At 55.8% G+C, this 115,343-nt stretch carries 105 protein-coding genes and 1 pseudogene (1 of these 106 running past the window's edge); 76 read left to right on the forward strand and 30 right to left on the reverse strand.

Going from position 1 to position 115,343, the window contains the following annotated elements; translation table 11 throughout:
* The 6 genes and pseudogenes from ACED87_RS05250 to ACED87_RS05275 all read left to right on the forward strand — a co-directional run.
* A partial coding sequence (locus ACED87_RS05250) for a transposase family protein (protein WP_449089665.1) occupies positions 1-405 on the forward strand: 405 nt, incomplete at its 5' end.
* 294 nt (positions 406-699) lie between these two features.
* Positions 700-978 (forward strand): annotated as a pseudogene (locus ACED87_RS05255) (transposase family protein); the annotation flags it as partial.
* A gap of 652 nt (positions 979-1,630) precedes the next feature.
* Positions 1,631-1,903, forward strand: coding sequence for a type II toxin-antitoxin system RelB/DinJ family antitoxin (locus tag ACED87_RS05260; RefSeq protein WP_449082860.1), 273 nt, complete (start codon positions 1,631-1,633; stop codon positions 1,901-1,903).
* Positions 1,903-2,199, forward strand: a complete 297-nt coding sequence (locus tag ACED87_RS05265; protein WP_449082862.1) for a type II toxin-antitoxin system RelE/ParE family toxin — start codon at positions 1,903-1,905, stop codon at positions 2,197-2,199. Before ACED87_RS05260 ends, ACED87_RS05265 begins: the two co-directional genes overlap by 1 nt.
* A 150-nt stretch (positions 2,200-2,349) precedes the next feature.
* A complete protein-coding gene (locus ACED87_RS05270; protein WP_449082864.1) occupies positions 2,350-3,633 on the forward strand; it encodes a carboxylesterase family protein in 1,284 nt (427 codons plus the stop codon).
* A 168-nt stretch (positions 3,634-3,801) separates the two neighbouring features.
* The gene (locus tag ACED87_RS05275) at positions 3,802-4,350 is read left to right on the forward strand and encodes an HIT family protein (RefSeq protein WP_449082866.1); all 549 of its coding nucleotides are present in this window, start codon (positions 3,802-3,804) and stop codon (positions 4,348-4,350) included.
* Between the two features lie 132 nt (positions 4,351-4,482).
* Here the strand turns inward: ACED87_RS05275 and ACED87_RS05280 are convergent, their stop codons facing one another.
* Entirely contained in the window at positions 4,483-5,472 is a 990-nt protein-coding gene (locus tag ACED87_RS05280; RefSeq protein ID WP_449082867.1) for a hypothetical protein, read from the reverse strand.
* Between the two features lie 116 nt (positions 5,473-5,588).
* On the opposite strand from ACED87_RS05280, the gene ACED87_RS05285 reads away from it, so the two are divergent.
* The 10 genes from ACED87_RS05285 (at position 5,589) to ACED87_RS05330 (ending at position 16,760) form a co-directional block, all read left to right on the forward strand.
* Entirely contained in the window at positions 5,589-6,896 is a 1,308-nt protein-coding gene (locus ACED87_RS05285; RefSeq protein ID WP_449083053.1) for a MurT ligase domain-containing protein, read from the forward strand.
* Positions 6,896-7,675, forward strand: a complete 780-nt coding sequence (locus ACED87_RS05290) for a type 1 glutamine amidotransferase (RefSeq protein WP_449082869.1) — start codon at positions 6,896-6,898, stop codon at positions 7,673-7,675. Before ACED87_RS05285 ends, ACED87_RS05290 begins: the two co-directional genes overlap by 1 nt.
* Positions 7,676-7,738: 63 nt before the next feature.
* The gene (locus ACED87_RS05295) at positions 7,739-8,497 is read left to right on the forward strand and encodes a YebC/PmpR family DNA-binding transcriptional regulator (RefSeq protein WP_449082871.1); all 759 of its coding nucleotides are present in this window, start codon (positions 7,739-7,741) and stop codon (positions 8,495-8,497) included.
* A gap of 23 nt (positions 8,498-8,520) precedes the next feature.
* A complete protein-coding gene (gene ruvC / locus ACED87_RS05300; protein WP_449082873.1) occupies positions 8,521-9,192 on the forward strand; it encodes a crossover junction endodeoxyribonuclease RuvC in 672 nt (223 codons plus the stop codon).
* A gap of 41 nt (positions 9,193-9,233) precedes the next feature.
* Positions 9,234-9,851, forward strand: a complete 618-nt coding sequence (gene ruvA, locus ACED87_RS05305) for a Holliday junction branch migration protein RuvA (RefSeq protein WP_449082874.1) — start codon at positions 9,234-9,236, stop codon at positions 9,849-9,851.
* Between the two features lie 7 nt (positions 9,852-9,858).
* Positions 9,859-10,896 (forward strand): Holliday junction branch migration DNA helicase RuvB, encoded by a 1,038-nt coding sequence (ruvB, locus tag ACED87_RS05310; protein ID WP_449082875.1) that lies wholly within the window; start codon positions 9,859-9,861, stop codon positions 10,894-10,896.
* A gap of 139 nt (positions 10,897-11,035) precedes the next feature.
* On the forward strand, positions 11,036-11,386 hold the full coding sequence (gene yajC, locus ACED87_RS05315; RefSeq protein ID WP_449082877.1) for a preprotein translocase subunit YajC: 351 nt from the start codon (positions 11,036-11,038) through the stop codon (positions 11,384-11,386).
* 86 nt (positions 11,387-11,472) lie between these two features.
* Positions 11,473-13,179, forward strand: coding sequence for a protein translocase subunit SecD (secD, locus tag ACED87_RS05320; protein ID WP_449082878.1), 1,707 nt, complete (start codon positions 11,473-11,475; stop codon positions 13,177-13,179).
* Positions 13,172-14,248, forward strand: a complete 1,077-nt coding sequence (gene secF / locus ACED87_RS05325; RefSeq protein WP_449082880.1) for a protein translocase subunit SecF — start codon at positions 13,172-13,174, stop codon at positions 14,246-14,248. Before secD ends, secF begins: the two co-directional genes overlap by 8 nt.
* Before the next feature lie 133 nt (positions 14,249-14,381).
* The gene (locus ACED87_RS05330) at positions 14,382-16,760 is read left to right on the forward strand and encodes a RelA/SpoT family protein (RefSeq protein WP_449082882.1); all 2,379 of its coding nucleotides are present in this window, start codon (positions 14,382-14,384) and stop codon (positions 16,758-16,760) included.
* Here ACED87_RS05330 and ACED87_RS05335 read toward each other — a convergent pair.
* Both ACED87_RS05335 and ACED87_RS05340 read right to left on the reverse strand, forming a co-directional pair.
* A complete protein-coding gene (locus ACED87_RS05335; protein WP_449082884.1) occupies positions 16,757-17,509 on the reverse strand; it encodes a hypothetical protein in 753 nt (250 codons plus the stop codon). The genes ACED87_RS05330 and ACED87_RS05335 overlap by 4 nt on opposite strands.
* A gap of 160 nt (positions 17,510-17,669) precedes the next feature.
* On the reverse strand, positions 17,670-18,959 hold the full coding sequence (locus ACED87_RS05340) for a DUF349 domain-containing protein (protein WP_449082885.1): 1,290 nt from the start codon (positions 18,957-18,959) through the stop codon (positions 17,670-17,672).
* Between the two features lie 304 nt (positions 18,960-19,263).
* Between ACED87_RS05340 and hisS the strand changes: the two genes are divergently transcribed.
* The 30 genes from hisS to ACED87_RS05490 all read left to right on the forward strand — a co-directional run bounded on the left by hisS (position 19,264) and on the right by ACED87_RS05490 (position 53,073).
* Positions 19,264-20,616 carry a histidine--tRNA ligase gene (gene hisS, locus ACED87_RS05345; RefSeq protein WP_449082887.1) on the forward strand — a complete coding sequence of 451 codons (1,353 nt, stop codon included), beginning with the start codon at positions 19,264-19,266 and terminating at the stop codon, positions 20,614-20,616.
* 107 nt (positions 20,617-20,723) lie between these two features.
* Complete coding sequence (gene aspS / locus ACED87_RS05350; RefSeq protein ID WP_449082889.1) at positions 20,724-22,496, forward strand: aspartate--tRNA ligase; 1,773 nt, start codon at positions 20,724-20,726, stop codon at positions 22,494-22,496.
* A gap of 118 nt (positions 22,497-22,614) precedes the next feature.
* Positions 22,615-24,009 (forward strand): replication-associated recombination protein A, encoded by a 1,395-nt coding sequence (locus ACED87_RS05355; RefSeq protein WP_449082891.1) that lies wholly within the window; start codon positions 22,615-22,617, stop codon positions 24,007-24,009.
* 199 nt (positions 24,010-24,208) lie between these two features.
* Positions 24,209-25,048: a hypothetical protein gene (locus ACED87_RS05360; RefSeq protein ID WP_449089666.1), complete on the forward strand. Its 840-nt coding sequence runs from the start codon at positions 24,209-24,211 to the stop codon at positions 25,046-25,048.
* 251 nt (positions 25,049-25,299) lie between these two features.
* On the forward strand, positions 25,300-26,103 hold the full coding sequence (locus ACED87_RS05365) for a hypothetical protein (protein WP_449082895.1): 804 nt from the start codon (positions 25,300-25,302) through the stop codon (positions 26,101-26,103).
* 336 nt (positions 26,104-26,439) lie between these two features.
* Entirely contained in the window at positions 26,440-27,072 is a 633-nt protein-coding gene (gene rpsD / locus ACED87_RS05370) for a 30S ribosomal protein S4 (RefSeq protein ID WP_449082897.1), read from the forward strand.
* Positions 27,073-27,216: 144 nt separating this feature from the next.
* Entirely contained in the window at positions 27,217-27,645 is a 429-nt protein-coding gene (locus ACED87_RS05375) for a DUF948 domain-containing protein (protein ID WP_449082899.1), read from the forward strand.
* Positions 27,645-28,115, forward strand: a complete 471-nt coding sequence (locus ACED87_RS05380) for a peptide chain release factor 4 (protein WP_449082901.1) — start codon at positions 27,645-27,647, stop codon at positions 28,113-28,115. The genes ACED87_RS05375 and ACED87_RS05380 overlap by 1 nt, the downstream gene beginning before the upstream one ends.
* A 45-nt stretch (positions 28,116-28,160) precedes the next feature.
* Positions 28,161-30,848, forward strand: coding sequence for an alanine--tRNA ligase (gene alaS, locus ACED87_RS05385; protein WP_449082903.1), 2,688 nt, complete (start codon positions 28,161-28,163; stop codon positions 30,846-30,848).
* 28 nt (positions 30,849-30,876) lie between these two features.
* A complete protein-coding gene (gene ruvX / locus ACED87_RS05390; protein ID WP_449083055.1) occupies positions 30,877-31,395 on the forward strand; it encodes a Holliday junction resolvase RuvX in 519 nt (172 codons plus the stop codon).
* On the forward strand, positions 31,388-32,608 hold the full coding sequence (gene mltG / locus ACED87_RS05395; RefSeq protein WP_449082905.1) for an endolytic transglycosylase MltG: 1,221 nt from the start codon (positions 31,388-31,390) through the stop codon (positions 32,606-32,608). The genes ruvX and mltG overlap by 8 nt, the downstream gene beginning before the upstream one ends.
* On the forward strand, positions 32,608-33,537 hold the full coding sequence (locus ACED87_RS05400) for a shikimate dehydrogenase family protein (RefSeq protein ID WP_449082907.1): 930 nt from the start codon (positions 32,608-32,610) through the stop codon (positions 33,535-33,537). Before mltG ends, ACED87_RS05400 begins: the two co-directional genes overlap by 1 nt.
* Positions 33,538-33,638: 101 nt before the next feature.
* Entirely contained in the window at positions 33,639-34,853 is a 1,215-nt protein-coding gene (gene aroC / locus ACED87_RS05405) for a chorismate synthase (RefSeq protein ID WP_449082909.1), read from the forward strand.
* A 2-nt stretch (positions 34,854-34,855) separates the two neighbouring features.
* Positions 34,856-35,476, forward strand: a complete 621-nt coding sequence (locus ACED87_RS05410) for a shikimate kinase (RefSeq protein ID WP_449082911.1) — start codon at positions 34,856-34,858, stop codon at positions 35,474-35,476.
* A complete protein-coding gene (aroB, locus tag ACED87_RS05415) occupies positions 35,473-36,567 on the forward strand; it encodes a 3-dehydroquinate synthase (protein ID WP_449082913.1) in 1,095 nt (364 codons plus the stop codon). The genes ACED87_RS05410 and aroB overlap by 4 nt, the downstream gene beginning before the upstream one ends.
* 184 nt (positions 36,568-36,751) lie before the next feature.
* Complete coding sequence (gene efp / locus ACED87_RS05420) at positions 36,752-37,315, forward strand: elongation factor P (protein ID WP_449082915.1); 564 nt, start codon at positions 36,752-36,754, stop codon at positions 37,313-37,315.
* Between the two features lie 5 nt (positions 37,316-37,320).
* On the forward strand, positions 37,321-37,731 hold the full coding sequence (nusB, locus tag ACED87_RS05425; protein WP_449082917.1) for a transcription antitermination factor NusB: 411 nt from the start codon (positions 37,321-37,323) through the stop codon (positions 37,729-37,731).
* A 175-nt stretch (positions 37,732-37,906) separates the two neighbouring features.
* A complete protein-coding gene (gene pyrR / locus ACED87_RS05430) occupies positions 37,907-38,527 on the forward strand; it encodes a bifunctional pyr operon transcriptional regulator/uracil phosphoribosyltransferase PyrR (RefSeq protein ID WP_449082919.1) in 621 nt (206 codons plus the stop codon).
* Between the two features lie 2 nt (positions 38,528-38,529).
* A complete protein-coding gene (locus ACED87_RS05435; protein WP_449082921.1) occupies positions 38,530-39,513 on the forward strand; it encodes an aspartate carbamoyltransferase catalytic subunit in 984 nt (327 codons plus the stop codon).
* Positions 39,514-39,533: 20 nt separating this feature from the next.
* Positions 39,534-40,838: a dihydroorotase gene (locus tag ACED87_RS05440; protein ID WP_449082923.1), complete on the forward strand. Its 1,305-nt coding sequence runs from the start codon at positions 39,534-39,536 to the stop codon at positions 40,836-40,838.
* A 19-nt stretch (positions 40,839-40,857) separates the two neighbouring features.
* Positions 40,858-41,388, forward strand: coding sequence for a PH-like domain-containing protein (locus ACED87_RS05445; RefSeq protein WP_449082925.1), 531 nt, complete (start codon positions 40,858-40,860; stop codon positions 41,386-41,388).
* Between the two features lie 52 nt (positions 41,389-41,440).
* On the forward strand, positions 41,441-42,604 hold the full coding sequence (carA, locus tag ACED87_RS05450; RefSeq protein WP_449089667.1) for a glutamine-hydrolyzing carbamoyl-phosphate synthase small subunit: 1,164 nt from the start codon (positions 41,441-41,443) through the stop codon (positions 42,602-42,604).
* Between the two features lie 12 nt (positions 42,605-42,616).
* Entirely contained in the window at positions 42,617-45,922 is a 3,306-nt protein-coding gene (gene carB, locus ACED87_RS05455; protein WP_449082929.1) for a carbamoyl-phosphate synthase large subunit, read from the forward strand.
* Positions 45,922-46,764, forward strand: coding sequence for an orotidine-5'-phosphate decarboxylase (gene pyrF, locus ACED87_RS05460; RefSeq protein WP_449082930.1), 843 nt, complete (start codon positions 45,922-45,924; stop codon positions 46,762-46,764). The genes carB and pyrF overlap by 1 nt, the downstream gene beginning before the upstream one ends.
* A 238-nt stretch (positions 46,765-47,002) precedes the next feature.
* Positions 47,003-47,317, forward strand: a complete 315-nt coding sequence (mihF, locus tag ACED87_RS05465) for an integration host factor, actinobacterial type (RefSeq protein ID WP_449082932.1) — start codon at positions 47,003-47,005, stop codon at positions 47,315-47,317.
* A gap of 7 nt (positions 47,318-47,324) precedes the next feature.
* Positions 47,325-47,900: a guanylate kinase gene (gene gmk / locus ACED87_RS05470; protein WP_449082933.1), complete on the forward strand. Its 576-nt coding sequence runs from the start codon at positions 47,325-47,327 to the stop codon at positions 47,898-47,900.
* 155 nt (positions 47,901-48,055) lie between these two features.
* Entirely contained in the window at positions 48,056-48,442 is a 387-nt protein-coding gene (gene rpoZ / locus ACED87_RS05475; protein WP_449082935.1) for a DNA-directed RNA polymerase subunit omega, read from the forward strand.
* Between the two features lie 13 nt (positions 48,443-48,455).
* On the forward strand, positions 48,456-49,727 hold the full coding sequence (coaBC, locus tag ACED87_RS05480; RefSeq protein ID WP_449082937.1) for a bifunctional phosphopantothenoylcysteine decarboxylase/phosphopantothenate--cysteine ligase CoaBC: 1,272 nt from the start codon (positions 48,456-48,458) through the stop codon (positions 49,725-49,727).
* Positions 49,728-49,759: 32 nt separating this feature from the next.
* Positions 49,760-50,965, forward strand: coding sequence for a methionine adenosyltransferase (metK, locus tag ACED87_RS05485; RefSeq protein WP_449082939.1), 1,206 nt, complete (start codon positions 49,760-49,762; stop codon positions 50,963-50,965).
* A gap of 14 nt (positions 50,966-50,979) precedes the next feature.
* Positions 50,980-53,073, forward strand: coding sequence for a primosomal protein N' (locus ACED87_RS05490; RefSeq protein WP_449082941.1), 2,094 nt, complete (start codon positions 50,980-50,982; stop codon positions 53,071-53,073).
* A gap of 31 nt (positions 53,074-53,104) precedes the next feature.
* Here the strand turns inward: ACED87_RS05490 and ACED87_RS05495 are convergent, their stop codons facing one another.
* Together ACED87_RS05495 and ACED87_RS05500 are read right to left on the reverse strand one after the other, a co-directional pair.
* Complete coding sequence (locus ACED87_RS05495) at positions 53,105-54,217, reverse strand: glycosyltransferase family 4 protein (protein WP_449082943.1); 1,113 nt, start codon at positions 54,215-54,217, stop codon at positions 53,105-53,107.
* A 1-nt stretch (position 54,218) separates the two neighbouring features.
* Positions 54,219-55,136, reverse strand: coding sequence for an alpha/beta fold hydrolase (locus tag ACED87_RS05500; RefSeq protein ID WP_449082945.1), 918 nt, complete (start codon positions 55,134-55,136; stop codon positions 54,219-54,221).
* 176 nt (positions 55,137-55,312) lie between these two features.
* On the opposite strand from ACED87_RS05500, the gene leuS reads away from it, so the two are divergent.
* The 6 genes from leuS to holA all read left to right on the forward strand — a co-directional run bounded on the left by leuS (position 55,313) and on the right by holA (position 63,508).
* Positions 55,313-57,808 (forward strand): leucine--tRNA ligase, encoded by a 2,496-nt coding sequence (gene leuS / locus ACED87_RS05505; RefSeq protein ID WP_449082947.1) that lies wholly within the window; start codon positions 55,313-55,315, stop codon positions 57,806-57,808.
* A gap of 123 nt (positions 57,809-57,931) precedes the next feature.
* Positions 57,932-58,840 carry a DegV family protein gene (locus tag ACED87_RS05510; protein ID WP_449089668.1) on the forward strand — a complete coding sequence of 303 codons (909 nt, stop codon included), beginning with the start codon at positions 57,932-57,934 and terminating at the stop codon, positions 58,838-58,840.
* 167 nt (positions 58,841-59,007) lie between these two features.
* Entirely contained in the window at positions 59,008-59,916 is a 909-nt protein-coding gene (locus ACED87_RS05515) for a helix-hairpin-helix domain-containing protein (RefSeq protein ID WP_449089669.1), read from the forward strand.
* Positions 59,913-61,508: a ComEC/Rec2 family competence protein gene (locus ACED87_RS05520; protein ID WP_449089670.1), complete on the forward strand. Its 1,596-nt coding sequence runs from the start codon at positions 59,913-59,915 to the stop codon at positions 61,506-61,508. Before ACED87_RS05515 ends, ACED87_RS05520 begins: the two co-directional genes overlap by 4 nt.
* Positions 61,505-62,446, forward strand: a complete 942-nt coding sequence (locus ACED87_RS05525; protein ID WP_449089671.1) for a ComEC/Rec2 family competence protein — start codon at positions 61,505-61,507, stop codon at positions 62,444-62,446. Before ACED87_RS05520 ends, ACED87_RS05525 begins: the two co-directional genes overlap by 4 nt.
* A 54-nt stretch (positions 62,447-62,500) precedes the next feature.
* A complete protein-coding gene (gene holA / locus ACED87_RS05530; protein ID WP_449089672.1) occupies positions 62,501-63,508 on the forward strand; it encodes a DNA polymerase III subunit delta in 1,008 nt (335 codons plus the stop codon).
* A 100-nt stretch (positions 63,509-63,608) separates the two neighbouring features.
* On the opposite strand, the gene rpsT is transcribed toward holA, so the two are convergent.
* Together rpsT and ACED87_RS05540 are read right to left on the reverse strand one after the other, a co-directional pair.
* Positions 63,609-63,872: a 30S ribosomal protein S20 gene (gene rpsT, locus ACED87_RS05535; protein ID WP_449082957.1), complete on the reverse strand. Its 264-nt coding sequence runs from the start codon at positions 63,870-63,872 to the stop codon at positions 63,609-63,611.
* 183 nt (positions 63,873-64,055) lie between these two features.
* Positions 64,056-64,637, reverse strand: a complete 582-nt coding sequence (locus ACED87_RS05540) for a type II toxin-antitoxin system PemK/MazF family toxin (protein ID WP_449089673.1) — start codon at positions 64,635-64,637, stop codon at positions 64,056-64,058.
* A 143-nt stretch (positions 64,638-64,780) separates the two neighbouring features.
* On the opposite strand from ACED87_RS05540, the gene lepA reads away from it, so the two are divergent.
* Complete coding sequence (gene lepA, locus ACED87_RS05545; protein ID WP_449082961.1) at positions 64,781-66,637, forward strand: translation elongation factor 4; 1,857 nt, start codon at positions 64,781-64,783, stop codon at positions 66,635-66,637.
* Positions 66,637-67,887 (forward strand): radical SAM family heme chaperone HemW, encoded by a 1,251-nt coding sequence (gene hemW, locus ACED87_RS05550; protein ID WP_449089674.1) that lies wholly within the window; start codon positions 66,637-66,639, stop codon positions 67,885-67,887. Before lepA ends, hemW begins: the two co-directional genes overlap by 1 nt.
* Before the next feature lie 93 nt (positions 67,888-67,980).
* Here the strand turns inward: hemW and ACED87_RS05555 are convergent, their stop codons facing one another.
* Together ACED87_RS05555 and ACED87_RS05560 are read right to left on the reverse strand one after the other, a co-directional pair.
* On the reverse strand, positions 67,981-68,397 hold the full coding sequence (locus ACED87_RS05555; RefSeq protein WP_449089675.1) for a DUF4870 domain-containing protein: 417 nt from the start codon (positions 68,395-68,397) through the stop codon (positions 67,981-67,983).
* Between the two features lie 159 nt (positions 68,398-68,556).
* Complete coding sequence (locus ACED87_RS05560) at positions 68,557-69,414, reverse strand: DUF3097 family protein (protein ID WP_449089676.1); 858 nt, start codon at positions 69,412-69,414, stop codon at positions 68,557-68,559.
* 175 nt (positions 69,415-69,589) lie between these two features.
* Between ACED87_RS05560 and hrcA the strand changes: the two genes are divergently transcribed.
* From hrcA to ACED87_RS05620, 12 genes are all read left to right on the forward strand, one after another.
* On the forward strand, positions 69,590-70,582 hold the full coding sequence (gene hrcA, locus ACED87_RS05565; RefSeq protein ID WP_449089677.1) for a heat-inducible transcriptional repressor HrcA: 993 nt from the start codon (positions 69,590-69,592) through the stop codon (positions 70,580-70,582).
* Between the two features lie 46 nt (positions 70,583-70,628).
* Complete coding sequence (dnaJ, locus tag ACED87_RS05570) at positions 70,629-71,756, forward strand: molecular chaperone DnaJ (protein ID WP_449089678.1); 1,128 nt, start codon at positions 70,629-70,631, stop codon at positions 71,754-71,756.
* 9 nt (positions 71,757-71,765) lie between these two features.
* On the forward strand, positions 71,766-72,524 hold the full coding sequence (locus tag ACED87_RS05575; RefSeq protein WP_449089679.1) for a 16S rRNA (uracil(1498)-N(3))-methyltransferase: 759 nt from the start codon (positions 71,766-71,768) through the stop codon (positions 72,522-72,524).
* Between the two features lie 97 nt (positions 72,525-72,621).
* Positions 72,622-73,707: a PhoH family protein gene (locus ACED87_RS05580; protein ID WP_449083057.1), complete on the forward strand. Its 1,086-nt coding sequence runs from the start codon at positions 72,622-72,624 to the stop codon at positions 73,705-73,707.
* Positions 73,708-73,711: 4 nt separating this feature from the next.
* Positions 73,712-74,218 (forward strand): rRNA maturation RNase YbeY, encoded by a 507-nt coding sequence (ybeY, locus tag ACED87_RS05585; protein WP_449082973.1) that lies wholly within the window; start codon positions 73,712-73,714, stop codon positions 74,216-74,218.
* A gap of 3 nt (positions 74,219-74,221) precedes the next feature.
* A complete protein-coding gene (locus ACED87_RS05590; RefSeq protein ID WP_449089680.1) occupies positions 74,222-75,499 on the forward strand; it encodes a hemolysin family protein in 1,278 nt (425 codons plus the stop codon).
* Between the two features lie 39 nt (positions 75,500-75,538).
* Positions 75,539-76,621, forward strand: coding sequence for a GTPase Era (locus ACED87_RS05595; RefSeq protein ID WP_449089681.1), 1,083 nt, complete (start codon positions 75,539-75,541; stop codon positions 76,619-76,621).
* 152 nt (positions 76,622-76,773) lie between these two features.
* Positions 76,774-78,183, forward strand: a complete 1,410-nt coding sequence (locus ACED87_RS05600; RefSeq protein ID WP_449089682.1) for an LCP family protein — start codon at positions 76,774-76,776, stop codon at positions 78,181-78,183.
* A gap of 109 nt (positions 78,184-78,292) precedes the next feature.
* On the forward strand, positions 78,293-80,038 hold the full coding sequence (gene leuA / locus ACED87_RS05605; RefSeq protein WP_449089683.1) for a 2-isopropylmalate synthase: 1,746 nt from the start codon (positions 78,293-78,295) through the stop codon (positions 80,036-80,038).
* Positions 80,022-80,780: a DNA repair protein RecO gene (recO, locus tag ACED87_RS05610; RefSeq protein WP_449089684.1), complete on the forward strand. Its 759-nt coding sequence runs from the start codon at positions 80,022-80,024 to the stop codon at positions 80,778-80,780. The genes leuA and recO overlap by 17 nt, the downstream gene beginning before the upstream one ends.
* A gap of 3 nt (positions 80,781-80,783) precedes the next feature.
* Positions 80,784-81,563, forward strand: a complete 780-nt coding sequence (locus tag ACED87_RS05615) for an isoprenyl transferase (RefSeq protein WP_449089685.1) — start codon at positions 80,784-80,786, stop codon at positions 81,561-81,563.
* 45 nt (positions 81,564-81,608) lie between these two features.
* A complete protein-coding gene (locus tag ACED87_RS05620) occupies positions 81,609-82,694 on the forward strand; it encodes a quinone-dependent dihydroorotate dehydrogenase (protein ID WP_449089686.1) in 1,086 nt (361 codons plus the stop codon).
* A gap of 106 nt (positions 82,695-82,800) precedes the next feature.
* Here the strand turns inward: ACED87_RS05620 and ACED87_RS05625 are convergent, their stop codons facing one another.
* Positions 82,801-83,412: a DUF3043 domain-containing protein gene (locus ACED87_RS05625; protein ID WP_449089687.1), complete on the reverse strand. Its 612-nt coding sequence runs from the start codon at positions 83,410-83,412 to the stop codon at positions 82,801-82,803.
* A 58-nt stretch (positions 83,413-83,470) separates the two neighbouring features.
* Between ACED87_RS05625 and ACED87_RS05630 the strand changes: the two genes are divergently transcribed.
* From ACED87_RS05630 to ACED87_RS05650, 5 genes are all read left to right on the forward strand, one after another.
* Positions 83,471-84,865, forward strand: coding sequence for a M20/M25/M40 family metallo-hydrolase (locus tag ACED87_RS05630; protein WP_449089688.1), 1,395 nt, complete (start codon positions 83,471-83,473; stop codon positions 84,863-84,865).
* 85 nt (positions 84,866-84,950) lie between these two features.
* Positions 84,951-85,307 carry a HesB/IscA family protein gene (locus tag ACED87_RS05635; RefSeq protein ID WP_449082991.1) on the forward strand — a complete coding sequence of 119 codons (357 nt, stop codon included), beginning with the start codon at positions 84,951-84,953 and terminating at the stop codon, positions 85,305-85,307.
* A gap of 234 nt (positions 85,308-85,541) precedes the next feature.
* Complete coding sequence (gene ctaC / locus ACED87_RS05640) at positions 85,542-86,411, forward strand: aa3-type cytochrome oxidase subunit II (RefSeq protein ID WP_449089689.1); 870 nt, start codon at positions 85,542-85,544, stop codon at positions 86,409-86,411.
* An 11-nt stretch (positions 86,412-86,422) separates the two neighbouring features.
* Positions 86,423-88,123: an aa3-type cytochrome oxidase subunit I gene (gene ctaD / locus ACED87_RS05645; RefSeq protein ID WP_449082993.1), complete on the forward strand. Its 1,701-nt coding sequence runs from the start codon at positions 86,423-86,425 to the stop codon at positions 88,121-88,123.
* Positions 88,124-88,132: 9 nt separating this feature from the next.
* Entirely contained in the window at positions 88,133-88,534 is a 402-nt protein-coding gene (locus tag ACED87_RS05650; RefSeq protein ID WP_449089690.1) for a cytochrome c oxidase subunit 4, read from the forward strand.
* 367 nt (positions 88,535-88,901) lie between these two features.
* Here the strand turns inward: ACED87_RS05650 and qcrB are convergent, their stop codons facing one another.
* From qcrB to ctaE, 4 genes are read right to left on the reverse strand one after another with little or no spacing between them, the layout of a single operon-like run.
* Positions 88,902-90,566, reverse strand: coding sequence for a cytochrome bc1 complex cytochrome b subunit (qcrB, locus tag ACED87_RS05655; RefSeq protein ID WP_449089691.1), 1,665 nt, complete (start codon positions 90,564-90,566; stop codon positions 88,902-88,904).
* On the reverse strand, positions 90,566-91,657 hold the full coding sequence (qcrA, locus tag ACED87_RS05660; RefSeq protein WP_449089692.1) for a cytochrome bc1 complex Rieske iron-sulfur subunit: 1,092 nt from the start codon (positions 91,655-91,657) through the stop codon (positions 90,566-90,568). Before qcrA ends, qcrB begins: the two co-directional genes overlap by 1 nt.
* Positions 91,658-91,706: 49 nt before the next feature.
* The gene (gene qcrC / locus ACED87_RS05665) at positions 91,707-92,501 is read right to left on the reverse strand and encodes a cytochrome bc1 complex diheme cytochrome c subunit (protein WP_449089693.1); all 795 of its coding nucleotides are present in this window, start codon (positions 92,499-92,501) and stop codon (positions 91,707-91,709) included.
* A gap of 50 nt (positions 92,502-92,551) precedes the next feature.
* Positions 92,552-93,190 (reverse strand): aa3-type cytochrome oxidase subunit III, encoded by a 639-nt coding sequence (ctaE, locus tag ACED87_RS05670; RefSeq protein ID WP_449083001.1) that lies wholly within the window; start codon positions 93,188-93,190, stop codon positions 92,552-92,554.
* Between the two features lie 237 nt (positions 93,191-93,427).
* On the opposite strand from ctaE, the gene trpD reads away from it, so the two are divergent.
* Entirely contained in the window at positions 93,428-94,468 is a 1,041-nt protein-coding gene (gene trpD / locus ACED87_RS05675; RefSeq protein WP_449089694.1) for an anthranilate phosphoribosyltransferase, read from the forward strand.
* Positions 94,469-94,536: 68 nt separating this feature from the next.
* Here trpD and ACED87_RS05680 read toward each other — a convergent pair whose 3' ends face one another.
* Entirely contained in the window at positions 94,537-94,920 is a 384-nt protein-coding gene (locus ACED87_RS05680) for a DUF3054 domain-containing protein (RefSeq protein WP_449089695.1), read from the reverse strand.
* 270 nt (positions 94,921-95,190) lie between these two features.
* Here ACED87_RS05680 and ACED87_RS05685 point away from each other — a divergent pair, with 270 nt between their 5' ends.
* From ACED87_RS05685 to ACED87_RS05695, 3 genes are all read left to right on the forward strand, one after another.
* Complete coding sequence (locus tag ACED87_RS05685) at positions 95,191-95,649, forward strand: NfeD family protein (protein ID WP_449083007.1); 459 nt, start codon at positions 95,191-95,193, stop codon at positions 95,647-95,649.
* 30 nt (positions 95,650-95,679) lie between these two features.
* Positions 95,680-96,804, forward strand: a complete 1,125-nt coding sequence (locus tag ACED87_RS05690; protein WP_449083009.1) for an SPFH domain-containing protein — start codon at positions 95,680-95,682, stop codon at positions 96,802-96,804.
* A 94-nt stretch (positions 96,805-96,898) separates the two neighbouring features.
* Positions 96,899-97,237 (forward strand): RNA polymerase-binding protein RbpA, encoded by a 339-nt coding sequence (locus tag ACED87_RS05695; protein ID WP_449083011.1) that lies wholly within the window; start codon positions 96,899-96,901, stop codon positions 97,235-97,237.
* An 80-nt stretch (positions 97,238-97,317) separates the two neighbouring features.
* Here ACED87_RS05695 and ACED87_RS05700 read toward each other — a convergent pair whose 3' ends face one another.
* The 15 genes from ACED87_RS05700 to ACED87_RS05770 all read right to left on the reverse strand — a co-directional run bounded on the left by ACED87_RS05700 (position 97,318) and on the right by ACED87_RS05770 (position 114,815).
* Positions 97,318-98,052 (reverse strand): polyprenol monophosphomannose synthase, encoded by a 735-nt coding sequence (locus tag ACED87_RS05700; protein WP_449083013.1) that lies wholly within the window; start codon positions 98,050-98,052, stop codon positions 97,318-97,320.
* Positions 98,053-98,166: 114 nt separating this feature from the next.
* Entirely contained in the window at positions 98,167-99,213 is a 1,047-nt protein-coding gene (locus ACED87_RS05705) for a hypothetical protein (protein ID WP_449083015.1), read from the reverse strand.
* A gap of 38 nt (positions 99,214-99,251) precedes the next feature.
* Positions 99,252-102,092 (reverse strand): DEAD/DEAH box helicase, encoded by a 2,841-nt coding sequence (locus ACED87_RS05710; RefSeq protein ID WP_449083017.1) that lies wholly within the window; start codon positions 102,090-102,092, stop codon positions 99,252-99,254.
* 108 nt (positions 102,093-102,200) lie between these two features.
* Positions 102,201-103,049 carry a twin-arginine translocase subunit TatC gene (tatC, locus tag ACED87_RS05715; RefSeq protein WP_449083018.1) on the reverse strand — a complete coding sequence of 283 codons (849 nt, stop codon included), beginning with the start codon at positions 103,047-103,049 and terminating at the stop codon, positions 102,201-102,203.
* A gap of 99 nt (positions 103,050-103,148) precedes the next feature.
* A complete protein-coding gene (tatA, locus tag ACED87_RS05720) occupies positions 103,149-103,403 on the reverse strand; it encodes a Sec-independent protein translocase subunit TatA (RefSeq protein ID WP_449083020.1) in 255 nt (84 codons plus the stop codon).
* Between the two features lie 5 nt (positions 103,404-103,408).
* Positions 103,409-103,756, reverse strand: a complete 348-nt coding sequence (locus ACED87_RS05725; RefSeq protein ID WP_449083021.1) for a hypothetical protein — start codon at positions 103,754-103,756, stop codon at positions 103,409-103,411.
* Positions 103,757-103,870: 114 nt separating this feature from the next.
* A complete protein-coding gene (locus ACED87_RS05730) occupies positions 103,871-105,817 on the reverse strand; it encodes a helix-turn-helix transcriptional regulator (RefSeq protein WP_449083023.1) in 1,947 nt (648 codons plus the stop codon).
* 71 nt (positions 105,818-105,888) lie between these two features.
* On the reverse strand, positions 105,889-106,290 hold the full coding sequence (locus tag ACED87_RS05735; RefSeq protein ID WP_237185669.1) for an FKBP-type peptidyl-prolyl cis-trans isomerase: 402 nt from the start codon (positions 106,288-106,290) through the stop codon (positions 105,889-105,891).
* Positions 106,291-106,325: 35 nt separating this feature from the next.
* Complete coding sequence (locus ACED87_RS05740; RefSeq protein WP_449083026.1) at positions 106,326-107,381, reverse strand: FKBP-type peptidyl-prolyl cis-trans isomerase; 1,056 nt, start codon at positions 107,379-107,381, stop codon at positions 106,326-106,328.
* Between the two features lie 104 nt (positions 107,382-107,485).
* Complete coding sequence (gene pafA / locus ACED87_RS05745; RefSeq protein ID WP_449083028.1) at positions 107,486-108,919, reverse strand: Pup--protein ligase; 1,434 nt, start codon at positions 108,917-108,919, stop codon at positions 107,486-107,488.
* 44 nt (positions 108,920-108,963) lie between these two features.
* A complete protein-coding gene (locus ACED87_RS05750) occupies positions 108,964-109,161 on the reverse strand; it encodes a ubiquitin-like protein Pup (RefSeq protein WP_449083030.1) in 198 nt (65 codons plus the stop codon).
* Between the two features lie 37 nt (positions 109,162-109,198).
* Positions 109,199-110,791 (reverse strand): depupylase/deamidase Dop, encoded by a 1,593-nt coding sequence (gene dop / locus ACED87_RS05755; protein WP_449089696.1) that lies wholly within the window; start codon positions 110,789-110,791, stop codon positions 109,199-109,201.
* A gap of 2 nt (positions 110,792-110,793) precedes the next feature.
* On the reverse strand, positions 110,794-112,479 hold the full coding sequence (arc, locus tag ACED87_RS05760; protein ID WP_449083034.1) for a proteasome ATPase: 1,686 nt from the start codon (positions 112,477-112,479) through the stop codon (positions 110,794-110,796).
* A 90-nt stretch (positions 112,480-112,569) separates the two neighbouring features.
* Positions 112,570-113,604 carry a tRNA (adenine-N1)-methyltransferase gene (locus tag ACED87_RS05765; RefSeq protein ID WP_449083036.1) on the reverse strand — a complete coding sequence of 345 codons (1,035 nt, stop codon included), beginning with the start codon at positions 113,602-113,604 and terminating at the stop codon, positions 112,570-112,572.
* A gap of 65 nt (positions 113,605-113,669) precedes the next feature.
* The gene (locus ACED87_RS05770) at positions 113,670-114,815 is read right to left on the reverse strand and encodes a site-2 protease family protein (RefSeq protein WP_449083038.1); all 1,146 of its coding nucleotides are present in this window, start codon (positions 114,813-114,815) and stop codon (positions 113,670-113,672) included.
* Positions 114,816-114,918: 103 nt separating this feature from the next.
* On the opposite strand from ACED87_RS05770, the gene ACED87_RS05775 reads away from it, so the two are divergent.
* Positions 114,919-115,343: the beginning of a PAC2 family protein gene (locus ACED87_RS05775; RefSeq protein ID WP_449083040.1), read on the forward strand. 460 nt of this gene lie beyond the right edge of the window; the window shows 425 of its 885 coding nt (coding positions 1-425); the start codon lies at positions 114,919-114,921; its stop codon lies beyond the right edge, outside the window.

Raw genomic sequence — 115,343 nt, forward strand, 5'->3', positions numbered from 1 at the left:
AAGCACAAACGAGCCGGATTCAACCACCAAGTCATTTGCACCTTGGATGGAAAGTTGCTGGCTATCACAGACCCGGTGCCCGGGGCCAGGCATGATGCTTACGCCTTCAAACATCATGGCTTGGAAAGATATCTTGATGAGAGCACTGTGGCTGATAAGGGCTATATCGGGTTGGGGTTGGCTACCCCGGCCAGGCGCAAGCCGGGTCAGCGGCTGAGTCGGGAGCAGAGGCGGAATAATCGGGTGCTGAATCGGCTGCGGTCGGTGGTGGAGCGGGTTATCGCTCACATCAAGACTTGGCGGATTCTTCATACAGGGTTTAGGCGGCCGTTGGGGTTGTATGGGCGGGTGTTTGCGGTGGTGCGGGGGTTGGTGTTTTTGGCTGCGGGTGGGACTTTTGAATAAGCCTCATAGCTTCCAGCAATTTTAGCCAAATAGCGTCAATTTAGCTTCTGACACATTGAGGCTTATTCACAAGTAGGAACACACCCCACACCCGCCAACTAAATAACAGCCCCACCAGTAGCAAAAAATGAGCATTAAACCTCTACACATAACCTTACACCAACCGGAAAAGACCGTTACCCCACCAACGTACAACCAGGCTAACAACTACGCAAAACACCCACGCTACTACACGCCCTAAACAACCATCTCACCTAGGGAAAACCAGGAGGCAGACCACCAGCGCTCACCCTACCCCAGGCACTCAAAGCTACTTTGCCCTACCACCGGCACAACCTCACCGACGAGCTCCTCCCAGCCCTCTACGGCATATCCCAACCGACAGTTTCAAGAACCATCAACCGGATCAAGACGGCACTGGATAAAATCCTCACACCACTGATCCAACCCCTAGACAAAGCACTCAAAGCACCAGGTTCACTGGTCATCAACAGCACACTGGTACCGGTTTGGAACTGGCGAGGTGAAATAAACTTTTCAGGCAAAGATAAACGTGTTGGCTACAACCACTAGGTCATCTGCACCATTGACGGTAGACTCCTTGTTATTACTGACCGGCTACCTGGTGCTTGGCGTGATGTTTATGCCGTCAAGGAGCACGGTTTTACACAAGTATGTGGAGGAGATGATCCTTGTTGATAGGGGCTACCGTCGGGTTGAGGTTGTTGAATCCCTTGCTCAGTGTAAGTCTGGGGTGAAAACGCTCACTTGAGGCTGTAAAGGAGATAGTAGCCGTATTATCGATAAGCTGTGAGCGGTGGTGGAATGTCATTGCGCAGGTGAAGATTTAGGGTGTTTTGTAATCGGGTTTTCGGCGGCTGCTTGGGGTCTTGTGGGTAGGTGTTTTTGGCGGTGGGGGTGTTTTTAGTTGTTGGGCACTCTTTATGAATAACCCTCAGCTTTCTGCGAGCCAGACTGAGTGCGTGCTTTTTTGAAACGCCCTTGGGCTTCTGCATCCCAGTCAAAGAGTTCCTGGGTGTCCTCTTCAGACAGCCTGCCTAATCTGACATCGAGTAAAGGAATGACCTTGAACTTATTCTGCGAGACAAACATTAGCCGGTAGTCGGGTATAAAAAAGCGTTTCTAGATTGCCAGCAGGGGGTGCCACCCCACCACTATGATGCTACGCTGTATATACAGTGTATTTTTCTTTAGGAGGTTTGTAGTGGCTACTACCAGTATTAGCGTCCGTATGGATGCTCAAACGAAACAAGAAGGCGAGGCTCTCTTTAAGGAGCTTGGGCTCAACATGTCCACCGCAATCAACATGTTCGTCAAGCAGGCTATCAGAGAGAACCGAATCCCCTTCATGGTGGGCGACCCCAAACCCAATGCCGATTCGCTTGAAGCTATTCGGGAAGCAGAAGAATTCTTCGCCAGCGGTCGAAAAGGTAGGTTCACTAACGCTGAAGAGCTCTTCAACGACCTGGGTATCTAATGGGCCTTACCGCAGATTACAGCTCTGCATTTCACCGAGACGTAAAGCGTTTAAAAAAGAAGCATACGGATATGGCTCCCTTGCGAGAAGTCATCAGCCTAGTGCTAGAAAATACAGCCGAGGCTCAACAGGTACTACGTCAACGGCACCGAATACATTCTCTCAAAGGTGAGTGGCTGGGGAGCCAAGAATGCCATATAGCTAATGCTGGCGACTGGTTATTAATTTGGTACGAAGATAACAAGACTGCCTACTTCCAGAGAACTGGGACACATGACCAGCTGGTCAGGAAATGAAGGGGCACCCCGCACACATACAGGGGTACTCTTTGCTGCAATCATCGAACATCGCAACCACTCAACAGTTGTTGACCACAGCAACCACCTGATTCTGTGGAACATCAGCACAGTCATCGCTGATATACACCTACCTGCAAGGACCACCCTATGAACATTGCCCGTCTCGGTGAAACAATTAAGGCCGCCCACTACTATCGCGGTATTCCCTACGCGCGGGCAGAGAGGTTTGCGTCGCCGCGTCCGCTCGGTTTAGAGAACTTACCCGCAGACTTCACCGCAACCGACCCGGCACCTGCTGCACCCCAGCACGTGCGCCCCGGCAAAAAGGGTATGCGGCAGACGGCGCACCTGAGCGAAGATTGCCAGAACCTCACCATCGTCACCCCGGCCGGTACAGCGCCGGGCGAGAACCTGCCGGTCATGGTCTTCTTCCACGGTGGATCCTACATTTACGGCTCCGGGGACGGGCAGCGATACGACCCCTACCTGCTGGTCATCGAGCACCGCCTGATCGTGGTCAAAGTGACGCACCGGCTGGGCTACCTGGGGTTTATGGGCGGCACGCCAAGCCGCCCGGCCAACTTAGGGTTACTTGATGCCCGCCAGGCCCTGCGCTGGGTGCAACGTCATATCGCAGACTTCGGGGGAGACCCTGACCGCGTCACCGCCTTTGGCCAATCAGCCGGTGGCGACCTGGTAGCCCGCCTCATGATCACAGACGGCGTGGCCCAAGAAAACCTCTTCCAGCAGGCCATCATTCAAAGCGCCCCCTTGCACCTTATCCACGGCAAGGACGCCATGACCCGCCACCTACTCACCGCAACTCAGGGCATACCGCAGGGAGCACCAGCACAAACCTGGGGAGAAGCCGCCCACAAGCACGTCATGGCCAATCCTTTCCGTTTTGGCCTTGACCGCGCCATGATGCCCTTCGGCTGCCAGTACGGGCACTACCCCCTACCTGCCGAAGAGGACGAGGACGCCGCCTACCGGGCCGTCGCAGGGAAGTTCAAGGTGCTGGTGGGGTCCATGGAACGAGAATCCGGCTATTTCACCCCGCACCTAACTGGGAGGGCAGGGCGTGCCCAGCGGGCCGTCCTTGACCGGTTGATCTGCCAGTTCTCCCGCAGGCTCTACGCCCAACCGGCCCGTCACTTTGCCCAGCGGCACCAGGACGCCGGCGGCCAGGCCCTTGCCTACCAGCTGGCAACAGGCGCAGTGGGGCACCCTATGGAATCTGTTCATTGCACTGATTTGGCTCTGCTCTTTGATAACCCTATCTGGGAGGGTAGTAGCCTCTGGGCTGGGGCAGACCGGGCCCAGCAGCAGACCCAGGGGGAGGCTCTGCGCGCTATCTGGGCTGGTTTCGCGCATACGGGGCAGTACCCCCGGGAGCATTTCGAGGCCGCCAGGCTGCGGGAGATACCCTAGAGTGGTGTAAACGCGGGGGAGACTTACCGCAACAAAGCCTTGACCAACTAAATTGGAAACTGTGAAAGCCACACCCGAAACTCTCAAAGAGGCAGTTGCGCTATGAGCCGTCCACGCGCACCCGGCGCTAGACGGCGTCCTGCCTGCACCTCGGGATAAACTGGGTTCATGGTAGAAAACCCCAGCTACACCACCGACGATTTTGAGCTCCCCGGCGTCCCAGATGCTTTTCAGCGTCTCTGGACGCCCCACCGCCGCGCCTACGTGAAGGGCGGGCAGAAGGATTACACCGAGAACACCTGCCCCTTCTGCGAGGCCCCAGCCCGCAGTGACGCTGAGTCGCTGATTGTGCACCGTGGCGAGCGCGCCTACGTCATTCTTAACCTCTACCCCTATAACCCGGGGCATCTGCTGGTCTGCCCCTACCGGCACATCCCGAATTATGATGACGCCACGCCTGAGGAAACCGCTGAAATTGCTGCTCTCACCCAGAAGGCTATGGGCATTTTGCGGCAGGTCAGCAGGGCGGAGGGGTTCAACATCGGTATGAACCAGGGCAAGGTTGGCGGGGCAGGGGTTGCTGCTCACCTGCACCAGCATATTGTGCCGCGTTGGAGCGGGGACACCAACTTCCTGCCCATTGTTGCGGGCACCAAGACGGTTACGCAGACTCTGGGTGAGATTCGGGATCTGCTCAGTGCTGCCTGGGATTGCTAAGCGGAGGCAGCAGGAAAGCTAAGTAAGCCCGCTGGCTCGGGGCTGGCGTGAATGATATCGAGCGCCCCAGCGCGAGATATCAGAGGGTCGGCGGGCGTTTGGCTTGCCTGCTGCCTTATGGCGACTATATTTCTAGAACAGGGATTCCTGCACGGACGCTGGGGGAGTGAGTTCCCCGAAGCTGCGGCAGGCCCTGTTGGAGAGTTCTGCGGTGTTGATGAGGAAGGTCTGGTCGGGGTCCCCGAAGTGGGCGGTGAGGAATTTGCCGGTGCCGCCGCTGATGTAGAAGCCGTGTGCGCCTTCTGTGAGGGTGGGGTGGGCGCTGAGCGGTTCGGGGTTTTCTGCCCGTAAGGACGCGTAGGCGCGGCTCATCGCAGCTGAGGGCACCCAGCGGTTTGCGGTGATGTCGAAGCCGTCGATGGTGTCTTGGGCGTTGTCGAGTGCCCAGGTGGCGTTTTCTACGGCCATGTAGTGTGCTGATTTGAGGTGTTCGGTGCTGGCGGGGTCTACCCAGGCCTTGTATTTGGTGGAGGCGTGTTTGAACTGGGTGAGGTTGGCTTCGTGTGAAACGAGGTCTTCTAGCTGGCGTATGATGATGCCGGTGTCAGCTCGGGCTACGAAGGTTGCGGCGGCGACTGCCTGGTCGTCTAGGCGGCGTGGGTTGGAGTGTAGGGAGGCGGTTCCGACTTTGGAGGTGCCGTCGGGGAAGGTTGCTATGTAGAGGTAGTGTTCTAGGTTGACGTAGGCTAGGGCTGCTTCGGTCATGCGGGAGCCTATGTGTATGCGGTGGATGGGGGCGAATTCGTCCCGTGCGAAGCATAGGTTGCACTGTTTGCCTTTGGTGAGTGTGGCGTGGTGGGGGCAGGGGACTTGGTGGAAGCCGATGCTGTCGGTGTTGGCTTTGGCGTAGCCGGTGCAGTAGGTGCCTGCGCCGCGTGCGTCTGCTGGGAGGGTTTGCAGGCCGAGGAAGCTGCCGGGGGTTATGGTGATAGTTTCAATCTTGCCGCTTGGTTGACCGTCTGTAAGGGGCTCAATTTTGAGGTAGGGGGCGCGGTTGCGCCAGGTGATGTCACGCCAAATAAATTCGGGGTGGGTTACGAGTGGGTTGATGGGGTTATTCATGGGTGTGGTAGGTTTCGTTGGTCGGCGTTTTGGTGTTCTCTTTTCTCAATTTTACGTGTGGTAGTACGTAGGGGGTAGGTGCGTTCTCTCTTGCTGCCTGGTGTGTGCAAGGTATGATAGTCACCATGTCACGACCTGTTGTTCGCCTTGTTGGCCAAGGCATTCGTTATGCGACCAAGTTGCGTGGGGGCGGTTCTGCTTTCCCGGGCTTGGTGATGGAGAAGTTGCACCCTAATTTTGTGGCTGAGGAGCTTGCTAAGCTGCCGCGCGGTGTGGTTGTTGTTTCGGGTACGAACGGTAAGACCACCACAACCAAGATGGTTGTGCAGTTGTTGGAGGCTCAGGGGCTGAAGGTTTTCACTAACCGCACTGGCTCTAATTTTGTGCGTGGTGTGGCTGCGGCTTTGCTGGGTGAGATGAGCCTGAGCGGCAAGCTGGATGCTGATATTGCGGTGCTTGAGCTAGATGAGGCGCATGCCGTGCACTTTGTGCGTAAGGTCAAGCCCGATTACGCGCTGCTCTTGAACGTTTTGCGGGATCAGTTGGATCGTTTCGGTGAGATTGATGCGACCCGCCGCATGCTGGCTACTGTGGCCGGTGCAACCACTGGCACGGTGGTGCTTAATCGTGAAGACCCGCGTATTCGTTCTTTGGCTGAGAATGTTCAGCCTGGTACGCAGGTGAGCTACTTTGGTTTGTCTGAGAAGTTGCGTGCTCTTTTCCCTTCTGATGATGGTTTGCGTACGAGCCCTGAGGGTGCTGGGGGTGCGGACGCCGGTGGTCTGGCACCGGAGTTGCCGGGGGCGTCCGTCTTGCTTAAGGATTTTAAGGGAGCTGCCGCTACCTTTGATGTGGCTGGTAAGGAGTTGGCGGGCACCATTAACCTTTACGGTGTCTATAACATTTTTAACGCTGCAGCTGCTATGGCCCTGACGCGTGAGGTCATGGGAGATGCTCTCAACGAGACTAAGCTTTTGGCTGAGCTTGAGCATATTGCCCCGGCTTTTGGTCGCGGTGAAACCCTCAACGTTAAGGGCCAGACCCTGCAACTGCTGCTGGTGAAGAATCCGAGTGGTTTCCGCCTGTCTCTGGCGTCCGCTGATGCCCAGGACTATGCCACTATGATCACTATCAATGATGCTTACGCTGATGGGCGCGATGTTTCCTGGCTCTGGGATGTTGATTTCCATTCCTTGGTGCAGGGCGGTGTCACTATGGTTTCTGGTGTGCGCGCCTACGATATGGCCCTGCGTTTGCAGCACGATGATGTTTTTGTTGAGAACATCAATGAGAACCTTGAAGAAGCTTTGGCCACTTTTATTGCTAAGTCTGAGGGGCGCCCCATGCGCATCTTCTGCACTTACACCGCCATGCTGGCTATCCGTAAGGAACTGGCAAAAATTACCGATGTGGAGGAAATCTAATGAACGATTTTGAGAATGCACCGGTAGAGGCGGGCGAGCAGATTATCACCCAGACCGGGAACAATAAGAGCCTCAAAATTGTGCAGCTTTACCCTAGAGACATGAACATCTATGGGGACTGGGGCAACACCCTCTCGCTGTCTCGTCGTGCCCAGGCCCACGGTTTTACCACTGAAATTGTGGACTACAACCCCGGTGATGAATTCCCGCTTGACGGTGATATCTTTGTGGGTGGCGGTGGCCAAGACTCGGGCCAGTCGGTGATTCAGGAGGACCTACTGGCTAACGCTGAAACCCTGCGTATGCTGGCAGAGGACGGCACCCCCATGCTGGTCATCTGCGGCCTGTACCAGCTCTTTGGTAAAGAGTTTAAAACGGTCAGTGGCGCCACCTTGAACGGTATCCGTGTCTTTGATGCTAAGACTGTCGGCGGCGAAGAACGCCTGATTGGCAACATCGTTGAAGAATCTGAAGAGTTCGGCACCATTATTGGCTTTGAAAATCACTCGGGTCTGACCTATCTAGCCGGTGACACCAAGCCCCTGGCCACCGTGACTAAGGGGGAGGGCAATAATAAGGAAGATTCTGGTGAAGGTGCCCGCGTGCATAATGTCATCGGAACCTACCTGCACGGCTCCTTGCTCCCTAAGAACCCTGCTATCTCGGACTTCCTGATTAAGCAGGCAGCTATCAAGAAGTACGGTGAGTTCACCCCCGTCGTCATTGACGACACCCTGGTGGAGAAGGCGCGCGCCTCAGCGTCCGCCCGTCCGCGCTAGAATAGTACGAGGTACATCGCGCCTACCCCCGTGTGTGGGCGCATCAGACGAATAAGGAGAATCATGTCAGGTCACTCCAAATGGGCCACAACCAAGCACAAGAAGGCCGCCATTGACGCCAAGCGCGCCAAGGCTTTTGCTAAGTACATCAAGGCAATTGAAGTTGCAGCGCGTATGGGTGGGCCCGACCCGGCAGGTAACCCCGCCCTGGACCTGGCTGTCTCAAAGGCTAAGAAGAACTCTGTGCCCAACGACAACGTTGAGCGCGCCATCAAGCGTGGTGCCGGTCTGACCGGTGAAGCCATTGACTACACCGAAATCATGTACGAGGCTCGTGGCCCCCAGGGTACCGCCCTTTACATTGAATGTCTGACCGATAACCGCAACCGTGCAGCAGCAGAGGTTCGTACCGCTGTGACCCGCAACGGCGGCACCATGGCAGACTCCGGTTCTGTAGCCTTCCTCTTTGAGCGCAAGGGCGTTGCCGAAGTCGCTAAGACTGAGGGCCTGACTGAGGATGACGTCCTCATGGCTGTGTTGGACGCAGGTGCTGAGGAAGTTATTGACGAGGGCGATATCTTCACCGTTGTTTCTGAGGCTACCGACCTGCCTGCTATCCGTAAGGCTCTGGAAGAAGCAGAACTTGAATACAACAACGATGACCCGGTCTTCCGCCCCACCATGCAGGTAGATTTGGATGCCGAAGGTGCTAAGAAGTTCCTCAAGCTGGCTGACGCTATTGAAGAGCTTGACGATGTTCAGAACGTCTACTCTAACGCAGACATCAACGAAGACGTGATGGCCGAGCTGGAAGCTGAATAAACGGCTGTAGAAAGGGGGAGTGCGTGAGCCCTGTTCACGGCACTTCGCACCAGCGCCCGGAACCCGCCCAGCGAGTTCCGGGCGCTGCCCGCATTCTGGGGGTTGACCCAGGTTTGACCAGGTGCGGTTTTGGCTTGGTTGATATGACGGCTAACCGTAAAGCCCATTTTGTGAATGTGGGGGTGGCAGGTACTGCCGCATCGGAGAGCCTGGATGCCCGTATTTTGAAGATTTTTCGGGCGGCTGAGGCCTGGCTTGATACTTATCAGCCTGATGCGCTGGCGATTGAGCGTGTGTTTGCTCAGGAGCAGGTTAATACGGTCATTGGTACCGCTCATGCGTCTGGTGTGGTGATTGCTGCGGCTGCTGCGCGCGGTGTTCCGGTGCATTTTCATACTCCTTCGGAGGTGAAGGCTGCGGTGACGGGTTCGGGCCGGGCTGATAAGGCTTCGGTGGGGCGTATGGTCACACGTATTTTGGGGCTTGATGCTATGCCTAAACCGGCGGACGCTGCGGATGCTTTGGCTCTTGCTATCTGTCATGGCTGGCGTGGTGGTGGTATTGGTTCTGGTATTAATATGGCTGCTAGGACGCAGACTCACCAGGGGTCTAACCCGGCTGCTGCTAGGCGGTCTGCCCAGCTTACTCCTGCCCAGCGGGCCTGGATGCAGGCGGAGGCGAGGGCCCGCCGGTAGGCTCCTTGTATTAGTACATATATTCGAATAGAATTGGTTTCATGATTAGCTCACTGACCGGTACTGTCACCCACTTGGGGTTAGAGACCGCTGTTATCGACGTCAATGGTTTTGGCATGCTGGTGCATCTCAATGCCCGCACCGCCTCGCAGTTGCGTCTGGGGGAGAAGGCTACGGTTCTGACCACCATGATTGTGCGTGAGGACTCGATGACTCTCTACGGGTTCGCTGAGCCTGCTGAGCGTGAGGTCTTTGACATGATGCTATCGGTCTCTGGTATCGGCCCGCGGATTGCTCTTGCCGTGTTGGGTGTGCATACCCCGGCTGAGGTTGAGCGTGCTGTTGCCACCGGTGACGATAAAGCTTTCACTAAGGTGCCCGGTATTGGCCCTAAGGGGGCGCGCCGCATCGTCTTAGAGCTTGCTGGCAAGCTGATTTTGGCAGATGGTGCCACTGACCAGTTGCCCATGGATCAGGGTGTGAGTTGGAAGCCTCAGGTGCAGGACGCTTTGACTAGCCTGGGCTGGTCTGAGCGGGATGCTGAGGGCGCTATTGGGTCCTTTATTGAGCATAATCCGGCTGCTGAAACTATGGGTGTGGCTGAGGCTCTGCGTGGGGTTTTGGCCTCTTTGGGGAGCCAGAACACGGTGGGGCGATAGGTAGAGTATGAGTCAGTTCCCTCACGCTGATAGCCAGATTCCTGGCCAGCGCCTGGTGTCTATGGATGAAGAGCCAGAAGAAAAGATGATTGAGGCCGCCCTGCGCCCCAAGTCACTTGATGATTTTGTGGGTCAGCAGCGGGTGCGGCAGCAGTTGTCTTTGGTGCTTGAGGCTTCAAAGATGCGCGGACGCTCGGCCGACCATGTGCTCTTATCTGGCCCTCCTGGCTTGGGTAAAACTACTCTGGCTATGATTATTGCCGCTGAGATGGATGCCCCGCTGCGTATTACTTCTGGCCCGGCTATTCAGCATTCTGGTGATTTGGCCGCTATTCTTTCGTCGCTGACTCCTGGTGAGGTACTTTTCCTTGATGAAATTCACCGTATGAGCCGCCCGGCTGAAGAGATGCTCTATATGGCCATGGAAGATTTCCGTGTGGATATTGTGGTGGGTAAGGGCGCTGGCGCTACCTCTATCCCTCTGGAGCTGCCGCCTTTTACTCTGGTGGGTGCTACTACCCGTGCTGGTCTGCTCCCTGGGCCTTTGCGTGACCGTTTTGGTTTCACCGGCCACCTTGAATTTTATTCGGTGGCGGAGTTGGAGAGTGTTATTCGCCGCTCTGCTGGTCTGATGGAACTAAGTATCAGCCCTGAGGGCTTCGCTGAGATTGCGGGCCGTTCCCGTGGTACGCCGCGTATTGCCAACCGTCTTTTGCGCCGTGTGCGTGACTGGGCCCTGGTGCATGGTATTAGCCGTATTGAGGCCTCTGCTGCTGCTACTGCCTTGAACATGTATGAGGTAGATGAGCGCGGCCTTGATCGCCTTGACCGGGCTGTCCTTGAAGCTCTTATCACTAAGTTTGGTGGGGGGCCGGTGGGTCTATCTACTCTAGCTATTGCTGTGGGTGAAGAGACTGAGACTGTTGAGACGGTGGCTGAACCTTACCTGGTGCGTGAGGGTCTGATAGGTCGCACACCTCGCGGGCGTGTTGCTCTACCTGCTGCCTGGGAGCACCTGGGGCTTGAGGCACCAGAACTGCCTTGAGTGTCCCGCCTGTGCCAGTGCTGCTGGCGCCTTACCGGTGCTTGTAATATCGGGGGCTAATCAGCTAACTGCAAGCTAGGTGGCATAGAATGGGGCTTTAGTTTGTTTACCCCCATCACTTACGTTAAGAGGGAATCTCGTGGAACCCGGTTCACCCGTATTTATGCTTCTACTTCTGGGCATTATGATGCTCGTGCTGATTGTATTGCCGGCACGTCGAGCAAAGAAGGCTCAGCAGCAGATTAAAGAACGTCAGGACGCCATGGTGCCCGGCACTAAGGTCATGACCAATTTCGGTCTTTACGGTTCTGTTGTTTCGATCGATAAAGAAGCCAGCACCGCCCAGCTTGAAATCGCTCCGGGCACCGTGGTGAAGGTTCACCTCATGACGGTGACCAGCATCGAAGAAGACACTGTTGCTGTTGCTCCGGTAGCTGAGGCTGAGCGTCCTACCATTCAGGGTCAGGTCGCAGAAGACCCCAAAAACTAAACCATCATCTAGGGTGCGCTACCTCTTGGAAGAGAGGTAGCGCGCTTTTTCACGTTTTACGCAATCACTTACTTGAAGGGGCGCTGATGGCTCAACCATCCTACGCCGCCAAGGCCAGGGGCGCACTTGCCTCTATGGCCCTGGTGCTGCTCTTACTTGCCGGAGCAATCTTCGGCACCACCTTTGCCGGGGGCACCTGGCTACCTAAGCTGGCTCTGGACCTTTCAGGGGGCACCCAGCTGATTCTGTCACCTGAGTCTAATGATTCGTCAGGCCAAGCGATTACCGCTGACCAGCTCGACCAGGCGGTTGAGATTATCCGCCAGCGCGTCGATGGTTCGGGTGTAGCGGAGGCTGAGGTTACCACCCAGTCTGGTCAGAATGTGGTGGTTTCGGTGCCTGGTACTTTGAGTGCCGAAACCCGCGACCTGATTCAGACCTCGGCGCAGATGAGCTTCCGCCCCGTCATTAATTCTGGTGCCCCTCAGGCTGTTGCGGCGGACGCTGCTGCACCTGAGGATTCTCTACCGGAACCGACCGCTGAGCCAGCTGACGGGTCTGACTATAACTGGGTCACCCCTCAACTGTGGCGTGAGTTTGAGCAGCTAGATTGTACTGTACCTGCCAACCTTGATAGCTCTGGCCAGGACCCTAACTCCGCTATTGTTGCCTGCGCTTCAGATGGAGGCGAAAAGTATATTCTGGGCCCCATTGAAATTGAGGGCACCGATATTAGCACTGCCTCCTACTCGCAGGTGTCCAGTTCGACCGGTTTTGCGACCGGCCAGTGGGGTGTGAACATTGTCTTTAACGATGCTGCCACCCAGACTTTTAAGGACGTCACCACCCGCTTGAACGCAATTCGTGGGGCGAACCCGTCCGACCCGCGTGCCCGTTTTGCCATCATGCTTGATGGGCAGGTGCTCTCTTCTCCTGTCACTCAGGCAGTGATTACTAACGGCCAGCCCCAGATTACCGGTAACTTTACTGAGCAAGAGGCAGCGAATCTGGCTGAGCAGCTCAAGTACGGTGCTCTGCCTATTAGCTTCACGATTCAGTCTGAGCAGCAGATTTCTGCTACCTTGGGTGCTGACCAGTTGAAGATGGGCCTCATTGCTGGTCTGATTGGTCTGCTCCTGGTCTTTATGTATTCTCTTTTCCAGTACCGTCTGGTGGGTCTTGTTAATATCACTTCGATTATTGTGGCGGGTCTGCTCTCTTACGGTGTGATTGTGCTGTTGGGGCACCTGATGAACTATCGCCTATCGCTGGCGGGTGTTGCCGGTCTGATTGTTTCGATTGGTCTGATGGCTGATTCTTTTATCGTCTACTTTGAGCGTATTCGTGATGAGATTCGTGCTGGGCGTACTATTCCGGCTGCTATCGACCACGGTTGGTTGCGCGCCAAGCGCACCATCATGGCCTCTAAGGCTGTGAACCTGTTAGCTGCTGTGGTTCTTTATTTCGCTTCGGTGGGTAACGTGCGTGGTTTTGCTTTTACCTTGGGTTTGACCGCGATGTCAGACCTGGTGATTACCTTCCTCTTCATCCACCCGCTCATGGTTCTACTGGGCCGTAAGGATTACTTCCTCAATGGTGGGCGTTTCTCTGGTATGGATCCGGTGGCGCTGGGTGCAACTCCGCTGTATCGGGGTGCCGGGCGCGTCCGCACTCTTGATGATGCTGAGGCTTCTTTGTCTTTGGCTGAGCGTAAGCGCCGCCAGCGTCTTGCCGCTGAGGCAGCTGAGGCAGCTGAAGATTCCACTAACCTTGAGGAGGCCCGCCGTGGCTAATAAACTGGCTCAGTTCGGTAACGAACTACATTCTGGTCAGCGATCCTTTGCCTTTGTGCCTAAGCGCCGTCTGTGGCTGATGCTTGCCCTGCTCATTGTGGTGCTTGCAGCCCTGGTGCCGGTGGCACGTGGGGGCTTTAACCTGGGCATTGAGTTCCGGGGCGGCTCGGAGTTCACTGTCTCGCAGGTGGCTGATGCTGATATCGCAACCGGTCAGCAGGCTATTGCGGACGCTGCCCCTGAGGCTACCGATGTGCGCGTCACCAATATCGCTGCGGGAACTGTGCGCGCTCAGATGGGTGAACTAACTGATGATGAGACTCTTGCTGTGGGGCAGGCCTTGCAGTCAGCCTATGGTGTGGGCGCCCACCAGGTAACCTCATCTTTTGTGGGCCCTACCTGGGGTGAGGGGGTCACTCGGCAGGCTCTGATGGGTCTGATCTGGTTTATTGTGCTGGTGATGGTGGGCATGGCCCTGTATTTCCGCACCTGGAAGATGTCAGTCTCTGCGATTGCTGGCCTGGTGTTCACTATCGTGACTACGGTGGGCCTTTATGCCCTGATTGGGTTTGAGATTACTCCCAGCGCGATCATCGGCTTTTTGACCGTCTTGAGCTACTCGCTCTATGACACCGTGGTGGTTTTCGATAAGATTCGTGAGAACACTGAGGGGCTAGAGAAACGCCGTGATGCGACCTTTGCTGAGCAGGTTAATCTGGCGGTTAATCAGACTCTGGTGCGTTCTATCAATACTTCGATTGTGGGTATTTTGCCGGTGGGGTCGATTCTCTTTATCGGTTCTCTCCTACTGGGCGCTGGCACCCTCAAAGACCTGTCGCTAGCTCTCTTTATCGGTATTATCGTTGGCACCTTGGGCACTCTCTTTGTGGCTGCTCCTGCCTATGCTGCCCTGCGTTTGAGTGAAAAGAGTGTAGGTGAGCATACTGAGCTGGTGCGCCGTGCCCGCCGGGGTCAGGCTGAAGAGGCCAGGGAGCGTCCGGACGCTTCTGCCCAGCCGGTTGCGCCGGTTACGGTGACTGTGCATGAAGTTAACCTAGAGCGAAACTAGCCCCCTTAGCTTGGGCTTTGTGTCTTAAGAACGGGAGTAGACCTAGTGTCTGCTCCCGTTTTTGTGACGTAGGGTGCTGAAATATTCTAAGATAGTCCCACACGAGTATTTCAGTTTCGAGGGGGAGTTGGGCATGAGCCGGTCAGAAGAGAGCAGTCAGAAGATTGCCCGCGCAGAGCAGAAGCGGCCGGTTCGCGGGTCGCACCGGGTGATGTCCGCTTCGGGGCGTGTGCCTACCCGCCTGGTCTTTGGGCGGGAGCAGGAACAGAACCCTGCCCCACGTTTTTCCCCGGTGCTGGCCCCGGTGATTCGTACTGTTAAGAAGTTCCACCCTGATGAGAATCTTGAGGTTCTTCAGCGGGCTTTTCAGGTAGCAAACCATTACCATCGGGGGCAGAAACGTAAGAGCGGTGACCCTTATATCACCCACCCGGTAGCTGTGGCCACTATTCTTGCTGAGCTGGGTGCTACCGGCACGGTGCTGGTCGCTGGTCTGCTGCACGATACGGTTGAAGATACCGATTATACCCAGGAGCAGCTAACCGCTGATTTCGGTGCGGAGGTCGCCTACCTGGTAGATGGCGTGACCAAGCTCGATAAGGTGAGTTACGGTGAAAACGCCCCTATTGAGACGATTCGTAAGCTGGTCATTTCAATGTCGCAGGACGCCCGCGTGCTGCTTATTAAGCTGGCTGACCGTCTGCACAATGCTCGAACCTGGCGGTTTGTTTCTGGTGCTTCTGCGGCTAAGAAGGCTGAGGAGACCTTGCAGATTTATGCTCCGCTAGCTCACCGTCTGGGCTTGAACACTATCAAGTGGGAGCTTGAAGATCTGTCTTTTGCCGCAATGAGCCCCGATATTTACGCTGAGATTGTGCGTATGGTCGGTGAGCGCACCCCTAAGCTTGAGAAGTATCTGGCTGAGGCTCGTGTAACCATTGAAGACCGTCTGGCTCAGGTGGGCCTTGAGGGTACTGTGACGGGCCGCCCTAAGCACTATTACTCGATTCATCAGAAGATGAAGACTAAGGGTAAGAGCTTTGATGAAATCAACGATATTCTGGCTGTGCGTATCATGGTGGAGACCGAGGCGGATTGCTATACCGCTTTGGGCCATGTGATGTCCTTGTGGATGGCTGTGCCCGGTCGTTTTAAGGATTACATTAAGCAGCCTAAGAATAACCATTACCAGTCGCTGCACATGACGGTGCATGGGCCTGGCGGGCTGCCTCTTGAGGTTCAGATTCGCACCTATAAGATGCACGAAGAGGCTGAGTATGGTGTGGCTGCGCATTGGCGCTATAAGGCTGCTTCACGGGGGGAGAAAGTTGATCTTACCCCCAAGGAGCCGAGCACCCATACTGCTGCTTTCAATATCGGGATTTTGCAGTCAATTTCTGAGATTTCCTCATCTAACCCTGAGTCTGAGCAGTTCTATCAGCAGTTGTCTGAGCGCCTAGAGACTGATGAGATTGTGGTCTTTACCCCGCAGGGTAAGCCGATTACTTTGCCGGTGGGCGCTACCCCTGTTGACTTTGCTTATGCTATCCACACTGAGGTGGGGGACCGCACTATTGGGGCCAAGGTCAACGGTAGGCTGGTGCCCCTGCATACTGAACTTGAGACTGCTTCTACGGTTGAGATTCAGACGACCAAGGACGAGAACCATGCCCCGAGTGAGGACTGGCTGAAGTTTGTGCGCACCAGTAAGGCTCGCACGAAGATTCGCCAGCACTATGCTAAGGGTCGGCGTATTGAGGCCATGAACCGGGGCAAGGAACGCGTGGTGAAGGCTATGCGCCAGCACGAGTTGCCTTTGACGAAGATGATGACGCCGGAGCTGATGCTTCAGGTGGCTCACGATCTGCATAAGCACGATGTTGCCAGCCTCTACCATGCTGTGGGTGAGAATGAGGTTGAAACCCAGGCTATTATTACTTCCCTGGTGAACCTCTACTACGGTGAGGACGAGGTTGATCAGGCTGTTGAGCTTGATAGTTTTGATGCTTCTTTGGTCTCTAGCCGCCCGTCAGCTGGTGACGATAATGGTGTGGTCGTGCCCGGTGCTGAGGGTATTTTGACGAAGATTGCTCGCTGTTGTACCCCTGTTCCGCCTGATGAGATTGTGGGTATTGTGACCCGTTTGCAGGGTATTTCGGTGCACCGCACTGATTGCCCTAATGTGCTGAGTCAGGCTGATGATCCCCGCCAGACCGCGGTGGAGTGGGCCTCCCACAGTAATTCTGTCTACCGGGTTTCGATTCAGGTGGAGGGCATTGACCGTAAGGCTTTGCTATCTGATACTATCCGTGTGATTTCTGAGGCTGGCTGCAATATTGTAGATGCCAAGGTGCACACCAGTGATGACCGTTTTGCGGTGAATCGTTACACCGTGGAGCTTTCTGACCGGTTCATGCTGGAGCACCTATTGAATCAGATTCGTAACGTTCCAGGTATTTATAATGCTTACCGTCTGACAGGTTCCCGCCCCCTGAAGAATAAGCAGGGCTAGATTTCATGTGCGGCGGCTGCTACTTGGTGGGCTAAATGTTGGGCTCTCAGCAGGGCCGGGGACTTTCGGGCTAGGTGCTCTCGGGCGCTTTGTAGCAGCAACTGCGGGGTGACGCTGTTGTGGCTGTCGATCAGGATTTCTTTGACGATCATCAGCTCTTGGTCATCGGTGGAGTGAATGATGATATCTAGGGCTGTTTTGAGTGGGCTGGTTAGTTTGATGGGGCCGATTGTGATGGTTTCGTAGGGGCGCAGTACAGCCTGGTGGGTAGCGAACCCTGCCCGATAGGGGCGGGGGAGGTTGCACCTGTTATCACGGTCGTAGTCTACGTGTAGCCGCCCTTCTGGTAGTTCTGGCAGGTAGCCTAGTACCCAGGCAGCGGTGCTTCGTGAGTAGCGGATACGGTGGTGATACCCTGACGGGGTGAGTAGGCCTAAGCTGGCGGCCCGGGTGAGGGGCGTGGGCTCATCTTCTGCTTCCCGGTAGATATCGTGGTGAAAGGGTACGAGGTTGCGGTCTTTGATGAAGGCTCGCCAGAGGCGGGTTTGTAGCCCCGTGGTTTCTTGCGTGTAGAGGCGGACGAGGGTGGGTGAGTTTTGCCAGCTTACTTGCTGGTTCTCAGCCTTGATGGGTGCGAATGATTTTTTATCGCGGGCGATAATTTGCAGGGTATTGCCTGCCCTGAGGGGGCCTGGGGCTAGGGGCAGGGGTAGCTCGGAGAGAGCACCAAGTGAGTTGAGATGTGCCATGCCTATGTTTCTAGCACACTGAGAAAGGTGCGGGCTTGGGATACTAGCAGATTGTGGATAACGTCCCTCATCAGAGCTTATTTATCCACAGAAATCCCCCGCCTACCGGCCGGTAGACGGGGGTTCCTTGTCATAAAGACGTCACAGAAAATGCTGGGGTTTAGGCACCGAACTCAGCGGAAGAAGCCTTAAGGGTCTCTAGCCACTGCTTGCGGGCGTCCAGGGCTTCCTGGGCCTTCTTAATCTTCTGGGCGTTGCCGCTCGCTTCAGCCTTGGCCAGGTCTGCTTCTAGACCGGCAATAGCGTCTTCAAGCTGGGTGAGCATGGAGTTGGCGCGGGCCTGCTTAGCGGGGTCGGTCTTCTGCCACTTAGCGTTTTCGGCGCGGTGGATTTCGTCTTGAACCTTACGCAGCTCCTGCTCGATACGGCGCACGGAGTTGCGCGGTACGCGTCCGATGGCCTCCCAGCGGTCAAGGATACCTTCTAGGGATTTCTTGGCTGCGGTGATATCGGTGACGGGCAGGATGGCGCGGGCTTCTTCAAGCAGGGCTTCTTTAGCTTCGAGGTTTGCCTCAAATTCCTTGTCCAGTTCGGCGTTAACGGCGGTACGGGCGTCGAAGAAGACGTCCTGGGCTGCACGGAAGCGGGCCCAGAGGGCGTCATCTTCCTTGCGGGTGCCGCGGGGGGCAGCCTTCCATTGGTCCATTAGGTCGCGGTACTTAGCGGTGGTAGCGCCCCAGTCGGTGGAGTTTTGCAGGGCTTCAGCTTCAGCGATGAGTGCTTCTTTCACGCGCTTAGCCTTGGCGTTTGCTTCATCGAGCTGGGAGAAGTGGGCGCGGCGGCGGCGGTCGAAGCTGGTGCGGGCTGCACGGAAACGCTTCCACAGCTCGTCCTCGATGCTCTTGGCTAGGTGATGTTCTTTCTGGGTTTTCTTCCACTCTTCAAAAAGCTCGTTCATGCGGGCGTGGGAGTTCTTCCAGTGAATGCTGGAATCGTCTTTAGCTACGATAGTTTCAGCTTCTGAGACGATGGCTTCGCGGGCTTCGAGGGCAGCCTGGCGGGCTTCGGCGTTTTCAGCTTTTTCTGCTTCTTCACGCTCATTGATTTTGCTGACCAGGGTAACTAGGCGTTCTTGTAGGGCTGCGTAGTCGCCAACCATGTTGCGGGCTGCAACCTGCTGGCCCAGGTGGGCTGCGGCTTTCTGCAGGTCGGCGGCTTTGGCTTTGCGCTCTACGCGCTCTTCAAGCAGGGCAACCTGAGCTTCAAAGTTCTCAAATTTGCGGGCAAAGTAGGTGAGGGCTTCGTCGGCGGTTACGCCGGGTACCTGGCCTACTGCGTATTCTTCACCGTCAACGATGACGAATACGTGGCCGTCTTCGTCTACGCGGCCGAACTGGCGGGCCTTTTCGAGGTCTACGTTGAGGGTGGTGTCGTCGGATTGGGTAGTCACCGCTATAACTCTTTTCGCATCAGTAGTGGGGGAGTATGTCTCCCTGTTTAAGTAATGAAAAGCGCACCAGACCGGGCCGTGTCGATAGGGCTGGTTGCTGCTTCATGGTGAGGCGGCAATAATCTATCGGGCGCAGGTGGCGCAGTTACCAGCATAGCGTGTTTGTGGCGCTTACGGGTGTAATTACCGGGCTGGTGCCCCTTCGGTCTAGTATTAATAGGGACTGTGCTCTTTCAAGAGATTGTTTCTTGGGTGAGGGCAGGCTGTTTACTTCGACCGTTTTCATTCGATAAAAGGGGAGCACATGGCTCGCAAACAATCGCTTTCTGGTTTTCCGGAGCACCTGCCTGAGGAGCGCCTGGTAGAGAATTTTGTTCTCGATACTTTGCGAGAGACCTTTGAGCTGCATGGTTTTTCCTCGATTGAGACTCGTTCGGTTGAGACCATTGAGCAGCTTCTGCGTAAGGGCGATATTGATAAAGAGGTCTACGCTGTTTCTCGCCTTTTGGACGATGCGGACGAGTCCCGCAGTGGCAAGAAAGAAAAGCTGGCCCTGCACTTTGATTTGACCGTACCTTTTGCCCGCTACGTGGTAGAGAACGCCGGTTATCTTTCTTTCCCTTTCATGCGCTACCAGATTCAGAAGGTGTGGCGTGGTGAGCGCCCCCAGGAGGGTCGTGCCCGCGAGTTCACTCAGGCTGATGTGGATGTCGTTGGCGATGGCACCCTGCCTTTCCGCTACGATGTGGAGCTGGCCCTGGTCATTGTTGATGCGCTCTCTAAGTTGCCTATCCCTGATTTCAAGTTGCGGGTTAATAACCGCAAGCTCTCGGAGGGCTTCTACCTGGGCCTTGGCCTGACCGATACTGCCGGGGTTCTGCGCAATATCGATAAGCTTGAAAAGATTGGTGCGGACGCCGTCGCCCAGCTCCTTAAAGAGGAGGTCGGCGCTACCGATGAGCAGGCTGCTGCCGCTTTGAAGCTGGCTAGCATCCGCGCTGAAGATGTTTCTTTTGCTGACCAGGTGCGGGCCTTGGGCGTAACCCATCAGCTACTTGATGAGGGTCTGGCAGAACTGACCGAGGTGATCGGTGAGGCTGCTAAGCGCGCCCCTGGTAGGGTCGTTGCTGATCTTTCTATTGCCCGCGGCTTGGACTACTACACCGGTACTGTTTATGAGACTGTGCTGGTGGGCCACGAGCAGCTAGGTTCTATATGTTCTGGTGGCCGCTATGAATCTCTGGCCTCAAATGGTAAGAAGACTTACCCTGGTGTGGGCTTGTCCATTGGTGTGACCCGCCTGGTGGCTCGTATCTTGTCTCAGGGTTTTGCTGAGGCTACTCGTAAGGTGCCCACCGCCGTCCTGATTGCCCTCACTAACGATGAGATGTGGTCAGGTGCCCAGGATGTGGCCGATGCCTTGCGCGCCCGCGGGGTTGCCTGTGAGGTTTCCGCTACTGCCGCTAAGTTTGGTAAGCAGATTAAATATGCTGAGAGGCGCGGAATCCCCTTTGTCTGGTTCACCTCAGTAGGGGAGAGCGGCGAGCTGACCCATGAGGTTAAAGATATCCGTAGCGGCGAACAGGTAGCCGCAGACCCCGCCACCTGGGCGCCACCTGCCGAGGACCTGCACGTGCGCGTGCTCCCTACCGCCTAATTCACACCCGACTAACCGGTGCCAGGTGCACCACAACACGGTAAAATCGGGTGCAAACTGAACTTTTACAGTGCCTCCCGGTACCGTGCCCCATCGAAAGGAACTCAGTGCTACGCACTCATACCCTCGGCGAGCTGACCGCCGAGAACATCGGAGAAACCGTTACCCTCTCTGGCTGGGTATCTCGCCGCCGCGACCACGGTGGCGTGGCCTTCGTTGACCTGCGTGACCGTGAAGGTGTCACCCAGGTAGTTTTCCACAATGAAGCCGACTTCGAGCACCTGCGCAACGAGTACGTCCTCAAGGTTGTGGGCGAGGTAACCCGCCGCCCTGAAGGCAACGAGAACCCCAACCTGACCACCGGTGAGATTGAGGTGATGGTCAAGGAGACTGAGGTGCTTAACACGTCAGCGCCTCTACCTTTCCAGATTGATGAGCACGTTGAAGTGGGTGAAGAGGCTCGCCTTAAGTACCGTTACCTTGATTTGCGTCGCCCGGAGCCTGCCCGTCTGATGCGTCTGCGCTCGGAGGCTAACCGTGCAGCCCGCGAGGTTTTGCACGGCCAGAGCTTCACCGAGGTTGAGACCCCCACCTTGACTCGTTCCACCCCTGAGGGTGCCCGTGACTTCTTGGTGCCTGCGCGCCTGGCACCTGGCTCCTGGTATGCCTTGCCTCAGTCGCCCCAGCTTTTCAAGCAGCTTTTGCAGGTGGGTGGCCTTGAGAAGTACTACCAGATTGCCCGCTGCTACCGTGATGAGGACTTCCGTGCCGACCGTCAGCCTGAGTTCACTCAGCTTGATATTGAGGCTTCTTTCGTTGATCAGGAAGACATTATTGACCTGGGTGAGCGTATTGTTGAGGCGGTCTGGGGTCTTATTGATGTGAAGGTTCCCCGCCCCATTGAGCGCATCACTTATAAGGACGCCATGCAGAAGTATGGTTCAGATAAGCCTGATTTGCGCTTTGGCCTGGAACTGACTGAGCTGACTGACTACTTCAAGGACACCACTTTCCGCGTCTTTAAGGCACCTTATGTTGGTGCTGTTGTGATGCCTGGTGGTGCTTCTCAGGCCCGCCGTACTCTGGATGCTTGGCAGGAGTGGGCTAAGCAGCGCGGCGCTAAGGGTTTGGCTTATGTGCTGATTCAGGAGGACGGCGAGCTGACCGGCCCCGTTGCTAAGAACATTACTGATGCTGAGCGTGAGGGCCTGGCTGAGGCTACCGGTGCTAAGCCCGGTGACTGCATCTTCTTTGCCGCCGGTGAGGCTAAGGCTTCCCGCGCCCTGCTGGGTGCAGCCCGTGTTGAGATTGGCCACCGCACCGGCCTGATTAAGGAGGGCGACTGGTCTTTTGTTTGGGTGGTTGATGCCCCCATGTTTGAGTCTGCCGCTGACGCTACCGCTTCTGGTGACGTTGCCCTGGGCCACTCTGCCTGGACTGCTGTGCACCACGCTTTCACTTCACCTAAGCCTGAGTTCCTTGACTCTTTTGATGAGAACCCTGGTGAGGCCCTGGCCTATGCTTACGATATTGTTTGTAACGGTAACGAAATTGGTGGCGGTTCTATCCGTATTCACCAGCGTGATGTGCAGGAGCGTGTCTTCAAGGTTATGGGTATTACTGAGGAAGAGGCCCAGGAGAAGTTCGGCTTCTTGCTGGAGGCTTTCAGCTTCGGTGCGCCCCCCATGGGTGGTATTGCTTTCGGCTGGGACCGTGTGTTGCAGCTAATCGGTGGCACTGATTCAATTCGTGATGTGATTGCCTTCCCCAAGACCGGTGGCGGCTATGACCCGCTGACCGCAGCCCCTGCGCCGATTACCGCGCAGCAGCGTAAGGAAGCCGGTGTGGACTTCAAGCCTAAGAAGGACGGCGAGAAGTAAGCGCCCCTTCTCGGGCTGTATAGCAGTTTGCCTTGATGTTCCGAGAAAAGTGCCCAGGTTTTTGCTGGGCACTTTTGTGTAGGTGGGTGTGTCTTACTGGCTTGGAAGGAAATGGTGTATGGAACCTTCTCTGTTCTTTTTTGATGATTCTCAGCCCGATACCGATAGTGAGCAGGTGACGCGTAGGCGGGAACGGGCTCCTTTGGCGGTGCGTATGCGCCCGCGTAGCCTCGATGAGGTGGTGGGGCAGAAGCATTTGCTGGGCCCTGGCTCACCTTTGCGGGTTCTGGCGGGTGAGGGTGGTGGGCCGGCTGGCCCGAGTTCGGTTATTTTATGGGGCCCGCCCGGTACAGGTAAGACTACGCTGGCCAACGTGATTGCCGGGGGAGCCGGGCGTAAGTTTGTTGAGCTCTCTGCCATTACTGCCGGGGTTAAGGACGTTCGCGCCGTCATGGATCAGGCCCTTGAGGACCGTGATTTTCGTGGGCTGACTACCGTACTTTTTCTTGATGAGATTCACCGCTTCACTAAAGCCCAGCAGGACGCCCTGCTGCCGGGGGTGGAGAACCGCTGGGTGGTGCTGGTGGCGGCAACCACTGAGAATCCTTCTTTTTCGGTGATTTCGCCTTTGCTGTCGCGTTCTATTCTTCTGACCCTGCAGGGGCTCACCGATACAGACATCGCTGAACTGCTCCAACGGGCGGTTGCGGATGCTCGTGGTTTTGCTGGTGTGATTGACCTAGATGAAGAGGCCGCTGAGCATCTGGTTAAGATGGCGAATGGGGATGCCCGTAAGGCTTTGACGTCTTTGGAGGCTGCTGCGGCTGTGGCTTTTGGTGAGGCTGAGGACGCTGAGATTGAGTTTTCGGTGAGTGAGCCTTTGCCGGTGACGGCTGAGCACGCGGCTTTAGCTGTTAACAGGTCAGTTGTGCGCTACGACAAGCAGGGGGATCAGCACTATGACGTCACCAGTGCCTTCATTAAGTCCATTCGGGGCTCAGATGTTGATGCCGCCCTTCACTACCTTGCCCGCATGATTGAGGCGGGGGAGGATCCCCGCTTCATTGCCCGCCGCTTGATGGTGCATGCCAGTGAGGATATCGGAATGGCTGATCCGACTGCCTTGACCGCAGCGGTGAACGCTGCCCAGGCGGTACAGCTAGTGGGGCTGCCCGAGGCTCGTTTGAATTTGGCGCAAGCGACGATTCATTTGGCGTCTGCCCCTAAGTCGAATGCGGTGTATCGGGCTATTGATGGGGCGCTGGCGGACGTCCGCGCTGGCTTGGCTGGGCCGGTGCCGCTGCATTTGCGGGATGGTCATTACCCTGGGGCTGCTGAGTTGGGGCATGGGAGGGGTTATGTTTACCCCCATAATGAGAAGAGTGGGGTGGCCCGTCAGCAGTACGCGCCTGATGCTCTGGTGGGGAAGGTGTATTACTCGCCTACGGTTTTTGGTGCTGAGAAGGAGTTGGGGGATCGGTTGCGGCGTATTAGGGCCTTGCGGGGCTTATAAGTAATGTGGGCTGTTCTGCCGACATCTTAGTGTGCTGCATGCCATACATGTAGGCTGGTGTGTTCTCTGGTTTTTTGCCAGGAAACCTTTAGACTTTTGTGTAGACCTTATAAGGGCAAGGCGCTGAGCACTAGGGTGTACTTGTTCTTTGTAGTGAGGTCACGTCTTTTTACACCTTATGATGAGGATTTATAACATCATGACTCACAATGTTTCACGCCGTACCCTGGCTAAGGGTGCCGCTTGGGCGGCTCCTGCAGTTGTTGCAACCACTGCAATCCCTGCCTATGCTGCTTCCCCTACTGCCTGTAGCACTGCAACTATCAAGGCAATCGATACTGCCTTTGCTGAATTTAAGCAGACCTATCCATGCGCTAATTATGACATGGAGCTTAATATCTACTCCATGGGCGATTTCAACGGTTTCGTTGCCGAAACGTATGTAAACGTTAAAAACAACTCAGCCTGTGAGGCGGTTTTCACTGCTACCAACCCTTTGGTGATGAAGATTGAACTTGTTGACCTCAACGATACTAACTGCTCTTCAACTGGCCGCTCTGTAACGTCAACAGCGACTTCTTGGGGAAACGTGCAGGATCGGGGGTACAACGCTGCCACCAAGACCCGCACCTACATTTGGACATTTGTTGGGGTTATTCCCGCTTCAGGATCTGGAGATAATGAAGCTGACTTCAGGATTGGTATTGGTGATGGCATCTGTGGCTTTGGGCGTATTACAAGCAAGATAGTTCTCACTCCTCTTGCACTTGTGCCCCCCTCACCCAAGCTGCCTGATACTGTTGATCTTACCAATGCGGCATGTGCTGAATACTACAAGTCAAAGCTTGCTGTTCACGAATCAACAACTAAGGCTGCATACACCTTCCGTGGCGATTTGGGTAACACCAACGGTTCAGTTCCTTACACCACTGAAACTCCTGTTTATGTAAACACTCCTGTGGATTCTACTGTTACCGGTAACTTCACTGGCTACGCGAAGACTGATTACTACCGCCGTACCCGCGATGGTATCTTCTAAACAATAGAATTCAGCGTACTGTAATAGCAGAATCAGGATAAGAAACCCTATGGAAGCCCATAGGGTTTCTTCCGTTTTTAGAATGATGGATAAAAATTTGTCCACTAAAGTGTGCATGGAATAGTAGTGATACAAAGAGACTGACTCCTATAAATAATTGATATATTAGGAGAAGATAAGATGGAAACTAGCTAGGTATCTTGTCTGAATACATTTTTCTGTTCATACTAAAGTAATTAGGGGATACGATTATGATTTCACTCAACCGCCGTTCTGCGCTTAAAGCAACTGTAGCGGGTTCACTTAGTTCACTGGCTCTTACTGCTTTACCATCTCAGGCATCTGCTGCAGAGACCAGTTCAGAACCTGCTATTAATCGCGTACTTGCAGCCATGATTGACCAAGCATTTGCTTCATCAAACACCGTTCGCAATGGTGAAATTACTGTTGATTTCTTTTCCCCGCTCTCTGCACTAGATGGTTTCGCTCAAGATGCCTACGTGAATGTTCGTAATAACGACCAAGCACCTACCGAGCACCTACTGCAATTCCGTATTGACCTGCCCAAGACTAGTGTTACAGAAAATTCAGCTACTCGTTGGATGACACGTGCATTGAGCTCCTATGGCAAAGTCGCAGAAATTCATAGCGGAGTAGCTGGGCAAAAATCCTACATTTGGACTATTGATCGTTTCCTGGGCGGTTCTGTTTCCAGTTTCAAGAACTCAGCTGATATGGTCTTTGGTTTTGGTGATGGGCTTTCCCGTAGCGGCCGCATCAAGAACGCAATCGTTGTCACCCCCCTAACTGATGGTGCACCTGACCTGCGTAGCATTGTTGGCGATAACTACGTAAACGATTCCAAAGTTATCGCATACTACGAAGCTGCACGTGCCACCTGGCGTGCTGCTGGCTATGGTTACAAGTACGGTTTTAAGGCTTTCTCAAGTCGCGTACCGGTTACACCTATCGCATGGGGTGAATCAGTTGATTCCCGGATTGCCTTAAACGCTGCACCTTCAGGCCTCAACTACGACCACAACGGCATTTACTAAAATACCCCTCTAACCTAACAGTGTGGACAAACCCACACCGCTACAGCTCTGCCTGCTAGAGACTTCTAGCAGACAGAGCTGTATGCTTAAATCTTGGCTGGCAGACTACCCAAAACGCAGCGTCCGCCCCGGCAAGGGCGCAGAAACTGATCACCGGGTAGCTCGTAGTAGCAAGAGTGCGGCTGCTCTCTACTCTCCACCGCCCAAACCGTGGGCGGCCCACCGGAGGCCAGACCACCAGAACAATGGCACACCCACACCCGTGGGAAAAGCCCAGCACACCACCGTATATGCGTTACAGGCCGTGCCAACCGCTAAAGAAAAGGAATACGAACTGTGGCAAACCACAACCGTACCCGCCGTACCGTGCGTCAGTCACGTGCCCTCGGCATCGCACTGACCCCCAAGGCAGAAAAGTACCTCGAGCGTCGTCCCTACGGCCCCGGCCAGCACGGCCGCAGCCGCAAGAAGGCAGACTCAAACTACGCCACCCAGCTGCGCGAGAAGCAGCGTCTGCGCGCACAGTACAACATCCGTGAAGCACAGATGCGCCGCGCCTACCTCGAAGCCAAGCGCATCGAAGGCCAGACCGGTAAGAACCTGGTCGAGATCCTCGAAACCCGCCTAGACGCCCTCGTCCTGCGCTCAGGTTTCGCTCGCACCATCGCACAGGCACGTCAGCTCGTCGTCCACCGCCACATCATGGTAGACGGCATCCGCGTTGACCGCCCCTCTTTCCGCGTCAAGCCCGGCCAGCTCATCCACGTTCACCCCAAGAGCGAGAAAATGGCACCCTTCCAGGTTGCAGCCACCGGCGCACACCAGGACGTCCTGCCTGACACCCCCGCCTACCTGAACGTAGAGATCGAAAAGCTCCACGCCAAGCTAGAGCGTTCACCCAAGCGTGAAGAAATCCCCGTGACCTGCGAAGAGCAGCTCGTGGTTGAATACTACTCACGCCTGGCCTAAACACGCCAAGCACAACCAGCCCGCCCACCTGCCCCCACAATAGGGACAGGGGAGCGGGCTGGCTCCTTAATGCCATGTAAAGTAAGATTGTTATCAAATCGTGTCCTTTACCAGCCGGGTACCACGGCAGAAAGCAGGAAAGCCATGAGCGGAGCAGATATTGCAGGCCTCATAGCCGCAGGAGTATTCGCAATCCTCGTGGCCCTGCTCGCCCTACCCATCCTCAAACTCGGCAAAGTCTTCGACGAACTCACCGCAACCATACGGTCCCTCAACAACGAAACCACCCCCCTCATCGGTGAAGTCACCAAAACAGTGGCCAGCACCAACGCCCAAATCGACAAGGTAGACAACATCACCAGCAACGTCTCTGACGCCTCAGCAAACGTTTCTGCCCTCTCATCCCTCGTCACCTCCACCGTAGGCCAGCCCCTCATCAAGGTCGCCGCCTTCTCCCACGGCATCCGCAAAGCAGTGAAGCGAGACGCCCCCTCCTCATCAGCGGCACCCACCGCAACAAGCTCACCCGCTGCAGCACAACCCCACCCCGGCAGCTCAACTGAAGGCCACTAATGGGACTGCTCAAAAATGTACTGCTCATCGCCGGTGGTGCCGCCGCAGGCTATCTAGCCACACGCACCCGCACCCCCTCACCAGCGTCCACCGACCTTGAAGTCTCAGCCCGTCACACCCTGCAACGATTCACAGCAGAAAATAGCACCATGGCTCACTTTTTTGACTCCAAATACGGCGCCCCCTTCAAAGGCGCAGCCCTCAAAGCCATCAGCTTCGCAGCCACCGTCAAAGCAGGTATGGACGAAAAAGAAACCGAACTCAAAGAGCGCTTCGACACCCAAACCAAGGACGTCCGCCCCGGCTCACTCGACACCTGGCAACAGCAAGGTACAGCACAGCAACTAGACGACGGCCTGATCATCGAATCAGAAGCCCTGCCCCCGTCTCAGAAACTGACCGGGCGTGAAGCCGAGATACGACGCCGCCTAGAGCGCGATGCTGAACTCGGCAAAGACTTTTTCGCATAAGCGAACCACCCAAGATTTAAAACCAACCGAAGGAAGAAAGCCTCGATGCTCTCACAGGAAATCTCAAAGCGCTGGATCGAATTCTTCGAAAAGCGCGGGCACACCGTAGTTCCCTCAGCCTCACTCGTATCACACGAGCCCGGTGCCATGTTCACCATTGCAGGCATGGTGCCCTTCATCCCCTACTTCCTAGGCCGTGAGACCCCCAAGTTCTCCCGCGCAGTGAGCGTACAGAAGTGCATCCGCACCCTCGACATTGATGAAGTAGGTAAAACTGCCCGCCACGGCACCTTCTTCCAGATGGCTGGTAACTTCTCCTTCGGTGACTACTTCAAAAAGGACGTTATCCCCTGGGCCTACGAGCTGCTCACCTCCTCAGTTGAAGATGGCGGCTATGGCCTAAACCCTGAGCGCCTCTGGGTTACCGTCTACGAAGGTGACACCGAAGCCTACGACATCTGGACCAAAGACGTAAACTTCCCCGCCGAACGCATCCAGAAGATGGGCATGGCAGAGAACTACTGGTCAACCGGCCAGCCCGGCCCCGCAGGCCCCGACTCCGAAATCTTCTACGACCGCGGCCCCGAATACGGTAAAGAAGGTGGCCCCGCAGCAGATGATGACCGCTACATCGAAATCTGGAACCTGGTCTTTATGCAGTACCAGCGCGGCGAAGGCACCGGCAAAGACAGCTTCGAAATTCTAGGCGAACTACCCAAGAAGAACATCGACACCGGCCTGGGTGTAGAGCGCCTAGCCATGCTCCTGCAAGGTGTAGAGAACTTCTACGAAACCGACCAGGTGCGCCCCGTCCTTGATGCCGCCTCAAAGCTCTCTGGCAAGAAGTACCACGGCTCAGAAAACGCCAACGATGCGGGCTACGAAGACGACGTGCGCATGCGCGTGGTTGCCGACCACATCCGCTCATCCCTCATGCTCATCGCAGACGGCGTGACCCCCTCCAACGAAGGCCGCGGCTACATTCTACGCCGCCTCATGCGCCGCGCTATCCGCGCCATGCGCCTGCTGGGCGTCACCGAGCCCTGCCTGCCCGTCCTCTTCCCCGCCTCAAAGGACGCCATGGCCGGTGCCTACCCCTACGTTGCAGAAGACTTTGAGCGTATCTCACGCATTGCTTACGCCGAAGAGAAGGCCTTCCTTAAGACCATCGAATCTGGCACCACCCGCCTAGAAGAAGCCGTTGCCTCAGCTAAGGCCGCCGGCAAGGGCGAAGTCTCAGGTGCAGATGCCTTTGCCCTGCACGACACCTACGGTTTCCCCATCGACCTAACCCTCGAAATGGCTGAAGAAGCTGGTGTAAAGGTTGATGAAGCCCAGTTCCGTGCCCTCATGGAAGAACAGCGTCACCGTGCCCAGGCCGATGCTAAAGCTAAGAAGGGCGGCATGGCCGACCTCTCAGTCTTCCGCCAGCTCGCTGACGAACGCGGCTCAATCTTCACCGGCTACAACGAGCTACGCACCGAAACCACCCTGCGCGCTATTCTCGTCGATGGTGTCTCTGTACCCGCGGCCTCTGCCGGTCAGAAGGTTGAGATTGTTCTCGATGAAACCCCCTTCTACGCAGAAGCAGGTGGCCAGGCCGCCGATACTGGCGTTATTACCGGCAGCGGCTTCATCATCGACGTCTCAGACGTTCAGCAGCCGGTCAAGGGCCTCTCCGTCCACCGTGCTATTGTGCGCGAAGGTGAGGTCGCTGCTGGTGTTCCCGTGGTAGCCCAGGTTGATGTACAGCGCCGTCAGGACGGCGAAAAGGCCCACTCCGGTACCCACATCATCCACGCAGCCTTGCACCAGGTACTCGGTAACGAGGCAACCCAGCGTGGCTCCTTCAACAAGGAAGGCTACCTGCGCTTTGACTTTGCCTGGAGCGAAGGTCTTTCCGACGCCGCAAAACAGGAAGTTGAAGAGGTAGCTAACACCGCTATCCGCGATAACTTCCAGACCATCACCCGCGAAATGCCCCTGGACGAGGCCAAGAAGCTGGGCGCCATGAGCCTCTTCGGTGAAAAGTACGGTGACACCGTGCGCGTCGTCGAAATGGGCGGCGACTTCTCCCGAGAACTCTGCGGCGGTACCCACGTTGGTTCTACCGCCCAGATTGGTTCCCTGACCCTGCTCACCGAGCAGTCCGTCGGTTCAGGCAACCGCCGTGTTGAGGCTCTAGTCGGCCTGGATTCCTTTAATCACCTGGTTGCTGAGCGTACCCTGGTCAACCAGCTCACCGGCCTGATGAAGGTGCAGTCCTCCAATGAACTGCCCGAAAAGATTAACCAGACCCTGGCAAAGCTCAAGGAAGCTGAGAAGGAGCTAGCTAAGCTCCGCAAGGAGAAGCTCCAGGCTGAGGCCGGTAAGCTGACCGAAACCGCCCAGATGGTTGGCTCCGTCCGCACCCTACTGCACAATGCGGGGGAGCTAGATGCCAACGCCGTGCGCGAGCTTGCCCTTGACCTGCGCTCACGCCTGGGTGAGGACGCCGCCACCGTAGCAGTTGCCGGTGTCAATAATGGCCGCCCCGTCATTCTGGTTGCCACCAACCAGGCTGCTCGTGACGCTGGTGTGAAGGCAGGCGCCCTGGTCCGTATTGCCGCCGGTGTGCTTGGCGGCGGCGGTGGCGGTAAAGACGACGTCGCCCAGGGCGGCGGCCAGGACGCCACCAAGATTGACGAGGCTTTCACCGCTATTCGATCAGCTATCTCAGAGCTGGGAGCCTAACCCAGTGACCTTCACCAGAGGCCGCCGCATGGGAGTCGACGTGGGTAACGCCCGCGTCGGCCTGGCCCTATGCGACCCCGACGGCATACTCGCAACACCCCTCAAAACCCTGCGCCGAGATCTCAAAAAGAACTCGGACCGGCGGGTACTTCGCAAACTTATTGAGGTTAACGAAGTCACCGAAGTATTTGTGGGGCTACCCAAAACCATGCGCGGGGGAGAGAGCCCCTCAACCCTCATGGCTCGCGAGTATGCCGAGGCCCTGGTGGAAGAACTCGCTGCCGATGGTGCATCTGTGCCCGTATGGTTGGTCGATGAGCGACTTACCACGGTCAGCGCTCACCGCTCACTGCACGAGGCCGGGGTGTCGAGCAGAGATTTTAAAACCATGGTCGATCAGGTAGCTGCCGTCAACATCCTGCAGCACGCTGTTGACACTCTCAAAGCTGGTCAGCACCTAGCTGGCTACCAAGTTGAGCTCAGTGACCCACACGATGCGCTTATTCCCAGAACCTCCACAGACGAAACGGAGAACCCGAATGACTGAAAACTCGAGTTCTAACCGCCCCCCGCGCCATATGGCTAAGAACCACCAGACCGACCTGGACGGGCTATTAGCCTCCAATAAAGAGACCTCCAACAGCTACAGCTTTTTTACAGCCATTGACGAAGACGAATACACTGCAGATGAGCGTGCCAGAACCCGCCGCCGCTCCCGCAACTTCATTATTTCCGCTGGCCTAGTATTTGCAGTAGCCCTGGTGCTCATCGTCTCAGTGTTAGCACCCCAGTTCGGTTGGTTTGAGCGTAAAGACTTTGCGGGCGATGGTAACGGCACCGAGGTTACTTTCACCATCCCTGAGGGAGCTTCGGCAATTGGTATCGCTAATTCTCTAGAGGAGCAGGGCATTATCGCTAATGCTGACCGCTTCCTCAAGGAGTATTCTGAAAAAGGTCAGGGCCAGTTCTTCCAGCCTGGTGAGTACACGATGCAAGAAGAGATGAGTAGTTCTGCTGCCCTGGGCGAGCTCTTGCGTTTTGATGAGGCTAACACTAACTATGTTGCTGTTGCCCGTACCTGGCGTATGGATAAAACTTTTGAGGCTCTATCAGCTGGCACCGGTATTAGTGCCCAGGAGTTCAAGGCCCTGTCTACCGACCCGACCCGCTTCGGCATACCCTCTCAGTTCCCCACCATTGAAGGTTTCCTCTTCCCCGGCGAATACCGCTTCCCCAAGGACGCCGATGCTCAAGAGATTCTGCAGATAATGGTTGATAACACCTTCAAGGCCCTGGAGGAAGCTGGCGTTTCGGGAGACGACCGCATTTTCCATGTGGTCACTGTTGCCTCCATCCTGGAATTTGAGGGCCGTGAGGCTGACTATTACCCTATTGCCGGGGCTATTGAGAACCGCATGAACAACCCTGAGGGTGAGACCAGCGGCTACCTTCAGTCTGATGCGACTGTGGCCTACGGTCTGGGTATTCAGAGCTATCACATCTCCAACGAGCAGAAGCAGGACGCCAACAACAAGTACAACACCTTCTACTACAAGGGGCTACCGGAAGGTCCCATCGGTTCTCCGGGTCTGGCTGCCATTAAGGCTGCTGCTAACCCTGAACAGAACGACTACTACTTCTGGGTGACCGTTGATCTCTTTACCGGAGAAACTCTCTTCGCGAAGACCTACGAGGAACACCTCAAGAATGTTGAAGTGTACAACCAGTTCTGTGCGACTCATGAAGGTGTCTGCTCCTAATGAATGGGCAAGTAGCAAAGTGCCCCAAGGCTTTTGTCTTGGGGCACCCCATTACACACAGTAAGTCACCCCTCTTGCACCGGGCTGCCTACCAGGTGATGGGCCTCGACATCAGGTATGAGCGTTTAGATACCCGTGAGAATCAGCTGGCAGAGGTTTTTGCTCGCTATACTCCGCAGCAGGGCACCCGCGGTTTTTCCGTGACCATGCCCCTCAAATCTGCGGTTAAGGGCTACCTCGATTATTTGACTCCCTTTGCTCAAGCCGTGGGTGTTGTTAATACTGTCTACTGGCAACAGGGCCCCGACGGTAAGTTCGTCTCGTACGGTGATAACACCGATGTCTCAGGTATTGTCAATGCCCTGCGCCAGGCAGGTTTTACAGGTCAGCCTGTCACCCCTGCCATTATCGGTGGTGGTGGCACCGCAACCGCAGCCCTAGCTGCTGTGCGCGCTATGGGAGCTCAGAGCGTCCGTGTCTTTGTGCGAGATGCTAGCCGTGCTCAGGGGGTTGCGGACGCCGCCACCCGCCTGGGTTTGCGCCTTGACTTCCTGCCCATTGCCGACTTTGCTCAGCGGTACGCCGAGTTCGATATTACTATTTGCACCCTACCAGCGGGGGCTGCTAACCATTTGCTGGCTACTGCTGGCACAGACCAGCAGGCCGGTTACCTACTTGATGTTTCGTATGACCCTTGGCCATCGGCCTTAGCCGAGGAGTGGGAATCTCTCGGTGGGGTAGTGACCAGCGGCTTAGAGATGCTGATGTATCAGGCTGTAGACCAGGTGAAGCTTTTTACCGGTCACCCCCGGTCGCTCCCACTGCCACAACAAAATGAGGTTCTTGCGGCCATGCGTCACGCAGTGGGTCTTCCTGTGACGGGCTTTGCCCCTGAACCGATTAACGAAATCAGCTCAATCATTCGCTGAGACTCTTTATACCGAATGATGAAGCGGCGGTTTGCTATCGACCGCTATTTTTGGAAATCTTAGAACACAAGACTCATAGGCAAAGGTAAAGAAGGTTAGAGATGCTGCGTTGGCTCACAGCCGGTGAATCCCACGGTGAAGCCCTGGTAGGAATTATTGAAGGCGTACCGGCAGGTGTTGAACTTACCAGTGAGATGGTGCGCGATGCTCTAGCCCGCCGCCGCCTCGGCTACGGCCGCGGTGCCCGCATGAAGTTTGAAGAAGACCGCGTGCGCATCCTGGGCGGTGTGCGCCACGGCAAGACCCAGGGCGGGCCGGTAGCAATCGAGATTGCTAACACCGAATGGCCCAAGTGGGTTGATGTTATGTCATCTGACCCTGTTGACCCTTCCCTGATTGAAGGTAGGGCCCGCAACGCGGCTCTTACCCGCCCCCGCCCCGGTCACGCAGATTTCGCTGGCATGCAGAAGTACGGTTTCGATGAGTCCCGCCCCATTCTGGAGCGAGCCAGCGCCCGTGAAACCGCAACCCGTGTCGCCCTTGGCGTTGTTGCAGCCCAGATTCTCAAGGCTCTAGGCGTGGAGCTTGTCAGCCACACTACCGCTATCGCCGAGGTGGCAGCCCCTGCTGATGCCCCGCGTCCTACCCCTCGTGACGTTACCGCCCTCGACGCTGACCCCCTGCGCTGCTTTGATGCTGCCACCTCTGAGGCCATGGTAGCTACCGTAGACCAGGCCCATAAGGACGGCGAAACCCTCGGCGGCGTGGTTGAGGTTCTAGCCTACGGCCTACCCCCGGGACTTGGCTCCTACGTCCACTGGGATCGCCGCCTTGATGCCCGCCTGGCTGCTGCCCTCATGGGCATTCAGGCCATCAAGGGCGTAGAGGTAGGCGATGGTTTTGAAACTGCCAAGCGCCCCGGTACTCGCGCCCACGACGAAATTGTGCCCGGCGAGCACGGCGTACAGCGAGTCTCAAACCGTGCAGGCGGTATCGAAGGCGGCATGACCATTGGCGACCTGCTGCGCGTCCGTGCAGCCATGAAGCCTATCGCCACCGTACCTAAGGCCCTGGCAACCATCGACACCGCCACCGGTGAGGTCGCCCGCGCCCACCACCAACGCTCAGACGTGTGTGCGGTACCTGCTGCCGGTGTTGTCGCAGAGGCGATGGTGGCGCTCGTTCTTGCAGAAGCTGCCCTCGAGAAATTTGGTGGAGACTCCATCACTGAAACCCGCCGCAACATGGACTCCTACCTAGCTGCCATTCCCGAGTCCCTGGCCTGGGAATCTAACGTAGCAGGGTGGGACGCCTAACCATGACCCCCCGATCACGTGACCACGCGATCGACATGACCGAGGTTCTCGCACCCAACCAGGTGCGTGAGGTGCAAGAAACCTATATCGAAAAATCCCGGCCGGTCGTGATCATCGGCCCCATGGCAGCAGGAAAATCGTATATAGGCACGCACCTGGCGCGCTTCTACGGCTACGAGTTCCTCGATTCTGACCACCTCATCGTTGAACAATACGGTGAGGTGTCACAAATATTTGCTGACTACGGTGAGGCAGAGTTCCGTCGTATTGAAGCAGAGGTTATCCGGGAGGTGCTGACCTCACCTGCCCGGCGCAACACCATCTTCTCCCTAGGCGGGGGAGCGCCCATGACCTCAGAGGTAGCTAGCCTGCTCAAAGACGAAACCGTTATCTATATTAAGGTCGATGCTGAGACTGTGGCCCCGCGCATTCAGAACAGCAAAACCCGGCCCCTTCTGCAACCTAACCCAGTGCAAAAGTGGACCGAAATTTTCAAAGCCCGCCGCAGCCGCTACGAAGAGCTAGCCAGCTACACCCTTGACGCCCGCGGCGGCAGAGGAATTGCAGACATGGCAGCAGAAATTCAGAACTTCATCATCAAAACCCGAAAGGCTCAAGCGTGAGCGACCAGGCTACCACCGTCATCCCCGTTACCGGCACCCAGCCTTCTGAAAACTACGATGTCTATGTAGGCCATAACCTGCTCGGTGCAATCCCTGAGATTCTCGGTAACCGCACCCAGCGCATCCTGGTCATTCACCCCCGCGCCCTGCGTTCCACCGGGGAGCTGGTCATGGAGCAGATGCGTACAGCAGGTTTCCAGACTTTTTCTGCTGAGATTCCGGACGCCGAAGAAGGCAAACACATTCAAGTAGCAGCTTTCTGCTGGCAGGTACTGGGTCAGAATGATTTCACCCGCACCGATGCGGTAATCTCCGTAGGCGGCGGTGCAGTCACCGACCTGGCCGGGTTCGTGGCAGCTACCTGGTTGCGTGGAGTCCGCGTCATTCACATTCCTACCACGCTACTGGGCATGGTGGACGCAGCAGTCGGCGGTAAGACCGGTATCAACACCGCAGAGGGCAAGAACCTGGTAGGAGCCTTTCACCCACCGGCCGCCGTCCTCTGTGAGCTAGGAGTGCTACGCACCCTACCTGAGCATGAACTACTGACTGGCATGGCCGAAGTCATTAAGTGCGGTTTCATTGCAGACCCGGTGATACTCGATCTGATGGAGGCAAACCCTGCTGCTATTCGTGACTCACAATCTGATGTGGTGCGGGAACTGATTGAGCGTTCTATCCGGGTTAAAGCTGAGGTCGTGTCGGAGGACCTGAAAGAATCGGGCCGCCGTGAATTCCTCAACTACGGTCACACTCTGGGGCACGCCATTGAACATGCCGAGCGTTTCCAGTGGCGTCACGGGGCTGCTGTAGCGGTCGGTATGGTCTTCGCCGCAGAGCTTTCCCTTGCAGCTGGTTACCTTGATGAAGCAACCGTTGAACGTACTCGGGCTATCTGCACCGCCCTTGATTTGCCCACCACCTACCCGGCAGACCGGTGGCCCAAGCTCCTTGACACCATGCGCCGTGATAAGAAGGCCCGCGGTAACATGCTGCGTTTTGTGGTACTTGAAAGCTTGGGTAAACCCCGTATCTACGAGGTGCCTGACGATTCCATTCTTTACATGACCTACCAAGAAATTGCCGCCTAATGCGTAGGGACCAGATTACTCCCAAAGTACTTCATGCCAAGACATACCATTGAGAGTAATCTGGTCCCTAATATCTCGTGTGAGCCTCACCAAGAAACTCCGCAAACGTGCAAAGCACACTGTAGACTTATCTACGGTTTACCCCGCAACGCTTATTGAAAATTTCAGTTTAGAGGAGAGTCTGTTGGCTACTACCGCAGATATCAAGAACGGTGTCGTTCTCAAGATTGACGGCAACCTCTGGTCCGTCATCGAATTCCAGCACGTCAAGCCCGGTAAGGGTGGCGCTTTCGTGCGCACCAAGCTCCGCAACGTCACCTCCGGCAAGGTTGTTGATAAGACTTTCAACGCTGGTGCCAAGATTGAGACCGCAACCGTGGACCGCTCCGACTACCAGTACCTCTACCAGGACGGCACTGACTACGTCTTCATGGACATGAAGACCTACGACCAGATCAACGTATCTGAGGTCACCGTGGGCGACGCCGCCAAGTACATGCTGGAAAACCAGACTGCAACCATCGCCATGCACGAAGGCTCACCTCTTTACATTGAGCTTCCTGCCTCTGTCGTCCTTGAAATCACCTACACCGAGCCTGGCCTGCAGGGTGACCGTTCCACCGGTGGCACCAAGCCTGCAACCGTAGAGACTGGCGCTGAGATCCAGGTACCTCTCTTCCTGGAAACCGGCACCAAGGTTAAGGTCGATACCCGTACCGGCGATTACCTCGGCCGCGTTAACGACTAAGCACCGTGAATTCAAGAACCAAAGCTAGACTTCGCGCCCTGGAAGTCCTGTTTGAGGCTGATCAGCGCGGTGAGGACGTCATTGACGTCCTAATTCGCCGTCGCACCTATACCTCAGCACAGATTTCTCTCTACTCTGAACAGATTGTTCGTGGCGTCCGCGACCACGACGAAGAGATCCGTGAGTACATTGAAACCTACGCCCAGGACTGGACTATGGACCGTATGCCCAGCGTAGACCGTGTGGCTCTGCGCCTGGGTGCCTGGGAACTCCTCTTTAACGATGAGGTCCCTGATGCTGTGGCTATCTCAGAGGCAACCGGCCTGGTTCGCCTGCTATCGACCGATGATTCACCCAAATTCGTGAATGGTCTGCTCGATCGCCTGCGTCAGGTAAAGCCCACCTTGCTGGCCTAGACTCATAGGTATCATCTACATGAGAAAAACCCACCTAGTCGGTGGGTTTTTCTGGTTTAATCGCTAGCTATTGAAACGTGTCTCACGTTTAGCCCTGATGAGGGTGAACATGGTAGATTGAGGGGTGACAGCAACCTTTAAATTCGTCCTGTGAGGCGGGGAAGGAGGCCGGCATATGACCGATACCAAGGGTGTATCCACCGACCAAGCAGTAGGCTCTCACCGGGTTATCTTGGAGTCAGCCGACATTGAGCGAGCACTTACACGCATCGCACACGAAATTCTTGAAGCCAATAAGGGCAGCGATAACCTGGTTCTTCTAGGTATTCCGCGCCGGGGCTTCCCCTTAGCGCAGCGTCTGGCAGAAAAAATTGCCCAGACTGATTCTGGGTTTAACCCTGCTTTTTCTTTGGGGCAACTCGATATCACCATGTACCGTGATGACCTGCTCTCCAAACCGGGGCGGACGCCTGAGCCCACCCGCCTGCCCGCAGCAGGAATTGAGGGGCGCACCGTTGTGCTAGTAGATGACGTCCTTTTCTCCGGTCGTACTATCCGCGCTGCTCTTGATGCTCTTAAAGACTATGGCCGGCCCGAAGCCGTCCGCTTAGCTGTGCTGGTTGACCGGGGCCACCGCCAGCTGCCTATCCGTGCTGATCATGTGGGGAAGAATCTTCCCACCAGCACTCACGAATCTGTGAAGGTTCTGCTTTCGCCTATCGACGGTGGGGATGACAAAGTTATCATCTCTCAGCCTGCCCGCTCCATGACCTCAGCTCAGGAAGGAGGGGAGTAGCCGTGCGTCATCTGCTTGATACCAAGGATCTCTCCCTGGATGAAGCCCTCAATATCCTTGATACCGCGGATTACATGGGCGAAATCGGCAAGCGCGAAGTGAAGAAGCTACCTGTCTTGCAGGGCCGCACCGTGGTCAACCTCTTCTTTGAAGATTCAACCCGCACCCGCCTATCTTTTGAGGCCGCCGAGAAGCGTCTTTCTGCTGACATCATTAACTTCTCTGCCAAGGGTTCCTCGGTCTCTAAGGGCGAGTCGCTCAAAGATACCGCCCAGACCCTAGCGGCCATCAACGCTGATGCGGTGGTTATCCGCCATAGTGCATCAGGGGCACCGCAACGGCTGGCTGAGGCTGGCTGGATTGATGTTCCGGTGCTCAACGCGGGGGACGGCACCCATGCCCACCCCACCCAGGCTCTGCTGGACGCTATGACTCTGCGCCAGTTCAAGGCTCAGGTTGAGGGGGTAGCAACCCGTGGCCTGACCCTTGAGGGACTGCGCGTAGCCATTGTGGGCGATATTCTGCACTCTCGTGTGGCCCGCTCCAATCTCTGGTTGCTTCATACCCTGGGTGCAACCGTTAAGTTCGTTGCCCCGCCCACCCTGCTCCCGGTTGATATTGACAGCTGGCCTGCAGAGATTTACTACAACCTCGATGACGCTATCGAATCTGGGGTCGATGCGGTCATGATGCTCCGCATTCAAAAAGAGCGTATGAATGCTGCCTTCTTCCCTTCCTCAGAGGAATACTCGCGGCTGTGGGGCCTAACCCCTGAACGCTTTGCCCGTCTCGATGCTGCCTCCCATGAGACTGCCATCCTTCACCCCGGCCCGATGAACCGTGGTCTTGAGATCTGTGCTGAAGCAGCCGATTCGCCTCGCTCCTGGGTGCTGCGCCAGGTAACCAACGGGGTGTCTGTGCGCATGGCGGCACTTTACTTACTCATGACCGGTGGCTCTGCCCAAGACTTCTACGCTCATTCCTAAGCCTGCACGAAAGAGAAACAATGACTGAATCTGTTTACCTCATTAAAGGCGCCTCACTCTTAGGTGAGAAAACCGCCGATATCCTCGTCAAAGACGGCCTCATCGCCGAGGTCGGCCAGAACCTTGAGGACGCTACCGCCCAGGTCATCGAGGCAGAAGGGCTCATTGCCCTGCCTGGCTTCGTTGACCTTCACACTCACCTGCGCGAACCTGGCCAGGAAGACGCCGAAACCGTTGAAACCGGTACTCGCGCAGCAGCCCTGGGCGGCTACACCGCCGTCTTCGCTATGGCTAACTCAAACCCTGTGGCTGATACCGCTGGTGTTGTGGAGCAGGTCTACGAGCTGGGTAAGAACTCCGGCTGGGCCAAGGTACAGCCTATTGGTGCTGTGACCGTTGGGCTAGCAGGGGAGCGTCTCTCCGATATTGGTGCTATGGCTGAATCCCGTGCCCAGGTACGCGTCTTCTCAGATGATGGTGTCTGCGTGTGGGATCCTGCCCTGATGCGTCGCGCCCTGGAATACGTCAAAACCTTTGACGGCGTGATTGCCCAGCACGCCCAGGAGCCCCGCCTGACGGAAGGCGCCCAGATGAACGAAGGGCAGGTATCCGCTGAGCTCGGTATGGCTGGTTGGCCTGCTGTGGCTGAAGAGTCCATCATTGCCCGCGATGTGCTGCTGGCTGAACACGTTGGTTCCCGCCTGCACATCTGCCATCTCTCCACCAAGGGCTCGGTTGAGATTGTGCGCTGGGCTAAGGAACGCGGCATTAAGGTGACCGCTGAGGTGACCCCCCACCACCTGCTGCTCACTGATGAACTGGTGCGCACCTACGACCCGGTGTATAAGGTGAACCCGCCCCTGCGTACCGAAGAAGACGTTATGGCCCTACGCCAGGCTGTAGCCGACGGCATCATCGACGTGATCGGCACCGACCATGCGCCCCACCCGGCTGAGTCCAAGGACTGCGAATGGGCCTGCGCTGCTAATGGTATGACCGGCCTGGAACAGGCTCTTTCCATTATCCAGAAGACCCTAGTTGACACCGGCTACATCACCTGGCCTGACGTTGCCCGCATCATGAGCACCAAGCCTGCCGAAATCGGCCTTGCAGCTGACCAAGGGCGTCCGCTCGAAGCGGGGGAACCTGCCCACCTGGTACTGGTGGACCCTGCCGCTACCCGCGTGATTGAACCTGCCGACCAGGCCACCAAGGGCAAGAACAATCCCTTCCGGGGCTTGGAAGTGCCCGGCGCGATTATTGCCACCTTCTACGGCGGCCACCCCACCGTACTCGATGGCAAGCTCAACACCCCCGTCCGCTAAATAACTGCTAGGAGTGCCTGTGTCTGACAAGCTCATTCCCACCCTCGTTCTGGCCCTTATCGCTGCCCTCATTTTCTGGGCCATGTGGTACGGCTGGAAGAGCCGGAAGCAGCGTCAAGCACACACAGGCACCCTGATTGATGTGCCTCAACGGTATGAGGAAACCGAATCCCTGCTAGCGGTACCCGGCACCTACGTGGCCACCACCGTCATGGGGGACTGGCTTGACCGTATCGCCACCAACACCCTGGGCGTGAAATCAACCGGTACTTTCTTCGTCTACGAAGATGCAGTGATTATCATGCGCAATGGCTCCCAAGATATCTGGATCCCTGCCGGGGATATTATCGGGGTACGCACGGAAGCTGGAATGAACGGTAAATTTGTAGAGAAGGACGGCCTGGTCGTGCTCTCCTGGTCACTGAATGGTAACCCCGTTGATACAGGTTTCCGCACCCGGTATGCAGCCGATAAAACATCAATTCTTGATGCTGTGGCAGCTATTGCACCTCAGGCTACCGCTGATGACGGCACCCTAACCCGCCCCTAAGTTTCCACCTGTCAGAGGCAGGTGACTACACCAATCAACAGGAAGTGTGTGAATGTCCCACCAAGCACCCACCCCAAGTGCAGCAGTACTCGTCCTTGAAGACGGTACTTTCTACCGTGGCGAAAGCTACGGCGCTACCGGCAAGACCCTCGGCGAGGCGGTCTTCTCAACCGGTATGACCGGCTACCAGGAAACCCTGACTGACCCCTCCTACACAGGGCAGATTGTGGTTCAGACCGCACCCCACATCGGTAACACCGGTGTCAATGATGAAGATGCCGAATCCCGCAAAATTTGGGTTGCAGGTTACGCCGTGCGTGACGCAGCCCGCCGCCCCTCAAACTGGCGTTCAGAGCGTTCCCTAGACGAAGAGCTCGTAGCCCAGGGCATCGTGGGTATCCAGGGTATTGACACCCGCGCCCTCACCCGCCACCTGCGCAGCGCCGGTTCCATGCGCGCCGGTATCTTCACCGGTGCGGACGCCGAACGCCCCCTCACCGAGCTGGTTGCCGAAGTACAGGCCGCCACCGAAATGAAGGGCCAGAAGCTAGCTGACACTGTCTCCATCGATGAGGCCTACATCGTAGAGCCTGCCGACCAGGGTTGGGACGGAGACGTCAAAGCTACTCTGGTAGCAATCGACCTGGGCATCAAGGCCATGACCCCCAAGCGTTTTGCCGAGCGTGGTGTGCGCGTGCACGTGCTGCCTGCAACCGCAACCCTTAAAGATATCACCGCCAAGAACCCCGACGGCGTCTTCTTCTCTAACGGCCCTGGTGATCCCGCCACTGCTGATGAGCAGGTAGAACTACTCCAGAGCATCCTGCGCCAAGGCACCCCCTTCTTCGGGATTTGCTTTGGTAACCAGATGCTAGGCCGCGCCCTGGGCTTTGGCACCTACAAGCTGCCCTTCGGCCACCGAGGCATCAACCAGCCGGTCATGGACCGCACTACTGGCAAGGTAGAAATCACCGCCCAGAACCACGGTTTTGCCGTTGATGCACCCCTGGAGGGGGCCGTCACCGCACCCAATGCTGAATTTGGTCGCGTTGAGGTTTCCCACGTGGGCCTGAACGACCAGGTTGTTGAAGGCCTGCGTTGCCTAGACATTCCTGCTTTCTCAGTGCAGTACCACCCCGAAGCAGCAGCAGGGCCGCACGATGCAGCCTACCTCTTTGACCGCTTTATCGACCTCATGCTTGAGAAGAAGAACTAAGGACACCGAACCATGCCGAAGCGTAACGATCTCAACTCAATTCTCGTCATCGGTTCTGGCCCGATTGTTATCGGTCAGGCCGCCGAATTCGACTACTCGGGCACCCAGGCCCTGCGCGTACTCAAAGAAGAAGGGGTACGCGTCATTCTGGTCAACTCCAACCCGGCCACCATCATGACCGACCCCGAGTTCGCCGACGCCACCTACATCGAACCGATCACCCCTGAGGTCATCGAAAAGATTATTGCCAAGGAAAAGCCTGACGCTATCCTGCCTACCCTTGGTGGCCAGACCGCACTGAACGCGGCAATCTCCTTGGATGAGCAGGGCATTCTCGCAAAGTACGGTGTCGAGCTTATTGGCGCCAACATTGAAGCTATCAACCTGGGTGAGGACCGTGAGGCCTTCAAGGGCGTAGTAGAACGTGCAGGCGGCGAGTCAGCCCGCTCTGTCATTGTTCACACCATGGACGAAGCCCTCAAAGCTGCCGAAGAACTGGGCTACCCCATGGTCGTCCGCCCCTCCTTCACCATGGGTGGCCTGGGCTCAGGTATGGCCTACAACGAGGAAGACCTGCACCGTATCGCCGGTGCTGGCATCCAGTACAGCCCCACCAGCGAAGTTCTGCTCGAAGAGTCCATCTTGGGCTGGAAAGAGTACGAACTGGAAATGATGCGAGATAAGAATGACAACGTAGTTGTTATCTGCTCCATCGAAAACTTTGACCCGGTGGGCGTACACACCGGTGACTCCATCACCGTAGCCCCCGCGCTGACTCTGACCGACCGTGAGTATCAGAAGCTCCGCGATATCGCTATCAATGTGATTCGTGAGGTTGGTGTTGATACTGGTGGCTGTAACATCCAGTTCGCTATCGACCCTGCAACCGGGCGCATCATCGTCATCGAGATGAACCCCCGTGTCTCCCGCTCCTCAGCACTGGCATCAAAGGCAACCGGCTTCCCGATCGCTAAGATCGCTACCAAGCTTTCCTTGGGCTACACCCTGGATGAAATCCCCAACGATATCACCCAGAAGACCCCGGCCTCCTTCGAACCCACCCTCGACTACGTTGTGGTCAAGGTTCCCCGTTTTGCTTTCGAGAAGTTCCCGGCCGCAGACCCCACCCTGACGACCACCATGAAGTCAGTGGGCGAGGCTATGGCCCTGGGCCGTAACTTCACCGAGGCCCTGCAGAAGGCTATGCGCTCCATGGAGCAGAAGGGCTCAACCTTCCGCTTTGATAACCCCGAGCTGGGTTCAGATGAGCTGGCTACTCTGATTGAGCAGACCAAGGTTGCCACTACTGACCGTATCTTCCAGGTTCAGCGTGCCCTGCTAGCTGGTGCTACCGTTGAGCAGATGTACGAGGCAACCGCTATCGACCCCTGGTTCCTGGACCAGCTGGTGCTCTTGAACGAGGTTGCCGCAGAAATCGCCTCTGCCAAGTCCCTCGATGAGCGCACTATGCGCCTGGCCAAGCGTCACGGTTTCTCTGACGCTCAGATTGGTGAGATTCTGGGTATGAGCGAGGCCGTGGTTCGCGGCATCCGCCACGCCCTGAACATCCGCCCTGTCTTCAAGACTGTTGATACCTGTGCTGCCGAGTTTGAGGCTTTCACCCCTTACCACTACTCCTCCTACGATCAGGAGGACGAGGTTGCTCACCACGAGAAGCCTTCCATCATGATTCTGGGCTCTGGGCCCAACCGTATCGGTCAGGGCATTGAGTTCGATTACTCCTGTGTGCACGCTTCTATGGTGTTGCGTGAGGCTGGCTATGAGACTGTTATGGTCAACTGCAACCCTGAGACCGTATCAACTGACTACGATATTTCTACCCGTCTCTACTTTGAGCCCCTGACTCTAGAGGACGTCCTTGAAATCGTTGAGGCTGAGCGTCGTACCGGTGGTCTGCTGGGCGTCTTCGTTCAGTTAGGCGGCCAGACCCCCCTTAAGCTGGCTCAGGAGCTCAAGGCTGCTGGCATCCCCATTCTGGGTACCTCACCTGAGGCCATTGACCTGGCTGAAGACCGCGGCGAGTTCTCTCGTGTGCTGGAAGAAGCAGGTCTGATTTCCCCCAAGAACGGCACCGCCTACACTTTCGAGAACGCCAAGAAGATTGCGGATGAGATTGGCTACCCCGTACTGGTGCGCCCCTCCTACGTTCTGGGCGGACGCGGCATGGAGATTGTCTACTCTGAGGCTCAGCTAGCGCGCTACTTGGAGAACGCTACTGAGGTTTCTTCCTCTCAGCCTGCTTTGATTGATAAGTTCCTTGAGGACGCCGTTGAAATTGACGTTGATGCCCTCTACGATGGCCAAGAGCTCTACTTGGGCGGCGTCATGGAGCACATCGAAGAGGCAGGTATTCACTCAGGTGACTCTGCTTGCACCCTGCCCCCCATTACCCTGGGTCCGGACGTCATCGAGCAGGTCAAGGAGGCAACCTACAAGATTGCCGCTGGTGTGGGCGTGCGCGGTCTGATTAACATTCAGTTCGCTGTCGCTTCTGAGATTCTCTACGTGATTGAAGCTAACCCGCGTGCTTCTCGTACCGTGCCTTTCGTCTCCAAGGCAACCGGTGTGCAGATGGCGAAGGCTGCTGCTCTGATTGGTACGGGTAAGACCATTGCTGATCTCAAGGCTGAGGGCTACCTGCCTGCCACCATGGATGGTGCTTCACTTCCTGTTGAAACCGCTATTGCGGTCAAGGAAGCTGTACTGCCCTTTAGTCGCTTCCGCACCCCCGAGGGTGTTGTGGTTGATTCCCTGCTTGGCCCTGAGATGCGTTCGACCGGTGAGGTCATGGGCTTGGACCGTCATTTCGACACTGCTTTTGCTAAGGCTGAGGCTTCTGCTGGTTCCAAGCTACCTACCGAGGGTAAGGTCTTTGTGTCCGTTGCTAACCGCGATAAGCGTAACTCCATCATCTATGTGAAGATGTTGCAGCAGCTGGGCTTTGAGATTGTCTCTACCGGCGGCACTGCCGATGTTCTGCGTCGCAATGGTGTTGAGTCGCTGGTTGTTCCTAAGATTGCTGAAACTCAGGAAGGAGAGCGTTCCATCGTTGATATGGTGCGCGATGGCGATATCGACCTGATTTTCAACACCCCCTCTGGCGGTCAGGCTCGCGGCGATGGTTACGAGATTCGCGCTGCGGCAACCTCCGTTGGTTGCCCGGTGATGACCACTGTCTCTGAGTTTGGTGCAGCAGTTCAGGGTATTAACGCTCTGCGTGAGTACAGCTGGGATGTTATGAGCTTGCAGGAACACGGCGCTTCTATTGAGGCTGCTCTGGAAGGCCGTGAATCCTAATGTCAGGCGGTTTTGGTGATCGCCTGGCTCAGGCCATGGGGGAGAAGGGCCCCCTCTGCGTGGGCATTGACCCCCACCCTGCTTTGCTGGAGGCTTGGGGTCTGCCCGACGCTGCGGCATCCCTAGGCGCCTTCGCTTCTACTGTGCTTGAGGCTTGCGGCCCGGTGGTTGCTGCCCTCAAGCCCCAAGTGGCGCTTTTTGAGCGTCATGGCTCGGCTGGTTTAGCTGCCCTGGAGCAGTTGCAGCGTGATGCTGCGGAGGCCGGTGTGCTGGTAGTTGCCGATGCTAAGCGCGGTGATATTGGCTCCACGATGGCTGCTTATGCGGACGCTTGGCTGGGGGAGAACTCGCCCTTGGCCACTGACTCGGTGACTTTGAGCCCTTACTTGGGGTTTGAGTCCTTGCGTCCGGCTCTTGAGGTGGCGGACCGCAATCAGCGGGGTACTTTCGTGCTGGCACTTACCTCGAACCCTGAGGGGCGGACTGTGCAGCATGTTGGTGGCACTTCATCTGTGGCTGCAACCATTATTGCAGCAGCTCACGCTGAGAACAGCCAGCGTCAGTGGGAGGCTATGGGCCCCTGCGGCCTGGTCGTGGGTGCTACCGTAGCTGATGCCTTACAGAAGCTCGAGATTGACCTCTCCGCTTTCAATGGCCCTATTCTGGCTCCAGGTTTTGGTGCTCAAGGGGCTACTGCTGGTGATCTCTATACTGTCTTTGCTGGTATTGAGAAACAGGTGCTGGTGAACTCAAGCCGTGGCGTCTTGTCTGCTGGGCCGTCAGCTCAGGGGCTGCGTCAGGCTGCTGAAGCTGCTCGTGATGAGCTTTTGAAGGCTCGATAGAGTCTTTATCGGAAGAATGGTGGGAATTTATTTCAAATTCCCACCATTTTTCTTTAAATAAGGTTACTCACGGGTAACTATCTTCCCTAACCATCTCTGACATGGTATTTTGTAATTGTTGGGTCGCAAATAAATAAGCAATACCCCCAAGACTGAGCAAAGCTGCTCGGTTGCTTATTTATTCCAACAAACCCCGCTCTTTGCCTCATTGGCATCTCGCACAGAAGGACAACATACTATGCCTCTTCAGCCCCTCACCGAAGAACAGCGCATCGCCGCCCGCGAAAAGGCCAAAAAGGCCCGCATTACCCGCGCTGAAATTAAGGACGCAGTTAAGAACAAGCAGATTACTATCGCAGAAGTTCTCAAGCGTGCCGAAACTGATGAGGCAGTCGCTAGACTAAAGGTAACTGACCTGCTCACTTCCCTGCCGGGCGTGGGAGAGGTTCGTACTGAGAACATTTTGAACGATTTGAATATTGCTGCGTCCCGCCGTCTGCGTGGTCTTGGTATCCACCAGCGTAAGGCACTCATCAATCTTCTTGACCGATAGGTAGACTATGGCTGAACAGACCTCTGCACCTAAATTGACCGTGCTCGCTGGCCCCACTGCTGTGGGTAAGGGAACCGTTTCTGCTTATATTCGGGAGCACTACCCCCAGGTGTGGTTCTCTGTATCAGCTACGACCCGTGACCCTCGCCCCGGTGAAGAAGACGGTGTGCATTACCACTTTGTCTCTGAAGAACTTTTTGAGTCAATGGTAGAGAACCGCCAGCTGCTGGAATGGGCTACCGTACATAACTCCTATAAGTACGGCACCATGCGGTCCATAGTTGAAGAGCAGCTTAAAGCTGGCAAACATGTTTTGCTTGAAATCGACTTGCAGGGGGCCCGCCAGGTACGTAACGCCATGCCCGAGGCTCAACTGATTTTCTTAGCTCCTCCTAGCTGGGATGAACTGGTTTCCCGGCTGATTGGCCGCGGTACCGAGTCCCCCCAGGAGCAAGAGGCCCGCCTCGAGACAGCCAAAATTGAGCTAGCTGCTGAGCCTGAGTTCGATCACACTGTCATTAATGAGACTGTGGCAGAAGCGGCAGAAGAAATTGTGCGGCTCATGGGCGCCCAGGGCAAGTAGAAAACCTATCTACTAGGGCGGCGGTGTAGGGGAATATCACCCCTGCACCGCCGCCCTTTTGCGTGACAAAAAAACGGTTGACCGATAGTATAGGTAGAGTTTTATGCCACCGGTATAACCGGTGGTGAGCAAGCACAGTCAAGATGGAGTCTTACGTGGCAAACGCACACAACGATGAAGGTATCATCAATCCCAGCGCAGACGCTCTGATCCAAAAAGCTGAGTCGAAGTACGGTCTGGTGATTTTTGGTGCTCGCCGTGCTCGCCAGATTAACGCCTACTACTCACAGCTTCACGAGAACCTGTACGATTACGTAGGCCCTCTGGTAGATTCTGAGCCCAACGAGAAGTCGCTCTCTGTGGCTATGCGTGAAATTAACGAGGGCCTGATTGAGGCCCGCCATATTGCTGATGGCCAGTTCGATGAAAATGGCACCCTGCTTCATGAAGAAGAGCCCAGCGCTTTCCTTGCTGGTGGCGATTTCTACATGGAAGAGCCTTTCGTTGAATACGTCGACGCTGAAGACGCAGATCAGGCCTAATCTGCAGTAGCTCATGCGAGTTGTTATAGGCATTGGAGGGGGCATTGCGGCCTATAAGGCGGCAATGCTCCTTCGTCTTTTTGGTAAAGCTGGGCACGAGGTTATTGCCGTGCCGACCGAGGCTGCCCTCAAATTTGTGGGCCAGCCAACTCTAGAAGCTCTGAGTGGAAACTCAGTATCGGTGGACGTTTTTGAGAGGGTTCCCGAGGTCAACCACGTGCGGCAGGCTGAAGAGGCTGACGCTGTGATTATTGCCCCGGCAACGGCAGATCTTATGGCCCGGTTAGCGGCTGGTCGGGCTAACGACCTACTCACCGCCACCGTACTGACCACCTACGCCCCGGTTATTCTGGCCCCTGCCATGCACACACAGATGTGGGAGCACCCGGCCACTCAGGCTAACGTGGCTACTTTGAAGTCCTATGGCTATCAGGTGATTGAACCTGCCGTGGGGCGTCTGACCGGCCCCGATTCTGGTGTGGGGCGTCTACCTGAGCCTGAAGATATCTACGCCCAGGCCCTTGCGCTTTTAGGCTGGAAGCAGAAGGAGGCAGGGGAGAACCCCCCGGTAGAAACCGATGATCTGCCTCTGGCGGGGCAGCGGCTACTTATTACAGCCGGTGGCACCCGTGAAGCCCTTGACCCGGTACGCTTCTTGGGCAACCGTTCCTCCGGCAAGCAGGGTATAGCCTTAGCGACTGCCGCCAGCGAACTGGGCGCCCAAGTTCACCTCATTGCCGCCCATGTAGAAGTGGATATCCCTGAGAACCTTGATCAGGTCACACGGGTTTCAAGTGCCCTGCAACTGCGCGAAGCTGTTGTTGAGCACCTAGCGACCACCGACGTCCTCGTGATGACCGCAGCGGTAGCTGACTTTAGGCCTGCACAGTACATTGACTCTAAGATTAAAAAGACGGACGACCCCGGCCAGGACCCGGTGATACGTCTGGTCCGTAACCCCGATGTGTTAAAAGAAGCGGTGCTTTATCGCCAGGAGAACCCACAGCACTCACCCCACACGATTGTCGGGTTTGCCGCTGAGACTGGCGATGCTACCACCAGCCCGCTGGATTACGGCCGGGCCAAGCTGGTACGTAAGGGCTGTGACTACCTGGCTGTAAATACTGTGAGCACTACCCAGGGCTTTGGGGCAGATAACAACGCTATTACGTTACTGTCAGCCAAGAGCGACCAAGAGGTAACCCTAGAAGGTAGCAAACTCCATGTCTCCCGCGCAATGCTTCGTCATATAGCGCAAGAACTCAACAAACATTCACAAAAGTAGCCCCGCCGGGCCGAGAGAAGTACAGTAAAACCGTGACTGAAAATAACCACCTCCGTTTATTCACCAGTGAGTCCGTCACCGAAGGTCACCCTGACAAAATCTGTGACCAGATTTCTGACTCAATTCTGGATGCCCTCTTGACCGTTGACCCGCTCTCTAACGTAGCGGTTGAAACCATGGTCACCACCGGCCAGGTTCATGTGGCCGGTGAAGTGACCACCAACGGTTATGTCGATATTCCCCACATCGTGCGCAAAACCATCCTCGATATTGGCTACAACTCCTCAACACACGGTTTTGACGGCGAATTCTGCGGGGTCTCTGTATCGATTGGTGAGCAGTCACCGGATATCAACTCGGGTGTCTACAACTCCCTTGAAGCCCGCCAGGGCACTGCCGCCGATGATCTGGACCTTCAAGGTGCAGGCGATCAGGGCATCATGTTCGGTTACGCCACCAACGAGACCGAAGTGCTCATGCCCGCCCCCATCTACGTGGCTCACCGTCTTTCCGAGCAGCTCACCAAGGTACGTAAGGACGGCACCCTGCCCAACCTGCGCCCCGATGGTAAGACTCAGGTAACCCTGGGTTACGACGAGAACTTCAAGCCCGTGATGATTGACACCGTTGTGGTCTCAACCCAGCACACCGCAGACTACGACCTTGACCAGTTGGCTGCTGATATTCAGCAGCACGTTATTGAGCCTGTCCTTGCCAGCTTTGATTTTGACTCATCTGAGGCCACCTTCATCATTAACCCTGCTGGACGCTTCGTGCAGGGCGGCCCCGTGGGTGATGCCGGTCTGACTGGCCGCAAGATTATTGTGGATACTTACGGCGGCATGGCCCGCCACGGCGGCGGTGCCTTCTCAGGTAAGGACCCTTCCAAGGTAGACCGTTCTGCCGCCTACGCTATGCGCTGGGTTGCTAAGAACATCGTTGCTGCCGGCCTGGCCGACCGCGCCGAGGTTCAGGTCGCCTACGCCATTGGTCAGGCTGCCCCTGTGGGTATCTACGTTGAAACCTTTGGCACCGAAAAGGTTGAAATCTTCAAGATTGAGCAGGCTATCCGCCAGGTCTTTGACCTGCGCCCCCTAGCTATCATCCGTGATCTAGAACTGCGCCGTCCTATCTACGCTAAGACCGCAGCTAACGGCCACTTCGGCCGTGAGGACCGCGAATTCACCTGGGAACGCACCAACCGTGTCAACGAGCTCAAGGCGGCTGTAGGCCTCTAAGCTAAAATGTCTGTATGACAACGGCACCCAACCCCGAATCCCTGCAACCAGATTTGTTGCAGGGATTCGACATACCCGATGCCAACCTCGTCGGCTCCACAGCCGCTGAGGACGCCGCCGTGCAGCTACCGGTTGCCCGGGTACACATCGACACCCATGTGCCCCACCTTGACCGGCTCTTTGACTACCAGGTTCCGGCAGCTATCGACCAAGAAGCCCAGCCCGGGGTGCGAGTACGGGTCAAGTTCGGTGGGCGAGAAGTTACCGGCTGGTTACGGGAACGCGTAGAACGGTCGGACGCTCCTACCCGCCTGGTGCCTCTACACAAGGTGATATCGCCCCTGCCTGTGGTCGCCCCAGAAGTCTTTGAGCTAGCTGATGCCCTAGCTGAGCGCTATGCGGGGTTGGTTCCTGATGTGTTGCGGCTTGCTGTGCCCCCGCGGGTTGCTAGCGTAGAGAAAACCTTTTTAGAAGAAGCAGGGGGAGAGGCGGCACCTCAACCGGTTGAGCCAGACTGCCCAGATCTCACCGGTTTTACTGACTACTCCCAAGGTGTTGAATTCTGTGAGGACCTACTGGCAGGGCATCAGGCTCGGGCTGTGATGGCTGTGCTCCCCTCGTACCCGGAGCGAAGCTGGGAGCAACTACTGGCGTCCGCCCTGGTGGCAACTGCCTCTACCGGCAGGGGAGCGCTGGCTATTGTGCCTGACCATAAGAGCCTTGACCGGCTCACCACCGCACTTGAAGAGCTAGTGGATTCGGATTCTTTTGTGCGGCTTACTGCTAACGACAAGCCCACCCCCCGCTACCGTAGCTACCTCAAAGCCCATACCGGTCAGGTGCCTATTGTCATTGGTACCCGCTCAGCCGCCTACGCGCCTGTGGCGAACCTGGGGCTGGTTGCCTGCTGGGATGACGGGGATTCTTCCCTGATAGAGCAGCGGGCCCCTTACTGCCATGCGCGGGACGTCCTCTTGCTGCGCGCCACCCTTGAAAAAACTGCTGGCCTCTTTATGGGCTACGCTGTCTCCAGCGAAGCTGCGCGTTTGGTGCGCACCGGGTGGGCCAGCTACCTGGGGGCAGATCGGGCGGTAGTGCGCTCTTTTACCCCGCGTGTGATGCCAACCGGTGATGATTACCAGTTAGCCCGTGACCCTCTAGCCGCTATTGCCCGCATACCCCACCAGGCTTTTGCGGTGGCTAAGGATGCGCTGACTACTGGGCCGGTGCTCATTCAGGTGGCCCGGGCGGGCTATATTCCGGCTTTGGCCTGCCAGCGGTGCCGTATGCCTGCCCGCTGCGACAACTGTAGAGGCCCCCTTACTCAACCGAGAGGGGGCAGTGCACCCCAGTGTGGTTGGTGTGGACATCTGGCCCACCATTGGCATTGCCTTGATTGTGGTTTTAATCGGTGGCGTACTGGTATCGCAGGGGCCTTGCGCACAGCCGAAGAGCTTGGCCGGGCCTTCCCGGGTGTACCTGTGATTACTTCTAGTGGTGAAAACGTTAAAGCCAGTGTTGGGGCAGAACCGGCTCTGGTGATTGCTACCCCCGGTGGTGAGCCTGTGGCTGAGGGCGGTTATGCGGCGGCTCTTTTGCTGGATGCTGACCGGATGCTCCAGTTTGATTCCCTGCGTGCCCCTGAGACGGCCCTGCGGCGCTGGCTAAATGCTGCGGCACTGGTCCGCTCTTTTGCTGTAGGCGGGCGCGTGGTGACTACCGCCAGCCCTTCGGCAGCCTTGGAAGCCTTGGTGCGCTGGGATCCTATGGGCTTTGCCCTGTGGGAGATGGATGAACGCGCTGAAATTGGTCTACCGCCGGCCGTCCGTACCGCCGCTATTACTGGTAGTGAGCGGGCTGTTCAGGTCTTTCTTGAGGCAATTACCCTGCCTGAGGAGGTTCGGGTGAATGGCCCCATGCCCCTTGCTGACTCTACCGGCTACTATGAGGGGGAGGTCGATAGCGACCTCTACCGCGCCATTATCTTCTTCCCCTACGCGGTGGGGGCCAAGCTTACCCACCACCTGCGTTCCACTAAGGCGTCTCTGGCTGCCCTCAAAAAGAGTGAGCCGGTGCAGATACGCTGTGACGGGCTCGATATTCTCTAAGCCCCCGGCGGAAGAGCCAGCGGCTCAGCCCTTAGGGCTGGTGGAGGGAAGAAGCCAGCTCAAGTAAAGTCAGAGCGCTCTGCTCCCAGGTATAGCGGGAAGCGTCCTCTAGCCCGCTGATAATGTTAGCCTCTTGGAGCTTACGGCCCTCCAGGGCACGTACGGCCTGAGCAAAAGCAAAGGGGGAGTCAGCTGGGGCGAAAGAAGCCCCGGGGGCAATCTCACGGAAAATAGGGATATCTGAGAGCACCACCGGGCAACCAGCTGATTGGGCTTCAACGACGGGCAGGCCATAGCCTTCATCGCGGGAAGCGGTGAGCAAAGCGGAGGCCGTGCCTAGGAGCTGGCGGTAGTCCTCATCGCTGGTTCCCCCGTGGAACACCACGTTATCGCCTGTGAGGGGTTTAAGCTCAGCCAGACGGGCCGGGGCTATCTTGGAAAGAAGATGCAACCGGTAATCGGGGAGGAACTTCATGGCCTGCAAGAGGGTTTCCACATTCTTATAGGGCATGAAAGAGCCCATGTAGAGCACATCTTTACTACGATGCGGGGCTAGAGCCAAGGCCTGCTGGCGGCTCACAAACCCGTCAGCCTGCGGGGCGTTAGGTACTACCGTAATGGGCTTGGTGGTCAGCTTGTGTTCGTGCATGAGAGCTGCCGTGGTGCGCGAAACCGTGGCCACGGCGTCCGCCTTATTCAGCAAAAAGCGTTGGGGAGCATAGGTGGTGTGGAAGGCCCGCCAGCCCAACCGCACCGGTAACGGCAGAAAACCTGGTGGGGTGGGGTGGGAGTAATAAATTAAATCGTGCAGGGTCACCATGAGTTTAAATTTTCTGCCCAGCCCGCCCAGGCCGATCGTTTGCATGGGGGAGAAGACCACATCGGGGTGGTAGCGGTTTAGCTGTAAGGCCGCGGTGGGTTCCAGGGCGGACGTCGGCGCACAGATTGTGAGGTAGGGCAGGTTAGGGAGCATGGCAAGCTGGCGCTCATCGCTAATGACCATTGTCAGTTCCAGGCCAGGGGGAAGACGCTTATCATTGGCATCTGACAGGTCTTTGAGGGCAAAGAGTAAGGAGGCAGTGTAGCGGCTGATACCGTCGTGGAAGCCGATGCGGGTATAGCGGGCGTCAATAAATAGTTTCATGCTAGTGACTCTGCTCTAGGTTCTGTTGGTGAAAATCGGCAATGAGGGTAGCAGCGCGACGGGGAGTCTCGTAATGAATCAGGTGGCCGACCTGGGGGATGATATCTAGGCGTCCGTGCTGTAGGTGCTGGGCCATCTTATGCTGAAGTTCCAGGGTTCCTAAGTCGTCCTTCTCAGCCACAATCAGTTGAACCGGCATGGGCAAAGCTGGGGTGAAATCAGCTGCCGTGGAGCTAATAGAGGCCCGATAGGCTTGGAGCACTGCCTCACGCGAGGCAAAGGCACCAAAATAGGCATCGTGCTGGCCGTTGATGAAACGGCGCAGAGCTGGGTCCTGATTTTTCATCATGAACTCGCTGCTGAGTCTAGTTACCAGGCGCGAGCGCAAGAGGGCAAAACCTAGGGGAGCGGGCAGGGCAGCCCCCGCCCCGTAGTAGAGTTCTGCAAGCCTGCTCATGATCTTTTGGTCCCCCTCTAAGGCAGGCTGGCAGATGGGGTTAATGAGGGTCAATTGCTCCACGAGGGTTGGGCGCACCAGGGCAGTGTAGGAGCTTAGGATTGAGCCGAAGGAGTGGCCTACCAGGTGTACGGGGCTACCTACAGTGGTGTTTATGAAGTCTACGAGCCAGGCTGCGTAGGTGCTTACCGTATGTTCGGCATGGTCGATGGGGGCGGTCTTGCCGAACCCTGGTAGGTCGGGAATGTAGAGGCAAAAATTTCTCAGATGGACGGCAATGATTTCTAGGCCGTGGTGATCTCCCCTGAAACCGTGCACGAGGACGAGGGGGGCGGCGTCCTTTTTCCCGTAAACCCACCAGCGGCTATAGGTGCCACCGACCCAGCCTTCGTGGCGGGTCCCGGCAGGAACCTGTTGGGGCACCGGTTCAAAGACCTCTGCTGGATGTGGGTGTGCAGGCATGGTGACTCTTTCTCTTGACCCCCACCACTGTACCGCTTTGCGGGGTACTTCTCAGCGTGTAAACACCGGCAGGGCAAAGCAGGCTCAAGCGCGGTACACTAGGAAACAAACTATTGACATCTTAGACTTGTGCGCGCCCAAAAAGTGCAAACACCACTCGACAGACAGGAAACACGGTGACTGCTGAGGTAGAACCTGCCGAACAGAAAGAAACCACCTGGGACTTCCGCTCTATGGAAGCCAAGTGGCAGCCCTACTGGGAAGAAACCAAGGTTTTTGAACCCACCAACGATGAGGGGAAAGAAACCCGCTACGTGGCGGATATGTTCGCCTACCCCTCAGGTGACCTGCACATGGGCCACGCTGAGGCTTTTGCCATTGGTGATGTCACCGCCCGCTTCTGGAAGCAGAAGGGCTATGATGTGCTGCACCCCATCGGTTGGGACTCTTTCGGCTTGCCGGCAGAAAATGCGGCCATTAAGAACAACACTCACCCCAAAGAGTGGACCTACAAGAACATTGAAACCCAGGCAGGGTCTTTTAAGCGCTACGGCATTATGGTTGACTGGTCCCGCCGCCTGCATACCTCAGACCCTGAGTACTACAAGTGGACTCAGTGGCTCTTCCAGCAGTTCTATAAGAAGGGTCTAGCTTACCGTAAGTATTCCCAGGTGAACTGGTGCCCTAATGATCAGACCGTGCTGGCTAATGAGCAGGTTGTTAACGGTGAATGCGAACGCTGCCACAGCCTGGTAACGAAGAAGTCTTTGAATCAGTGGTACTTCAAGATCACTGATTACGCCCAGGAACTGCTGGACGATATGAAGGAGTTGGAGGGGCACTGGCCTGACCGTGTGTTGGCTATGCAGCGCAACTGGATTGGCCGCTCTGAAGGTGCCGAGGTTACCTTCGAGGTGGAAGCTGCTGAAGGCAAGGAAGCTGCTAGCGTGGATGTCTTCACCACTCGCCCCGATACCTTGTATGGCGCTACTTTCTTCATTGTGGCAGCTGATGCTGATTTGGCACTTGAGCTGGTGACAGAGGATCAGCGGGCTGCTCTGGAAACCTACCGTGAAGAGATTAAGGTTCTCTCAGATATTGATCGTCAGTCTAATGACCGTGAGAAGACCGGCGTCTTTTTGGGCCGCTACGCTATTAACCCTTTGACTGGCGATAAGCTTCCGGTCTGGGCTTCTGATTATGCGCTGGCTGATTACGGCACTGGTGCTCTCATGGCGGTCCCGGCACACGATCAGCGAGACCTTGATTTTGCCCGTAAGTTCAATATTCCTGTGGTGACTGTGGTTGATACTGGTGAGGAGGACCCGGCTGAGACTGGTATCTCTACCACCGGTGATGGCGCCCATATTAACTCTGGCCCCCTCAATGGCCTGAATAAGGCTGAGGCTATTACCAAGGCCATCGAGATTCTTGAAGAAAAGGGTGTGGGTACTGGCAAGGTGAACTTCCGCCTCCGTGACTGGTTACTCTCCCGCCAGCGCTTCTGGGGCTGCCCCATCCCCGTCATTCACTGTGAGGAGCACGGCGAACAGTTAGTTCCGGAAGATCAGCTGCCTGTGCTGCTTCCCGATAATCTGGCTGGTGAGGATCTGGCACCTAAGGGCCAGTCGCCCCTGGCTGCAGCTACCGACTGGAACACCGTTCCCTGCCCGATTTGCGGTAAGCCCGCTAAGCGCGACTCAGATACCATGGATACCTTCGTGGACTCCTCCTGGTACTTCCTGCGCTACGTTTCACCTCACTTCGATGGGGCTATCTTCGACCCTGAGCAGATGAAGAAGTGGAACCAGGTCGATATGTATATCGGCGGTGTTGAGCACGCTATCTTGCACCTGCTCTACGCCCGTTTCTTCACCAAGGTGATTCGTGACCTGGGTCTGATTGAGCACTCTGAACCCTTTAAGTCCCTGATAAACCAGGGGCAGGTGCTCAATCAGGGCAAGGCTATGTCTAAGTCGCTGGGCAACGGCGTTGATTTGGGTCAGCAGCTTGATAAGTTCGGTGTGGATGCTGTTCGCACCGTCATGGTCTTTGCTTCACCCCCGGAGGACGATGTTGACTGGGCTGATGTTTCCCCGGCCGGTATGCAGAAGTTCCTGGCCCGCGCCTGGCGTGTTGCACAGGATGTGACCAGCGAGGTTGGTGCGGACGGCGCAACCGGCGATGCTGCCCTGCACAAGCTGGTGCACCGCACCGTGCACGATGTTGATAGCCTGGTTGAAAACGGTAAGTTCAATGTTGCCGTTGCTAAGACCATGGAGCTGGTCAACGCTACCCGTAAGGTTATTGACTCCGGTGCGGGTGCTGCTGACCCGGCCGTCCGCGAGGCTGCTGAAACTATCGCTATTCTGCTCTCGCTTTATTCCCCCTACACTGCTGAGGACGCCTGGCACCTGCTGGGCCATGACACCCCGGTGCTGACTGCTGGTTGGCCTGAGGTTGACCCGGCCCAGTTGGTAGACGATACTGTCACTGCCATTGTGCAGGTCAAGGGCAAGGTCAAGGACCGCCTTGAGGTGGCTAAGGATATTTCTGAAGCTGATCTTGAGGCCTTGGCTTTGGGGTCAGAGGCTGTCCAGCGTGCTATGGGAGATGCCCCGGTGCGTAAGGTGATTGTGCGTGCTCCTAAGCTGGTTAATATTGTGATTTAGTCGCCTTGGTTGGCTGGTGAACGGGTGCCCCTTTGTTACGAGGGGCACCCGTTTTATATCTTCTGGGCACTTGTTTTTCGGGCGAATCCCTCCAGGCACCTGACTAGGCGGTATAGTAGTTGCGTGCGTACTATTGCTCTGGTCACCGATTCATCTGTTGCCTTACCCGATGATGCCCTTGAACAGCTCAAGGCTGAGGGCGGGTTTAGTGTGCTTGAATTACCTGTTACCGTGGCTGGCCGGTCTGTCAGTGGTGTACCTGCCAATCACATAGATGCCGCTATCGCTTTAGCCCATGCTCAGGGGGAGCAGATACTTACCTCCGGTGGCGCACCGGGCGCTCTCGTGGATATCTATGAACAGCTGGCAGCCCAGGGCTACTCAGCGATTATCTCGATGCATTTATCGGGTGAGCTATCAGGTACCTGCGATGCGGCTCGGTTAGCTGCACGACTGGTCGATATACCGGTGGTCGTCATTGACTCGCTGAGTTTAGCCATGGGCTTGGGAGAACCGGTATTGCGCCTGCACCGCCTCCTAGCTAAGGAAGAGGATCTGGAGCAGGCTACTGCCCTGGCTGAGGAACTGTGCGCCTCTACTGAGCTTTTCTTTTTCCTACCTACCTTGGATGCTCTTAAGCGGGGTGGGCGTGTCAATGCTGCTTTAGCGATGGTGGGTCAGATGTTCCAGATCCGCCCTGTAGCTACTATGGTTGATGGAAAACTGCATTATGTTGAGCGGCCGCGCAGTACGGCTAAAGCCATTGAGAAGCTGGCGGCGCTAACTGAGCAGGCTAGTTCTCAGAGAGCTGGCGAATTGCCCTTGGACGTGCACCTGAAAGACGGAGAAACCGCTCATTTGGTGCGGCGGCTAGGGCGGGTAGTAGCTATCCATTACAGCGGTAATAAGGGGCAAGCACTGGACTTTAAGCGCTCTTTGGGGTCGATTGCAGCTGAGGCTGTGGTGACTCCCTTACCTGCTGTGCTCTCTGCCCATTCAGGTTTGGGTGCCCTGGCTGCTGTCATTTTTTAGCTGGTGCACACCAGCTGTGGATAAGCAGTTCAGCTAGGTCATAATGTGACGCAACCACACCGAGGATGCAGCGTCTGAGGCAAGAACTCGCCCAGAATGTATGGGAGCTTTTTCCACAGGCCCATTCGACCTTGGCCTGAAATAGGGCAGAGCCCTAGCCTAGGTCTATGTCTCAGAAACCTCCAGCCTCCACTGACGATTTCACCCCCGATAAAGGGGAAGCCGCCAACGAGCAGGCTACCTGGCCTGACCCCACTGATTATCTCTTGCGCAGTAGACGGCACGGTGCTGTTTCTGCAAGCGCCCCGCCCAGCCCGCGTCATAGGGCTCTTTTGCAGCGTGCTTTAGCGTCCTCAGATTCGCAGGTACCTGACCGTGCGGTGCAGGGTTCTGTGACCCGGTGGAGGGTGCCTACTGGGGCTCTTGTCCTTCTTGCTCTGGTGTTGGGTGTGGTTGCCCTGTGGCCGGTGGTTTTTTCTGGTGGTGGGTCGTCTGTAGCAGCAATTCCTGTGACGTCTACTGAGAGCGCAGAAGGAGGGACGGTAGAGACTAGCCTAGCTCCTGTAGCTGAAACCTTGCCGACGAATACAACTGTGCAGGGGGCAGGAACACCTCTGGTGGTACATGTTGCTGGGGCTGTGCATAGCCCTGGGGTTTATGAGTTGCCTGCCGGTAGTCGAGTCAATGCCGCTGTTGAGGCAGCTGGCGGGTTGAGGGCTGATGCCGAGACATCGATGGTTAATCTGGCGGCAGCTGCAAGTGATGGTAGTCAGATTTATATCCCGACTCACGGTGAGGCTTTACCTGCGGTGCAAGAACCGGCAGGAGTAGGTAGCGGCTTAGCCGGTGCCAGGCAGGGGCAAGGTCATCAGATGGACGCCGCTGGGCTGGTGAATATCAATACTGCAAGTGCTGAGGAGCTGCAGGCCTTGCCGAAGGTTGGCCCTGTTCTAGCTGGATCCATTGTGAGTTGGAGGGAACAGTATGGGGGTTTCAGTTCGGTTGATGAGCTAGGGCAGGTTTCTGGTATTGGGCCTGCGACCCTTGAGGTTCTGCGTCCGCTGGTGACAGTATGAGAGGGGCTCTTACTACTATTCGGGGCTGGCAGCAGTCCCAGGCTGAGAGGGCTGAGCACCGGCGGGCGCAGCCGCGTTTGGTTGATGCCAGACTTGCTTTCCCTGCTGTAGGGCTATGGGGCTTTACTGCTTTGTGGATTCTGGCTGGTGCGCGGTGGACGCTGGGGGTTGGGGCTTTTCTTCTGGCCCTTGCCCTGGGCGCATGGTGTGTTTCTCATCGGTTCTCACCGGAGCGTGGCTGGTGGGGGAGCAAGAAATCTGCCCAGATTTTAGCCCCCTTTGCTCAGGTCTTGGCCCTTACCTGCTTATTGATTGCGGTGCAGACTGTGGCTTTGCAGGGCAGGGGCTATCTGCACCAGTGGGATCTGATGCAATCTTTACATGGGCAGGGGGTACGAGTCAGCGCGATCGTGGTTGATGCGAGGCCTTCTTCTACTGGTGGGTATACAGTGCAGGTAGAAACCCGTGAGATTCGCCAGGGCTTGAAGAGCTGGGATGAGCATATTCGGTTAAGCGTGTACACAGACCAGTTACTGCTTCCAGGCAGTAGGGTCAGCGCAGCAGGTGCCTTGAAGGTGAAAGGAAGCTACTACCGGTTGCAAGGTAAGGTGAGCTTGATAGAGCCACCGGGTACGGTAGGGCCCACCTTTTTGCTGAAGACTGGTTTGCGTGATGTGGCAGTAGAGCAACTAGGGGCTGGGCAGGCAGGTCTTCTTTTGGGCATGGCCTACGGTGATGATTCTTCTCTACCGGCACAGGCTCTTTCATCACTACGAATAGCTGGTTTGACTCATCTGACCGCAGTATCAGGTGCCAACATTACTCTTATTTTTGTTGTGGCCTATCGTCTGTTCTATTCGCTGTGTGCCCGGCCTTGTGTTCTTATCGTGGCGGGGGTGGCAGCATCTACGGGTTATGTGGTCTTAGTTGGGTTAGATGGGTCGGTGCTGCGGGCCTGGGTTATGGGCCTGGTCGGGGCGCTAGGGCTGGTGCTAGGGCATGGGGCCTACCGTCTGACTTTTCTATCAACCTGCCTCATAGCTCTTGTGATTGCGGTGCCGCCTTTAGCGACCCACTATGGTTTTATTCTCTCGGTGGTTGCTACTGCTTCACTTGTGGTGCTGGCACCTGCTATTTCTCGTCTCTTGAGCAGGGGCATCCCCCTGCTTCTTGCGGATCTGCTGGCTATGCCCTGTGCCGCTAGCCTCTGGTGTGCGCCGGTGATTCTTGTGCTCTCTGAATCTTTATACCCCTATACTGTTCTGGCTAACCTTGCGGTAACTCCTTTGGTGGCACCGCTGACTGTGCTGGGGCTATTAGCCTTTCTTACCTACTCTTTGGGATTAGCTGACCTTCTGCTCAATCTTCTCTTGAGCCTTGGGGGCTTCTTAGCGCAGGGGCTACTGAACATTGCTGTATGGTGTGCGAGTCTGCCAGGTAGTCATTTGCCGGTAGAGCTCACCCCTCTCACTGTAGGGCTAACCTTCTGTGCGGTAGTGGGTATCAGCTGGCTGGTTCTTACCTGGGATAGGGTAGCTAACTCTCTGCCTGAGGCTCGTTTGCCTCGCTTACATAGGGGGAGTGAACTGTGAACTGGTATAGAGGAAAAAGCATTCCCCGCTCTCTCATCAATAGTGCCCTGATCGTTCTGGTGATAGTGCTAGCTGTTGTGCTTCTGCAGCAGCGCTGGCGCACCACTACACACGCTCCAGATAGCTGGCAGTGGGTTACCTGTGATGTGGGCCAGGGGGACGCCCACCTGATACGAACTGGTCAAAGATCAGCCTATCTTCTAGATACCGGCGATAACTTCGCCGCACTCAAAGACTGCCTCGACTGGTCAGGGGTGCAAGAGCTAGATGCTGTGCTCATCACTCACGCCCATCACGATCATGATGGGGCACTGCATCAGGTTCATCACGACTATAAGCAGCCACCTGTCTTCGTCTCGCCCCATTATCTCAAGGCAGGGGAGCGCCTGCCCACAGGTCACACTGCGGCTGCCGGCCAGTTGGCTTCGGGTATGGTCTTCTCTGCGGAGGCTGTGGCTACAGGTACCCAGGGAGAGAATAATCAGCCGAGCGGTCAGGTGCTGTGGCCTCCGCAGCAGACTCAGCACATTCCCGGTGCAAGCGGCTCTTCTAGCTGGATTAATAACTCTTCACTGGTCATCCGCTGGGTTCTGCCGGCCAGAGAACCTGGGCAGAGGCCCTTGACCGTGCTCACCACAGGGGACCTTGAGGCGGACGCCGCCCACCGGCTTCTTACTGATGCGGCTGCTCAGATGCCTACCGACGTCCTTAAAATTGCCCATCATGGCTCGGCCGGGAGCGGCACAGACCTGATAATCGCGGCTAACCCCTCCCTGGCACTTATCTCCGTGGGGGCCGCTAATAGCTACGGCCACCCTCACCAGAGTATTCTGGGTTTCCTTCAGCGTAGTTCAGTTCCCACAGCTCGCACTGACCAATCCGGGCACCTGGCTCTGACAATGAACGACCAGGGCATTATGCTCACCAGCTCAGGCTAAACCTGCAGAAAACCGCTTTATCTGACAAGATATAAAGGCACCCAAGGAGGATACATGGCACGCACACCCCGCAATCGCTCAGCCGCACCAGATCAGGGCTGGCGCACAGTTCCGCTTGCGCCGCTCGTTCTGCTCTACGGCCCCGAAGAATACTTTGCCTCCCGGGCCACCGGGCGGCTACGCCAGCTCTTTGCCGATGCCCACGGTAGCTATGAGCTCACCAGTCTCTCTGCCAAAGACTACCGGGCAGGGCAGCTTGATGTGCTTGCCAGCCCCTCACTCTTTGATGAACCCAAAATCATTGAGGTCACCCAGGTAGCCTCCATGAGCGATGCCTTCTTGCAAGACGCCCTAGACTATGCTGCCTCACCCCACGACTCCACCCTCGTGATACTGCACCACACCGGCGGCAACAGGGGCAAAAAACTCATTGATACCATCAAAGCCAACAGAGCCTACCCGGTCGTTGAATGTAAGGCCCTCAAAAATGAGCGGGACCGGCTGAACTTCATCATCTACGAATTCCGCTCAGCCCAGCGTTCCATCGACCCGCCCGCAGCGGCAGCCCTGGCAGCAGCCACCAGTGACATCTCAGAACTAGCCTCAGCAGCCCGCCAACTCATAGCAGATGAACCGGGCCCTATCACCGTGGACACCATCGACCGCTACTTCGGCGGGCGCACCGAAGTTACCGCCTTCAAAGTAGGCGATGCCGCAGTAGCAGGTAATAGCAGAGAAGCCATTAAACTGCTCCGCCAGGCCCTAGACACCGGCAGCGACCCCATCCCTATCCTCGGTGCCTTAGCTGCCCGCATGCGCAACATAGCCAAAGTGCACGGGGTGCGGGGGAACTCCAACCAGTTAGCGGGCGACCTGAAGATGGCACCCTGGCAGGTAGAGGCGGCTCAACGCGATTCCCGCCGCTACGCACCTGCTGACCTTGCACGCGTCCTGGCGCTACTGGCAGACACTGACGCCCAGCTCAAAGGGGAGAACCTAGATGCCTTCTACCCTCTCGAAAAAGCTGTGCTGGCAATTTCGCAGGCCTCTCGAACCCACTAAACCAGGCGGGCATGCGTAAGGCCCCGCTCCCATGAATTGGGAGCGGGGCCTTACGTCACTTCGCTCTTAGACGCCGGCTAGAGGGGCCGGGATATAGAACTTAGGAAAGCTTGTTGACGAGAACGGTCAGACCGGACTTCTTGTTAGCTGCGTTCTTCTTGTGCAGAACACCCTTAGAAACAGCCTTGTCCAGCTTGCGGTTCGCAACCTGAAGAGCTTCAGTTGCAGCTTCAACGTTCTGAGCTTCAACTGCCTCGTTGACCTTACGGATGGAGGTCTTGAGATCTGACTTGATTGCGTTGTTGCGCAGACGAGCCTTCTCGTTGGTGAGGATGCGCTTCTTCTGGGACTTAATGTTAGCCACGATTAAAAACTTTCTGTTTTTGTCTAATTGGTCGGTGAGGGCTGCGCTGACCGGTCATCGACTGAGCGGCGTGGGGATGCCTATGGCAACCAGTCAGCAGTGCCCGATGACCATCGGACACACAAGGGTTAACTCTATCAGCTCCACCAGCACTTAAGGCAGAGATATAAGCAACATCTCTTCCTAAGGCTGCCGGTAAGCAGCCGCAATAAAATCAAAGGTTTCTCGGTCCATGATGGCACCTTCACGGCGAATACCGGAGGGCTTCAACTGAACCACACGGTTGAGTTTAACCTCAGAGGCCCGGCCTTCTTTATCCCAAGCGCCTGCACCAATATCTAGATAGTTAGGATCAGTGGTGCGGGCATTAGTGTGATCCTTAGTGGTAAGCATAAGTCCCAACAGGTAGGCACCGGAGCGGCCAACCACCAGGACCGGGCGGTCTTTGCCCTGGCTGTAATCTTCTTCAAAGGGAACCCAGGCCCAGACCACTTCGCCGGGGTCAGCATCGCCATCAAGAGCAGGGGAGTAGTCAAAGGCAACCTGACCGGTATAGTCACCGGGGTAGCCGCCCTTCTCCCAGCTGCCGCTACCAGCGTCCGGACGCTGCTGGCGCCGGGGGTGCCCCTGGCTGCGGCTCTCGGGGTGGCGAGAGGAAGCCGAAACCTGCCCTTGATTTTTCTGGTTCTGGTACTTATTCCATTCCCGGTAGATACGCTGACCAATGTTCAGTGCCTGCTGGATGGTTCGCATGGTGATCTTCATAGTCTCTACAATAATCCTTGCTTTTGGGCGCGCAGGCAGACACGCACCGGCTTAATATGAGAAACTGGTTAACTGATTTCTACCGTCAGAGACCCGGTAGGCTCTCTTGAGCTTTCTGAGAGTCGTGAAAGGACCCAACCCACGTGTCACCCTTGGCGACCAACCCGCCCAAACCGGCGGCCACTGACCCTTCTGTCATCCGTAACTTCTGCATCATCGCACACATCGACCACGGTAAATCCACCCTGGCTGACCGCATGCTGCAGGCCACCGGCGTAGTCACCCCACGCGAGATGAAGGCCCAGTACCTTGACCGCATGGATATCGAACGCGAGCGCGGCATCACCATTAAGTCCCAGGCTGTTCGTATGCCCTGGGAAGTGGACGGGGTGAACTATGCCTTGAATATGATTGACACCCCCGGTCACGTGGACTTCACCTACGAGGTTTCTCGCTCCCTAGCTGCCTGTGAAGGTGCCCTGTTGCTGGTTGATGCTGCCCAGGGTATTGAGGCTCAGACCTTGGCTAACCTCTACCTGGCGATGGAAAATGATCTGACCATTATTCCGGTGCTTAACAAGATTGATCTTCCTGCTGCCCAGCCGGAGAAGTATGCTCAAGAGCTGGCGAATCTGATTGGTGTTGAGCCTGAGGATGTGTTGCGTGTTTCTGGTAAGACCGGTGAGGGTGTGCCGGAGCTGCTAGATCGTATTGTTGAGCTCTTGCCTGCCCCTGCTGGTGAAGCGGATGCTCCTGCCCGTGCCATGATTTTTGACTCGGTCTATGACTCTTACCGTGGTGTGGTCACTTATGTTCGTGTGGTGGACGGCAAGTTGGAGCCGCGCCAAAAGATTAAGATGATGTCTACTGGGGCTGAGCATGACCTGCTTGAGATTGGTGTGATTTCTCCTGAGCCTAAGCCGACTGAGGGCCTGGGTGTGGGCGAGGTGGGGTATCTGATTACCGGTGTGAAGGACGTCCGCCTCTCCCGTGTGGGTGATACTGTCACCGGTGCGTATAAGCCTGCTTCTGAAGAGCTGGGTGGCTATGAGGACCCTAAGCCCATGGTGTTCTCGGGTCTTTTCCCCATTGATGGCTCTGACTACCCGGCTCTGCGTGATGCCCTGGATAAGTTGCAGCTCAATGATGCGGCTTTGATTTATGAGCCGGAGACCTCTGCGGCTTTGGGCTTTGGTTTCCGTTGTGGTTTCTTGGGTCTTTTGCACCTGGAGATTGTGCGTGAGCGTCTGGAGCGTGAGTTCAATCTTGATCTTATTTCTACTGCTCCTAACGTTATTTACGATGTGGTTGCTGAGGATGGCACTGCCCAGCGTGTGACTAACCCTTCTGAGTTCCCTGAGGGTAAGGTCGCTACTATTCGTGAGCCTATGGTGGCTTGTACGATTATTGCCCCCAATGAGTTTGTGGGTGCGATTATGGAGCTGTGCCAGTCCCGCCGTGGAACGATGGGTGGCATGGATTATCTCTCCCAAGATCGTGTGGAGCTACGCTACCGTCTTCCTTTGGCTGAGATTGTCTTTGATTTCTTTGATCAGCTCAAGTCGAGAACTCGCGGTTATGCCTCCTTGGACTGGAAGTTCGATGGTGAGGAAGAGGCTGATCTGGTCAAGGTTGATATCTTGTTGCAAGGTGAGAAGGTTGATGCTTTTTCTGCGATTACTCACCGCGATAAGGCTTACTCTTACGGTGTGATGATGACCGGTAAGTTGCGTGAGCTGATTCCTCGTCAGCAGTTTGAGGTGCCGATTCAGGCGGCTATTGGTTCTCGTATTATTGCCCGTGAGAATATTCGTGCTATGCGTAAGGACGTCCTCTCTAAGTGCTACGGTGGCGATATTTCGCGTAAGCGTAAGCTGCTGGAGAAGCAGAAGGAAGGTAAGAAGCGTATGAAGATGGTGGGCCGTGTTGAGGTCCCCCAGGAAGCCTTCATTGCTGCCCTGTCTTCTGGTGAAGAGGGTAAGGAAAAGGGCAAGAAGTAATGCCAGCCCAGCCTCTGGGCGCTCCGGCACCTTTGGACGGCAGAATCCCCGCTGATTCTGCCGTCCGCGGCGTTGAGCGCGATTTTTCTTTGTATGTGCATGTTCCTTTTTGCTCGGTGCGGTGTGGTTACTGTGATTTCAACACCTATGCCATCGAGGATTTTGGCAATGGGGTTAGCTTGGGCACCTATGCTGAGGACGCGGTGGCCGAGTTACGTTTTGCACGGCGGGTTTTGCGGCAGTCGGGTGTGGCTGCCCGTCCGCTCTATTCTGTCTTTTTTGGTGGGGGTACCCCCACTAAGTTGCCTGCATCAGATTTGGTGAAGATTCTGGGTGAGGCTGTTGAGCTTTTTGGTATTGAGCCCGGTGCTGAGGTGACGTGTGAGGCTAACCCTGATTCGGTAACCCGCCAGGACCTTGAGACGTTGAAGGCTGGTGGTTTTACCAGGGTGTCTTTTGGTATGCAGTCGGTGGTTCCTGAGGTGCTTGAGGTCCTTGATCGTACCCACACCCCGGCTAATGTGCCTAAGGTGGTGGCTTGGGCTCAAGAGGCCGGGTTGCAGGTATCGGTTGATGTGATTTATGGGTCGCCGGGGGAGAGCCTGGAGCAGTGGGAGCAGTCGGTTCGGGCGGCTGTCTCTTATGCTCCTGACCATATTTCTGCCTATTCTCTGATTGTTGAGGAGGGCACTAAACTGGCGGCTCAGATTCGCCGGGGCGAGTATGCCATGCCTGATGATGATTTGATGGCTGATATGTACCTGCTGGCTGAGCAGATTTTTTCGGAGGCTGGGTATCACTGGTATGAGGTGTCGAACTATGCGCGGTCACCGGAGTATCGTTCCCGTCATAACTATGCTTATTGGCGTAATCAGGATTGGTGGGGTATTGGCCCGGGTGCTCATTCGCATGTGAATGGTACTCGTTGGTGGAATCTTAAGCACCCGGTGCCTTACGCTAACCGGGTGAGGGCTGGGCAGAGTCCGGCGGCAGCCCGTGAGGTACTGGGGGAGCAGACCCGTAGGTTTGAGGACATCATGTTGCAGGTGAGGGTAATTGACGGTTTAGAGATTTCTCGTCTCTTGGAGGGTGGAGACACTGCCCAGGTGGAGAAGTCGCTGGATTGGTTGCAGGGGCAGGGTTTGATTGATGCTCAGGCCCGGTTGGGCGGACGCGTGCAGCTCACCTTGCAAGGTCGCCTGCTGGGGGATGCTGTGACCCGGGAACTACTGCCTGATATCGACCGTTAGATTCGCGTATCAGTAAAGAGATAGCAAAAAAAAGGGGGCGGTGTGACTTAGCTAAGTTACACTGCCCCCTTTGGGTTGTAGAAGCTTCCTTGCCTATTTCTTGCGGCTGGTGAGCTTGCTGAAAAGATGAGTGTTGCTCTTGTACTGGTAGGGGTTGCCGCGGTTTACCCTGATACCGGCACGCAGGGAGGAGATGGCAAGGTAGGTCCAGGTGAGGGCTGCGATTAGCCCAAAGAGCCAGCCGATGCCCGGAATGTTGCTGAGAACAATAGAGGCTGCCAGCACTAGGGTGGGTAGCAGGGTGAAGTCTAGGGCTTCACGGGATTCTTGTTCGGTGAAGGGGCCACGGCCTCGGTAGAGGTAGTAGATGACGGCCGCGGGAATGCAGCCTAGCACGCCCCCCAAGTGTGTAGCAGTTGCGATGTTGCGGTCTGCGGTAACAGACAGGTGTGCAGCGGTTGCAGATGACCCCTTGTAGGCGGTTGTGGAAGGTGCTGATGCGGTCTTCAAGAATTCTTCTCTTTGAGGTTGAAGGGCAAATGAGTGATAGATGGGGTTCTAAACCCATTGGTCATCATTTTAGTCAAAGCTGGGGGAGGGTGGTATATGTGAAGCCTACGAATTTTTGGGGAGTAGGACGATGTTAGTCACACCGAAAAAACTCTTAGTCTAGGCAGCTTGCCCATCGAGTGTCACAAAGTCAATCAGCTCTTCAACCGGCCCTAAGAGGGTTGGTTCAAGATCGGTGTAGCTATTGACCCGCTGAAGAATCGCATCCCAGCCGGCGCGGACGTCCTCAGGTGTCTTGGCTGGGCGGCCAAAGCGCTGCAAGATACCGGTTTTCCAGTCTTCTCCCCGAGGGATCTGGGGCCAGGCCTGTATGCCTAGCACCTGGGGTTTCACAGCCTGCCAAATATCAACGAAGGGGTGGCCCACAATCAGGACGTTATCACCGGCTCCAGCAACCTGCATGGCCTGCTGTGCTATGCGTTCTTCTTTGCTCCCTGCCACCAGGTGATCGACGAGAATACCGAGTTTTCGGTGGCTCGCTGGCCCAAAAGCTGTCACAGCCCCAGCGAGATCATCGACCCCGTGCAGGGGCTCCACTACGATACCTTCAACCCGCAGATCATGGCCCCACACTTTTTCAATCAGCTCAGCATCGTGCACGCCCTCAACCCAGATGCGACTGGCCCGCGCTGTACGCGCCTGAATACCGTCAAGAGCCACTGAGCCCGACCGGGAAATCTTGCGGGTAGATGCAGGCTGCTTCTTCTGAGGCTTAATCAGGTTGATGCTGCGGCCTTCAAGCAGGAAGCCCGGGCCCAGGGGGAAGAACTTAATGCGCCCCCGTCGATCTTCCAAACCTACCTGAGGGCCGGACGCCGTAGCCCGCACCTTAACTGCTGCTCCTACGAAGCCGGTGGCGGCGTCCTCAAGCACCATGCCGGGGGCTAAGGCAACCTGCGGCAGGGGAGGGCGGTGTGGGGTCAAATCGGCCTGGACCCAGGTGTCTCGGTAGTCCATCGGTGTGCTTCTCACTCTCTCTTATAGGGGCATTAGCCATGAGCGTACCGAGTTCTGATTCTAGTTCACTGGTATTAGAGTTAATGGGTAACTTAGCACTCAAGACCATCAAGTGCTAACCTAACCCTGCAATTATTCTTCGCCCCAGAGAAAACCTATGAGCCCAGGAGGTGCCGTGAACCACCCCAGACGCTTGCACGTCCTACAAGCCATCGTTGAAGAATACGTGCACACCCGTGAACCTGTTGGCTCTAAAACCCTCCTAGAGCGGCACCATTTGGGGGTCTCAAGCGCCACCGTCCGCAACGATATGGCCGCCCTGGAAGAACAAGGCCTGATTCAAGCACCCCATGCCAGTGCAGGGCGGGTCCCCACCGACCAAGGCTACCGCCTCTTCGTTGACCAAATATCATCCCTACAACCCCTTTCAGAGGCCGAAAAACGAGCAATTCATACCCTGCTCGATAGCGCCGAAAGCGTGGATGAAATGATGAAAACTAGCGTGCGTCTACTCTCATCTCTCACCCACCAGGTGGCCATGGTGCAATACCCTGCCGGCCCGGCTGCCACCGTTCGCCATATCGAGCTGGTGTCCCTCTCAAGCACCACCGTGCTACTGGTTCTTATTACCGATTCTGGCCAGGTCACCCAGCGTACTCTCACGGTGGCCCATACCCTTGAAGAACTTACAGCAGCCCGCCAATACCTCCTTGACCGCTATGCTTACCGGCCGCTCAACAATCTCACCACCGCAGAAGCGTCCGCCAGTGAAACACCACTCTACGGTGCCCTCCAGCAGGCCTTGCAGACCCTTGCCGCCCAAGACGCCTCATCACAGGTACTCATTGCAGGCACCTCCTATCTAGCTGCCTCCACCGTTGATTTTAGAGGCAGTATCGCCCCGGTGCTTGATGCCTTGGAAGAGCAAGTAGTCCTCCTTAAACTACTGACCGACCTGGAGCACGACGAGCGCGGCTTTGCAGTTAGTATCGGCTCTGAAAATCCCAGTGAGTCCCTGGCTGAAACCTCAGTGGTAGCCAGTAGCTACGGGCCTGGGGGAGCCGCCCACGTAGGAGTCGTTGGCCCCACCCGCATGGACTACACCAGCACAGTCTCCAAGGTCAACGCAGTAGCCCGCTACCTATCTAAGATTTTGGCTCAGGTATAAGCCTGCGCCTGCCCCTTTTACACCAGTCCACCGAAAGAGAGAACCAGTGAGTAGTCACTACGAAACCCTCGGCGTCTCCCGCGATGCCAGCCCCGAAGAAATCAAGAAGGCCTACCGCAAGAAGGCCCGTCAGCTCCACCCTGATATCAACCCTTCGGAAGAAGCCGCCGAGGAATTCAAGCGCGTCTCCCTAGCCCACGATGTGCTCTCCGACCCCGAAAAGCGCCGCATCTATGACCAGACCGGTAACGAAAACGGTACCGCCAGCGGTTTTGGTGGTGGCGGCGGATTCGGCGGAGGCTTTGGAGGCTTCCAAGACATCTTCGACACCTTCTTCAACTCAGCCCCCCGTGGCCCCCAAAGCCGTGTACGCCAGGGGCAGGACGCCCTCATCAACGTCAAAATCGATCTCGAAGATGCTGTCTTTGGCGGCCAAAAACCCATCACCGTGGACACCGCCGTCACCTGCGACCATTGCAAGGGAGAAGGCACCGCAGAGGGCACCCACCCCGAAACCTGCGATACCTGCCACGGCCAAGGCTATATGCAGCGCCAGGTGCAATCGATTCTCGGTACCGTAGTACAACCGGTAGAATGCCCCACCTGCCGCGGGTTCGGTACCGTCATCAAGCACCCCTGCGCTGAGTGCTACGGTGAAGGGCGTGTGCGTGAACGGAAGACCATCATCCTGAAAATCCCCGCCGGAGTCAGTGACGGCACCCGTATCCGCCTAACAGGCCAGGGTGAAGCTGGCACCGCAGGAGGCCCCAACGGGGACCTCTACATTGATCTGCACGTCAACCCCGACCCCACCTTCCGACGCGAAGACGATGACCTCCTTGCCACCGTCGGCGTGCCCATGACAGCCGCAACCCTAGGCACCACCATCACCCTCGAAACCTTCGATGGGCCCCAAGAAGTGCAGATTCCCACCGGCACACAGTCCGGTGAGGTCATCACCCTCAAAGACCTGGGCGTCAGCCACCTGCGCGGCGGCGGACGCGGCGACTTGCGCGTCCAAATTGAAGTGCGCACCCCCACCAACCTCACCGAGGAGCAGAAGAACCTGCTCAAGCAGTTCTCCGAGCTTCGCGGCGAAGACCTGCAGGTAAGCGAAACCGTCAACCACAAGCAAGGCGGGTTCTTCTCCCGTCTGAAAGACCACCTCAAATAGGATGACCCCATGAGCAACGCTGTCTACTACATCGAACCTGAAGAGCTAGCAGCTCTCACACCAGGTTCCACAGTGCACCTTACCGGCGATGAAGGGCACCACGCCCTGGTCAAACGTCCGGAACTCGGTGAAGGGCTCGATCTAGTAGACGGCCAAGGGCACCGGGCAATTACCCAGGTCATTGAGCTACGCCAAGACGGCCCTGTGCTTGAAGTAAATAAACTTGCCCAAGATTCAGTGGGCGTAGAAATCTACCTGGTGCAAGCCCTCGCGAAGGGAGACAGGGACATCCAGGCTATCGAGATGGCCACTGAACTTGGTGCCCACGGTATTGTGCCCTGGAGTGCTGAGCGCTCAATTGTGCGATGGAAGATGGAACGGGCCGTCAAGGCCCGGGCTAAGTGGCAGAATACTGTGAAGGCAGCAGCCAAGCAGTCCCGCCGGGCCCTGCTACCCCCAGTCTATGAGCAGCATTCTACCGGTAAGTTGGCTGCCCTTGCCCAGGAACTAGGGCCAGAGGCTCTCTTCCTGGTACTGCACGAAGAGGCTGAGTATCGCCTGGTGCAGGCCCTGGACCAGCACCTGACCGATCAGGTCAAAGAAGTCTATTTTGTTGTTGGCCCAGAAGGCGGCATCAGCCCCCGCGAGCTGGAACTACTAGCAGAAGCTGGGGCCCAGACAGTACTACTTGGCCCCGAAGTCCTCCGCAGTTCCACAGCCGGGGCCGCCGCCATTTCAGTACTCAACCTTGCTCTCAAACGCTGGTAAACCCTCTTCTGCTACAGGTAAAGTAAGAAATACCGCCTACGCTTTGTATCACAAGGAGCTCTGACAGCCCGCACGGGCATCTATGACTACCTCACCTATGGCTAGCAGCCGCCCTCTCTCTGTTGCCCGCACCTTCTCTTTCCGGTCAACCGAAGAAATGGTCGCAGTACTTGGCCCCCACGACGGAAATATCACCCTCATCGAGCAAACCTTCCCCGGTCTGACAATTCGCCCCAAGGGGCTAGATGTGGTTGTTACCGGCCCATCAGAAACCGTAGCCACCACCCTACGCCTACTGGCTGAACTCACCATTCTGGTAGAAAAAGATACCCAGGTTACTGGTGAAGTGGTCAAACGCATCATGGGTATGATGACCGCCAGCCTCTCTCACCCCGCAACCGCCATCAGTCAGAACATTCTGAGTTCTCGGGGTAAGAACATTCGCCCCAAGACCATCAACCAGAAATCATACGTTGATGCTATCGATGCCAACACCGTCGTTTTTGGTATTGGCCCGGCAGGTACCGGTAAAACCTACCTGGCTATGGCTAAGGCGGTGCAGGCTCTTCAATCTAAGGAAGTCAATCGCATCATTTTGACGCGCCCCGCTGTTGAAGCTGGCGAGCGCCTAGGCTTCCTCCCTGGCTCTTTAAACGAGAAAATCGACCCCTATCTGCGTCCACTCTACGATGCCCTCCACGACATGATGGACCCTGAGACGATTCCTCGTCTCATGGAAGCTGGGACCATCGAGGTAGCCCCACTGGCCTATATGCGCGGGCGCACCCTCAACGATGCTTTCATCATTCTGGATGAAGCGCAGAACACCACGGTAGAACAGATGAAGATGTTCCTTACCCGTTTGGGCTTTGGTTCCAAGATGGTGATTACCGGGGATGTAACCCAGGTTGATCTTCCCGGTGGTCAAGCATCAGGTCTGAAGCAGATTCGTCAGATTCTAGAAGGGGTAGACGATATTCATTTCGCCCTCCTGCAGGCTGAGGACGTGGTACGCCACTCCCTGGTGTCGGATATTGTCAGCGCTTACGATAAGTGGGACGATGCCAAGAACTCGATGGAGCGCCGCCGCAACCGCAAGGTTAAGCGTCAAACTATTGAGGCTGCCGCTGAGAAATTATTGCAGCAGTCAGGTATCGAAGTTACTCCTGAAGAGAAGGCCTAGCCCGGTGAACGTAGAGTTTGAGATTGAAGAACCGGCTGCAGATACTAGCGCTTTTGTGCGCGAATCCTTTGATGCCGTCGATACAAGCACCCTTGAAAAGCTGGTAGCCCACGCCTTTGCCCACATGAAGGTTTCGCCTGAGACCGAGTTGTCAATTGCCATTGTGGGGGAGAGCGAGATGGAGCGTATCCACATGGACTGGATGGATTTGCCCGGCCCTACAGATGTGATGAGCTTCCCCATGGACGAGCTCACTCCCGGCAGTAACGAGGAGCTGGCTACCGGCGTCCTTGGTGATATTGTCTTGTGCCCCCCGGTTGCTGCCCGGCAGGGTGCGGACGCCGGCCACAGCACCCTTGATGAGCTCTGCCTGCTCACCACTCACGGCATCCTCCACTGCCTAGGTTTTGATCATGGAACAGCAGAAGAAGAAGCCGAAATGTTCAGTATTCAACGCAGCATTCTTGAAGAGTTTTTGGGGCGGCCAGCCCCTGTAGAGACGAGGCACTAACCGGTGCTCTCTTCTGCTGTGTTGGCCTGCGTCCTGCTGCTTTTGGTGTTGGTGGGCTATCTGCTTACTGCTGTTGAGTCCTCCTACACCTATCTGCCTCGGTCTGAAGCTCAGCGGTTAGGCAATGAGCCTGAAAACAAGAATATTCGAGCTATTCTTGCTGACCCTGAACCCTATTTCCGGTCCTTGCGTATGTGGCGGGTTCTAGCTGAGGTGTCCTCTGTTGTTTGTTTCTTTTTGCTGGTGCACGATCTCTTTAGCCGCACCTGGGTCAGCGTCCTGGTGACCTTGCTGGTTATGACTGTTGTAGTCTTTGCTTTCTTTGGTGTGGCCCCTCGCTTGGTGGGGCGCACTAAGCACGCTCAGGTCTTCTCTGCTATGGCCGGGATGGTGTATGGTTTGGGTGTTTTGACCCGCCCATTTTCCTCCGCTTTGACTGCGCTCTCGCGTAAGGTCAGCCCCAAGAATTCTGAACAAGTGACCGGTATTTTTACCGAAGATGAGATTCTTGAGTTCGTTGATCGTGCCAGCACCTCTGCGGCAATTGAGGACGATGAGGCGGAGATGGTTCAGTCCATCTTTGAACTTGATGAGACCCGCATCCGCTCAATTATGGTGCCCCGTGCCGATATGGTCACCATTGATGTGACGGAGAGTTTCGATGACGCTATTTCCCTCTTTTTGAGGTCCGGTTATTCTCGTATCCCGGTCTTGGGGGAGTCTTTTGATGATGTGCGTGGCATACTTTATCTCAAGGACGCCCTGGCTACCTCCCGTGAGGCGGGGCCCGCTGCCGAGAGCATAGGCCTTGCTCCGCTGATGCGCCCGGTGCGTTATGAGCCTGAATCTAAGCGTGTCATGGATTTGCTGAAAGAGATGCAGCGTGAGTCTACCCATGTTGCCGTGGTCGTTGATGAATACGGTGGTACAGCGGGCCTGGTGACTTTAGAGGATCTCATTGAAGAGCTGGTGGGTGATATTTCGGACGAGTACGATAACGAGAAACCCGAAATTACTCTCCAAGATGACGGTACTTTCAAGATTAGCTCCCGGTTGAGTATCGTGGAGTTGGGTGAGCTCTTTGGCATTGAGCTTGATGATGAGGACGTCGATACGGTCGGTGGCCTGCTGGCTAAGCACCTAGGGCGTGTCCCAATTATTGGTAGTGAAGTTGTTGTTGAGGGTATCCATATTAAGGCTATTGGATCTCGTGGTCGCCGCAATAAGATTGGTACGCTCTCTGTTTGGGCAGACTCTGTGCCTCAACAACCTGTAGAGTAAAGCCCAGACATTACTTAATCCTGATATTGGAGTATCTGTATGGAATTTGCTTCCTTCCCCGAGGACTACACTGCGGGCTTTGCCGTTCTAGTGGGCCGCCCCAACGCCGGTAAGTCAACCCTCACCAATGCGCTGGTCGGGCAGAAGGTCGCGATTACTTCCAACCGACCTCAGACTACCCGCCATACTATTCGTGGCATTGTTCACCGTGAAGATTTCCAGCTAGTTCTGGTTGATACTCCTGGTCTGCACCGCCCGCGTACTTTGCTGGGTGAGCGTTTGAACGATATGGTGGCGCAGACTCTTTCTGAGGTTGATGTTATTGGTTTCTGTATTCCTGCTGATGAGAAAATCGGCCCTGGTGACCGTTACATCGCTCAGCAGCTAGCGGCATCGGGGAATAAGCCTATCGTCGCTATTGTGACTAAGGCCGATAAGGTGGGGCACGAACAGCTCACCGAGCAGCTTTTGGCTGTTTCGGCTCTGGGTGATGAGATTATGAGTGCTGAGCGTGGTGCTCGTAAGCAGCGCCGTGAGCGTCAGGAACGGAAGAAAAAGGGTGATGAGCTTCCTTTCCGTAAGGGGAGCGGCCCGGCTGCTAGCCGTACTCAGGGTAAAGCTACCCCTGCACCGGTTAATGACGGCCGTGGCGGCTGGGCAGATATTATCCCGGTCTCTGCGGTGAAGGATTACCAGGTAGAAGAGGTCGCCAAGCTGCTTTCCTCTTACCTGCCTGATTCGCCTCCGCTCTATCCTACCGGTGAGTTGACTGATGAGCCTGAGGCTACCCTTGTTGCTGAGCTGGTGCGAGAAGCTGCCCTCGAGGGCGTGCAGGATGAGTTGCCTCACTCGGTAGCTGTCACCATCGAAGAGATGGAGTTGCGGGAGGGGCGTAGCGCCGATAATCCTCTGCTTGATATCCATGTCAATCTTTTTGTGGAGCGTGACTCCCAAAAAGGAATTATTATTGGTAAGCGGGGCGCCCGCTTGAAAGAAATCGGCCAAACTGCTCGCAAGAACATTGAGGCTCTGCTTGGGACCAAGGTCTTCCTCTCTATTCATGTGAAGGTAGCCAAGGACTGGCAGCGTGACCCCCGTGCCCTAGGCAAACTGGGTTTCTAATTCTCTTTGTATCAGGAGTTTTTCTCAGCTTTCTTGGCTAAGCTGGGCTGAAGAATCGGTTAGAACCCCCTACCGTCGACGAATCGGAGATAGCATTTATGGCGCCACAGGGTCACCCCTCGCAGCGAGTTGTTACGCCCCTGGGGCGTCATATGAGCAACCAGCCTCTTAAGTCTCAGCGGGTCAAGTGGGTAGCGCTTTCGTGCCTTGCTCTGCTCACTATGGTGATTGCTTTTGGTGGCTTTGCTCTGATGCGTTTGCGCAGTAACGTGCAGACTGCCGAGATTAATATCGGTGAGTTGTCTTCGGATCTTGCCACTGGCCCTCTTGATATTCTCGTTATTGGTTCTGATACCCGTGCGGGCAATAATGACGTTTACGGTACGGCTGAGGATGCAGCTTCTGGTGCTCGTTCTGATGTCATGATGCTGGTTCAGGTCAGTGAGGACCGTTCAAACGTCAACGTTATCTCTTTTCCCCGCGATTTGATGGTCGATATCCCCAAGTGCACAGATGCCACGACGGGTCAGATCTACCCTGCAACTTCTGAGACTCAGATTAATGAGTCTCTTCAGCGCGGCGGGCCCGGGTGCACGGTAGCTACTATTAGCAACCTGACGGGTGTGGCTATTGACCACTTTATGCTGGTGGATTTTAACGCTGTGAAGGCTCTATCAAGTGTGGTAGGTGGCGTTGAGGTGTGCGTAACTGAACCTATTGACGATACCTATAGTGGTCTCAAGCTCTCTGCTGGTACATCAAGTGTTGAGGGTGAACAGGCTCTGGCTTTCCTTCGTTCTCGTCATGGCTTTGGTGATGGTAGCGATACTGCCCGTATTCAGGCCCAGCAGAGCTTCTTAGCTTCGCTGCTGCGTAAGGTACAGGCAGAGGGCACTCTGACTAACCCGTCGAGGTTGCTCAGTATTGCTGAGGCAATCACCCAGAATGTCACTATCGATCAGGAACTAACTCACCTAGGTAATTTGGTGAGTATAGGCTCCATTTTTGCCAGGGTCGATTTGAGCAAGGTGGTCTTTGCTACCGTCCCTAACGAGCCTTACCTCTACGATGGCAATAAGCTCCAGCTTTCGGCTGATGCTCAGGCTTTTTTCACTAAACTTCAGAATGATGAGTCCCTGGTTGAGCCAGTTTCTCCTGCACCTACCGAGGTCAGTGAGACGTCTACTCCTGCTGCGGAGCTGACCTATTCTCTGAGCGTGAGTGTTACCGATGCTAGCGGTCTTGAGAACCGAGCGGAAGAGCTGGCCCCTAAGATTGAGCAGGAAGGCTTTACCTCGGTTACTACCGTATCTTCCGATGCGGTTTACACTGCTTCAACCATTTACTACCCCTACGGGTATGAGGCTGAGGCTCAAGCTATTGCGGATATCTTTGGTATTACTTCCTTGACGCCTTCGGAGCAGTATCTTGGTATTGCCCTTATCCTGGGTTCTGATCTTGCTGAGAGCGACACTATCGCTGCACCCACTAGTGAACTTGCCACGGGTGTTACAGGCCAGACCGCCGATCAGGTGACCTGTCAGCAGTCCTTCAGTTACTAATCATCCTAGCCATATTCCCATGTGATGGACGGTTGCTAGCAGGTTCTTCACCGATGGGCCGTGTACGATACCGTGGCTGCCACTTTTCACCTCATCTAAGGTCAGTACGATGAAAAATTTCCAGAAGCCTGCACCCATGCCTGTGCACAAGTACGTGCCTTTTGATCAGCAGATTCACGTCTCCCTCCCAGACCGCACTTGGCCCGGTAAAATCATGACCGCTGCTCCACGCTGGTGCGCAGTGGATCTGCGTGATGGCAATCAGGCTCTCATCGATCCCATGGACACCGAACGTAAGCTGGCTATGTTCAAGCTCTTGGTCACCATGGGTTATAAGGAAATCGAGGTTGGCTTCCCCTCAGCCTCAGCCACCGACTTTAACTTCGTGCGCACCCTCATTGAAGATGGGCATATCCCCAACGACGTGACTATCCAGGTACTGGTGCAGTGCCGTGAGCATCTAATTCAGAAGACTTTCGAAGCTATTGATGGGGCCCCTAAGGCTATCGTGCACTTCTACAATTCGACATCGGTTCTGCAGCGTCGTGTAGTGTTTGACCAGGACCAGAACGGCGTTTTGGACCTTGCCCTCACCGGTGCCCGTCTCTGCAAGAAATACGAAGAGCAGTTGGCGGGAAACACCAAGATTACCTACGAGTATTCCCCGGAATCCTTTACTGGTACCGAACTGGAATTTGCGGTACGGGTGTGCAATGCTGTGACTGATGAACTGGGTATTGGCGAAGGTAAGGAAGTCATTATTAACCTGCCTGCCACCGTTGAGATGTCCACCCCTAATGTCTACGCTGACTCTGTAGAGTGGGTGAGCCGACATCTGACAAATCGCGAGTATGTCATTCTCTCCTTGCATCCCCACAATGATCGGGGCACAGGTGTTGCCGCAGCGGAGTTAGGCTATCTGGCAGGTGCAGATCGCATTGAGGGCTGCCTCTTTGGTAGTGGTGAGCGCACCGGCAACGTCGATTTGGTTACCTTGGGTTTGAATATGTACACCCAGGGCATTGACCCTCAAATCGATTTTTCTGATATTGATGAGATTCGTCGGACTGTAGAGTACTGTAATCAGCTACCTGTGCATGAGCGTTCGCCGTACGGTGGTGACCTGGTTTTTACGGCTTTCTCAGGTTCACATCAGGACGCCATCAAGAAGGGCTTTGAGCGTTTAGAGAAGGACGCTGCGGAGCAGGGTAAGACCGTCGATGATATGGTGTGGGCTGTTCCTTATCTGCCGATTGATCCTAAGGATTTGGGGCGTTCTTATGAGGCTGTTATTCGTGTGAATTCTCAGTCGGGTAAGGGCGGTGTGGCCTACCTTTTGAAGAAGAGCTTTGGTCTGGATTTGCCTAAGCGTGCTCAACAGGAATTTTCTGCTATCGTGCAGGCTCAGACTGATGCCCGGGGTGGCGAGGTTGAGAGTAAGGCTCTGTGGGATATTTTTGCTGATGAGTATCTGCCCACTGATAAGACTGGTTCCCGTTGGGGTAAGTACCGTATTGAGTCGCTCTCTATTGATTCTAAGGAGCATGGGGAAACTACTATGCGGGTTGGCCTGAATATTGATGGGCATACCTATAACCGTGTGGGTCAAGGTAGTGGCCCGATTGAAGCCTTGCAGTCGATTTTGGCTAAGGAGGGTGTGGACGTCCGTGTGCTGGACTATTCGGAGCACACCTTGGCTTCTGCGGCAAGTGCCCAGGCTGCCTCCTATATTGAGACAGCGGTGGGTAGCAGGGTTCTGTGGGGTGTTGGTATCGATAGTTCAACGACTCGTGCCTCACTCAAGGCTATGATTTCAGCAGTGAACCGTGCGATACGTGATGATGTCTACAGCTAAGGCTATTGGTGATAGCGCTATTGTTTTGCGCACCCAGGATTTGGGGGAGCATGACCGCATTATTATTTTGGCAACTCGACAGCATGGTGTTGTGCATGCGGTAGCTAGGGGAGTACGCAAGAGCAGCTCAAAGATTGGGGCCCGGCTTGAGCCTTTTATGCTGGTTGATATTTCGGCTGTTCCGGGGAAAAATCTTGCCACGATTTCGCAGGTTGTAACTCGCAGGGCCTATCTGGGCCCTATTGTCAGCGATTACACTCGCTATACTGTAGCGGCTGTTGTGGCTGAGGTTGCGGAACAGCTACTCAATCATGAGCAGGAGCGCCTTGAAGAGCAGTTCACGCTTCTAGCTGGGGCGCTGTCAGCTTTGGCACGGGGCGTTTACCCGCCCCACCGCGTCCTTGATTCGTATCTTTTGCGTGCCTTGCATAGGGCTGGCTGGAGTATGGCTATCGGTGCTTGTGCTGTTTGCGGTGTTCTTGATGAGCTCACCTATTTTTCTCCTGCCTTGGGGGTTGTGTGTACTGGGTGCGCCCGGGGTGGTGATTTTCCTCGGTTGAGCCCTTTAGCGCCTGCAGAACCTGCCTATTTGGCGGCTTTGGCTAGAGGTGACTGGGCTAGAATTTTGGCTGAACAGTCGTCTGCTCTGTTGCAGAGGGCAGAACGGCATATTATTGATTATGTGCAGTGGCAGCTTGAGCGGCCGCTTAAAACTCTGTCTACCCTTGAGAAGGAAATCTAGTACATGACACCAGTGAAGCCTTATAGCCACCCCAGCGGTGCTTTAGCTCCTGCGATTCCGCGTAAGTTTGTTCCTCAGCATGTGGCTGTGGTGATGGATGGTAATGGGCGCTGGGCCAATGAACGTGGCCTGCCTCGAACTGAGGGGCACCGTGCTGGTGAGGCTGCTTTACTTGATGTGGTGGCTGGCGCTATTGAGATGGGCATTCCTTTTGTTTCTGCATATGCCTTTTCAACGGAGAATTGGCGCCGCAGCCCTGATGAGGTTGCTTTTATTATGCGGTTTTCTTCTGAGGTTCTAGAACGTCAACTTGAGACTCTTAAAAGTTGGGGCGTGCGGATTCGCTGGGCTGGTCGCCGCCCTAGGCTGTGGACGTCGGTCATCAAGCTCCTTGAAAAGTGCGAAGAGGAAACCAAGCACAATACTGTGTGTACGTTAACTATGTGCGTCAATTATGGGGGGCGGGCAGAAATTGCGGACGCTGCGGCCTTGATTGCTAAGGACGTTGCAGCTGGCCGTATCAAACCTAAGCAGGTCACTGAAAAGACCTTCCAGAAATACTTGGATGAGCCTGACCTACCCGATGTTGATCTTTTCCTCCGCACTTCAGGGGAGCAGCGTTTCTCGAATTTCCTTCTGTGGCAGAGTGCTTATGCTGAGATGGTCTTTATGAACGTGTTGTGGCCCGATGTTGATCGGACTGTTCTCTGGCAGGCTGTGGAAGAATATGCCTGCCGTGACCGCCGGTATGGTGGGGCTGTTGATAAGGTGGCCACTTCCTAAGTTTCTCTCACACTAGGCGTAAGCCGCGGCAGAAAGGGGTCCGATATGCGGATCTACCCAACCCTGTTCACACTCTTTTTCAAACCCATGGATGCTGAGAAGGCCCACCACCTGGGCATGTGGGCGGTGCAGACTCTTCGCCGCACCGGTGTTTCACGCCTGGGTGAGCGCTTTTTAGCGCCCCACCCGTCATTGGCAACTGAGGTGATGGGGCTTTCTTTCCCTTCACCTTTTGGTATTGCTGCTGGCTTTGATAAGGGTGGCACGGCTATTGCGGCTTTGGGTCAGCTGGGTTTTGGCCATGTTGAAATTGGAACTATTACTGGTCAGGCCCAGCCGGGTAACCCTCAGCCTCGTCTTTTCCGTCTGGTAGATGATAAGGCCATTATTAATCGCATGGGTTTCAATAATGATGGGGCGGCGGTGGTGGGGCCGCGGGTTGCGGCAGCTCGTGCCGACCTTGAAGCGGAATACCGGGGTAAGGTTCGCCCTATCATTGGTGTTAATATCGGTAAAACTAAGGTGGTAGCTCTTGAGGATGCTATCGAGGACTACCTGGTAAGTACTAGGGTTCTTGCGCCTCAGACTGATTATCTTGCGGTGAATGTCAGCTCACCTAATACTCCGGGTCTACGGGATCTTCAGGCCATTGAGACGCTGGAGCCTCTGCTGGAGGCTGTGCGTGCGGAGGCTGATCGTGTGGTACAGGGCCGTCGTGTGCCTTTGGTGGTAAAGATTGCCCCGGATCTTGCAGATGAGGATATTAAGGACGTCGCTGCGATGGCTCTCCGTCTTGGGTTAGACGGTATTATCGCGACTAATACCACCATTGCCCGTGAGGGGCTAGGGCTGGTGAGTTCTCAGAGTAAGATTCAAGAAATTGGGGCAGGTGGCCTATCGGGTGAGCCGCTGAAGAAGCGTTCTTTGGAGGTTCTACGTCTGCTTAAAGCTGAGGTTGGGGATCAATTATCTCTTATTTCGGTAGGTGGTGTGACGACAGCTCAGGACGTTGCTGACCGTCTGAAGGCAGGGGCCAGTCTGGTGCAGGGTTATTCAGCTTTTATCTATGAGGGGCCGCTATGGGCAGCTCACATCAATCGTGGACTACTGAAATTGGGGAAAACCCGCTAGACTGAACACGTGAGATCATGACGTAAAGGGGCGCTACCTCAATATCGAGGTAGCGCCCCTTTGAATTTAAGAGCGAAGCTCTTGTGGGGTGGGCTGCGGTGTAATTTTATTTGGGGTATTCGCCGCGCTTGACCTGAGGCTTCGGCAACCGGAAGCGGCGGAGCATCATCACGCGATTGAAAGCGTAAAAGCCGGAACGGGGCTCGATGGAGCCAAACTTTTCGATGAGTTTCTTTTTGAGCCCGCGCCACATAATCATGTAGTCGATGACCCAGAGCAGAATCATGCCCCACATGAAGAAACTGGTGTATGGCTGCATGTTGGGGGAGAAAAGCCCCACAATGAAAACAGCTAAGATGACGATAATCATGATGTCACCCAGATTGAAACGAGCATCGACATAGTCGCGAATATAACGACGCTGGGGGCCCCGATCGTTGACGGGCAGAAAGCGCTCATCGCCAGTCTGCAAGGCATGCTGCTGCTTAGCGCGTAGCTCACGCTCGGCCTCACGCTGGGCGTCCTTTGCTGCCTTACGGTCGGCAGGAACCAGGGGAGTGCGACGGGCTGCTTCACGTTCTTTGCGGGAGGGGGTAGGGCGCCCCTTGGGCGCGGTGTACCCCGGCTGGTGAGGTTCAAGGCTTTCGGCTGCTACCGGGGTAGCTTGGGCAACCACAGAACCAGTATTGTCTGATGATTTCTTATTACGACCTAACACCCCTTAAGAATAACCAAGTTCATGCGTAGATATACAGTTGAAGCGTATTCTGAGATGTATGACAACACATGATTTCGATTTTTCTGCCCGCCCATCTTTGGCCGCCTATATCGAAGAGAATTTTGAAACTCAGCTTGAGCGTTTAGCAGAGCTTGTAGCTATCCCTTCGGTTGCCTGGGAGTCTTTTGATCTTTCTGAAGTGCAGCGTAGCGCTGAAAAGGTGAAAGAACTTGCTGAAGAAGCTGGTTTTGACAGTGTTGAAATCCTCTCAGCTGAGTATGGTGGTGGCCAGCAGGGCATGCCTGCGGTCGTGGCTCATTCGCCGGCTGCACCAGGTTTCCCGACGTTTCTGCTCTATGCCCATCACGATGTTCAACCCGCCGGTGACCCTTCTTTGTGGGATACTGAGCCTTTTGTGGCAACACGTCAGGGCGATCGTCTCTATGGACGTGGCACTGCAGATGATAAGGCGGGAGTCCTTGTTCATTTAGCTGCTTTCACAGCGGCACGAGAAGTACTAGGTGATGACTTTAAGGTCGGTGTCACTCTCTTTATTGAGGGGGAGGAAGAAGCAGGTTCCCCTAGTTTCGAGAGCTTTTTGCAGACCTACCGCGATAGGCTCGCTGCGGACTACATCGTTGTAGCAGACTCAGCTAATTGGAAGAGGGGAGTACCTGCCCTAACAGCAAGCCTGCGAGGGGTCGTTAGCGGTGATATCTCAGTAGAGGTAAGTAGTCATCCTGTTCACTCCGGTATGTTCGGTGGCCCTCTTCTGGACGCCAACACGGTCTTGATTCAGTTACTTGCTACTCTTCATGATTCTCAAGGTTCAGTTGCAGTTGAAGGTTTGGTGATTGCACCTGAACCTGATGTTGAATACCCTGAAGCTGATTTCCGTGCCGATTCAGGCATCCTCGACAGCATGAACCTAGCAGGTCGTGGTTCAATCTCATCACGCCTCTGGTCTCAGCCAGCTATCTCTATCATCGGTATGGACATCACCCCGGTTGCCGAATCGTCAAACACCATCGCTGCACGAGCCAAGGCGCGCATCAGCGTCCGCCTCGCCCCTGGCCAAGACCCTGCCGCAGCCCACCGTGCTCTTGCCAAGCACTTCGCAGAGCACAACCGGTACGGAGCAGAGGTTACCTATCAGGCCGAAGATTCAGGACAGCCCTACCAGGCCAACCTTACTGGTAGCGGAACCCAACTAGCCTTGGCAGCCCTGGCAGAAGCCTGGGGAGTAGAGCCAGTCACTACTGGCCTAGGCGGGTCTATCCCCTTCATCGCCACCCTCACCGAGGTCTACCCAGAAGCTCATATTCTCATCACCGGCATCGAAGACCCAGACACCCGCGCTCATAGTGCTAATGAGTCCCTTTTCATCCCAGATTTTCACACAGCAATCTTGGCTGAGGCCTTGATGCTGGCCGCAGCTCATACCGCGCACTAAGGTATTCACTCGACCGCGAACATCTCGCGCCTTGCACCCAAGACGCGTAAGATTAACATCAAGATACCCCACGAAAGGATTGCTTATGTCTGAGGCAGTACTTGATGAACTTCCCACCCACGGTGTGAACCTCACCGAGGTAGCAGCGCAGAAGGTTCGCTCCTTACTCGAACAAGAAGGACGCACCGACCTACGCCTTCGTATCGCCGTACAGCCCGGTGGCTGTTCAGGTCTGATTTACCAGCTCTACTTCGATGAACGGGTACTCGATGGGGACGCAGTACGCGACTTCGACGGGGTAGAAGTGATTGTTGACCGTATGAGCGTTCCTTACCTCGATGGTTCAACTATCGATTTCGAAGACACCATCCAGAAGCAGGGCTTCTCGATTGATAACCCTAACGCCCAGGGTTCTTGCGCATGTGGAGATTCTTTCCACTAGGAAGTGCCTCAAATAGTTCCCTGAAGTGGGGGTATGCTCCGGCATGCCCCCACTTTCTTATCTCCGCTTACTCAAACGTGAAATACTTACGTAATGACACGTCAGTTCGTTGACAGGTTGTCACCAGAAACACCCGTTTGCGGGTAAGCTCGTATTGAAAGAAAAATCACTTGGATTAGGGCTGTCCACACACAGCACCAGGTGACACGCACATCGCTACAGGAAGGGCCGTCTGTGAGTTCGCAGCATCGAACCAGCAGCATGGGGCTTAAAGGCAAGGCAGTAGCCACTGCCAGCGCCGTTTCAGCGCTGCTCTTGACCGGTTGTTCAGAACAGGCATCAGTGGGCTGGCTGCCTACTCAGCGTGGTGTAACCGATAACGCCGATACCATCATGAGCCTCTGGATTGGTACATGGATCGCTGCGTTGGCTGTAGGTCTAGTGACCTGGGGCCTCATGCTCTGGTGCATCATCGCCTACCGTCGCCGCAAGTACGAAACCGGCTACCCCCGCCAGGTGAGCTACCACGCTCCGCTAGAAATTTTCTACACCGCTATCCCGATTATTCTGATCGTCAGCTTCTTCACTTTCTCAGACCAGGCCGAGCGTGAAATCACCGCTCCCAAGTCTGAGACCGCAGCCGTCACCATCGAGGTCTACGGTAAACAGTGGGCCTGGGACTTCAACTACCTGGACGAAGACGTCTACTTCGCTGGTGTGCAAGCACGCCTAGACAAAGAAGGCAAAGTCGGGGTAGAAGAGACCCTCCCAACCCTCTACCTGCCCGTCGACTCAACCATCGATCTGCAGCTTAAGTCTCGTGATGTCATCCACTCCTTCTGGGTCCCTGCTTTCCTTGAGAAACGAGACACCATCCCAGGCATGACTAACCACATGTACTTCACCACCGGTTCCGAGCCCGCACGCTACCAGGGTAAGTGTGCTGAACTCTGCGGTGAGTACCACTCCGAAATGCTCTTCAACGTTGAAGTTGTCAGCCAGGAAGACTACGACGCCTACATCCAGTCACTGCGCGATATGGAGAACACTGGCCGTCTGGGTGATGAGTACAACCGTAATCCCAACATGAACACCAAGAACTAAGAGGTAACCCCGTGACTACTCCTGAGTATTCAGATGAGACAACCGGTAGCGTTGTTCCGCGGGTGGTTCCCAAGTCCAAGGGGCGAATCATCGTCAACTGGCTGACGTCCACCGACCACAAGACCATCGGGTACATGTACCTGATCGCTTCGTTTATTTTCTTCTGCTTTGCCGGTGTCATGGCTCTGCTAATGCGCCTTGAACTCTTCTCTCCCGGTATGCAGTTCCTCGAAACCAAGGAACAGTTCAACCAGCTCTTTACCATGCACGGCACCCTCATGCTGCTCATGTTTGGCACCCCGCTGTTCACCGGTTTCGCTAACATTCTGGTGCCCCTACAGATTGGTGCCCCCGATGTTGCCTTTCCCCGCCTGAATTCCCTAGCCTTCTGGTTCTTCCTGTTCGGGTCTCTGGTAGCTATCGCTGGCTTCCTCACCCCCCAGGGTGCAGCCTCCTTTGGCTGGTTCGCATACGCCCCCTTGAACAGTGCCACCTACAGCCCCTCTGTGGGTGGAGACCTCTGGGTCTTTGGTCTAGCTCTACAGGGCTTCGGCACCATCATGGGTGGTGTCAACTTCTTGACTACCATCCTCTGCATGCGTGCCCCTGGCATGACCATGTGGCGTATGTCGGTCTTCACCTGGACCACCCTGATTACCTCCATCCTGATCATCATGATCTTCCCGCCGCTGGCGTCCGCCCTGTTCGCCCTCGGCATGGACCGTCGTCTCGGTGGCCACATCTTCGACCCCGAAAATGGTGGGGCTGTGCTTTGGCAACACCTCTTCTGGTTCTTCGGGCACCCCGAGGTTTACGTTCTGGCGCTGCCCTTCTTCGGCATCGTCTCAGAAATCATTCCAGTCTTCTCCCGTAAACCGATTTTCGGTTACAAGGGCCTGATTTTTGCGACCATCGCTATCGCAGCACTGTCCGTTACAGTGTGGGCCCACCACATGTACGTTACCGGCGCGGTCATGTTGCCCTTCTTCTCTTTCATGACCATGCTGATTGGTATTCCTACCGGCGTGAAGTTCTTCAACTGGATTGGCACCATGTGGCAAGGCTCCATCACCTTTGAGACTCCTATGCTCTGGGTTATTGGCTTCCTGGTTACCTTCCTCTTCGGTGGTCTGACCGGTATTATCCTGGCCTCCCCGCCGCTGGACTTCCACCTGTCTGACTCCTACTTCGTAGTTGCTCACTTCCACTACGTCATCTTCGGCACTCTGGTCTTCGGCATGTTCGCTGCCCTCTACTTCTGGTGGCCTAAGTTCACCGGCAAGATGCTCAATGAGCGCCTGGGCAAGATCCACTTCTGGCTACTCTTTGTCGGCTTCCACATGACCTTCCTCATCCAGCACTGGCTGGGCGTTGACGGTATGCCCCGCCGCTACGCAGACTACATGCCTGAAGATGGCTTCACTTGGATGAACCAGCTTTCAACTGTAGGTTCTATGATTCTGGCAATCTCCATGATTCCTTGGTTCTGGAACATCTACACCACTGCCCGTAACGGCAAGCGCGTTGAGGTTGATGACCCCTGGGGCTTCGGTGGCTCACTAGAGTGGGCAACTGCCTGCCCGCCCCCGCGCCACAACTTCACCGCCCTGCCCCGTATTCGCTCAGAGCGCCCTGCACTTGATTTGCACCACCCTGAGCTGTCCACCAACAATGACATTGCCGCGGCAGCCCGCCAGGCTACCGCAGGCTAGGAGGCCACAGTGAAACTTCTTGCAAAGATTTTCGGTCTCATCGGTATCTTCTTGATTCCTGTGGGTATCGTCTACGGTTTCATGACTCAGTTCACCGAATGGGCTGGTTTCCCCGCCATTCTGGCAACTGCTGTGATGTGTCTTTTCCTCTGGTACTTCCTGAGCTTCACCGATAAGAAGTACCCGGAGATGCCCTATGAGGATCTTGACGGAGAAATCGCTGACGGTGCTGGTGACTACGGTTTCTACTCACCGTGGTCATGGTGGCCCCTCTTCATCGGTCTTGCCTGCACCATCGTTGTTGTTGGGCTGGCAATTGACTGGTGGATCGTCCTTATTGCCATTCCTTTCGCAGCAGCTGCTGTGCTGGGTTGGGTTTACGAGTACAGCCGCGGCGACCACGCCCACTAAAACAGCCTTATAGGTTCAACAGGGGTGGGGCCCCTCTCCCATGGGAGAGGGGCCCCACCCCTTTGCTGTGTACAGCCAGCAGCTGCTACGAGATAGTGGTAGGGCACAGGACGGCACAGGACGGCACAGGACGGCACAGGACGGCACAGGACGGCACAGGACGGCACAGGACGGCACAGGACCAGCGTCCGCCCTCCCCTCAGCACTACTGAGGCGACACGCCGAACCGTAGACAAAGTTCCTTGGCCTTTTTCAAGGTTCAGCACACCTCCGTGAGCCAGCCTCTCTCATCTTGCCCGATTGTCCTGCTTAAAGGCATGTGGGGCACCCCATCAGGGGTGCCCCACATGCTTATTGCAACCGTATTTTATTGTTCGATGGGTTCAGCTTTGTGAGAGCCAACCGCAGGTGAACCGTGCGACTCCTGGTGAGCGGCTTCGAGTTCGGCGGGAGTTACAGCAACCACGCGATCTTCGAACCAGATCTTTGAGAGACCTGCGCGGGTCTTCTCGATTAGACCTACCTTACCCTTCTTATTGGGCTGTGCAGGGATGGGTTTGGGGGATTCGAAGGAGACGAGCTCGTAGCGGCGGTATTCGTCCAGGGGCTGGTGAACCTCGATGAACTCGCCGTGGGGGAGCTGGACGACCTTACCGGTTTCGATACCGTGCAGTACGAGCTCACGGTCCTTGCGCTGCAGGGCCAGGCAGATGCGCTGGGTGATGAAGAAGCCGATGAGGGGACCGAATACGAAGGTAAAGCGGAGCCAGTAGGCGACGTCATTCAGTGAGACGTGGAAGTGAGTTGCGATCAGGTCGGAGCTTGCCGCAATCATCAAGGAGGCGTAGCCGATGATGCCTGCTACACCTACACCGGTGCGGAAGGGGGCGTTGCGGGGGCGGTCCAGGATGTTGTGAACGCGGTTGTCCTTGGTCACCCACTGCTCAATCCAGGGCCAGAAGACCATAGACATCATGACTGAGCCAGCCATGAGAGCGAAGGGCAGCAGGACGCTGAGCACCCAGGTGCCACCGAGGAATTCGAATTCCCAGGGCCAGGGCCAGACGCCGGGCCACAGGCGGAGGGCGCCATCACCGAAACCTACGTACCAGTCAGGCTGGGTGCCAGCTTGTACCGGTGAGGGGTCGTAGGGGCCGTAGTTCCAGATCGCGTTGATGGTAAAGGTCGCCCCGAGAAAGGCGATGATACCGAAGACGATGAAGAAGAAGCCGCCAGCCTTAGCTGCGTAGACCGGTCCGACGGGGAAGCCAACGACGTTGGTTTCGGTGCGGCCGGGGCCGGGGTACTGGGTGTGCTTGTGCAGTACAACCATGAACATGTGGATAGCCACCAGCAGCAGAAGCATGGCGGGGATAATCATGATGTGCAGGGTGTAGAGGCGACCAATCACTGCGGTGCCGGGGAACTCGCCGCCAAAGAAGAAGAGCGAAATGTAGGTACCGACGAGCGGGATTGATTTGAGGATGCCATCGATGATGCGCAGACCGTTACCGGAGAGGACGTCATCGGGCAGGGAGTAGCCGGTGAAGCCTGCCAGGATACCGATGATAAGCAGGGTGCAACCGACGACCCAGTTCAGTTCACGGGGTCGGCGGAAGGCGCCGGTGAAGAAGACGCGGAGCATGTGCACGGTCATTGCCATCATGAACATGAGGGCGGCCCAGTGGTGGATCTGGCGCATGAGCAGGCCACCGCGGACGTCAAAGGAGATGTCCAGGGTGGAGGCGTAGGCGGCAGACATGTGGGTGCCCTTCATGGGGACGTAGGAACCGTCGTAGGTTACTGACACCATGGTGGGGTTGAAGAAGAAGGTCAGGAAGGTGCCTGAGATGATCAGGATGACCAGGCTGTAGAGGGCGACTTCACCGAACATGAAGGACCAGTGGTCGGGGAAGATTTTGCGACCAAATTCTTTGACGATACCTGAAGCACCAACACGTTGGTCAAGGTAGTGGGCAATACGACCGGTTGAGGTTTTTGCCGTGTAATCAGATTGCATTGATGTTGACATTATGCTTCACCTGCCATTTCCTTCATGTGCTGTGCACGCTCCCAGTAGCCGGGGCCAACGGGTTCGTGGAAGTCACTTTGTGCAACCAGGTAGCCTTCTGCATCAACTGCGATGGGCAACTGGGGTAGGGCGTGCCCTGCGGGCCCGAAGATGACCTTGCATTCTTCTGCCGCGTCGAAGGTTGACTGGTGGCAGGGGCAGAGCAGGTGGTGGGTGCGCTGCTCGTACAGGGCGATGGGGCAGCCTACGTGAGTGCAGACCTTGGAGTAGGCGTAGATGCCGTCCACGTTCCAGTTTTCACGGCCGGGGGTGATTTTCTTGATGTCAGCGGGGTCCAGGCGCATGAGGAGCACAACGGCCTTTGCTTTTTCCTCTAGGTAGCCGTTCTCGTGGGTCAGGCTGGAGAGGGTTTCGGGTAGGACGTGGTAGGCAGAGCCTAGGGTGACATCTGCTGCCCTGATGGGGGTGCCGGAGGGGTCGCGCACTAGGCGGACGCCTTCGTCCCACAGGGTGTACTTGAGTACTGAGGGGTCTGCCGGGCCTAGGTCACGGAAGAGGGTGACGAAGGTGAGGGGAGCGAGGATAAGGGAACCGATGAGGGTGTTTCGAAGGAGTGGGCGTCGTTTGATGCCTGATTCTTCGATAATGGTTTCAACGATTTCTTGGGCCTCTGCGCGGTCCTCTTCAGAGGTGACCGCGTGACGCTCTTCGACCATCTCGTGGTCGGGCATGAGTGAGCGTGCCCAGTGGACGATACCGATACCGATACCGAACATGGCAAAAGCGATGCCCAGACCCAGCAGAAGGTTCTGCAGGCGAAGCATATTGTTTGCTTCGGGGTTCATGACATCGTAGAAGTTGCCGCTAACCTCTACACCGAAGTAGCCAATCCAGAAAAGCAGGGAGCCCAGCATGGAGATGACGAAGAGCAGAACTACCTGTCGTTCGGCACCCTTAGCTTTTTTGGTATCGACGTCGGTGAGTCGGGGGGCATGCGGGGGGAGTCCGGGGTTAGCGAACTTCTCCTGGTGTGCCTCCGCAGAGGTAACTACGGCGACTTCTTCATGTGCGCCGTCACTATGGTTTCCCATGTGTTGCCTCAAATCTTCCTTGGTACGAAATTTATGTGTGTGGGTGAGCTTATGCAGCTCGTGAAGTGAGCCAGAGGGTGAATGCTATGACGATGACTAGGCCGAGGGTCCAGATGAGCAGACCTTCAGATACGGGGCCGAGTGATCCCAGTTTGAAACCACCAACTGATGTGTTAACTTCCTGGGACTTCAGGTAGGTAATGACATCGCGCTTTTCTTCGGGGGTGATGTTTGCGTCGTTGAAGACGGGCATGTTCTGCGGGCCGGTTTCCATGGCCTCGTAGATGTGCTTCTCTGAAACGCCCATGAGGGTGGGGGCAAACTTACCGCGGGTTAGAGCACCACCGACACCAGCAGCGTTGTGGCACATGGCGCAGTTTGCCAGGAATACCTTTGCGCCGTTGGCAGCATCGCCCTGGGCAACATCCAGGTATTCTTCCTCGGGGATGGTGGGGCCGGCGCCAAGTGATGCAACATAGGCTGCGAGTTGCTGAGTCTGTTCATCATTGAACTGGCCGGGCTTAAGCTGGGCCTGAATGCCTTGCATCTGCATGGGCATGCGGCCGGTACCTACCTGGAAGTCAACAGCAGCGGCACCTACACCGATGAGGGAGGGGCCGTCGGCGGAGCCTTCTGCCTTGGTGCCGTGGCAGGTGGCGCAGTTAGCGAGGAAGAGTTTCTGGCCTTCTGAGATGTCTTCTGCAGTGTAGGTGGTGCTTGTAGCGGCTTGAGCCTCGTTAGTAGCCGTGGCAACTGCGTAGAGGCCACCAGATAGGAGGAGGGCAAGGGCAAGCAACACGAGAGCTGCGAGCGGATGACGTCGCTTGTGAGAAAGTGCTTTCACGTCGTTGTTCCTTTGTGTGTGCTAGTTGGTTTACTTTTAGCGGTTACCGGTTACTTAAGGAAGTAGACGATGATGAACAGGGCGATCCACACGATGTCTACGAAGTGCCAGTAGTAGGAAACAACAATTGCTGAGGTTGCTTCGTAGTGACCAAAACGCTTAGCGACATAGGCACGGCCGATGATCAGCAGGAAGGCGATGAGGCCGCCGGTTACGTGCAGGGCGTGGAAACCGGTGGTGATGTAGAAGGCTGAGCCGTAAGCACTTGATGCGATAGTCATACCTTCAGCGACAAGGTTGGCGTATTCGTAGGCCTGGACGGAGACGAAGAACGCACCCATGATGAAGGTGAGAAGGAACCATTCGACCATGCCCCATTCGCGGACATTGAAGATGGAACCGGTGCGGCGGGGCTTGAGCTGCTCAGCTTTGAAAACACCGAACTGGCAGGTAACAGAACTCAGTACCAGCACGATGGTGTTGGCCAGAGCGAGAGGGACTTCAAGCAGCGGCGTGTTCTCAGCCCAGATATCGGGGCGAGAGGCGCGCAGGGTGAAGTACATTGCGAACAGGCCGGCGAAGAACATGAGCTCGGAGGCGAGCCAAACAACGGTGCCAACAGACACCTGATTGGGTCGATTTAGAGCGGTATGCGCCGACTTACTGGGGGTATGGGTTGCAGTTGTCACATAGACATTATGTCTGTAAAACTGCCCGTGAACCAAGAGGTAAGGGGGTTTACTAGCAGGTGTGTTGTAAATTGTGGACGTTTACCCTATTATTCTGCGGGTTTTGATAGGGCATTGCCGACACGTTGTATGTAAAACTTGCGTAACTCAAAGCTTTGCCGGGCTGGTTATGACGGCTTGAAGCCTATGTGTCTTGTGAACTCGCTCGAAGGCTTAAAGAACCGTAGAATGTGAGCTATGACAGGCACCATTACATGGAAACGTATTCTTAACCAGCTCGTAGCTCAGCAGGAGCTCTCTGCAGACCAGATCACCTGGGCTATGCAAGATATTATGTCCGGTTCTACTCCGGAAGCGATTTTAGGCGCTTTCCTTCTTGGGCTTCATGTTAAAGGTGAGACTCCTGCAGAACTAGCAGCCTTAGCTCAGGGAATGCTTGATAAGGCAGAGCCTATTGAGGTAACCCGGGATGCTGTAGATATTGTGGGAACTGGGGGAGACCAGCAGAATACTGTCAATATTTCGACCATGGCCTCTCTCGTCATTGCTGGTGCTGGGGTGCCCGTCATTAAGCACGGTAACAGGGCTTCTTCGTCCTCAAGTGGTAGTGCAGATGTTCTAGCTGAGTTGGGTATTAACCTTGACTTGAGCGTTAAGGACGTTGCCGGAGCGGTTGATGCCGCTGGTATCACCTTCCTTTTTGCCCAGGTTTTTCACCCCTCCATGCGGTATGTAGCGCCGGTTCGTCGCGCCCTTGGTGTTCCCACGGCTTTTAATTATCTTGGCCCTATGACCAACCCAGCCCGTGTACGTTCCTCAGCTATTGGGGTAGCTGACCCTGCAATGGCTGAAAAGATTGCTGCAGTATTTGCATCTCGTGGTGACCACGCACTGATTTTCCGGGGTAATGATGGCCTGGATGAAATCACCATTACCGGCGCATCCCAGGTGTGGGAGACCACCGAGGGGGCAGTAGAGCATCATGTGTTAGCCCCCACTGATTTTGGTATTGAACTTGCTAGCCTGGATGATTTGCGTGGGGGAGATGCCCGCCATAACGCTCAGGTTTTTCATGAGGTACTTGATGGAGCTAGTGGCCCTATTATGAATGCGGTTCTGCTGAATGCTGCGGCGGGTCTTACTGCCTACCGTCCGGTTGATCACCGTCCTTTTGCAGAACGATTTGAGGACGCCTTGCAGGAGGCTCGCAGATCAGTAGAGACAGGCAAGGCTAAGGCTGTACTTGAACGATGGGTTTCCTATAGCAACAGTAAATAAATATCAAAGGTCGGCCCCAGATTCTCTGGGGCCGACCTTATTTCTTCAAAGACTATGATTCGTTCATTCTATGACTTACGACGCAGAGCCCACAGGATCAGACGCCAGCCAATCAAGAAGAGTAGGAGGGTGATAGCAGATACAATCACGAAGGCGGTTGCAGCGGTGTCACCAAACGATAGGCGCAGGCCGAGCCCAAGTACTAGGGTACTGACCCACATCATAAAACCTTCTAGTAGAAGGGGAAGCTGACGTCTAGATTTCACCACCCAAATACCTATATGGCCAGCACCTGCAGCTATCAGGAAAGGTGCTGCGGTAACCAGTATCTGTGATAGAGATTCATCGTGGCTCACAAGTCCAAGGGCGATAAACAAGAGGACGAGGGCCACATCGACAAGGGCACGAACTGGCTGGGAAAGATATTTACCTGAGTCAACTGAACTGCGCATAGCTTTACTCTAACGCAGTCAGGTGCCAACCGTGTTCGCAGGCATCGTGAGGGGCAAACCATGGGGCGCACTGGCGTATGGAGGGGAGTATTTTTAGGTCTACTTTACATAATGTATATTATCGGCTTTATGGATATGTAGTTGAGCTGGTCAAATTCTCTTTTACTTGACCACCAAAGGCACCTGTCATCACAGGCTAGAACTAGCAGAGAAGAAGTTCATCAGGGAGAATAGATAAAGTACCAGCACACCAACCTGTGGGAGGTAGACATGATTGACTGGTTTACTCAGAACCTTTGGGCCTTCTGGCTCACCGCTGCCCTAATTCTGGCTATTATCGAAATTCTGCTACTGGACTTCGTCTTTCTCATGATGGGTCTAGCCGCGCTGTCGGTAGCAGCAAGCACTCCTTTCATAGATTCATTTGTCTGGCAGGTTGTTCTTTTTGCGGTCATTAGCATTGCCCTGCTACTGGGTCTCAGGCCACCACTCATTAGGCGCTTCCACCAAAGTTCCCCCGATATTGCCATGAATTCTGATGGGCTCATCGGGCAAGAAGCCCTCGTAACCCAGACAGTCACCGACCAGACTGGGCTAGCCCGGGTTGCTGGTGATACCTGGACGGCCCGCCCTGAAGATAGCCAGCAGGTTCTACCTGAAGGGTCCAAAGCAACCGTAGTAGCCATCCGCGGGGCAACTGCTTACCTAACTCCCCTCAGCAGAAATTAAACTTTAACTTTAAAGATAAGGTCGTAACCTATGACAGCTCCATTACTGACAACAACTATCCTGCTCACCGCCCTTGTGCTGCTGGTTCTCATCACCCTGCTCAAGGCTGTACGCATCATCCCCCAAGCCCGCGCTGGCATCGTCGAGCGTCTGGGTAAGTACCACACCACCCTCAACCCGGGCTTCCACGTAACAGTCCCCTTTATCGACCGCGTCCTACCCCTCATTGACCTGCGTGAACAAGTCGTGTCGTTCCCCGCACAATCGGTAATTACCGAAGACAACCTGGTCGTTGGCATCGACACCGTGGTCTACTTCCAGGTCACTGACCCCAAGGCAGCCACCTACGAAATCACCAACTACATCCAGGCTGTCGATGAGCTCACCAGCGCCACCTTGCGTAATGTGGTCGGTGGCCTCAACCTGGAAGAAACCCTGACCTCACGCGATCAGATTAACACTGAGCTCCGAGGTGTTCTCGATAGCACCACCGGGCGCTGGGGCATCCGCGTTTCCCGCGTAGATATCAAGGAAATTCAGCCTCCCCTCTCTATCCAGGACTCCATGGAAAAGCAGATGCGAGCAGAACGCGACCGTCGCGCCGCCATTCTGACCGCAGAAGGCCAGAAACAATCTCAAATTCTCACCGCAGAAGGTGACTCACGCGCAGCCATTTTGCGGGCAGAAGGTGAAAAGCAGTCCCAGATTCTCACCGCAGAAGGTGATGCGAAAGCAGCAATCCTTCGTGCAGATGGTGAAGCTCAGGCTATCCAGAAGGTCTTCCACGCTATCCACGCCTCAAACCCCAGCCAGAAGCTACTGACCTACCAGTACTTGCAGACCCTGCCCAAGCTGGCTGAAGGCGATGCTAATAAGCTCTGGTTTATCCCTACCGAATTAGGCGATGCCCTGCGCGGTATCGGCAATGCCTTCTCACCCCAGGTAGATGACGGTACCCCCGAAGGTGAAGAAGATTCTCACCAGGTAACTCCCCCAGCCTCTACCCTGGTCGATACCCCGGTTATCCGCGTCACCCCTGAAGATCTCAACCCCAACCTCGATAAGCTCGATAGCGGTGTAGAAATCCCTCAGGACGGCGAGCTGCCCACCAGCGAATCTGCTCAGGGCCCAGCCCCGCACACCCCTGGCGCCTAATGGTTATAATAGATATTTGGCCTGCACGGTTTAATTCGCCTTTGAGCGCTCAAAAGCCTGCAAGCAGTTCAATCACCGTTTATGGAGGAAGAAAATGAGCGATCGCAGCTTGCGCGGTATGCGCCTGGGTTCACAGTCAATGGAAACCGAATCAGGCGTGGAGCCGGCTCCCCGCCAGCGTGTGGAATACCGCACCGAAGACGGTGAACGAGTCTTCGTAACCTTCGCTCAGGAAGCTGAAATTCCGGCAACCTGGCCCGCTAAGTCCGGCAAGGAAGCCTTCCTGGTTTCTGGCGATGGCAAGGTTGAAGAGAATACTGAGAAGCCCGTTCGTACCCACTGGGACATGCTCCTTGAGCGTCGTAGCGTAGAAGAACTTGAAGAGACCCTACAGCAGCGTCTTGAAATCTACCGGGAGCGTCACGCCCTCTAAAAGCCCTTTCTCATAAGAAGTGCCCCACCAGCTACCTGGCGGGGCACTTCTTTATCCTCGTCTTCTATCGACGCAAAGAATTATTTCTTCAGCAGTGAGCGTAGGCGCTGCGCTCGCGCGGTAAGGCCCCAGCGGGTCACCTTAGTCATGGAATCGACGATGATGTGGCCATCCATCTTTGAGCTACCAATTTCACGTTCCACAAAGGTGATAGGTACTTCTACGATCTTCAGACCGGCCTGCTCTGAGCGCCAGGCTAAATCGACTTGGAAGACATAGCCCTTAGAGTCAATACCTTCAAGGTTTAGCTTCTGCAGGGCTTCACGGCGGTAGGCGCGGTAGCCTGCGGTAATGTCTTTGACCTTGGTGCCGAGAATCAGGCGGGTATAGAGGTTGGCACCTCGGGAGAGAATCTGGCGGTGTGCCGGCCAGTTCTTGGTTTTGCCGCCGGGTACATAGCGGGACCCAATGGCCAAATCTGCGCCGCTCTCAATGACCTGCAGGAGCAGGGGTAGCTGTTCGGGCTGGTGGGAGCAGTCGGCATCCATCTCAACTAGCACATCGTAGCCAGCCTCTAGGCCCCAGTCGAAGCCTGCCAGGTAGGCCCCGCCTAGTCCGTCTTTGACGGTGCGGTGCAGTACGTTGATGTGGCTGTCTTCTGCTGCCATAGAATCGGCAAGCTGGCCGGTGCCGTCGGGGCTGTTGTCGTCGACAACCAGGATGTCGCAGTCGGGTACGGCTGCGCGCAGGCGCTCTACTACGATGGGAAGGTTTTCCTTCTCATCGTAGGTAGGAATCACGGTTAGTACTCGCATGCGGTCTCCTTGTCATGGCCAGCCCGAATGATAGGACGGCGTATAAACCAGTTTTTCATTATATAGGTAAGTGGCGTCTGAACGTCTAGCACCAGCAGGTGGTCTAGGTGATACCTAGCCCACTTTCTGCCCGCTGTGGTATAGGCCTACGAGCTTGGGGCGGGGCACATCCGGGGCGAGAACAGGAAGCAGCGGGGTGCGTCCGCGCGGGTCGGTACTCCAGGCCGAAATGCGGCTATCAGGAGTTTGCACTATCAGCTCGGTAGTTTCCCACAAGGCGCAGTGCGCCGGGGCCCCTGGCACAAGCTGGCCGGTGAAGGGGTTAGGTGCGGACGCTGCGCGGTAAACTGCACGGGTGCAGGCAGCGAAAGCGGCACGAGCTGAGACAGCATCTTCTGCATGAGTGGGGTTAACCGCCGCATTCACCAGCTCCCAGCCCAGAAGAGCTGGAAGCTGACCAGGAGTTGAGCCCAGGGTGACAGTAGCACCAGCAGCCAGGGCCTGACTGAAGGACTGTGCAGCTTGGTCGAAGTTCGTTGAGAAGCCCAGGGAAACCTGAAGCTCTTTGGCTTTGTCCAGCTCTTGCGAGGTGAGCATGGTCAGCCCTTCAAGGCTGGGGCTCAGGCGTAGGCAGGCCAGGCTATCAAGGGGCTCCAGCAGGGCCAGGTACTCCCCCACCTGCGAATTATCAGTAACCACTAGCAGAAGCTGTAAATGCTCTTCTGCAAGGCTCCCCAGCACGAGCGGGGTGAGCTGCTCCGGTGAGGTGACATAAACACCCCGGACGCCCTGGGGCAGACTACCAGCCTCATCAAGGGCAGTTACGCTCACATAGTAATCAGCTGCCACCGCCGGGTGCGGTGCCGGTAGCTCCTGAACAGAATCAGTCAGCAGCAGACGGGCATACCCGTAACCGGCAGCCGCCAGCTCCCCCAAGACGGTGGAGGCGTCCGCACCGGTCACAGAGGCAGCTGCTAGAGCAAAACTGGGGGTGACCAGGCTGCCGCCTAGCTCCTGAACGGTCATGGAGGAATCGGCGATAGAGCGGGCACCGGCGTCCTGCCCCACCCATTCCACCTGCCCCTCATTCATCACCAGGGCTGTGGCAAAGGGATCAGCTGGGCTATAGACAGAACCATCGAGCAAGACAGAAGCAGCCATCGGTGCTCTCCTTTCAAAATAACTGGCGGTCAAGCAGACTAAAGCTGGGTGGCAACCACGCCACGGCGTAGCAGATTAATAGCCGCCTCACACTGAGTACGCAGCTGGGGGTCAGATGAAGACACATGGGCAATCTGGTCAAGACTATCGATAACCTGCTTAGTCCACCGCACAAAATCACCGGCAGCCAAATCAGTGCTCTCAATAGCCTTAGCCAGACTCTTACCGCGCGCCCACTTATAGACAGGCCAGACCATACCAAAATCAGGTGAAGCGGTCTGCGGGAGGCGGTGAAGCTTTTCGGCATCATTAAGCTTATTCCAGTGCTTAAGCACGGTCATCAAGGCCTCTTCAACCCCCTGCCCAGGGTAGCGAGACAGCAGACCCAACTCATCGCGCTTAGCCTCATACACCAGGGCAGAAACCACCGCAGCAGTCGATGCAGGGTCAAGCCCCCGCAAAAAACCGTCCTCCAAGCAGAGGGAGGTCAGTAGATCTTTTTCGCCGTAGACCCGGCGCAAAGAAGCGCCACGGGCTGTCAGCACCCGGCGACCCTCAACCGTCTCAACGTAACCGTAGCTAGCCAGAAGCTGGGTGATACGCTCAAAGACCTGGGCAATGGTATTGGTGCGCCGCTCAATCTGACGGCGCAAACCGTCCGTATCACGGGAGAGACGGTACCAGCGTTCAGCCCAGCGGGCATGGTTTTCCCGGTCAGAGCACCCGTGGCAGGGGTGCTGACGCAGGGCCCGACGCAGCTCTTCAACCTTCTGCTCATCCCCACGTTCACGCTCATTAAAGTACTTCTTCTGAGACCCCGACCGGGCAGGTAGCCCCTGGTAGAGAGCCTCACGCATACGAGAAGCCATATCCCGGCGGTCCTTAGAGGTCTTACCAGTGAACTTCTTGGACACCTTAATCTTAGAAATCGGCAGAACCGGCCCATCCAGATCACGGGGGTCTAGGCGACGTATCTGCGCAGCCAAGGTCAAAACCGATGGACGCGGGTCATCAAGGGACTCTGCCCGAGACAAGACCACAGCAGGGCCCGCATTACGCCCACGCGGGATCTCAATAATATCGCCGGGCAACAAGTCAAGGACGGAGGCCACCGCCTGAGACTGCCGCAAACGGCTCCGGCCCTTCTCAGCCTTCTTCTCTAGATCTTTAAGGTCCCGGCGAATCCGGGCGTACTCGGTAAAATCTCCCAGGTGGCAGGTCATGGCCTCTTCAAAACCGGCCAGGGCCTTTTCGTTCTTCCGCACTCGAGACGCTACACCCACCACCGACTTATCAGCCTGGAACTGGGCAAAAGAACTTTCCAAAATTTTCTTAGTGCGCTCCGTACCAAACTGGGCAATCAGGTTAGCACTCATATTATAGGTGGGCTTGAAAGAGGAATTAAGCGGGTAGGTGCGCTTAGAGGCCAGACCAGCAACCTGCTGCGGTTCAAGCCCTGGCCGCCACATAACCACAGCATGACCCTCAATATCAATACCTCGACGACCAGCACGGCCAGTTAGCTGAGTGTACTCCCCCGGCGTGATATCCACATGGGTCTCACCGTTGAACTTGGTCAGCTTTTCTAGCACCACCGAACGAGCCGGCATATTGATGCCTAAGGCCAGAGTCTCAGTAGCAAAGACCATACGGATAAGCCCCTCAGAGAAGAGAGCCTCAACAACCTCTTTGAAAACCGGCAGCAGACCAGCATGGTGGGCTGCTACACCCCGCATGAGCCCCTCACGCCACTCATAAAAACCCAGCACCGCCAGGTCACTGGTCTCAAGCCCAGCGGTAGCCTCAGCAATATAGGCACGAATAGCCTGGGCCTCAGCATCGGTCGTGAGGCGAATATCGGCGTCAATGCACTGGGATACCGCAGCATCACAGCCGATGCGCGAGAAAATAAAGCAGATACCCGGTAGGAGGCCTGCCTTATCAAGGGAACGAATCATCTCCGGGCGGCTAATACGCTGGGGGCGGATGGGGGCGCTCACTCCGCTGTTACTGTTTCGGCGCTCGCGCTCATAGCCCTGGGACTGGTAGCCCTGGTTACGGCTGCGCTTCCCCTTACCCAGGCGGGAGAAGGATTTACCACCGGCACCACGGGAAGGACGCGGGCGGCGACCTACCCGAACCAGCTCGGGGTTAACCTCTGGCATGTCTGTGGCGGCTGCGGCGTCCTCAACGGTGGTGTCCCCAGCGAAGAGGTCCATGAGGTGGTGCCCCACCATGACGTGCTGCCAGAGAGGCACCGGGCGGTGTTCAGAGACGATGATGTCTGTCTGCCCGCGCACAGTATCGAGCCAGGCACCAAATTCCTCAGCGTTGGAGATTGTGGCAGAGAGGGCGATAACAGAGATGGATTCTGGCAGATGGATAATGCACTCTTCCCATACGGCCCCGCGGGAACGGTCGGCCAGGTAGTGAACCTCGTCCATAACCACATAGCCCAGGTTGGCTAGGGTGGCAGAATCAGCGTAGAGCATGTTGCGCAGCACCTCGGTGGTCATAACGACCACGGGGGCTTCGGAGTTGATGGAGGTGTCACCGGTGAGTAGCCCCACGGCGTCCTGGCCATAGGCTGCTACCAGGTCGTTGTATTTCTGGTTGCTCAGGGCCTTGATGGGGGTGGTGTAGAAAGCTTTTTTCCTTTGGGACAGGGCCAGGTATATAGCAAACTCACCCACAATGGTCTTACCTGCACCTGTGGGGGCAGCGACGAGCACACCTCTGCCGCTCTCCACCGAGGTGCAAGCATCACGTTGGAAGTCATCCAGGTCAAAGCTTAGGGTTTGTTCGAAGCGGTGGAGAACGGTTTTGGAGAAGGTGGCGCGCTCTTTAGCGCGCAGGTACTGTTCAGCGTAGCTAGCCATATAACTAATCTTAGGCGGTAGATTTCAAGCAGGTGTGCTGAGGGCCATCTTTCGTTTCAGCGCGAACAAAAAACCGCCCCGGCATTCAGTGCCGAGGCGGAAAAAGATTTAGGAGCGGCCGAGCTGGTCAAGCTCTTCAAGGCTAGTGGCGCGACTCAGTTCATCGTCAGTAAGCCCCTCTACTAGTTTGGCGTTGCGGCGATCGCGGCGTTTGTCGTTGAGAATGGCGATACCGATAGCTACAAAGAAGAAGAAGAGGAGGGGCAGCATAAGGTAAAGCATTGACATGATGTCGTTACCGGGGGCGGCTATTGCAGCAAGTAGGCCGACGAGCACAACGACCCAGCGCCAGGATTTGAGGATAGTCTTGCCTCGAATCAGGCCGATGAAGTTAAGACCTACCAGGACAACCGGCAGTACAAAGGCGATACCGAAGACCAGCAGAAACTTAACCACAAAACTGACGTAGACATCAGCGGTGAAGAGGTTAGTGGCACCGTCAGGGCTGAACATGGTGAGGGTGCTGACTGCGGTAGGGAGTACCCACCAGGCCAGGCCGGTACCTAGAAGGAACATGGGGATGGCAGTAAAGACGAAGCCTAGGGTGTAGAGCTTTTCCTTACGGTAGAGAGCCGGGGTGATAAAGGCCCAGAGCTGGTAGAGCCACACGGGGCTTGCGATAACCAGGCCGATGTAGAGGGAGATGCGCACCATCTGATCGAAGGGAGATGTTGCGGTGGAGTAGTTAAGAGCAGCGGTACGGCCTGCTTCTGTGTTGATAGCGTAGACCGGGGCGCTGATAGCCTCCATGAAGGGTTCGTAAAGGAAGAAGCCGCCGATGGCGCAAATAAAGGTAGCAACGGCCGCTTTAATTAGACGGTTGCGAAATTCGCGAAAGTGTTCGCCGAGGGCCATGGTGGCCTGGGGGTTGTTCTTTCGGCTGGTTGTTTTAGCCATGGGTGCCTTCTACTGAAACTCTAGGAGCCCATAAACCCGTGCTCTGGCGGTCAGGGCACGGGTTGGGCGGTTAACTCACGAACGCTCTGAGAGGAGAACTTAGTTCTGTGAGCCCTTGTTCTGGTCGGTGGTGGGGTTATTGATAACTTCACCGGAAACAACAGAGCCGTTGGTGTCGTTGTTTACTTGGTTGTTTTTCTTGGAGTCATTCTTCAAGCCATCAACTTCTGATTTGAAGATACGCATGGACTGGCCGAGGCTACGAGCCATGCCAGGAAGCTTGGGGGCACCAAAGAGTAGAACAATAATGATGAGGAGGATAATGAGGTGGACGGGGCCGAGATTAGCGAGCACGAGCGTTACCTTTCTTGGAGACGTTTAAGGTCTCCGATGAGTTGGGGCTGTCCGAGTTCGTCACGGCGCTGAGAGCGGCGGCGGGCTCGGTCGAGCGTTCGAGTGTTTTTACCCTGGATATAGTCTGCGTAGGCACTTCCAACGGGGGTGAAAAGAGCTGGTTGAGGCTCTTCTCTCAAGGGCTGGGCGTAGTTAGCCTGCCCCAGCGCATCTGTGATGTGAGACTCCCAGTCTTGAGCGGCATCAAGTGCACCCAAGGCTTTGCGGAAAACCCGATAAAGTAGCCAGGCTAGTAGGCAGAGCGAACTCACTACGAGTACGGTCCACAAAACTATCCAAAACCACCAAGGCATAATTCCAATTATATATCCCATCTGGCTTTAGTTTTGAAATTATTTTGCTGTGTGCTTGCACTGATTATCCTGGGGTATAGGTGGGTATATTATTCCGCGGCTTTTACTGCTCCCCTAGTCACCCAGCAGGTCTAACAGTTCTTCACGCAGATAGGCAGGGGTCAAGAGGCGGACGGTCGGCCCCAGGTCTATCAAAAGGTGGATAGCCCACAGGGTATGGGCAAGGGGTATCTTATAGAAAATTGTGCCCTCCTCATCGGCTATTTCTAGGGCGTAGCGGCATAAGGTGCTGTGGGTTTTCTCGCGCACAGCCGCAGGCAAACTTTTTGCAACAGCCAGAATCATGGTCTCAGCTGCCACCTGGCCACGGGTTAGCTGCGTGAGCCAGGTCCGGGGGCTAATGGGGGCGGACGCCTCACCCTGCTGCCCGTCCTCAGTCAGCCTTGGGTGGGTGAAGGCCTCGCCCTCTAGCGGTGTCATACTCATGATCTGGTCGAGTCTAAAATGCCGCATCTGCCCGCTCAGGCGGCACCAGGCTTGAAGATAACGGGGGCCGTTATCGACAATGAGGGCTATGGGCTCAATAACTCGCTCAGAGATAGAACGGTGAGAACGGTAGACAATCTCCAGGGCAATCTTCTCATCAAGAGCCCGCTGAATCAGGGGGTCTAGGTCAGCCCGATATACACCCACCCGCCTAGCCAAGGGGGCCTGCCCAGTAGCACCTTGTGAAGCAACCGACGCCCACACCTTCTGACGTAAATGACTGTAGAAGGACTCCGTATCGAGGCTCGCTGATAAGTCCAAAGCCAGACTCAAAGCCAAAGCCTCAGCACCGGTCAAGGACACACCGCGAGTTAGCACCTGCTGGCCCCTCAGAGTCACAAACCCGGCGGGGCTCACCTCAAGCGCCAGCGACTCAAAGCCCACACTACTGGCTAAGCCTTCAAGCTGGGCACGAGCCTTCTGCTCGGTGGTCGAGAAGAAATCTGCCAAGGTAGCAAGAGGCAAACCACCGGTACTTTCGACCAAAGAAACCATCAGCAGAAGCCTCATCAACTGGTCAGCGGCACTTTCCCGAAACCGCTGGGCCACCACCGGTTTCCACGACTTAACCCGGCTAGGGGCAGATAAACCAGGGGCCTGGGAGTGCCAAGTCCGCAACTTTTGCCGTAGCCGGCCCTCTTCATCAGCTACCCTTTGCTGGTAGTCCCCCAGCTCACTAGCCGCCGCGTCATCAGGTAGCCGGTGCGTGCGTCCGCTCTTAATAGCCTGCACAGCAGACTCCACCACCCCATAGGAGGGAGCAAACTGAAGCTCACCAGAGCCCTCCGCCACCCCCAAAGGAAGGCTAGCTACCTGCCGAACCTGCTCAGGTTCTAAGGCAGCAAGCTCCTGCACCATAGAAAAGGACGCCGGCGGCTGCGGCCCCTCAATGGCAAGAAGAGACAAGCCCACAGCCCTCTCAAGCCGAAAAATCCGCTGAGCCTTCCGGAACCTATCCCAGCCCACCAAATACCAGTGACCAAACCGCAACCCAAGACCCCAACAAGCCACCGACCGCACCTCATCTCGGCCCGCATAACGAAAACTCACACCCTTACCCTCAGCAAGAGCCGCAAGACACTCAGCAACCCCCGGAACCGTAGTAAACCGGGCAGGCTCCCCCAACTCACCACCCAAACGCTGACCAACACTCGCACCCACCTTCAACAAAGCCGCGCGAGTAAGCCGCTCCACCTCCGTACCCTCCCAAGCCCTAGCACAGTGACTGAGCACCACCACATCAAGAGCAGAAAAATCAGCAACAGGCTGCGACGTAGATTCCAGCCGATAGACAAAACCCAGCCGAGAACGATCAGCCCGCTCAGCCACCAGCTCAACACCCAAGGCCCGCAAAACCTGCTTATCACGCTCAAACATACGCTCAAAAGCGGCATCAGTAGCCGCCACATCATAACCGGGCACCCTCTGGCGCAAAGCATCACGATCAATCCCCCAGGGGGCCGATGAGAGCACATCAAGTAAGGCAGCAGCACGTTCAACAGCTTTAGAAGTCACATACATAAAGATAGTCCCCGGCTCTTTCGAACCGGGGGCCAAACACGCTAAGGCTCAGACCTAGAGCAGAATTAACGCTTAATAACGTCTACCAAATCCACCACAAAAATCAGGGACTCATTAGGGCCAATAGCAGAGCCAGCACCGCGTGAACCATAAGCCATCTCGCTAGGGATCTCCAGGCGACGGCGTCCGCCCACCTTCATACCTAGCAGGCCCTCGTCCCAGCCACGGATAACCATGCCCACACCGACCTGGAAGCGCAAGGGTTCGCCACGGCCCCATGAAGAGTCAAACTCTTCACCGGTGGAAAAAGCAACACCAACATAGTGAGCTGAAACAGTATCACCAGCCTCCACTACCTCACCGGCACCCTCAATCTCATCAATGATGATGAGCTCTTCGGGGGTACCGCCTTCAGGGAAATCGATTTCAGGCTTGCTACGGTCGAGATTACGCTGACCAAATGACATAGGTTATACCTTTTCTACTGGAATGATAGGAAAACTTAGTTGTTTGTTGAAGCGGTTGCTTCGGCGCTCGCTGACTCAGAGGCTGAGTTTGTGGCAGTTGCACTAGCATCTGAGGTTGCTGATGAGGTCGCGGAGGCACTAGCCGACGCGGTAGCGGTGTTAGCAGGTGATGTGCCTAGAATATCTACAACAAAGACCAAAGCACCCTCAGGGCGACCACTACCGCCGGTATCTTCACCGTAGGCCAGTTCACTGGGGATAACCATGAGCACGCGGGAGCCAACAGTTTTACCAGCTAGCCCCTGCTGCCAGCCTTCAATGACGTTATTCAAGGGGAAGGGGGTGGGGGTGGTGCCATAGCTATTATCAAACTGTTCACCATCTGACCAAGCTACACCAACATAGTTGACGTATAGAGTGTCATCAGCCTTAACAGTAGCGCCGGTACCGGTCATCAGATCTTCAGTGTAGAGCTCGGTGGGGGCATCGCCGCGGTCATCGGCCAGGGTCAGGGTTGCGGTGCCGTTATCGGCCAGGGAGAAGCTCTCCAGGGCTGGGGACTTCTTCTCGTTCACGGTGCCTTCAGCGCTCTTGAGTAGCTTACCTGAGACAGTGTAGACCTCTACGTTGGTGGGGGTGCCAGCTGAAACGGTGGGGGCTGGTGTTTGAGCTGTTACCGGCCCAGGAACAAGATTGGTGGAATAAGAGAAGGACATACCGACCTTTGCGCCCACCAGAATATCGTAAAGCTCAGGAGCAGCCTTCTTCAGATCCTCACCCACCGGGATAATCATGGGAGCATCGCCGTAGGTGGTTCCCGCGGACGTACCATCAGCACCATTAAAGACGGTTGCTTCAACCAGCAGGTTGTCGCCATCTTCGATAGTTGCGCCCTCGCCGTCCTCAATCTTGTAGGCTTCAGTGCCATGGGCTGCAAAAGGAGTTGCGAAGGAAACCGAAGGTTCAGCGGTTGCCCCATTGATGGAATAATCAACCTCAGAGAGGCTACTGCCGTTGTCGCCGCCGCAGGCAGACAGAAGCAGAGCAACCATGGCGGCGCTGGATGCGAAAAGGGCTGGCTTTTTCTTCACTAATTTCACTTTCCTTAGGTTGCGTCTTTCTACAGAACGCTTTTCTTCACCGCGTACATACTAGCGGATAGAGCTGAAAGAGATCTGGTAATTCTCTGGCTCGCCTAGATGAAAGGCGGTGACCAGGGGCCCTGCGAGCCTGTGGCTAAGGTAGCGATAAGCTCTTCTAAAGCCGCACTTTCAGTAGCGAAAGGGTCTTTACACACAACGGTCAGGTGCGGCTTATTGTTGAGTTTAAGGTGCACCCAGTCAACGGTAAAGGGCTCCCCAGCATTGCGGGCAGCACTGATAAAGCGGCCACGCAAGGACGCCCTGGTTGCAGGCGGGTACACGGTGGCATGAGCGATCTCATCCTGGCTGATGAGATTTTTGACCAGACCGTTGCGGGTCAGCAGACCAAAGACACCACGGGCGGGGTCAATATCGTGGTAGGCCAAATCAAGCTGCTGGATTTTAGGGTCATCATAGCCACTGGCTCCACGGGCAATATAGGTATCAAGTAGCTTCTTCTTGATAGCCCAATCAATCTCAGTATCAATCAGAGAAGTATCGCCACTTTCTACAGCATCAAGAGCCCGCTCCCAGAGATCAAGAATGTAGGGGACATCCTCATGGTGGGCGCCCTTCTCCTCGATATACCGGCAAGCTGCAACCTGGTAATGACGCTGTAACGTAAGGGCATTTGCCTCCCGACCATCAGCCAGAGGGAAGGTAGCGGTGCCGGTGAGGTCATGGGAGATGACGCGCAGGGCTGTAGCCGTATCTTTAATTTCAAAATTTTCGAGGGGATAGTAGTCCTCGAGCATACGAAGCACCAGATCCGTGGCACCAAGCTTGAGCATAGTGGTTGCCTGGGACATGTTGGAGTCCCCATTAATGACGTGCATACGACGATAGAGCGTGGCATCGGCATGCGGCTCATCACGAGTGTTAATAATGGGGCGGGCACGGGTAGTGGCCGTTGAGGAACCCTCCCAGATATGGTCGGCTCGCTGGGAGAAAGAGAAACTAGGCTCCCCCTCTACCCCCAGCGGACGTCCGCCCCACTGCGGCGGACCATCAGCGTGAGCTTTACCCGCACCCACAACAATCTGACGAGTAATCAAAAAAGGAATCAGCGAACGCACCAGGCGAGAGAACTCCACCTTACGTTCAAGCATGTAATTCTCGTGAGATCCAAAAGAATTACCGACCGAATCAACATTATTTTTGAAGAGGAAAATCTGCCCCTGGTGGCCCTCAGCTTCTAGAGAGTCCTCAGCCTGGTTAACCAGGTCATTCAGCAGGAACTCCCCCGCCTTATCCTGAATCAAGGCATCACGAACTGAGGCTGTCTCCGCGGTGGCGTATTCGGGGTGAGAACCCACATCCAGGTAAAGACGCCCCCCATTGGGCAGGAAGACGTTAGAGGAACGCCAGGTATCAACCACCGGTTTGAAGAGCTTACGAGCAGCTTCTTCAGGGGCCAAAGGCCCAAGCCCTTTCGGGATGTATCTGATACCAAACTCAGTTTCAATGCCGAATATTCTGCGTTCCACGGTTCTTCCTTAGCGTTGAGGGGCGGGATGGGTCAGGCGAGGCCCTACTGGCCGCCCTTTTGTACGAAGCCCTTGACGAAGTCTTCGGCGTTTTCTTCCAGCACACCGTCAATTTCTGCTAGCAGGTCATCAATATCTGAGACGGCCTGTTCATTCACTTCGGTATTCTGGCTGGCAATAGCTACCTCTTCTACCTGCTGGGCGCTGGTTGAGGTAGTGCTCTGACGCTGGATACGTTCCATAGTTTTCTCTTTTCTCTGCGGTTAAAGGCTAGCTAGGTTACTGATCAGCAAGAATAGTAAAAAGCTGATCAGCATGTTCTAACCCCAAGTGGGGTTCTACAAGGTCGGCGGTAAAATGCTCCGGGTCATCCATCGTCAAACGATGCAGGTCAATGGAGAGAGGGTTACGCACTGACAGCGTATCCCAGTTAGCGCCAATCACCTCATCAGGCCAGGTAGTAATGAGCTTACCGCGTAAGAAAGCACGAGTATCACGCGGCGGTTCTGCCGCAGCCCGAGCAATCTCTTCGCCGCTAAAGAGCGTGCGCATACGCCCCAGGGCAACCAGCTTATGGTAAAGACCCTTGTCGGGGCGGACGTCCGAATACTGCAAGTCAATAGCAGCCAGTTTAGGATCCCCCCAGCTCAAGCCCCGATCAACGTAGCCTTTAAGTAGGGCATACTTCGCAACCCAATCCAAACGGTTCGCTAAAGACAGCGGGTTACTCTCAAGAGCTGTCAGCACTTCATCCCACAGGTTCAAAATCTCTGCGGTTGCCTCATCGGGGTTAGACTCTAAAGCCTGAGCAGCGTCAAGGTAAACCCGCTGAATCTCTAAGGCGCTCATAGTACCCCCACCGGCCAGAGGCAACTGGGCGGTAAAGGTCAGATCATGGCTCACCGTGTGCATGGCAGAAACCGCATCAGCCAGCTTAAGAGCAGGAACCGCCTTGGCCTCCACCAGGTTAAGCACCAGGGCCATAGTGCCGAACTTCAGCAGGTTAGAAGTATGCGAAAAATTAGCATCCCCGGTAATCACATGCAAACGACGGTAGCGGCTACCATCAGCATGGGGCTCATCACGGGTATTAATCATAGGACGGCGCACAGTGGTTTCCAGCCCAATAGTACGCTCAAAAAAGTCAGCCCGCTGAGATATCTGAAAACCAGCCTGCTCCCCCGCTACACCCAAGCCCAGACGCCCTGCCCCCACCATAACCTGACGGGTAGCAAAGAAAGGCAACAAGGCAGCAGCCAGGTACTCAAAATCTACAGAACGAGGCACCAGGTAATTCTCATGGGAACCATAAGACTGCCCCTTACCGTCCGTATTATTCTTATAAAGATTAACCGCAGGCATAGCTGAACTATTATTTGCAGTCACCTTTTCAATAGTCGCTACAGTCTGGGCAGCAATATAATCACCAGCAGCATCCCACAGGACGGCATCACGCGGGTTCGTCACCTCAGGCGAGGAATACTCCGGGTGAGCATGATCCACATAGAAACGAGCCCCATTAGGCAAAATAGAATTCATCGTGACCGCATCCCAGTCGATACGCTCAGCAAAATACCCAGCCTCACTCAAAGCCTCAGCAGCAATATCTTCACTGGTCAGCACATGGGCAGTATCAGTGAGCTGGGTAGGGTGAGCCTGCTCCCGCGACATCTCAAAGCCACGAGCATCCACCAAAGGCGCCTCAGAACCATACTCCCAGCGCGTCTCAAGCGCCGATGAAAGCTCCTGCTTAAAGAGAGTGTCATAGGTGTTCACCACAAAGGCAGAAAGCACCGTAGGGTTAGCCTGAGGCTGATTCGGGGCATGCACCCCATACTCAGTTTCAGCGCCCATAATACGACGGACAGACATACCTAAACCCCCTCACCCTGACTGACAGCACGAGCAGGAGCCGCATTCACCACACGCCCACGAACATTCAAGGTAGAAAGCACATCCTCAATCTCACTGGCCTGAGGAACCTCAACCTGATCCTCAAACTCAGCCCGCACCGCCTCTAAAAGATGCTCAGTGCTCATACCCTCAGCACCAGTAGACAGATAGGACTTAATAGCCAGTTTCTTAGCCTGATTGACGATATTACGAATCACCGCACCAGAGAGGAAATCACCGCGCAAGAGCCAACGGCTAGAACCGTCCTCCATATCAACACTAATGTAACGGTTAGCCGGCTCCCTTGAAAAGAGATGCCCCACCACAGTATCAATCATGCTAGCCACAGCCTGCTGCTTCGACCCAGCCTGAGCAACCTCACGCTGACTAATCGGCAAATCCTCCGTCAAGTAAAGACCAAAGATTTCAACAGCACCAGCCCGATCCGGGCGGTTAATACGAATCTTCACATCTAAACGACCAGGACGCAAAACAGCCGGATCAATCATGTCCTCACGGTTAGTCGCACCAATAACAATCACATTATCCAGGCTCTCCACACCATCAATCTCAGCCAAGAGCTGAGGCACAATAGTAGTTTCCACATCCGAAGAACGACCCGAACCACGCGTACGGAAAAGCGACTCCATCTCATCAAAGAAAACCACCACAGGGTTCCCAGCGCGAGCCTTATCACGGGCAGCCGAAAAAATATCGCGAATCTGACGCTCAGTCTCACCCACATACTTATCAAGCAGCTCCGGGCCCTTAATATTCAAGAAATAGCCCGTCTTCTTCCCGCCCTCAGAACGCTCCGCCGCCCGAACCGCCAAAGAATTAGCCACAGCCTTAGCAATCAAAGTCTTACCGTTACCGGGAGGGCCATAGAGCAAAATACCCTTAGGCGGGGTCAACTGGTATTGCCGGTAAATCTCCGGGTGCAAGAAAGGCAACTCCACAGCATCACGAATCAAATCAATCTGAGCACCCAAGCCACCAATATTGTCATAGGTAACATCAGGAACCTCCTCCAGCACCAGCTCCTGAGCATCCGTAGCAGGAACCACAGAAGTCACCATCTGAAGACGCGAATCATAGGTAACAGCATCACCCACCCGCAAAGCATCCACATCCAGGGCACCTGAAATACGGGCAACCGCCTTAGACTGATTCGGCAAATCAACCACCAGATGCTCCGAATCAAGCACCTCACGCACCGTCACCACATCACCATAACCCTCAAACCCCAGCGACACCACAGCCTGAGTCTGGTCATTGAGCAGCACAGTCATACCCGGCTTCACCTGAGCAATCGGCAACAAAGGAGAACAGGTAATACGCACCAGACGGCCACCCAACAAAACATCAAGATGCTCTTCAACCTCAGCCGGAGTCTTACCCTCAGCAAGATCCTGATAGGTCATCGTAGCCCCACTAACCCCCAACACCAGAGCCGAATTCAGAGGCGGGGAAACATCCTTAGACAAAGCCAAGCGCAGATGCTCAATTTCGTTCTTGGTCTTCGTCAGCGCCGCCACCAGCTTCTGATTGCGCTCGCCAGCAGTCCGCAGCTGCCGGTCAAGGTTACGGCGGCTATCGTTAGCTAGGTTGAGCTGGCGCAGAATACGCTCGTAGTCCTCCGATGAAACGGGTAAACGTTCACTCATGCTGTGGGCACTTCTTTCTGGTCACGACTCACTGGTGAGTCACAGCCCCGCCACCTCAACTATCGACGGTGGCGAAGCCTTCTTAGGGGTTTACTTATTGTGGTTCTGGTCAGTCTCAGCAACCGTAGCTTTCTGAGCTGCTGCTGCGGCCTTTTCGGCCAGGCTCAGGGCATCTCGGCCAGCACGGCGTAGCTTACGGTCAGAGACGTTGCGCTCACCTAGAGCTGCGGGCGTCCAGGCATTCATGTCCTCTTCAGAGAAATCAGTCTTTGATGCACGACGCTTAGGTGCCAGGCGCTCTGCCCCATCAGCTAGGCGGCGGGCTGTGATAAGGAAGCCCGTGTGAGCTACCATGCGGTGGTCAGGGCGCACTGCCAGACCCTCCACATGCCAGCCGCGGACCATGGTCTCGTGAGATTCCGGCTCGGTGAAACGGCCATCGGCGCGCAAGGCCTCAGCCACACGCGAGAGCTGGGTGACGGTGGCAACATAGCAGATAATGACGCCGCCTGGTGCCAGGGCTGTAGCCACAGCATCCAGACATTCCCAGGGGGCCAGCATATCGAGCACGGCACGGTCCACGCTGCCTGGCTCCTCAACCTCGCCCAGAGCCTCAGCCAAATCACCCAGGGTCAGGGACCAGGCCGGGTGCTGCCCGCCGAAGAAGGTTTCGATGTTACCGCGGGCAATATCAGCGAACTCCTCGCGGCGTTCAAAGGAGCGCAGGTGCCCGCCGTCGCCTACTGCACGCAGCAAAGCGATAGAGAGCGCACCAGAGCCGACACCGGCCTCAATCACACGAGCACCGGGGAAGATATCGGCCATGGCCACGATCTGGCCGGCGTCCTTGGGGTACACCACGGCAGCGCCGCGGGGCATAGAGAGCACAAAGTCCTTATAGAGCGGGCGCAGGGCCTGGAATTTGATGCCTTCGGAGTTTTCAATCACGCTGCCCTCAACGTTGCCGATGAGCTCACTGTGCTTAAAAAACCCGCGATGGGAATGGTATTCCCCGCCTTCTGCCAGGGTAATGGTGGTCATGCGTCCGCGATCATCGGTCAGCTGGACGCGTTCTCCCGGGCGGAAGGGGCCACGGCGGTTGACACTACCTGTAGGGGTACTCATAAAGTCAGATTTCTCTTTCGATTTTGGTCTAGTTTCTTCTATTGTCTCAGAAAAGCGCCATGGGGTCATTTAGATGAAGACGTGCCAGCGCCCACGGCAGAAAGCCCCACCCGCGTCATAGCCTGAGAGGTTATCAGGCCCACGGTAGTAGCACCGTCCACAACCACCCAGGCGAGATTCTGCCCCTGCTGTTCTTGAGGCAGACGGTAGTGGGCGAAACCGCTACATTCATCAAGAGTGTCGATGGAGCCAGCTGTGAGGGGAAGCGAACGAGCTGCAACCGGCTGGGCAATAGAAACCAGGGGCTGATGCGCAAGAGAACCAAGAGCAGCAGCTAAGGTGGCCGGGTCTACCCAAGCTAGAGGGCGCTCCCCTGCCCCGATTTGCTCTACAAGAAGGAGGGGGGAGCTGCCGTCCCAGTCTCGGCAGGCGCCACCGATAGTGCTTCGCCCATCGACAAACTGGGCTGGCACCATTAGCGAAGACGCCCGCAAGGGGTGATAAGGGTCTGAATCCTGGGCTAATCGCCTGAGAGTATAACGGGTGCCCTTCCATAGGTAGAAGGCTAAAGCCCCGGCTACAAGCAGAACCCAGAAGGAACGCCACTGACCCGTAAAGAGTAGGACGCTGACCAGTAATGTGAGCAGGAGCAGACCCGTATAGGCTGTCACACGAGTTGCCACCGATCGGCGCCCAACCACCATGAAGATAATTGCCTCTAAAGCATAGCCACCGTCTAAGGGGAAGGCTGGTATGAGGTTAAAGAGGCCGATGGCAAGATTAAGTTGGGCCGCAAGAGCAAACCCGAAGAAATCAGCTGACCCCGTTGCCAGCCATACCAGCTGGCACAGGGCGGCTATCACACCGTTGATTATCGGGCCCGCTACCGCCACCAACGCTGAGGTGCTAGCTGAGGTAGCCTGCATTCTCGTCTGACCACCCCACATGTTAAGGGAGATAGACGAAATATTCGCACCCCGAGCACGGCCAACTACAGCATGGGCCAGCTCATGGGCGAAAACCCCCAGAGCTAAAGTGCCGGCAACCACGCCAGCAGCCAGGTAGCCCTGCGCCACTGATAAAGACGGCAAAGAAGCTAGATTCAGGCCATAGCCCACCAGAACCACAGCCATTAAGGGGAACCACGACCAGCGCAGGTAAATAGGTGCACCCGCAAAAGAACCGATGCGTAGACCCGGATAGGAACCCATACCCTATTACCTCCTGAGCGCTATTCTGCCGGTGCAGTTCCCCCCAGCCTCTTTAGTCTATTACGTCTAGAGGTTATGGCCTATCAGGGGTAGGATATGGGGGGTGATTAATCAGCCCCTGCCTCTCAACGCTCTCGACCGTTTTGCAACCGCCTCAGCCCAGCCGGGCCATGCCCCTACAGTGCTCCTGGTCAGTTTTAGTGGCTGGAATGACGCCGGTGATGCCACCATCGAAGCCTTCCGCGCTATCTGGGAACACTACCCCACTACACCCATGTCAGGGTTCGATACCAGCGGCTGCTACAACTACACTGAGACCCGCCCCCTCCTGAGCATCGACGATAAGGGCACCCAGCGCATTACCTGGCCCGAAAGCATTTTTACTGAAGCGCAAACAACATCCGGTATCCGCCTGCTCACGCTCTCCGGGCCCGAACCCTCCATGAACTGGCAGACCTACAGCGACCGCTTCAAAGACTTCATAGCCCAAGAAAAGATTGACCTGGTTGTTTTCTGCGGGGCCTTACT

It is taken from the genome of Rothia sp. 32237D007AR (genome assembly GCF_053544675.1).

Excerpts from the sequence above, each read along its gene's own strand:
- ACED87_RS05265 (WP_449082862.1), top strand. The coding sequence starts at position 1,903 with ATGGGCCTTACCGCAGATTACAGCTCTGCATTTCACCGAGACGTAAAG.
- ACED87_RS05270 (WP_449082864.1), top strand. The coding sequence starts at position 2,350 with ATGAACATTGCCCGTCTCGGTGAAACAATTAAGGCCGCCCACTACTAT.
- ACED87_RS05275 (WP_449082866.1), top strand. The coding sequence starts at position 3,802 with ATGGTAGAAAACCCCAGCTACACCACCGACGATTTTGAGCTCCCCGGC.
- ACED87_RS05280 (WP_449082867.1), bottom strand. The coding sequence starts at position 5,472 with ATGAATAACCCCATCAACCCACTCGTAACCCACCCCGAATTTATTTGG.
- ACED87_RS05290 (WP_449082869.1), top strand. The coding sequence starts at position 6,896 with ATGAACGATTTTGAGAATGCACCGGTAGAGGCGGGCGAGCAGATTATC.
- ACED87_RS05295 (WP_449082871.1), top strand. The coding sequence starts at position 7,739 with ATGTCAGGTCACTCCAAATGGGCCACAACCAAGCACAAGAAGGCCGCC.
- ruvA (WP_449082874.1), top strand. The coding sequence starts at position 9,234 with ATGATTAGCTCACTGACCGGTACTGTCACCCACTTGGGGTTAGAGACC.
- ruvB (WP_449082875.1), top strand. The coding sequence starts at position 9,859 with ATGAGTCAGTTCCCTCACGCTGATAGCCAGATTCCTGGCCAGCGCCTG.
- secD (WP_449082878.1), top strand. The coding sequence starts at position 11,473 with ATGGCTCAACCATCCTACGCCGCCAAGGCCAGGGGCGCACTTGCCTCT.
- ACED87_RS05330 (WP_449082882.1), top strand. The coding sequence starts at position 14,382 with ATGAGCCGGTCAGAAGAGAGCAGTCAGAAGATTGCCCGCGCAGAGCAG.
- ACED87_RS05335 (WP_449082884.1), bottom strand. The coding sequence starts at position 17,509 with ATGGCACATCTCAACTCACTTGGTGCTCTCTCCGAGCTACCCCTGCCC.
- hisS (WP_449082887.1), top strand. The coding sequence starts at position 19,264 with ATGGCTCGCAAACAATCGCTTTCTGGTTTTCCGGAGCACCTGCCTGAG.
- ACED87_RS05355 (WP_449082891.1), top strand. The coding sequence starts at position 22,615 with ATGGAACCTTCTCTGTTCTTTTTTGATGATTCTCAGCCCGATACCGAT.
- ACED87_RS05360 (WP_449089666.1), top strand. The coding sequence starts at position 24,209 with ATGACTCACAATGTTTCACGCCGTACCCTGGCTAAGGGTGCCGCTTGG.
- ACED87_RS05365 (WP_449082895.1), top strand. The coding sequence starts at position 25,300 with ATGATTTCACTCAACCGCCGTTCTGCGCTTAAAGCAACTGTAGCGGGT.
- ACED87_RS05375 (WP_449082899.1), top strand. The coding sequence starts at position 27,217 with ATGAGCGGAGCAGATATTGCAGGCCTCATAGCCGCAGGAGTATTCGCA.
- ACED87_RS05380 (WP_449082901.1), top strand. The coding sequence starts at position 27,645 with ATGGGACTGCTCAAAAATGTACTGCTCATCGCCGGTGGTGCCGCCGCA.
- alaS (WP_449082903.1), top strand. The coding sequence starts at position 28,161 with ATGCTCTCACAGGAAATCTCAAAGCGCTGGATCGAATTCTTCGAAAAG.
- ruvX (WP_449083055.1), top strand. The coding sequence starts at position 30,877 with ATGGGAGTCGACGTGGGTAACGCCCGCGTCGGCCTGGCCCTATGCGAC.
- mltG (WP_449082905.1), top strand. The coding sequence starts at position 31,388 with ATGACTGAAAACTCGAGTTCTAACCGCCCCCCGCGCCATATGGCTAAG.
- ACED87_RS05400 (WP_449082907.1), top strand. The coding sequence starts at position 32,608 with ATGAATGGGCAAGTAGCAAAGTGCCCCAAGGCTTTTGTCTTGGGGCAC.
- aroC (WP_449082909.1), top strand. The coding sequence starts at position 33,639 with ATGCTGCGTTGGCTCACAGCCGGTGAATCCCACGGTGAAGCCCTGGTA.
- ACED87_RS05410 (WP_449082911.1), top strand. The coding sequence starts at position 34,856 with ATGACCCCCCGATCACGTGACCACGCGATCGACATGACCGAGGTTCTC.
- pyrR (WP_449082919.1), top strand. The coding sequence starts at position 37,907 with ATGACCGATACCAAGGGTGTATCCACCGACCAAGCAGTAGGCTCTCAC.
- ACED87_RS05440 (WP_449082923.1), top strand. The coding sequence starts at position 39,534 with ATGACTGAATCTGTTTACCTCATTAAAGGCGCCTCACTCTTAGGTGAG.
- carA (WP_449089667.1), top strand. The coding sequence starts at position 41,441 with ATGTCCCACCAAGCACCCACCCCAAGTGCAGCAGTACTCGTCCTTGAA.
- carB (WP_449082929.1), top strand. The coding sequence starts at position 42,617 with ATGCCGAAGCGTAACGATCTCAACTCAATTCTCGTCATCGGTTCTGGC.
- pyrF (WP_449082930.1), top strand. The coding sequence starts at position 45,922 with ATGTCAGGCGGTTTTGGTGATCGCCTGGCTCAGGCCATGGGGGAGAAG.
- mihF (WP_449082932.1), top strand. The coding sequence starts at position 47,003 with ATGCCTCTTCAGCCCCTCACCGAAGAACAGCGCATCGCCGCCCGCGAA.
- gmk (WP_449082933.1), top strand. The coding sequence starts at position 47,325 with ATGGCTGAACAGACCTCTGCACCTAAATTGACCGTGCTCGCTGGCCCC.
- coaBC (WP_449082937.1), top strand. The coding sequence starts at position 48,456 with ATGCGAGTTGTTATAGGCATTGGAGGGGGCATTGCGGCCTATAAGGCG.
- ACED87_RS05490 (WP_449082941.1), top strand. The coding sequence starts at position 50,980 with ATGACAACGGCACCCAACCCCGAATCCCTGCAACCAGATTTGTTGCAG.
- ACED87_RS05495 (WP_449082943.1), bottom strand. The coding sequence starts at position 54,217 with ATGAAACTATTTATTGACGCCCGCTATACCCGCATCGGCTTCCACGAC.
- ACED87_RS05500 (WP_449082945.1), bottom strand. The coding sequence starts at position 55,136 with ATGCCTGCACACCCACATCCAGCAGAGGTCTTTGAACCGGTGCCCCAA.
- ACED87_RS05515 (WP_449089669.1), top strand. The coding sequence starts at position 59,008 with ATGTCTCAGAAACCTCCAGCCTCCACTGACGATTTCACCCCCGATAAA.
- ACED87_RS05520 (WP_449089670.1), top strand. The coding sequence starts at position 59,913 with ATGAGAGGGGCTCTTACTACTATTCGGGGCTGGCAGCAGTCCCAGGCT.
- holA (WP_449089672.1), top strand. The coding sequence starts at position 62,501 with ATGGCACGCACACCCCGCAATCGCTCAGCCGCACCAGATCAGGGCTGG.
- ACED87_RS05540 (WP_449089673.1), bottom strand. The coding sequence starts at position 64,637 with ATGAAGATCACCATGCGAACCATCCAGCAGGCACTGAACATTGGTCAG.
- hemW (WP_449089674.1), top strand. The coding sequence starts at position 66,637 with ATGCCAGCCCAGCCTCTGGGCGCTCCGGCACCTTTGGACGGCAGAATC.
- ACED87_RS05560 (WP_449089676.1), bottom strand. The coding sequence starts at position 69,414 with ATGGACTACCGAGACACCTGGGTCCAGGCCGATTTGACCCCACACCGC.
- ACED87_RS05575 (WP_449089679.1), top strand. The coding sequence starts at position 71,766 with ATGAGCAACGCTGTCTACTACATCGAACCTGAAGAGCTAGCAGCTCTC.
- ACED87_RS05580 (WP_449083057.1), top strand. The coding sequence starts at position 72,622 with ATGGCTAGCAGCCGCCCTCTCTCTGTTGCCCGCACCTTCTCTTTCCGG.
- ACED87_RS05595 (WP_449089681.1), top strand. The coding sequence starts at position 75,539 with ATGGAATTTGCTTCCTTCCCCGAGGACTACACTGCGGGCTTTGCCGTT.
- ACED87_RS05600 (WP_449089682.1), top strand. The coding sequence starts at position 76,774 with ATGAGCAACCAGCCTCTTAAGTCTCAGCGGGTCAAGTGGGTAGCGCTT.
- leuA (WP_449089683.1), top strand. The coding sequence starts at position 78,293 with ATGAAAAATTTCCAGAAGCCTGCACCCATGCCTGTGCACAAGTACGTG.
- recO (WP_449089684.1), top strand. The coding sequence starts at position 80,022 with ATGATGTCTACAGCTAAGGCTATTGGTGATAGCGCTATTGTTTTGCGC.
- ACED87_RS05615 (WP_449089685.1), top strand. The coding sequence starts at position 80,784 with ATGACACCAGTGAAGCCTTATAGCCACCCCAGCGGTGCTTTAGCTCCT.
- ACED87_RS05620 (WP_449089686.1), top strand. The coding sequence starts at position 81,609 with ATGCGGATCTACCCAACCCTGTTCACACTCTTTTTCAAACCCATGGAT.
- ACED87_RS05630 (WP_449089688.1), top strand. The coding sequence starts at position 83,471 with ATGACAACACATGATTTCGATTTTTCTGCCCGCCCATCTTTGGCCGCC.
- ACED87_RS05635 (WP_449082991.1), top strand. The coding sequence starts at position 84,951 with ATGTCTGAGGCAGTACTTGATGAACTTCCCACCCACGGTGTGAACCTC.
- qcrB (WP_449089691.1), bottom strand. The coding sequence starts at position 90,566 with ATGTCAACATCAATGCAATCTGATTACACGGCAAAAACCTCAACCGGT.
- qcrA (WP_449089692.1), bottom strand. The coding sequence starts at position 91,657 with ATGGGAAACCATAGTGACGGCGCACATGAAGAAGTCGCCGTAGTTACC.
- trpD (WP_449089694.1), top strand. The coding sequence starts at position 93,428 with ATGACAGGCACCATTACATGGAAACGTATTCTTAACCAGCTCGTAGCT.
- ACED87_RS05680 (WP_449089695.1), bottom strand. The coding sequence starts at position 94,920 with ATGCGCAGTTCAGTTGACTCAGGTAAATATCTTTCCCAGCCAGTTCGT.
- ACED87_RS05685 (WP_449083007.1), top strand. The coding sequence starts at position 95,191 with ATGATTGACTGGTTTACTCAGAACCTTTGGGCCTTCTGGCTCACCGCT.
- ACED87_RS05690 (WP_449083009.1), top strand. The coding sequence starts at position 95,680 with ATGACAGCTCCATTACTGACAACAACTATCCTGCTCACCGCCCTTGTG.
- ACED87_RS05695 (WP_449083011.1), top strand. The coding sequence starts at position 96,899 with ATGAGCGATCGCAGCTTGCGCGGTATGCGCCTGGGTTCACAGTCAATG.
- ACED87_RS05700 (WP_449083013.1), bottom strand. The coding sequence starts at position 98,052 with ATGCGAGTACTAACCGTGATTCCTACCTACGATGAGAAGGAAAACCTT.
- ACED87_RS05705 (WP_449083015.1), bottom strand. The coding sequence starts at position 99,213 with ATGGCTGCTTCTGTCTTGCTCGATGGTTCTGTCTATAGCCCAGCTGAT.
- ACED87_RS05710 (WP_449083017.1), bottom strand. The coding sequence starts at position 102,092 with ATGGCTAGCTACGCTGAACAGTACCTGCGCGCTAAAGAGCGCGCCACC.
- tatC (WP_449083018.1), bottom strand. The coding sequence starts at position 103,049 with ATGGCTAAAACAACCAGCCGAAAGAACAACCCCCAGGCCACCATGGCC.
- ACED87_RS05725 (WP_449083021.1), bottom strand. The coding sequence starts at position 103,756 with ATGCCTTGGTGGTTTTGGATAGTTTTGTGGACCGTACTCGTAGTGAGT.
- ACED87_RS05735 (WP_237185669.1), bottom strand. The coding sequence starts at position 106,290 with ATGTCATTTGGTCAGCGTAATCTCGACCGTAGCAAGCCTGAAATCGAT.
- ACED87_RS05750 (WP_449083030.1), bottom strand. The coding sequence starts at position 109,161 with ATGGAACGTATCCAGCGTCAGAGCACTACCTCAACCAGCGCCCAGCAG.
- dop (WP_449089696.1), bottom strand. The coding sequence starts at position 110,791 with ATGTCTGTCCGTCGTATTATGGGCGCTGAAACTGAGTATGGGGTGCAT.
- arc (WP_449083034.1), bottom strand. The coding sequence starts at position 112,479 with ATGAGTGAACGTTTACCCGTTTCATCGGAGGACTACGAGCGTATTCTG.
- ACED87_RS05765 (WP_449083036.1), bottom strand. The coding sequence starts at position 113,604 with ATGAGTACCCCTACAGGTAGTGTCAACCGCCGTGGCCCCTTCCGCCCG.
- ACED87_RS05770 (WP_449083038.1), bottom strand. The coding sequence starts at position 114,815 with ATGGGTTCCTATCCGGGTCTACGCATCGGTTCTTTTGCGGGTGCACCT.